The sequence below is a fragment of the Coleofasciculus sp. D1-CHI-01 genome (genome assembly GCF_040218875.1).
GTDB lineage: Bacteria > Cyanobacteriota > Cyanobacteriia > Cyanobacteriales > Coleofasciculaceae > Coleofasciculus.
Genome location: NZ_JAVJQP010000050.1, coordinates 1 through 115343, shown reverse-complemented (window position 1 = coordinate 115343; position 115343 = coordinate 1). Strand labels below are relative to the sequence as shown.

Here is a 115343-nt window from a genome sequence, read left to right as displayed (position 1 = left end):
ATCACCACCGGATTTAATAGCAATTAGCAAGAGAAAACCCTTGCGATTAACTGAGTTCACGAGGACATTCATGTGTTATCCCAGATTTTGGCACAGGCGACGACTCAATCAACTTTTCGGATTACTCCACCTATATTTTGGCTGATTGTAGGTGTTCTACTTTGCCTAGTTGAGTTCTTTATCCCCAAATCTTGGTCGAAGCGATGCCGATTTATTGCCCTGATGATGGGTGTAGGTGCGCTACTTGTCTCATTTATTGTATGGCAGGGCGCGATCGCACTGGGGTTTGAGTGGCAATTTCTGATGTATGACGGGTTTAGCTTACAGGTGATGTATTGGATGGGATTATCCTTTGCCTTTGCTATCTGGTTGCGCCCTATGTTGATTCGGCGTCCTAAATATACTATCCCAGAGGCGACTCAAGCCCAGGTATTAACCGAGATATTACCCGGAGAAACAGGGCGAGTCATGTATGAGGGTTCCTCTTGGCAAGCCTGTTGTGCCGATTCCCAACTTGCGATCGCACCTAACCAAACGGTGTATGTGGTGCGGCGAGAGGATAATACCTTGATTGTCATGCCATAAGTTGGTTATTCGTCTTTCGTCCTTCTATTTGGAAATAGTCAGATGTTCACATTGCTGTTAATGCAGACAGAAGTGAATCGCATTGATGCCCAAACAATTCTGGCACAAGCGACTACAAAGTCAGCATTTATTCCTCATCCATCCTTGTTCTGGTTAGGTAGTGGTGTTGTACTTTGCCTACTGGAGTTGTTTCTGCCAAAAGCCTTCACCCAAAAGTTCAAACTTGTGCCTCTGTCGCTGGGAATTATTTCCCTGATCATAGCGTTTAGCTTGTTTAGAATGACAAGATTTATCGCATTTCGCTGGCAAGTCGCTTACTGGATGTTACTGTCTACAGCCTCCATTATCTGGATACGTCCGATGCTACTGAAGCGGAAAAAATTTAAAGTGCCAGAAGCAACGGAAGCCCGCACGTTAACTGAAATTTTACCTGGAGAAACCGGACGAGTTCTCTATGAAGGCAGTTCTTGGGCGGCGCGTTGTCAAGAACGGCAAATGAGTATTCCTGCCAATCAAACTGTTTATGTTGTTGGACAAGAGGATAACACATTAATTGTTTTGCCGGAACATTTATTTCGAGCCTAATGGGTTCATTATCCGTGGTATTTACAAAACATCAAGCCAGTACTATTTAATGGCTGATCAGTTCACATTCAATCAAATTGTATCTCACGAGGAGAATTTAAAATGTATCAGTGGTTTTTTATGGCATTTATCGCCTTGACTGGTACCACCTTGGCAGGTAGTGTCAAGATTATTAAGCAAGGAGAAGAGGCTTTAGTTGAAACTCTAGGTCGATATGATGGTAAAAAATTAGAACCCGGTCTAAATTTTGTGATTCCTTTTCTGGATCAGATTGCCTGTCAGCAAACGATTCGGGAACAAGTGTTAGAGATTCCGCCGCAAAATTGTATTACTCGTGATAATGTGTCAATTAGTGTAGATGCTGTCGTTTATTGGCGGGTAATTAATCTGGAAAAATCTTATTACAAAGTTCAGGATCTGCAAGCCGCGATGGTGAATTTAGTTTTAACTCAAATTCGCTCAGAAATGGGTAAACTTGAACTGAACCAAACCTTTACCGCCCGCACTGAAGTGAATGAAATGCTATTGCGGGAATTAGATATTGCCACAGCACCGTGGGGAGTCAAGGTAACGCGGGTAGAATTGCGGGATATTGTACCATCTAAAACCGTGCAAGGGGCAATGGAATTACAGATGTCAGCGGAACGGAAAAAGCAGGCGGCAATTCTGACATCGGAAGGGGAACGAGAAGCAGTGGTTAATAGTGCCAGAGGGGAAGCTGAGGCACAAATCATTGAAGCACAAGCGCGTCAACGAGCCGCTATTTTGGAGGCGGAAGCGCAACAAAAGCAGCAAGTTCTTAAGGCGCAAGGGACAGCCGGTGCGATGGATATTATTGGCAAAAAGTTAAACGCTGATCCCTCATCAGCCCAAGCACTCCAGTTTTTATTGGCACAAAACTATTTGGATATGGGGATAAAAATTGGTAGTAGTAACAGCAGCAAGATCATGTTTATGGACCCGCGCACGATTCCAGCGACGTTAGATGGGATTGGTTCGATAATAACAGAGGAGAGTAATGGAGAGTTGAGTAAGTTGGCTTAGAATTAATTGCATCGGGTGCGTTAGCGAAGTGTAACGCACCTAAAATGCTGATTTTTTATGGGCTAATTGTAAAGGCTTAATCCCAATGAATATTCATTTAAAGACTCCGCCGATGAGTTCACACTCTTGAAAGGAACGCGATGATCGATTTGCAGTTCACGCTTATCTAATTCTTCTAGGTAAATAAAACACTTACATCCATACTTTTTGATTAACTCCTCTTTGATCCGTCTCGATAACCCGGTTCTACCCGAAATCCTAGAAAATCTAACATTACTAATATCTCCAAACTTATAAGCTGCTATTTTTCTACCATCACTTCCTGTAACCCGAAAAGTTTTTAATGGTATTCCTAGCTCTCGGACATCTCTAGCTGCTCTAGGAGGATGATTATAACCATAAGTTTCTTTGAGTTCTTCAGTTGTTACAAAGCCATACTGCATAATGTGATCAATAACCGATCTAGGTCTTTTGGCTGTTACTGACTGACAAATTTTTATAAAATCGTCAGGTAACTGTTGAGAATTATCCATGTTGCTATAGAAGCGTCAATTGCTTAGGAAATCCAAGAATGTAATTTTCTATTTCTGGTGAGCAATCCCTGAGTAAAGTTGGTGACAAATATAATGACTCTACTGTTATTTCCTGTTTACCTAAAAGTGTTGCCTGTGATGAACGTCCTACCTCGATTTGAATTTTCTTAAGACCCAGATATTCCGGTAGTTTCTTACCAAATATTTTATTGCCCCGTTTACCATCGTAACTAATTGCAAATTTTATTGCTTTTCTGTTTAATACTTCTATAGCTGAAACAAATTCATCAAAACTAATCCCAGAGCAGTATCTAGAGTCTCTATTCCCACATACTCCTTGGTAGGGAGGGTCCATGTAGACAAAATCAGTATTGTCAACCTTGGCTAAAACATCTTTATAATCGAGAGCCGTAAATAAACATTTATTTTTTAGCAAATGAGAAACTCCTTCAATATTCTGTCGCATTTTTTCAGGGCGGGTACCTTTCCTACGCTTATCTGGGCTTTGATTAAATAAACCATCGCTATTGTATCGGACAGAACCCTTTACACACCGGGAGAGCAGATAGAGGAACAAGAAAGGGTCATTTGTTTTATTAAATTCATCTCTAATCTTATAATAGTGTTCTACCGAGTTTCCATGTTGCTCATTCCATATTTTTGTATATAAATATGCTGTTTTATCGGGCTGTTCAATAATTAACTCTAGTAACTTAATTAAAGGCAGATTAAAATCATTAATCCAAAACTTTTGACTAACCTGCCGTGCAGCAGCAGCGATACTAATCGCGGCAGTTCCTGAAAATGGCTCTACTAACCTTCCTATTTTATTAGGCAGGAATCTGAGAATGTCTGAGGCAAGATTCCTTTTACTTCCCTGATACTGGATTGGATGCGGAAGATTAGCCATCTTAATCTAAGGAGAAATGCGTGAGTACACTGCGGCAGTAATTTATACCTATCTCTATACTAATTAAGTTTACCATTTACAGAGGTAGTTCTACGAATTGTCTTTCTGAGGAAAGGTGGAAAATTGCGATCGCGTCCGTGGCTCTCGATGAGTGTATCCCTGGCGTCCCCTGGCTCACGTTTGCCAAACAGGAAATATCGGTCACTCCGTTATACAATTAGCTAGTTAAACTACGCCACACCTGGACAAATGGGAATGACAGGAATCGAACCTGCAACCCAGTGATTAAGAGTCACCTGCTCTGCCAATTGAGCTACATTCCCTGATTAAACCCCTCTGGATGGAATCGAACCACCGCATCCGATATTCGTAGTATCAGTGCCAGAATCCACTGGCAGAGGGATGAATCCACCGGGAAGGTACTGCCCCTTCTACCTCTGCGTTATCAGCACAGCGCCTCACTTTTCGGCTTCCGGTGGATAGAGGAAGATGGAGGAATCGAACCCCTACGACATCGCTGCCGTACCACGGTTTTCAAGACCGCTTGCCGTCCATTCAGCAGCATCTTCCAGTTAAGGGTGTCTGACGGGACTTGAACCCGCTATTGACTTGTTCCACAAACAAGCGCCGCGACCGCTTTGGCTTCAGACACCATCATGGATCTGGCGGGGGTTGAACCCGCAACCTCCTGTGTGCAAAACAGGCGTTCTCCCATTGGAACTACAGACCCTAAGTGGGTGGACACAATCAAAGCTAACGGTGGAGAACTCGCGAGAGCGAGAAGCAAGCTACGTCATTCGTCATTTGTCATTCGTCCTTTGTAAGGGGTTGACACAATATCTCTCGCACTGCCATTAAAATCTCTCCCAATCGATTTTTACCACTGCCATCTTTACCGCATCCCCAGTAGTAATCGATGGGGGAATTCTCTACAATCAACTCATCCCCTGTCGCCAAAAGTATTTCGCGGATATCAGCATGAGTTTCAAACTTCTGCAAAACTCCCTGCTTCATAATTTCATCCTTGACTTGTTCCCAATCGCTCCGGATAGGGTGTTGCCGACTTCTACCCATTTTGGCAGCGTCTTTAGGCGTTTTCACCTCGCATATTTTGTCGAACCAAGGACGATCTGTCTCGACAAATTTCTGTGCCTGGAAGTAATGTTCACTCGTTGCCCACCAACAACCATCTAACTCGAAACCATGGCGAGAAAAGTTGGAAAAGCAACCGTAGGGTTTTTCACGGGTGCTATAAAAATAGACTGGCATACTGGTAATTGGTATTTTTGTACTATTTTAGTCTAAGATGAATGGCACTGACTGGTATGCTGGTGGGCAATGCCCACCCTACGATATATCAAAGTTTCGTCGCTCCAAAAATGCTTATTGAGCGTGCCATTGAGTCTAAGAGCCTGTAATTGTGCGATCGCCCTCGCGTGCAAGTTACCAGAGCGTTGTGATGCGCCTTCTCAGTTACTAGAGGAACTCCGCCGATGAGTTATTACACACTCTTTAAAGGATGGCTACCTCTAAGCCAACCTATCGGGTTATTCGCACTCCTCGTTCTCAAACGCCCACTGTTAATAGAACAGCGTTACTCTTCCTCTCGTACTAAGTATGTAAGCTCTTAGATGTCAGGGCACGCAAGGCGCGATCGCACGGTTTGTTTAGTCAAAGAAAATAACCTCCTTTTTGAACGGTATTCAACGCCCCCACCAGGATTTGAACCTGGAACTCTCAGCTTAGAAGGCTGCTGCTCTATCCCTTGAGCTATGGGGGCTTATATTTCGTCCTCTGTCATTTGTCATTTGTCATTTGTCATTTGTCATTTGTCATTTGTCTGAAAATCGATTGTGGAATTCGGTGATTATTCTTTTTTGTTTGGTTGAATCAAGGACAGAAAACAACACCATTTTTAATTGTCCCCAAAATTGACAATTGGGTAATAAAAAATCAGCAAACATTTGGGCAACCATTGAGGGTTCATTCTGAAAAACGCCACATCCCCAAGCGCCTAAAACGAGTGCATCACATCCCTGTTCAACTGATAAACTCAAGACTTTAGCACCGCGACTATATAAAGCATCGCGTATTCTTGCCCCATTTTTCGGTTGATTGCGCCAAATTGCACCCGCATTGGGAGCAGGACTCGTAATAAAATCGACACAATAAGGTGGCTCTAGTAATGTGCCATCATCTTTACGAAAAATTGGACAACCTGGGGAATAAATGATCCGATCTGAGTAGAGAAGTGACTTATGGGAACGATGATACTCATAGTATTCTGGACATTTTAACAAGCTTTTATAAAGGGCAGAACTTCTAGCTAGACTTTCTTCTTGGGCTTGAGCGCCGTTGATAAATCCACCGCCAGGGTTTTTAGCTGAAGCAAAGTTAAGGACGCCAATCTTGTGAAACTGTTGAGATTGTGCCATGCGTTCTGCTCCGATTAACGTTGTTTCATTCCTGACTTCAAATTCAGTTGTAGAGAATTTGGGAGTGCTGGAGAGAACATTTTGTTCGAGAGTAGAGAGACTGTCTGGGTCATAGTATTTTGTCTGAGCTAGACAAGCGTTTAAATCTTGATTAATATCAACCCGTTGACCCGTCGGAGAGTCGTAATAGCCAGCATCGAGAATCTTGAGTGTATCTTGCGCGATCGCAATCCGGTTCATAAGTAATATTTTATACCTTATACGTCAATTGTCGAGGCAGGTTTAGGGAATCTGTAGGGGCGGGTTTAGGGACAATTGTAGGGGCGGGTTTAGGGAATCTGTAGGGGCGGGTTTAGGGACAATTGTAGGGGCGGGTTTAGGGAATCTGTAGGGGCGGGTTTAGGGACTAAATTTAGATATCCACCGATAACGGAACAACAAAACCCGCCCTTCCCCACCGATAACGGAACAACAAAACCCGCCCTTCCCCACCAATAACGGAACAACAAAACCCGCCCTCACCACCAATAACGAAACAACAAAACCCGCCCTCCCCACCGATAAATGAAATTCAGCTAGTCACCACTAACGGAAAAACAAAACCCGCCCTCCCCACTGTTCAAAAAATCTAATGCTAGGATTAATTAATCTGTTTGTAGTAAGCGCTTCAGCGCTTCTTCTGGCACTAAAGTGCCGACTACGAACGAACCCCCGAAAACTATGTCCTCGCAACATTCTGTGAGAATTGAACTCACTGTTTCTGCCTCCAATCCCAACTTACTCGAAGGTCTAGAAACCTGGTTGCGCTTGGGTTTAATCAGTGATGCCCAAGTGAAGCAACTCGGTCGAATCTATCTATCTTGTCGCCTTCCTGAACCAGAGATTGCGCCCCTGCCATCTCGCCCCCCATCCCGAAAGGTGGAACCCAAGGTCAAGGAACCCGTTCCTACTGTCTCACCCTTATCCCGGATATGGCAGTCATGGCAAGAGGAACTGAGTGTACGCTGGCTGCTGTTTCTGGGTGTCTTTTTGGTTGTTGTCTCTTCCGGTGTCCTCGCGGCGACTCAATGGCAGAATTTTCCACCAGCGGGACAGTATGGTGTGTTATGGACATATACCGTTATCTTTTGGAGTATTAGCCTGTGGGCGGGAAAGCGTTCTAATTTAAAGTTAACCTCTCAAACCTTACAATTGATTGCCCTGCTTTTAGTCCCGGTTAACTTTTGGGCAATGGATGGTTTTGGGTTATGGCGTCATCCCTGGGAATGGATTGTTGTGGGGGGGGCGGCGTTAAGTTTAACGGGAATTACGGTTATCAATCCGTCTATCCAAACTAACTCATTCCGGCTTACCTCTCCTGCTTCTCTAGTTTTATGGTTGAGTTATCTACACTGGGGTTGGAATTGGTCACAGGTTCCATTAGTCGCTGTTTATTTAGGTGTGATCGGAACCGCGATTTTCCTCCCCGCCGCCGCTTCAACCCCTCGCGCATCCCCATCTTTGCCGAATAATGCACCCACGGGTAGTTTAGTGGTGATTTATGCCCTCACGGTGTTATTAGGACGGGCAATTTTCGTGATGAATGTGCCAATTACCCAACTCGCTTTGGCAATGGGAATTTGTGGTTGGTTGTTGGCACGACAGGGAAAACCTCCAGCCGTCTCACGAGAGTCTGTTTCCTCCTTTAGTACAAAAGTCTGGGATGGAATTGGCGGTGGATTACTGTTGATGGGTTGGTTGGTTTCGGTAGGAGAAGAAATTCCTTGGCAAGCCACGGTGGTTAGTGGGTTGGCGATTGGTTTTTTCGCCCAGCGCTTACAGTATTCTCGGCGGCGTCTGGATTTAGCTGCCATTTTTTTGATTGGCTTGCAAACGCTGTTTTTACTATGGCGATTAATCCCGTTGGCGGTACAAGAGGAGGTAGTCAGTTTCCTCTCTCAACAGGTGGGTTCAGACGTGGAAGCCTGGTGGGGTGTCGCCCTATTTCCCTACATTATTCTGTGGGTAGGTTTGACCGATTGGCTATATCGGAAGTCGAACCCTAGATTAGCCCGGTTTGGGGAAGGACTCACATTCGGATTGGGTGTAATGTTAACGGTAATCAGTACCCTGAATCCGACGGCGCGATCGCTCAACCTATTATTCTCCACTGTCACTCTTGCTATTGTTACTCATCGCCGCCCTCCGCTGCGAATTCCTCTGGTTTATCTCACCCATATCGCCGGATTATTAACCCTCTGTTCGTTTATTGATGGATGGTTTCCGACTCTCAGCGAACCGCTTTGGGCAAGTTTATTGTTGGCGTTAATGGTGGCAGAATGGAGTCTGAGTATAAAGCAGGAAGGGCAAACGGTAGAAGCAAATCCTCCATCTCCTGTCCCCCAGCAGACTTGGTATCACAGTTGTTGGCACATTGGTTTTGTCCTCGCTGGAATCAGTTATGTGTTACTGGCTGGGGAAAGTATTACGTATTTGATTCCCTTTCCCACGCATCCTTGGGGGCTTTTATGGTTACTCACCCCATTAACCTTAACTGGAGTTGCCAGTCTTAGTCAGCGATCGCGGCGCATTCAGGCTGCTTCGTGGAGTGCGATCGCTTTATTTCTTGCCCAATGGCTAACCCTATTCCAACCGCAGATTCAACTGATTGGCTTAGGGGTTGCCACAGTGTTAATGTTCCTGAATAGTCGCTATTTACGCCAAACTGTCGCCGCTACAATTACAATTGGTTTTGCCCTCAGCTTTTTTAGTGCATGGCTGTGGCAAGGAATTCCCGGATTACCTCCCTTATCTGTCGCCGATTGGTATTTGGTGGGCGCGATCGCAATTTTGGGATTATGGCTGCTACGGGCTAGCTTAATTCCCCAGTCTGGCGATTTAGCTTCGTTGTACGCCCAAGCCTCGGATGGATGGGCAATTGCCCTGTCTGGTACAGAATTAGGATTCCTGACGCTACACAGTACCCAGAGTTACGTCGAACTGATTCCATCCAGTTGGCATTACCTAGCCGCATCAATTTTAATTGGCGGTGCGATTTGGTTTCGCTGTTGGCGATCATTTACAGAGTTTGGTATCTATGGCATCAGTTGGGCAATCGAATTAGCGATCGCATATACGATTCTGTTACAAAATGGTTCATCCCTAACCTTAGCCACCGCTAACATTATCCTGGCACTTGTGATACTAATCCTCACCGATTGGTGGTTTGCCCGTTTAGATGATGACACAGAGGAACCTGTAGAGACGCGCCATGGCGCGTCTGGCGCGTCTAGAAATGCACTGGAGGGTTTACCCTTAATCTATGCCCTAATTGGCATTAGTTTGCGCTGGACGTATTTCACCCCTTATACCGGGTTACTCACCCTCGGTGCAGCATTAACCGGGATAGGTGTAGGGCGTCGCCGTCTTCCCTGGAAAGGGATCACCTATCTCTCCCTAGCAGGTATTTCTATTGCTTGGTATGAACTGGTAATTTACCAGATGATGCAAGCCGAGGGAGGAAATCCAGCGGATGGCTTTACTATTCTAGCGGGTGTCGCGGCGGCAATTGCGGTTATTTATCGAGTGTTGGCATGGTTTTGGCAATCGCGCGATCGATCCACCCTTCTCAACCTCAGTATCACTGAAATTAAAATCACCGCCCATATTCACTGGGCAATTGCCAGTTTACTGATGGTGTTAACGGTGGGAATGTCGGTGTTAACCACACCAAATCTGAGAACCATCGGACTTGCCATCAGTTGGGTACTGGCTATTTATGCCTTATTACAGGGGCGTACAAGACAAAAACGCCAGTTATCTCCCTCATCTCCCTCATCACCCCCATCATCTAACCTCTGGATATACGCCGGATTAACCGAAGTCGCCGCCACAGGTGTTTATGCGCGTTTAACCTGGACACAGTTGAGCATATTTGACCCCTGGAGAGGGGTAATGGCTTGTTTATTCGCGATCGCGCTTTTTCAACTGCCTTGGCGACGCTGGGGATGGAATGATAAACCTTGGCAACATTACGCCATCATCTCTCCTTTGCTAACGGTTTGCCTCAACTATCAAACCCTATCTTCAATCAATTTACTAGCCGTTGCCGGGTTTTATGCCTGGGTTGCCAACCGCCAGTCTAATTTACGCTGGACATATTTGAGTCTATTTTTCGTTGATTGGGCAATTTGGCGGGTTTTAGTTAATCAACAAATCACTGAACCCTTGTGGTATGCTGCCCTAATTGGCGGATCTTGCCTCTACATTGCCCAAATTGATCCAGAATTAAAACGTCCCCGAAAACGACAAACTCGTCACTACTTCCGCTTACTGGGTAGTAGCATCATTTGTTTAGCCGCGTTCTTTTTCCATCAAGAGACTGGACTCATTCCCGGAATCATTAGCCTGGTTGCCATATTTGCTGGATTAGGACTGCGAATTCGGGCATTTTTAATGGTTGGTACAGCAACATTTGTTCTAACGGTATTTTACCAGTTAGTTGTTTTGAGTTTTCAGTATCCCTTTTCCAAATGGGTCATTGGCTTAATCGCTGGCATTATTTTTATTAGCATTGCTGCTAACTTTGAACAGCGACGGGAGCAAATTTTGGGCATTTTTCAAAACTGGGCGAACCAGTGGCGAGAATGGGAATAGAAACTAACAATTTTAGATCCCCCTCCCGTCCCCCTTCAAAAGGGGGAAGCCAATCGAGCTTACAGGGGAAGCCTTTGAACCCGTTTCAACGGGTTTAAGCTTTTAGCCCCAACTTTAGTTGAGGGCTTAAGTGAGTGCTGACCACTCAGCCAGGTGGAAACCTCAAGGTTTTATGGAACCTATAACCAACGCCCTGGATTTTATCGATCGTTAACCTTTATGGTTTGAGAGTTAATTGTATAACCTTTAACGATTGAAGTTTAAGCGTTAAGCGTTGAGCGTTAAGCTTTAAAGGTAGTGGAAGATGGAGTCGGTTGCGAATCGACACCTCATGCTTCTAATAGCATGTGCTCTACGCCATTGAGCTATCCATCTAAATCCATAAATTTAGAGGTTTTCGAGTGACCAGCACTTCTAGCTTAGTCGGGAATCTCAAGCATGGTGCGGGCATTGCTAATTGACAGTACCCGGTCAACCGTTGATTTAAACTCTTCAACAAATACTTGCCGTCTCTCGCTCTCTTCTGCGAGGTTAGTGGGATCGAGCAATTCGACACCTTCTCGCTCTAAGAAGCTATCCGCCAGAGATTGATATTTTTCAGACGCGGCATTTTTACCCAACACCTCCTTGGCTAACTTATCCAGTCGCTCTTTCACTCGCGTTTGAGCGGCTTTGTACTCATTCTGAGTGCGAGTGTACGCCGACACCATCGTGTGAAAAACTGCCTCATAGTACAAGATAAAATTCTTCATCTCGATAGCTTCAGCCACCGTCATTTCTTGACCCGCGACGGAAACCATGGTGGAGGCATTCGACAAAACAACGGCTCGTTTAATGGTGCGTCGTCTGTCAATTAAAGCATCAACTCGTTGTAAAGCCGCCCGTGCTTTAGAGGCATGGTCTTCTCGTGATTTGTAGCCTGTTGGCACTTTGCCGACTTCCACAACAGCAATTAACGTATTATTATCTAAATTCGCTCGTGCCGAATCAATCCGTTTTTCCAACAGTGTCAACTCTGCCAAAGCATCAGTTACCGTCATCGTAGTCATTTCTACACCTCCTCTTCTATAAAAATCATGGATAAACAGGTAGCAAGATTAGCACGACCAAAACGGCTTAACTCAACACCTGTATTCAAAAGCAGACGGCGGGAATCGAACCCACATAAAGGATTTACCACACCCTTGTGTTGCCATTGACACCACATCTGCATGACTCGCCATTTTCATAACTGCCAATAACCACTCCAGTCCGTTGACACTCCCCTTAGTTTGCCCCTAAAATAGCGTTCTAAGCGGAGGTCAGTTCACAACTTGAAGTTAATACTTGTAGCTCCCAGTTCACAACTGTTTGCAGCGTTTCAACAGTATTTCAGCTATTTACCTAACGTAGAAATCGTCAACGACTATTTCCAGTGGTTGCCCGAATTTGACTGTTTAGTCAGCCCTGCCAATTCATTTGGCATGATGGATGGGGGCATGGATGCAGAAATTGTGCGGTTTTTTGGTCATTCCCTGATGACAAACGTTCAGCAGCACATCCTGGCAGAATTCCTGGGAGAACAGCCTGTTGGCACATCATTCATCGTGGAAACAGGTCATCCCAAACACCCTTTTTTGGCTCATACACCGACCATGCGAGTACCCATGTCTATTGCTGGCACGGATATCCCCTACATAGCAATGTGGGCAATGCTTTTAGCCGTTCGACGACACAATCAAAATGCCACCCGAAAAATTGATAAAATTGCCTGTCCTGGGTTAGGCACAGGAATAGGGCGAATTCCCTATCACGAAGCGGCTAGACAGATGGCAGTTGCTTATGACAACTTCTTACATCCACCCAAATTTCTCAATTGTATCGTTGCGGCTGAACGACAACTTCAGATTTGGGAAGGTGAACGTTCCAGCTTTGCCTGAGTCGCGAGTAGCAGTGTACTCTGTCTGGAGCAGGTGGCGAGAGTCGAACTCGCATCAGAAGGATACGACGCTTCTATGTTAGCCATTACACCACACCTGCATTTTGGTGGCGGGGGCAGGAGTTGCACCTGCTGATATCCAGGATATGAGCCTAGCAAGCCACTCTTGCTTCATCGGGAGCGTGTATTGAACTGACGACTTCTTGCTTTTCAGGCAAGCGCTCTACCCAACTGAGCTACCGGGGGCTGGAAGCTGTAACCTAATTTATAATCAAATCTAGTCATTCCTGTTCATCCTTGAGTAGGGATGAGTAAAGCTGATCAACAAACTCCCTGAACCGCTCCTGCCAGTCGGGGATGGCTTTCAGTTTTTCCTTCTGTCCCTTATATCCTCTAAAAGCAATTACCTCCTTGTCTAAAGGTTTCTTTAACTGTTTTTTCGCTCCTAACTTATGTCCTTTTTGAAAAGGCATTGTAAATCCTAAATGTATCTGTTAACATATATATCATGGCTTAAGCTAGAAACAAATGCTTCTAGGATTCAAGACAGAGCTAAGACTAAACAACAAACAGCGAACGGCATTAGCTAAACACGCTGGTGTTTCCCGTCATGCTTGGAATTGGGGACTAGGTTTGACTAAGCAGATACTTGACCACAATCGAGATAATGCAAGCAATAAAATCAAGTTTCCGACAAGGATTGACCTGCACAAGTGGCTGGTAGCACTGGTCAAGCCTATCTACCCTTGGTACTATGAGGTGAGCAAATGTGCCCCTCAGTATGCTTTGAGACAGTTATCTGAAGCCTGGAAACGGGCATTCAAGAAAACAAGTAAGCCACCTCGGTTCAAGAAAAAAGGGCGAGGCGATAGCTTTACCCTAGATGGTTCAATCAAACTTGACCATTTTAAAATTAGAGTTCCGGTCATTGGTTGGCTGAGAACATACGAGCGGCTACCTGTCTGCTTTCAACCCAAATCTGTGACCATTTCCAGGACAGCTGACCGATGGTTTATCAGCTTTAAGCTGGAATATGAACCAATAAACCGCCCCAAAGCCTATCCCGTAGTGGGAGTCGATTTAGGCATAAAAGCGCTCGCCGTTCTGTCCACAGGTATCGTGATAGAAGGTGCTAAAAGCTATCGTAAGTACTCCAAAAAACTCTCACGTATGCAATGGCTGAATCGTCATAAACAACGCAGTTCATCTAACTGGAAAAAAGCTCAAGTCAAAATAGCCCGTTTGCACCGGAAAATAGCTAACATTCGCAAAGACACATTACATAAACTCACTTCCTATTTAGCCCAAAACCACAGCCGAATAGGAATAGAGAATCTCAATGTGTCCGGCATGATGGCAAACCATCAGCTGGCTAAAGCTGTTGCCGACATGGGCTTTTACGAGTTTAAGCGCCAGTTAGAGTACAAGTGTCAGTTGTACGGGTCAACTCTGGTTGAAGTAGACCCGTGGTATCCCTCCACCAAAACCTGCTCCCAGTGCCACACTGTCAAAGACGAAATGTCCCTATCTGAGCGAGTTTTCCGGTGCGACAACTGCTCTTTTGAGTGCGACAGAGATTTGAATGCATCCTTTAATTTGGAGCAAGCCGCCAGTTAGGTGGTGTTAGCCTGTGGACTGGTTGACCCTTCGACTTCGCTCAGGGTCAACACCGAGCGAAGTCGAGGTGTTGAGTGCCGACACCGCCAGGGTGAAGCAGGAAGTAAGCATCAAGACGCTTATTTGACTACGGTTGATCAGTTTTGAGTAGGTCTTATGTAACGGAAATGGTTGATTGGCGCAGGGACTGAGATTTGAACTCAGATCATCGGTTTTGGAGACCGAGATGTTGCCATTACACTATCCCTACATTCGATTTGAACTTTGAAACCAAAATTCAATGGGTCGGGCAGGATTCGCACCTGCAACGCATGAAAGCGGCTACTTTACAGGTAGTTGCCCACCCTAATAGGCGAGCCGACCCAGAGTCTATGTAGTATGTCTGGCTCGATATACTACATAATTTTCCCTTCTGTAGAGACGTTCCGGCGGAACGTCTCTACCAATCGCTGGAGCAGTAGGAGTAGCAGGGATCGAACCTGCGACTGGCACCTTATGAGGGTGCTGCTCTGCCCACTGAGCTATACTCCCAAAAATTGAGTGGGAGCAGCAGGAATCGAACCCGCAACCAGACGGTTAAAAGCCGCCTGCTCTGCCAGTTGAGCTATACTCCCCTTCCTCAAATAATCCGCTTCTTTTCAAGGTCAAGGTAGGAGCTGTCAGTATTCCTTTCAACCCCTTGGTAACTTGACCTCGTTCATCAATGTCATAGCCCCAACGGGATTTGAACCCGTGTCTTCTGAGCGAAAATCAGAGATCCTTGTCCACTAGACGATGGAGCCAAGTAGCGGGAGCGACGAGATTTGAACTCGCAACCTCAGACTCGACAGGTCTTTGCTCTAGCCATTGAGCTACGCCCCCACATTGATAAAAAATGTGTTACATATTCAGTTTTCAAGGTTCGGTATGAGCGCCTGGAGTCAAGCTTTTTGGCTCTTTTCCCTTCGCTCTTAAATATATACTACAAAAATACTACAAACTCGTCAAGGGTTTGAGCAAAAAATTTTTTGGACTTGGCTCAAAACCTGATAGAGAGGACGATACAAGCGCGATCGCACAACCCATGCCCCAAGTAAAAAGCCCGGAACAATTCCGGGCAACTATAGCGCTTCGCGCTGGTCTATTTACACCAAGCGAGATGTATCCTTTATCAGGAGGCTTTTAGAACGTTTGTACTGTAACTACACGAGAGCGAACTGCTATAACAGGAAATTTTTCAGGGTTATCCGTCAATTAGGCAAAGGTTGTACGGGACAATCCTTTGAACAATACACTTCGACAAAACGAATCGTCGCTGTATCCTTAAAATCGACCATAAACGGTGACGTCACCTGAAACTCAGCTTGATCTCCCAGCAATTCTTTCAGTTCACCCAGCGTCATCCCCACTTGCGCCACTCCAATCCCCTTTGCAGATATCCGTTGGGTTTGAGCCGATTGAGTTGATTTAGAAGGATCAACAGTAGGACTTTCGCCAGGTGAGGTGTCAGGGGATGATGGCTGCGCCGAGCGTGCATCTGGAGAAGACACAGGTGATGTATCTGTCGGGTTTGGAGGGTTGTTCTCGCAACTGACGAGTAGACAACAAACAAACATGATCAGAGGGATTTTCAGTTGGCGCATGATTAATTCAACCCGTTTTAAGCATTGTGAAATCGTCGCAACCCTTGATATACCGTAGGGTGGGCATTGCCCACCAGCATACCAGTCAATGCCATTCGTTTTAACTTCACATCTTGCACCATCCGGAGAAAACCTCGCTTTCAGCGATGGGAGTATCAATCAGGCTTCTTCCCGAATAGTCGAACACCTATCCCCACAGCACTGAATACCAGCAACCCTAACACCGAACCCGGTTCCGGAACAGTAGCCGCTACAGCGCGATCGGCTTGAATTAACCCGAAACCACTGTCAAAGTCAAAACCAGGACTCTCCATATCCAGAGCAGTCGTTTCCAATATACGATAAATTTCACTTGGACTCATATCCGGCGCAGCGTCCAACATTAAAGCCGCCACAGCCGCCGCATGGGGAGCCGCCGCCGACGTACCAAAGAAGTTGGGAAACCCATCACCTTCGGGATCTCTAGGATCTAAGAAAGGAGGTGGAAAAAAGGTTGTATTCGTGCCATCAGCCGCAATAATCTCTGGCTTTAAGCGAATCTCCGGATTTGCCAAGCGATTACCCGCCGTATCAAACAGAATCGGCGTGGGTCCTGCGGAGGAAAATGGCTCCAATAAAGCTGGATCAACACCAAATTCAGGTGTGTCTTGATAAAACGCCGCGCCAACAGCTTCTGCTCCCCTAGCATTAGGATGTCCGAACACCGTTCCACTGGCAGTATCGTACTCGTTCAGCGTACTCTCGCCAAACAAAATATACTTCATCAATCCAGGATCTAAACCCTCTACCTTTGATATCGCCAGGTTAAACGTATCGGTTCCTAATGAGCCATCATTGAAGAACGAGAAAAATTCAACCGCATCATTCCCCACATTAGAATTAACACTACTCGCCAATATATTCGTTCCTGACTGATCAAACAGGAAAATATCCAGATCATTCAGAGAACCCGCACCACCGCTCACCGAAAAGAACGGGGAATCCCACTGGAACGAGATGCCAAATCCGCTATTATCAGGAATTGTCAAACTTTGGAAAACATCAACGCCTGCACCTGAATCAAAATCATGAAATTCACCGCCGACTAACGGTTCAAACAGATTACTGCCATTAAACGCACTTTCGTAAGACTCTCGAGCATCATTACCCGCCGCCGAGAAATAGGAAACACCCTGATCAACGACAGTATCAATCGCTTGAGCAATGACTCCATCCTGGAACATTGGCTCAGTGGGGTAAAAGATGTCATCGACAATAATATCCGCACCTGCATCGGCAAGTGCCAGAATCCCCTGGGCAAAATCGGTTTCATTAAACGCCGCCGTGTGAAACGCCAAATCAGCACCTGGAGCCACATCATGGATCAGTTGCATCATGGCACGACCTTCATCGATACCAAAGATATCACCTAAACTCCCATCATTAGGTAAATCTTTCAACACGTTGATACCCGATGGCAAATCTCCACTCGCCACATCCTCGGCGGCTGTACCAGAAAAATTAAAGCTATCCGATAATACCCCAATCGTCACCCCGGTTCCATCTACACCAAACTGCTCACGCGCTATATCTGCACGTAAGGCGACATTAGCTTGACTGGTTGTTTTGCCGACATTGGTTATCGGTTTATAAGCTGGTTTAGCAAATTTCAAGCTTTCTAACTGCGCCACAGACGCCAGAGCATCAATCGGCAGCATCCCTGACACAAAGGAGCCAAAGGTTGAAGCATTTTGCAATCCTAATCTTTGTAAATCAGACAAGAGAGAATTTACGTCACTCGCGGCAACAGCATCAATGACTATGTTATTATTGTAGGTCTGCAATAAAGATGATGTATTCTGCCCAGAATAATTGCCTCCGTTAACAGCCATTGGCGCTAAATCAAACATCAGCTTACTCAGGGAGCCTTGTTTTAGGGCGCTCGTTCCAGTATAGTTTTCTCCATTTGTAAATGTGATTGCTTCTGCTCTATTGGGTAAATAGGTAATCGTCGCTGTTGTCAGAAGGGTAACTGATGCAACAGTTTTAGCAAGACGTTTCATTTTTTCGACCTGCCTAAGGAATCATGATTTATCTATCTCTAGAATAAATCTATTTAAATTAAATGGGTGAAATATATCTTCCTCTTTATCAATAATTTAAATTTTTAAATCAATAGAAATACTTATTTACATGAAATTTTCATGAAGAAAAAAAAGGTATATGATGGCAGTTTTCTTGTTCAAGTGTTATAATGTGTTAGTTATTAAAAAAATCTAGATAAAATGTTACTGATTATTGAGATACCTCTCAGTAATAGGCAGGCATTTTAGTATTGATTCCAGCTTCAGCCATTTTCCATAAGATAAACTTATGAATTTAGCTCGATTGAGTCAAGCGGTTATTTTTACATAGGCTTTATAAAGGCGGACACAGCAAGAGGAGGGGATTGAAATCGCTGCTACACAAACCTAGTCCGCCTGCGCGGACTAGGTTTTAACGGGGGTAGCGTTCCCCGGATTTGGTATTAGGTGTCACACCAATACAATTTGGCTTAACCTTGAATGGTGCAAGATATAGGTTAAAAGCTAAAGGTGGTGCGGATAGCCCCGATTACAATGTCCTCATTATCACTATCGTGATCAGGTGCCGTGAGCCAGATGATTCCCGGTGTAATGGCAATGTTATCGGTTAGCTGATACTGATAAAATGCCTCAATGTGCAGCGACGTATCATCATCCTCGGTACTGAATCCTGGAATATTAACGCTAGAATCCGTAACTTTCGGTTCCATCCCCACCAAAATTCCAGCGACACTTCCCTCTTTGCCTAAATCTGGGAAGGCTAAGCTAACCGCCCAATTCCAAATATCCAAGTCACCGCGATCAATTTGTCCATTCAGCGTTGATAGGGTTGTGGTTTGGGTATAGCCCACCCAACCGCCCAGGGCGAAGCGATCGCTTAACCGCCATGATAGCTCTACACCATAAGAATTGCTAGACGTGGGGACAGCATTACCGATCAAGTCTTCGGTAAAACTACGAAAATTGGAGCGTCGGCTGCCAGTATCGGTGTCTCGATTGTAGGCATGGATATAGGTTAATCCAATATCCAGTTTATCACTGGGCTTAAACAAAATCTGGGCAAGCGCCCCATAAGGACCATTGAATATGCCAGTATCCTCACCGGGATCAGCCGCCTCACTCGCTAAATAGCCGGCACTGAGTTCTAGCTTGTCACCGAATGCATGATTGATCCCGATACCTGCACCATCCAGATAATAATAGATAGAATGCCTTGTGCCAAAGCGAGACAACGCCCCACTCCCCCCGTCACCATCCAGGAAGGGATTAACCGTGCTGGCAAAGTCATCGGATGCACCCGCATTAGCATCAAGGACAACACGGGTATTTTCACCCACGGGGAAATCATAGAGTAACGCATCAACGACGACATCACTATCCGTTGCACCAGCAAAGAAAAGATCGCCTTCAGCTGTAATTGTCTGTTCGGTTAGAGAAGCTAACCCTTCAGCTTGTAGTCGAGTTCTGAGTACATCTTCCCCGGTGAAACTGGTATTTAATTCCAGGCGGGTGCGATGACCAAAAATGGTTACATTATCGATATCATCTCCATTGGCATCCTCTCCCGCAGCCACACCCGCCAAACCAAAGATGACTTCACCGGATAGTTTGGTGGTTGTGGAAAACTGATTATCCTCTAAGAAGGCGACTCGTCCCTCTAAATTATCTACCCGCGCTCCGAGGGTGGCTAGTTCGGCTTCAAATTCCTGGATTAACCGTTGCAGGGTTTCTAAGTCACCTTCGTCAACACCGTCAGTCCCCGCAATTAAGCGTTCGATTTGCTGCAAACAGGCATTTAACCCAGCGGCAAATTCATAACGAGTCATCGCACGGTTTCCTCGGTAGGTGCCATCGGGATATCCCGCAATACAACCATAGCGTTCAACCAGCGATCGCAAGGCTTCATACGCCCAGTCTCCAGGCGATACATCCCGTAACTGAGAGACATTGGTCACTTGATCTAAAGCGTTCGTCTCGTTGCTGTAGTGGTTAATTTGTTCCCAGATCTCATCGCTGGAACCGCCGCTACTATCAGGAATTTGGGCGATTTGGCTGATGGGATCAGAAGTTTCGTTGTCTGGGTTGGCTGGAATCGCTAGGGGGGCTGGTGTTTGAGGCGAATCCACTTCTGTTGCGATCGCACTCACTCCCACGCCAAGTATTGCCGCCACAATTGTCGGGCTAGCTATCCCATAGTTCCACAGTAGACTGGATTGTTTCATGTCCTCACACCTATAACGTAATAGTTGGGAATTGATTTTCCCTTGACTGCATCAAAAGAATGATTGTCATTATCGAAAGGAAGTTATATTCCGTCAATCCCCGTACCGGGGACATGACCAGTTTCTGGGCAACAAAAGGGGCCACCCTTGCCGTACCGCCTCCAAGCAGACCGCATGAAGGGTTAGCTGGCAGTCAAGCAGTTCAACGTTTTCATCCCTGGCTTGTTGTTGACTAATCTTTAAAATTGACGAATCTTTGAACTCAATCGTTTGGTGACACTGGAGACAGACAAGATGATGATGGTGTTTTAAACCCGAATAATTTAACTCATAATGCTTATGTCCTTCTGCTAGTTCCAGTTCTCGCAGCACACCGATGCGAACCATTAACTTAACGGTTCTGTAGACGGTGGACAGGCTGATATTTTTTCCTTGCTCCTCTAACCAATCATGCAATTCTTCGACACTAAGATGCTCACCTGGGGGGAGTTCTTGAAACAGTTGCAGAATTATCTCTCTTTGAGGAGTCATCCGCAAATTTTTGCGGTTGAGGGCTAATTTGAGTGAGTTTGCCGTTAAGACTTCACGCATTCGTCATTCGTCATTCGTTATTTGTCATTTGTCATTTGTCATACTCGCTTCCTTGAGAAGCAAGCTACGTCTTATGTCAGGGCTGGAGAGCTATTTCCCCTAACTTAATATCGTTAGATTTATATCCAAACCCTGGATAGACCGTAGGGTGGGCTTTGCCCACCATCCTTGAGTCCGTGACATTCTACTTAAGACGGGGACGAGGAGATGGTTTGACTGGTTTGTTGAATGGTTTGAGTTAGGGTTGATACCTCCTCTGGTGTCATAACTGGCGTTGCTGGAGGAGTCGCACTGGGTAAGGCGTTTTGGAGTTCATTCAGGCTTGATTCTAGGGTTTGACCCTGATCAGGATAGTCTTGACTCACCTGATCCCCAATACTTTGATACAGGGTGTTGGCATAGAGGATAAATCCCCGTGCATCTTGGTATTCAATTGTCTCCACAATTTTGCCATTCGCGATCGCGGCATTGTACTCTTCCTCGGCGGTACTGAGCATTCGGTTAATGACACTGAGGATAAAGTCGGGAGACTGACGCTCAGAAACGGGTAACGCCTCAATTGCCTGATCAATCTCTTGCATCGCTGTTTTATATTCTGTGGTTATCTCCGGCGCATTTGGTTTAGATTTAACAAAATCATGCAATGTATTCAGCGTTGGTTTGAAGTCTTTGACATTGCGTTCGGGTAACTGATTTTCTACGTCAGCATAGAGTTCTTCAATCGGGTGACCAATATGCGGTTCGGCTTGGTCAGGTTTTCCTTGGTCAAGGAGTTCCTTTGCCACCAATAGATGCCCTTTCATTAAGCCTAAAGCGGTCATGTAGTCAACATCCTGCTGCTGATCTGCGGCGGTGGATGGCGGCGCTGTGGTTTGGCTAGTCGTCGCTGGCGAACCATTAACCTCTGGCGTTGAGGGATTGGGTGTTTGCGGATTGCCACAGCTAGTCAGGGCAATCAGAGTCGCTGCTGCACCCGTGAGGGATAAAAAACGAACCGATGACATTGTTAAGAATTTTTAGCAATAACTGGGTGAATGATTCTTAGTCTACAGCTATTGATAGTCTTTTGCAATAAACAAGAAAAAAATAACGTTCGATCAGGAGGGAATCACCTTAAACCTACCCATACAGCCATTTTCCGCGATCGCATCTTGGTGAGGATGGAACATATACAGGACTTACGCAGCTACACCACATATCGTGGTAAAGGTGCGTTACGCTACGCTCTCCCCACCCTACACATAGAGGCTTTGCGTAAGTCCTAATATACTCACCAGGGTAGGGATAGGAAAATTCCAGGATATGCCGTCATCAAAACAATAAACATCATTCATCTGATGTTCTAATGCTCCTGGCTACTGCTATAGATAATAAGCAGAAAAAACTAATGATCAAAACCGTGGTTTTCTGCACAAATATCGCCACCGATTTGGGTAGCGAAAGCCTTAATAGTCATTTAGGTAGAGTATCTTGCGGTTCCGCTGGAGAAACATCAGGATTAGGAACCTGACCATCTCCTAGTAAAAGATACCAGTTAGCTTTTTTTGACAGTAGTGTACCTGCGCCTCGATAGACAATTGTTACTTCATCTTCAAAATTTTCTAGTCCTTGGTCATTACTGACGTAACGTCCTTTTATGTTGGCTATCAAAAAAACGGGTTTCACCTCGTTGTAGACAACGCTATATTCCTCTATTTCGTGACCCCCGAACTGAGCAATCTTGTCCTCTACAGCTTGTTCAGCTACATATTCTTTTGGAATCAGTTGAAGTATTACATTTTCTTTCTGTTGTTCTAAGCCCAGAATGTATTGCTCAACTACTCGCTCAGGAGTATCAGCACCACGAACACTGCCGAAATTACATCCTCCCAAAACAGCACAGAGAGAGAATCCTAAAAATAGGATTGCATTCGCAGAGTTTTTGATCAAAGTCTTTTTTCTACTACATAACACCTTCAATTATAACTAGACAGCAAGCTCCAAGCGTAAAATTTTGCGTTACTTGGAACAGCATTATAAAACTGGTAGAAACTTTTGTCTAGCGTATTGTTAGTATGGTAAGCGACATAAATAGTGCCGTCGTTGGATTTCTTAGAGACTAGCATTGTATGATCCATACCATTGTTGTCCTGAGGATCGAAATCGACGCTTATCACGTCCCCAGGAACTAGATCTGCTACTCTTCCTATGGTTCTAGCTCTTGGACGATTATGAATAAAGTTAAAAAAGTAATTGGCATTAATCCACGTCCAGCTTTGACCGGGTTGAACAAAGGAAAAGTCGTACCACCAGTTTGTATCACTTCTATACCACCCCTGTTCGCTAGGCCATCCTCCTGCTTTTAGAGCTTGAGAAACAAATGTTAGTGCAGTCTCCTCCTTGGATGCCTGCATTTTCAAAATTACGGTAATCCCTATTAGGAGTCAAAGCGTAGTAGTAAATGTACTGAATAATAGCTTGACGATTTAACGATGCTTGCGCTAGTAAAACGGGAGAGTTGTTGAATTCATCACCAGAGCTGCTATAGTCCAGCATCTTCGAGCTGCTAGCCTGAACTGATGAGTTCAGTACTGAAGGCAAACTAGATTGGTCAGATGTTGGAGGTGCTAACGGATCAGATGGAGCCACATCAGGAGCTACCGGAAGGGGAGCTATAACTTCTTCAGAAGAACCTCGTGTAGATCCAGGAGCATCTATGATCTCATCTGAGACCAATTCCCACTGGTTGTTTTGCAGATTAAATGTAAAACGGTGCTTAACTATCTCTTCACTCTGCTCAGGTGAACCTTCAGCCATAATAGATAAATCATAAAAAAGAGATGTGTACTCTACTGCATCTAAGACAGCTCTGATACTATAGCAATCCTAAATAGGTTTTAACAACTGGAGTTTAGACTAAGCGCATCTTGATATTCAATCGTCTCGGCGATTTTGCCATTCGCGGCATCCGTGATCGACAAAAAACGAACCGATGACAGGGTTAAACACTTTTGCGATAACGGCGTCTAAGTGAACCGTTCTTAGCTTATACCTATTGATACTTTATAGCAATAAAATAAAAACAACGATCACTCACAAGGGAATCACCTTAAACATACCCATACAGCCATTTTCCGCGATCGCATCTTGGTGAGGATGGAACATATACTCACCGGGGTAGGGGTTAAAATGATCCGTTTTTGTCTCTGGAAGCTCAGGAATGCGTACTCTAGAGGTGGAACGTCGTATCCAGGTTTGTCCTGCGATCGCGGTACTCGTCACTCCAGCGCCGATTAATCCCCACTTCAGTATCTGGCGGCGAGTCCATGGTTTCATGTTTGATCCTAGATGTGGATTTTTCATTAGCGACGACTCATAACAATCATTAATTGATAATAATTCTTTTCTAGTAACTTAATCAAGGGAGTGTGTTTACTGTACTAAGTGGGTGGACACGATTAAAGTTAATGGTTGAGATGAGGGAACAGGGAACACCTCGGCTTACCTCGACTCCGCTCGGTAACACGCTCGGTGTGTAACAGGGAACAGGGAACAGTAAGGGTTTGAGGGTGACTTACTTGCATTTGATACAGTACCGTTTTCTTTTGTCCGACTACTTATTCTTTTTTCTAATGCCAAAGTAATCACTTCAGCTTCTCCTCTATCAAAGCTAGGGAATAGTAAAGAAAGTTGCTCCTTATGGGGGAATAGTTTGAATAGTGTTCCAAGTCTCTTGTTTTAAGCTGTCATTCATTTAAATTGGGTGTGGGTAGCGAGAAGGTATGTTACACGACAATGTTTACGTTTTGACAAGTCGCTTGAGCGCTAATAAATTCAATGTTTTAATCTTGCCAAAGACAAAAAACTGATAACCACAGAATAAACTTAAAATTGATAAAGCAACTAACCCGACAACCTTCGTTAGCACAAAAAGCTGATGGGTCATTATCGCGATTGCCACGCCAGCCGCAATCAAAACCCAACCTAAATGACGTTTGCTTCCACCGTAATTTACAGTTAGCACTCCCAGAATCTCGACAATAACAAAAGGCAGAGCGAAGTGTGAGAACCAAAGACTGGAACCAAGAAATGCTAATCCGGCTAGAATTAACCCTGTACCCGTTAACTTGGTAACAAAGGTTTCTTGTTCGCTAAGATTTTCCGAATTAGGGATCGCAGCAAGATTGCTGGCGTCTTCAAAGATAAATGTGACTAAGCTATCTTTCCCTAATTCTATTTTGTCGCCCGGATTGAGAAGGTGTCGATTGGCGGGGGCGAGGCGTATACCATTTAAGTATGTACCATTGGAACTGCCAACGTCTTCGATAAAATAGTGGTCTCCCTCAAGGGAAATAGTGGCATGGTTTCGAGATACAATGTAGGAATTGGGAAAAGTGGACACATCAATCTCCGGTTGTATGCTGCCCTCAGCCTTACCAATATGAATCACCGAACGGTTGGGCGGTAACTCCAGCGGGGTGTTGGTTTGAACGTGGAAGAGTTTTGCCTGTTGTCCCGGTTGTATTTGTGTATTTTTCATAACGTTTGTGTGGAGATAGGTTCCTGAAAGACGGAGAAGACGATGGGAACGTGCTGCCGGATTTCCCAATAAAACAAATTAGATCTGATACTTATTATGCTCGATCAATTGGAAATTGAATCGGTTTATTCGCAAGTCGATTGTTAAGATATTCTAATTTATTATGCCAGTCCAACCTCAGGGGCGCAGGTATGAGACGTGGTTTGCAGAACAACTCCTTCAATGACTAACGGTTCACTTACCATCCCCGTAATGGGTAATGTGTAATACAGAATAATCATCAACGGTAGCATCATTCCCACAACGACTCCCATCAGCAGGCGCAACCGTTGGCGAGAACGTTGTCCGGATAACTCAATTGATACAACTAGCCCTAAGGTTAAGCATCCCAACGCCAGGATAATGGGCTTATGATAAGCACCGAGATATAAGCGAACAATTAAGGGTAGAATGCGGTAAACCTTGAACTGTACGCCGAGAATAATCAACGTTGTAATTGTCGCGATCGCGAGAAACATGCGATTAATCTTGCGGCGGTAATTCTTTGGGTTGTTAGAGAGAGTGATTTGGGCGGCTAAACGATTTCCCAGAATTGCACCGCTACTGAGAGGAATCAGGCAAAACAGGGTAATAAACAGGATGAGATAGTGCGATCGCATTGCCCAAAGGGTTAGGGAAACCCCTAGGATATAAGCAGCGAGGAGAACTTTAGGCAATGGGACGGATGGTTTAAGCGGAAGTTTGAATAGACTGTTCATCGTTGTTTCCAAGAACAGCAGCTTTGATAGTTTGAATCCCAGAATGTTTAAGCATTTCAACCGTGGGACATCTTGCCCACTCTCCGTTTCATTGGTCAATAATAATGCAAGATTTGAGTGGGTTCCCTATAGGAATCCGCTATACCTCGTGAAGGCGATATACCCAGCTTTTGGGGAATATGAAATAGGATAGCTATAGGGCGCGATCGCACTCACCAAAGAAAGCTGCTGTATGGGATAGTGGGGAGGGCGGGTTTTGTTTTTCATTTATCGGTGACTATCTAATTGAATCCCTAAACCCGCCCCTACAATTATGGCTAAACCCGCCCCTACAATTATGGCTAAACCCGCCCCTACAATTATGGCTAAACCCGCCCCTACAATTATGGCTAAACCCGCCCCTACAATTGACCCTTCACTGTGTTCGAGGGTATGCTGATTAATTATTGATCATTAATTAAGACTGAACTGATGAATTTTCCATTGTAGTCCGACTACTTATTGTAGTAATGCAAAAGCAGACTACCCGCTTCGTCTAAGGTTTTGCCAAAAGTAATGATTCCTTCTTCATGTCCCGCCATTACCAGAATTCTTTTTGCCATCAGATTCTCTTGGTCAAATAATCGGAGAATTTCTCGTGCCATTTCTGGGGTGCCGTAGGGACAGTCTTGGGCTGTGGTGGGGACTTGGTTGATTAACTGCTGCCACAGGGAGAGATTATGAACGTGAATAATTGCGTTAATTGTCGGATTTGCTGCATAGAGAGTGGCATGAGTTAACGATTCCGATGAGGCTGGGATGGGTCCTGTGCAGGTTAAAGAATTCTGGTCTAAATCAAAATCGGTGACAATAGTATAGTGATGTTCTGTTAATCGGGAAAGACTGCCTGTTTTTGTGCCAGAGATGATAAACTCACCAGAGGGGGTATAACGAATACTGAGATTACCAAAACCAATCCCATTTTCATACATGCCGATTAGGTTCAATTGATAGAGCTTATCGCGCCATTGATTAATTTCTGCAATCTTTTTAGATGGGAGTGGTTTTGTCTCAATCCAATGGCATTGATACTTAACGTAACCTTCATCGATCATAGTCTTTCATTCCTATCGTTAATCGTTATTGGTAATGACGAGGGAACAGGGAACGGGGAACAGGGAACGGGGAATGGGGAACGGGGAACAGGGAAGAGGGAAGAGTGACAAAGGACAAAAAACGAATGACCAAACTGCGGTAGTCTAGAGTAGGTGACTCTTTATATTTGTTTGACGCGATCGCTCTATGTCCTCCACTGTTACCAGTCCTGCTCGCACGATTCGTATCGGTTCCCGCAAAAGCCAATTGGCTTTGGTGCAAACCTATTGGGTACAGGAACAACTACAAAAACACTACCCGGATCGGGACTTTGAAGTCCAGACCATGAGTACCCACGGGGATAAAATCTTGGATGTGGCACTCTCCAAGATTGGTGATAAGGGACTCTTTACCAAGGAATTGGAAGTAGGGATGCTGAATCAGGAGATTGATTTAGCTGTGCATTCCCTCAAGGATTTGCCCACCGCGTTACCAGAAGGATTAGTCTTGGGGTGTGTCACGGAACGCGAAAACCCCGCCGACGCCTTGGTACTTCACGCTAAGCACCAAGGTAAGCAACTCGATACCCTTCCCGAAGGTGCGGTAATTGGCACCTCATCCCTGCGGCGTTTGGCACAATTGCGCTACCATTTCCCCCATTTCACGTTTAAAGATATTCGCGGAAACCTGAATACCCGACTCGGGAAACTGGATGCTGGAGAATTTGACGCTTTGATTTTAGCCGCCGCTGGGTTAAAACGATTGGGTATGAGCGATCGCATCCACCAAGTTATACCCTCGGAGATTTCCCTCCATGCCGTGGGACAAGGGGCGTTGGGCATAGAATGTCGGGGGGATGATCCAGAAATCTTGGATGTACTCAAAGCTATTGAACATTCCCCAACCGCACAACGGTGTTATGCAGAAAGGGCATTTTTACGAGAACTCGAAGGCGGTTGTCAAGTCCCCATTGGCGTAAATACAGAGATCAAGGGAAATAGCCTGATTCTCAAGGGTATGGTTGCCCGTTTAGATGGGACAACCTTAATTAAAGATACCGTGACCGGGGAGGCGACTGAGGCGGAAGCATTAGGGGTTGAACTGGCTCAACTATTACGTCAGCAAGGGGCGCAAGAGATATTAGACGAAATCTTCGCTCAAATTCAGCGGTAAGGTAGGGGCGCACAGACGTGCATTGGTGTCAAGTTAAGACTTTGTATGACTAGCGCCCAAAGTTTAGATCCCCCTAAATCCCCCTTCAAAAGGGGGACTTTGATTAATTTCTGAGCTTTGGTTGATTCTTTAGGGGCTGTTGATGCCCTACGATTCATTCAGCATTTTAGTCCTGGTCAAGGCAACTACACAAGGGCTCGCCATCAATGGCTAGACAAAAAATCATTGTCCGAGGTTTTTGCGGAAATGAAACAGCGCCGAGAAGATCACCTCACACAATATGAGGAAATAATTGAATAGATTCAATTTAGACGTCGGTTAGTTAATTTCCTCTATGTCGCGCTCTCCCCTTTCTGACTATAAATGTTAAGGTTGTGTATCAGAGGCGATCGCGACGACGAAAGACAAACAGATTACCTGTTGCACCTCGTCCTACCCGGATTTCTGAATCGAGGTAGGAGGTTGTCCATAAAGCCTGATTGCGGAAGAATTCCCAGACTGGGATTTTCAATTCAGGAAGGCTCCAGTTTTCCAGATTAAAGGGTTTGGTTGCTTGCAGAGAAAATGCATTGAAGGTAACATTGGCAGTGCGATCGGGAGTGTCCCACATCCAAACGCCATCAGCTTGTAACCGCCATTCTCCTAGCAGAGGTAAGTCCAGAAATGCGCCGTTAGAGGCAACGATTTTCTGGGTATCACCTGCAACTAACGTTTGCCACACCCGTTTGATTGTTAGGGTTCCCCCCAAATCTGGAATTGATGCCAGTTGGCGGGTAACAACGGTTCCTCTTGAGGCGTAGATCAATTCCCAGTTACCGAGTAGAGAGGGGAGAGAGTCGGGGTGGAGTGGGTTGGGAATAGGATTGAGGTTTTCTAGCTGGTCTACAATTTCATTAATTGGCTCTCCATTTGCGGGAAAGAGGGCTTGCTGTAGCCCTAACGCTTCTATTCGTTCCAGGAGTTGTGTTTTTGTTGATGACATTGCGGCTAATCTAAGTAGCTATTAGCAATAGCGCCAAAATTGATATTTTTTAAACTAATATATCCATCTAGGTACTCTGGCTCAACTTCCTTGATGATCTCAGAATCATTTTGGTAGGAAGGTATCCAGAACTCACTCTTAATCTCTAAATCTTTAAAACCATCATTGCCCCCAATAAATTGCTGCAATAGATATTCATAGACAAATTGTTTCCTGATACTTTTTTCTTTAAGATCGCGACGATTCTTAATATCAATATCACGACAGTATGCTAGGGATAAGTATTTTATGTCAATCACTTTCAAAGAGCATACTGTGCCGCAAAAACTTGTAAATTCATCAATTATTTTTTGTAGTCTTAAAATTATTGTTCCACGTCTAAACAAAGAGTTATTAAATACATTGTCTTCATCAAGACAAAACTCATCCAAGTCTTCATTAAGACCAAACTCATCCAACAAAAATTTTTCAAATTGATTGGGAGTAAAGATGGCTTTGTTTAAAGCCACGTAAAAAATGTGATTTAGCCTAAACATCATATCTAGCAACTTAGAATCTAACCGTTTAAGATCTATTTCCCAAAAAGAATAAAAATTGCTAGGCAATTGAAAATTAATAATGAGTTGATTGTTTTGAGTGTTATAAACTTTTTCTAACTCTTCAAAAGTATGGTTATATGGAGGTTGACCTTCATAGGCTATTTTCAAACCAACCTCAGAATCATCAGGTAACGCACAATTTAATTTAGTTTTATAGGTTAAATCATCCCATCTTTTTTTTGTTAATTTTAAGCAATAAGTATTTTTTTCTTCATGCCTAAATTCGTTGAAACCAGTAGAAAATATAACCGCATCTGGTACTAATCGCCTACCATTAAGACTAAAGACATTAGCTAGATCCAATATCTTGGTATTACTATTAGCTAATGACACTACATTAGTATAGAGGAATCTGGTATCTAAGTGCAAGATATATTCTGGTGATACTGTCTTTGCCAAGTACGTCAGGCACATCGACTCCCAAACACTATAAAAGTTCTTTATTCCCCAAATTTCTCCTTCATCAGCTTGGGATATCTCCCCATGCAAAAATAACTCAATTGCATCATAAAAATACCAGTAATCTGTATCTTTAAGGGCAGTGTTTCTATCAATTAATTCCAGTGCATCTTTAAGACGATCAACCGTTTGACTGCTATACTCATCATGAAATAAGCCAGACTCAGCATCAATATACTTGTGCTTAAACCGTTCGGCTAAAGCAGTAACTTCTCCGCTAATTTCTTCATGCAACTGCTGCTTAACTTCTACCAGGATATAGCAGTACATACCAACGATATCAGTGGACTGGTAATGTATCATCTGCCGGGGTAATGTCATAGCATCAATATATGCTGCGCCGTTATCCAGATACACCGCACGGTGTAGAAATGAATGCAGTTTGCTGTAGTCTATTTTCTCCGATTTTCCCAACCTATCAGCCAAAGACAATATTTTAAGCTCATCATAAGCGTTTAGAATAGAACCAATCAGATCTAACTTCGAGTAAAAAATATTTTCTTCTATCTCAACATCAGGTAAACTGATTCGCTGAATACTTCCCAGATTTCTGATTACACCATCCCTATCCTGAGTTTTGATATCAGCTTTAAGATAATCTTTCTGGAGGCAAATTTCTTTGAAATGATTCAATATCCTATAAAACTGAAAAAACAAGTCTCGCTTGCTGTCGTAAGTAGTAAACAAGCTTGGATCAAATCCTTTAGGCAAAGAGAAGATTATCTGGAATTTTCGTCTTTCTATACCTACAAACGAATAGGCTTCATTAACCTCTAATTGCAATTCTTGAAAATCTATCATTATTCAAAACTCAGTTTCATACTCTAAAGCAGGCATACTATCATGCATATATTTTATCAACTCTTCTGCATGCATAACGAAATCGGCATAAGTAGTTAAGTTTATGTTATTCAATGATTCTGTGAAAAGTTGTACTAAAGGTCTTTTGTCTCTGGCAAATACACTATCCCACAAATAGAACATGACTTTATCTTTTACTTGATCCAGCGAAACTTTTCCATCATGAGGCTTAATAAACCACCAACCCATTTGTTTATCTTCTACTCTTCTAATACTTTGATGATGGGATTTGATAAACTCATTGATGCCTACAATACATCGATACCACTTTAGATGCTCACCATTATCTAGTTCCAAGGTTGCTTGTGATATTATATCTGGTACGTTTTTATTTTTTATGTCAGCCTGACTAGGAGCATCTACATACTCCCAATCCCAACGTCTCTTCAAAGCACTGTCTAGATAGTAAATTGACTCATCGGAGGTGTTAATAGTAGCAATAATGGATAAATTTGGAGGAATGCTTATTTTTTTATTCTCTAGGTTTTTTAGCATTCTTACTCCATTTATATAATACTCATAATAATCATAATAATAATATTTATCTACTTCATTTTTCCATTCGCGGAAAAATATTTTTAACTTTATATCCTCTACCTGTATCACTCCATCACCAGTAATATTAGCTTTATAGTCCATGGCATTAAACAAACCTACCATTTCTAACTCAGATATATCCACTTCGTAAGTTGACCAGCCATCATTTTCTCTATCTAATAACTGAAATATTGATCCAAAAATAGCAGCAGCATTTCCTCGATTCAATTCATCAATCACTAATAGATATTTTTCTTCGGGATTTTTAATTAACCCTCGATATGCTTTACCCAATGCCTGTAGGAAATGTCCAGGATAATACTTGTAAACTACAGAATTGCCATAAGTGTACGGTAATAGCTTACCCACAAAATCAGAATAAGTGTATTCAGGGTGAAATACAGTTTTAACTGTATTCTTTAGAATTTTGGTATCTTCATCAAATTCTATACCTAGTTGCTCCTGGGCAATCTCGCGCACCTGATAACTTTTACCCGTACCGGGACTGCCAAAAAGAATTTTTTGGATTGGTTTGACTGAATTTCCCATAATCTCCAAATAAGGTTCTGAAAAAATAAATTAGCCGTCTGTCTAATCTTTCCCTAGAACCAAAACCGCCGCTACGCTACTCCATAAAATGCTTCGCCAGTATCGGCAGAGCCGCGATAGCCCACCTTTGGTAACTTCGACTCAAGATGTCTTTGTCGATTCTAGCCCAAAAAAAAGCTAGAGTAACAAGGTCAGCAGGTATCAAATTAGAGAAATGGGGACACTGTATGTTGTCGGGACGCCAATTGGCAACCTAGAAGATATGACCTTCCGGGCGGTACGCATCTTACAAACCGTCGATATTATCGCCGCCGAAGATACCCGCCACACGGGAAAACTGTTGCAGCATTTTCAAATTAAAACTAACCAAATCAGTTACCATCAGCACAATCGCCAGCAGCGTTTACCTGAATTGCTAAATCAGTTAACCACAGGAAAAACCATCGCACTGGTGACCGATGCGGGAATGCCGAGTATCTCTGACCCTGGTTATGAACTTGTCCAGGGGGCAATAGAAGCCGGAATCTCAGTTATCCCCATCCCCGGTGCTACGGCGGGAATCACTGCCCTCAGCGCCTCTGGACTCCCTACAGATCGATTTGTGTTTGAAGGCTTTTTACCTGCCAGTGGACAAGAACGTCAACAACGGTTAGAGGTGTTAGCGGCTGAATCGAGAACGTTAATTTTTTACGAATCGCCCTACCGCCTCCAGCAAACCCTGGAAGATTTCGCCAACATCTTTAGTCCGTCTCGTCAAATCGTCCTGGCGCGGGAATTGACTAAGTTACACGAACAATTCTGGCGAGGCACCATTGAAGAGGCGATCGCATATTACACTGACCACGAACCCAAAGGTGAATTTACCCTAATCCTGGCTGGCGCACCTGCTGAAACCCCCGTCCTCTCGGAAGTCGCCCTCAAAGCCGAACTCAGCCAACTGATTAACCAAGGACTCTCGCGATCGCAAGCCGCCCGTCAATTATCTCACCTTACCAATCTGCCGCGACGCCACCTTTATCAAATGGCACTCTCGTTACCTTAGTACACGAACACTTACCTGGTATAGTCCTGGATCACAAACACTTGACGGCTCGATTTAGGCTGGTTCTGCTTTTTGACACGAATTAGGCGATCACGAAACGTTCCCACAGGGTTTTTGGTTCGTTCTTCTTGCAAGTAAGTATGTAGAGTTTGTGCCTGTCCAACATAATCTCGATCCGTTTTGCAGATAATGATGCCATTGTGAGGGTGAATAACTATAACCTAATCTCTACTCACCTCTCAGCAAATCTACTCACTTTGTTCAGATATCAGTTCACTTACAAACTGCCTCATCCGTTCCTGCCAATTGGGAACGGATTTTAATTTATCCTTCTGTCCTTCATACCCTTTAAAGCAAATAGGAGTCTTGTCTAAGGGCTTATCTAATATTTTTTTAGCCCCCAGTTTGTGATTTTTCTGAAATGGCATTGTCAATATCAGTATGTATTGGTATACTAATATAATAACACCAAAAACAAGCCTGAAGCGAATTATGCTACTAGGGTTTAAGACAGAGTTAAGGTTAAACAACTTGCAGCGAACGGCACTAGCCAAACACGCTGGAGTTGCCCGACACGCTTGGAATTGGGGACTGGGACTGACCAGACAGATACTTGACCACAATCGGGATAATCCAGAGGATAAAATTAAATTCCCCACTGGGATTGACCTGCACAAGTGGTTGGTAGCCCTGGTTAAACCTATCTGCCCTTGGTACTATGAGGTGAGTAAATGCGCTCCCCAGTATGCGCTAAGGCAGTTAGCCCAAGCCTGGAAGGATGCGTTTAAGAAAAACAAGAAACCGCCTCGGTTTAAGCGTAAAGGAAAGCATGACAGCTTCACTCTAGATGGGTCAATTCAACTCGATCACTTCAAGATTAGAGTTCCGGTCATTGGTTGGTTGAGGACTTATGAGCGGCTACCTGTTCGATTTCAGCCCAAGTCCGTGACCATATCCAGGACGGCTGATCGATGGTTTATTAGCTTTAAGATGGACTTTGAGCCAGTCAATCGCCCGAAGCCTTATCCTGTAGTGGGTGTTGACTTGGGGATCAAAGCATTGGCTGTGTTGTCTACCGGGATTGTGATAGAAGGGGCGAAAAGCTACCGGAAGTATGAGAAAAAACTCTCTCGTTTGCAGTGGTTGAATCGTCATAAACAGATTGGTTCCTCTAACTGGAAAAAAGCCCAAGTCAAGATAGCCCGTTTGCACCGCAAGATAGCCAACATCCGCAAAGATACACTGCACTTCCTCACCTCCTATTTAGCCCAAAACCACAGCAGGATAGGGGTAGAGAACCTGAATGTGTCCGGGATGATGGCTAATCACAAGCTAGCCAAAGCCGTCGCTGATATGGGTTTTTTTGAGTTTAAACGCCAGTTGGAGTACAAGTGTCAACTGTACGGATCAACCTTGGTTGAGGTAGATCGATGGTATCCATCAACCAAAACCTGCTCAAGATGCCACACCGTCAAAGACGAAATGCCTCTATCTGAGCGGGTTTTCCGGTGTGACAACTGCGGATTTGAATGCGACAGAGACTTGAATGCATCGCTCAAGAAGCGAGCAAGCCGCCAGTTAGGTGGTGTTAGCCTGTGGACTGGAAAGAGTGCCGTCACTGCCAGAGTGAAGCAGGAAGTAAGCCTCAAGGTTAGGTCTGACTAAGGTTGACCAGCTTTGAGTAGGTCTTATGTAACGGATGCCGCTACGGTGTAATTCAATAAAGTCATCACGGTTTAAGGTAATAACAGCTCGCTCTTGTTGGATGGCAAAGGTGAGAACATCTTCATCAGGGATACCTTGATTAGCTTGTCCTGCGTCGTAGGAGGTGAGGACATCGTAACCCAGTTTGCGGAGTTCTCTGACGATATCCATGGGAAAGTTCTCGTTAGAGTAAAACTTAAGCATCCCCATCCTGATCAATAGCAGCAATAGCGCGATCGCATTCGTCTGGGTGTTGTTCGTAGTATCCCCAAGCAGCAATCAGGTCTTTTTTAGTAAGTGTAGGATAATTTCGCAAAAGCTCCTCGTCATCTGCCCCCTGCTTGCGGAAAGCTACCAATGTCCATAGGGGGATGCGCGTGTTGCGAATCCGAGGTTGTCCACCACATACGCCTGCTGTAACCTGAATTCGCTTGCTGCTGAGTTGCTCAAGCAGCAAGGTGCGTTCCTCTGGGGTGAGGGACTCAATAATTTGCACCAGTGAATTGATCAGTTGCGTGTTCATCAACTTTAACTCAGGTTTTCTGACAACCTTTACACTAAAAGCTAACTAAAGATTCTCGCGATCGCAAGCCGCCCGTCAATTATCTCACCTTACCAATCTGCCGCGACGCCACCTTTATCAAATGGCACTATCGTTAACCGAGATCCCGTAGGGGCGGGTTTAGGGATTCAATGAACAGACACACTTTAAACCAGACAACGAAACCCGCCCTCTTCTTGGCGCTGAATTAAGGCGGGTGGGTTTCGACTTCGCAAGAGCCCACCCTACGGTATACCTGACGAATGACGAAGGACGAAGGACGAAGGACATAAGACAAATAACTGAAAAAGACCATCAACTTGACAGATGGTCTTTTTTGTGCTACAGATGTCGTTGTCGTTCTTGGAGGAAATCTGCTGCCCGTTCCCAAGCGCACAGCTTAAGATTTCTTCATGTTTTTATCGTAACAGAGAATACGGTTTTTATCAAACTTTACATTTTTATCCAGAAATATCTGCCGTCTGATAGAGTTCAGCCTGTTGAGGACGCCCCCATAAGATCTGTTCTCGCTTGTAAATCGCCATTCCGGGTTTAGCACCCTTGGGCTTATAGACATGCTTCGGCTCAGTATACACCACAGGCACCACATCACTCTGACGAGCTCGACTATAATGGGCAGCCAAGTCAGCCGCAAACTGGAGATCCGCCTCATCCGCCACCGCCCCCGGATCTAAGCGTAATAAAACATGACTCCCAGCAATCTCTTGGGTATGAAACCATAGGTCATAATCCCCAGCCGTGCGAAACGTGAGTTGGTCATTTTGGCGATTGTTACGACCAATTAACAATTCAAACCCACTGGGCGTGCGATAGCGATAGGGTTCCGAGGTTTCTGTGCCATCCTGACTGCGCTGAGATCGAACATCCAAATACCCTTGCCCAATCAACTCCTCGCGGATTTCCTGTAACGCCTGCAAATCTTCCGGCGTGGTGTAGCGATCAATCTGAATTAAGGATGCCTCAACCTGTTCCAAATACTCAACTTCCGCTTGCACCTCTTGCAGTAACGGCGCAACCGCCAGACGCGCCCGTTTCAGCTTTTGATGACGTTTATAGAGGGCTTGAGCGTTTTGCACGGCATTTTTGTCGGGATCGAGGGAAATCGTCAACGGTTGATTGGTTTCAAAATCCAGAACCGTTATCTGGTTCATTCCCGGTTGCCAATCTTGCAGATGCGCCATCAATAAGTCAGCCTGTTGACGATACTCATCCGCTTGTTCCGATTGCTGTAACCGTTGTTCAAAGCCTAACGCCTTGGAGCGCGATCGCACTAAAAAATTGTTGACTTTCTGAGTCAGTTGGTTATGCAGTCGGCTAAACTCTTGTCGATTCAGTTGATCCGTATAGTAATGATGTAATAAAACCTGGACATTTGGCGCAGGCTTAACCACACCCCAACCCAGCACATTATATCCATCCTCAGTCCAACCCGGTTGTAAACGGTTAACTTCCTTGTCTCCCCCAGCTTCCTCAGCTTCCCCAGCTTCCCCAGCTCCCTCTGCTCCCTCTGCTTCCCCATCTTCCCCAACCAGGGTGGGTTTAGTTAAGTGATCAGTTTTCTCCAAGACGTTATCTGTAAAACCCGCCCCTACAACTTGACCCCAATTCTCCAACGCCCACAGCCATTCTTGCCAGCGCTGAAATAACCGTTGCCAATCTTCTGTCTCTAAAGTTTCCGTGGATTGGTTGGGATCTAAATCAGCCGTTTGGATCATAGAACGCACCAAAGCTGGACTTAATCCCCGATAACTTTTAAGTAACTGCCGTTTTAACGCTCCGGGAACTAAGCTAACTCGTTCTTGCCAACGCTCCTGGGACTCACTTAAACTGGGTAAATCCCCCAACAATGCTGGCGGATGTTCGTAAGGCTGACCGGTTTGAATCGGACGGACACTCGATTGCTGAGAACTAACCTGATGGGCGGCGGTGACGATGATATTTTTAGCATCTGTAAGGATAACGTTACTATATTTACCCATAATTTCTACATACAGATGCCAGAGAATCGGATCTCCGGGGCGTCGGGCAAATTGCAAGTCTAACACCCTCTCCCAAGGAGCAATGAACTGAATCCCGACTAGCGCCAACCCATTTAACTGATGTCGCAGTTGATCACTAAACGTAAACGTATCTGGTAGGCGAGGCGGCGGATCAGCTAAGCAAATTCGGGCGGCTTGGGGATGCCAAGCCAGCGTCAGCCATCCTCTACCCTGAAGTGTTCGTAAGCATAGAGCAATAGTATAGCGATCGCGCTGATAAACCTTTTCCAGTCGTCCTGGTATCCAACCCGCTTGTAACTCTGCACAAGCGGCTGTCAAGGTCGTAAAGTCAACCTGTTGCATGTCTTCGTGATGGGGTGTAACGGTGTCTCGTATAAATTGGTATCCGTTGTCGTCTGACTATCTACTCAATAGCCGATGACAAGTAAGCCGCATTTATGGCAAGCAAATCTACTCTTTTTTTAGCGTCAACCCGAAAATTCAGGTTTTCTGTGTGATTTAACCTTGTAAGCCTAAATTTTTGTAGATAACATTGAAATCAAATCCCTCGTAATCGCTCCTCAAGCGGCTTTTGCCGTTATTTTTTCATGGACATTCAACTGATCAATATCGGTTTTGGTAACATTGTTTCGGCAAACCGTGTCGTGGCAATCGTTTCTCCAGAGTCTGCCCCTATTAAGCGTATCATTACAGATGCTCGCGATCGCGGACAACTGATTGATGCAACGTATGGGCGGCGCACGAGAGCTGTGATCATTACCGATTCTAGCCATGTCATTTTATCAGCAATTCAGCCAGAAACGGTTGCTCATCGCTTTGTCATTGGCAAAGAGGGAGTAACCAGTACCAATTAACTCGACAAGAAACCGATGATCAAACCAGGCAGACTTATTGTAGTGACCGGACCAAGTGGTGTCGGGAAAGGAACTCTAGTCCGTTTACTCTTGACTAGACATCCGCAACTGTACCTATCGATTTCAACCACTACCCGTCAACCCCGCCCTCATGAAGTGGAGGGACAACATTATTATTTTGTCAGTCAGGATACGTTTAAGCAGATGGTCAGCGCCAATGAGTTATTGGAATGGGCAGAGTATGCGGGAAATTGTTATGGTACACCCCGCAAACCCGTAGACCAGCATATTCAACGGAGTGAGTCTGTCCTGCTAGAAATTGAACTAGAGGGAGCTAGGCAAATACAACAAACCTTTCCCACCGCATTGCGTATCTTTATTCTACCCCCCAATATCGCCGAACTCGAACAGCGTCTTCGGGGGCGGGGTCAGGATAGTGAGGAGGCGATCACACGACGCCTAGAACGAGCCAAAGCTGAAATCGAGGCGGCGGATGAGTTCGATCTGCAAATTGTCAATGACAACCTAGAAGAGGCACTATCGAAGCTAGAAGCAGCTATTTTTTGAGGGGCGGAGTAAATGGGAAGGTGAGGGAGATGGGGAACACCTCGACTTACTTCGGCTTCGCTCAGTAACACGCTCGGTGTGTTAGATGGGGAAGATAGGGAAGATGTTGTAGGGGCGGGTTTCACTACTATCTTTTCGGTTACATCCAGATGTAACTAAACCCGCCCCGACTAAATGACCAATGACCAATGACCAATGACCAATGACCAATGACGAATGACAAATAACAATGCCAGTATAGAAGAACCAATATCAGGGGCATCACGATAATCTCTCACCGTTGAAAACCGCAGGTAAGCATGCAAACTCAATTAAATACCCCTGTACTCGAACAATTGATTGATTCACTTCAATCCAGTTATTCGGTGGAAGAGGCATGTAAAACCATTGAACCCTTAGTCCAACACCTTTTTCCCGATGAAATTGGGGCGATTTTTGTCATGAACTCCTCAAAAAACTTACTGGAGGCGATCGCGACTTGGGGTTCTGTCCCGTTGACGAGCGATTCGGTCTTTTCGCCCCACGAATGCCTAGCATTACGACGCGGACAGGCTAATTTGGTAGATGACACCCAGTATTGTTTAAACTGCCAGCATATTCGCGCTAATTCTCCCGCCGTGGAAACTTTTTGTGTTCCCATGATTGCCCATGGAGAAACCGTGGGTTTGTTGTCTGTCAGTTCACTCCAACGGGGGCGAATTGCCCAAACTCGACAATTAGCGGAGAAAGTGGCGAAGCATATTGGCTTGGCATTAGCTAACTTAAAACTGCGAGAAACGCTGAAAACCCAGACGTTTCGAGATCCGCTGACGAAACTGTATAACCGACGTTACCTGGAAGAATGCTTTGAACGAGAAATCCGCAAGTCTCACCGTCAACCCAAGCCTATCGGGGTAATCTTATTGGAAATCGATGAGATGGAACAGTTAAACCAGCGATTTGGCAAATCTGTAGCTGATTTGCTGTTGCGCGAGATTGGGTTGTTATTACCCAGCCAAGTTCGGGCGTCTGATATTGCCTGTCGTTATGGTGGTCAACAATTTCTCCTACTTTTACCAGAAGCCGCGTTAGCCGTCACCCAACGACGCGCCGAACAACTGCGACAGAGTATTCAGCAACTTCGTTTAGACTATCGGGGTCAATCCCTGGGTTCTCTGACCATTTCTGTGGGGATAGCCAGTTTTGCAGAACATGGTAAGACGGCAAAAGAAGTGCTACAAGCGGCTCAGATAGCCCTGAATTTAGCAATTACTGGAGGGCGCGATCGCATTGTCACAGCATCCTGATTACCTTGCTCAATTCAAAATTTATATTGTAGGGGCGGGTTTAGCCACTTATAAAACTCGGTTAATCATAACCTATCAACAAAACCCGCCCTTATTCACCGTCTCTACATTGCTCCCAGACGTAGCATGCTACGTCTCTACATGGCGCGATTCCCTACGGGATAGCTTCGCTTACCGCACAATGTTTAAAGCCGCTACTCCTGACGTTACCAGCACCATACCCACGACTTGAGGAACCGTTAATGGACTCTGAATCAGAATCCCAGCCAAGAGTGCGGTTAAAATCGGTAACGTAGCCCCCAAAACAGAAGCGCTAGCTGCACCGCTTCTGGCAATTCCCATGGTGTTGAAAACATAACTAATTAGAGTAACACCGCCTAAAACCAGACCACTGATCACTAAATTTAAACTTAAACTCGGCGCAAATACTACACCCCACGATGCTGGGAAGGATATCATTACACCCAAGGCAGAAAATATCAGAACGATGGCTAAGTTCAGCAACAGAATTGGCATCGGATGAAGCTGTTTTGCCAACTTTTGCATTAGCATTAAATGCAGGGCAAAGGCGATCGCCGCCCCTGATGCCAGAGTAACGCCGAATGATGACAGTTCCCCGCTACCACTGGGTAGAGTTGTTAGCACAAACCCCGCAATTACCATCGCGAAGGGAATGAAATGACTCCATCGATTAAAGCGATCGCTTAAGAGTAATAGCACGATGGGATAGATAAAGAAAATAATCACAGCCACACCGGGCGCAATGATTCCTAATGCCCAATATAGCAATACCTTAGATAAGAATAGGAAAAACCCACTACATACGAGAGTGCCGAATAAACCCCAATTGCGCGATTGCAGCACCTGTTGAATATCTCGCCACACCCCCCGATAAAACCCCCGACTCAAAATTGCCGCCATCGGTACAACGACCAACATCCGCGACCATAGTACCAGTAAGGAATTCCCTAACGTCGGCATCCAAAAACCACCGTAGGGGCTTGGTAACCAAGCCCCTACTGGGAATCCCGCAATCGCGGTGGCATTAAAAATAATATTGACAAAAACGTTTTCAAATGCTATTGCTAGCAACGATAACAACACCAGCACTAACCCAACCCGCTGTTTCCCCGTGGATTGTTTTTGTGGGCGTTTTTGAAGCTTGGTAGGTGGAACAACAGGAACAGACGATTGAGGCGCAGAGGTGACGATTTCCCCTCGATGAGGGGAAGAAGACGAACCATCCTGATCAGGCGGTGGTAATGAAAGATGATTAGCAGTGGCGGGAGGAATTTGAGAACGGGGTTCAGAGGTAGAAGGAGGAGGAATTTCAGCTTTGAGTCGAGTCACCAGTGTCTCTAGAATCACCTCGGCTTGTTCCTGGAGACTGTACATCTGGCTCAACTGTTGCGACATTGAGCTGTGATAGCTATTTATATCCTGTTGCAGTGTTCTAAATGTAGTTCTCAGGGTGTCATCCAAGGAAGCGACTAATTCCTGGATAGTTTGCTGATGATTTCCCACCGTCTGATCAACGGATAGTCTTTCTGAGGACTGGGCAAGTTGTTGGAGTTGCTGGCTGAGTAAGTCTTGCAATTGGTTGGCAAAGGCTGGGGCAATTTCAGACGTCAGCGCTGGCGGTTGAGTCAAGTGCTGCTGTCGTTGATCGTGCAGCGTTTTAATTTCCTCGCTCAACTGGGCTTTCTGTTGTTGTAGCTGTTCAATCTCCTGAGTAAACTGGGTCATAAGACTGTGACGCAACGTCTCTATGCCCTCAATACTCTCGGTCATGGATTGCAAGAGATCGGCAGCTTGTTGTTCTCGATTCTCCCCGTTGTCCGGTTGATTGTCTAGTTGCCCCATTTCCAATACCACTCGGTTAGTCTATGTCTTGCACTAATAAGTTCACTGCTTTGAGTCGGATGTTGAATTTTAGCATAATCGGCGAGAAGCAAGCTACGTCATTCGTAAAGTCGGGGTGTTCCCCAGCTTCCCCCGCTCCCCCTCACCACAACACTTATTCAGCAGCCCCTAAGTAAGTTTTTACCCTGCTTGCTCAATTTTTGTTACTGATTGATAGGTAGGGTAACAGTAACGGTTGTGCCGACGCCGACTTCACTCTCAATTTGGATTTGACCACGATGTAAGTCTACATATTTTTTAACAATGGCGAGTCCTAATCCAGTGCCGCCAATGGTGCTAATATTACTCCCCCGATAAAACGATTCAAATAATCGGGATTGCTCCATTGGTGGAATACCAATTCCTTCATCTTGAATCTGGAAGGTTACATAATCTGAGTGACAGCCTAACTGGAAGGTAATTGTGCCTCCTTTGGGGGAATATTTGACAGCATTGGAGAGCAAGTGATTTAATAATTTCCGTAACATAGCCTCGTCAAATAACCCTTTGATCGGATATTCTGCAACAAAAACGTTGAGGGTATATTGCGGATCTAGATTACTTTGGAATTCCTCGATTAGGTCACGACATAAATCTGCCACCTCCAGGGAAATAGGATTAAACTTCATTTGTCCCGCTTCCGATTGACCAATCAGAATCACATCATTTAGGAGTTGGGTAATATGTTCGACGCACCAGCCAATTTTTTGGAAATGTTTTAGCTTTTTGTCCTCGGTTAATTTCTGATCGTAGAGTTTCAATAATTCGCTAGAGGATTGAATCGTGGTGAGGGGAGTCCGGAATTCATGGGAAATGGTGGTAATGATGTGAGATTTCAGTTCACCCAGTTCTTTCTCTTTCTCTAAGGCTTGGCGAATCGTTTCCTCACTGCGCTGACGTTCGATGATTTCCGTTTCTAGGCGGATTTTTTCTTTTTCTAAGGCGGCGGCATAGATACGCTCTGTAATATCTTGTAGAATACCGGAAAGACCTGTAAATGAGCCGTCAGCTACCTGGGAGACATGGGCATGAATTTCTAGCCAACGAGTTTCTCCGGTTTTGGTGACGTATCGAATCTCTCGTTGAAAACAGGTTTTTTTATCGGTTATGATAGATTGCCATAGTTCGTGCTGGAGTTGGTAATCATTAGGATGAACATAATGGAGAAAAGGCGTTCCTACGGTTTCTTCTAGAGTAAACCCCATCAACGTTGTCCAAGCCGGACTGAGAAATTCCCAGTTACCATTGGGGTCAATTTGAAAAATAACTTCTTTAACATTTTCTACGACGGATCGATATTGTTGTTCGCTGCGTCGCAGTGCTTTTTCTGCCCAACTTGCGGCGAGTAGACGACGAATACGTTGGAGTAAGACGGGGACATGCAAGGGTTTGGTTACATAATCGATCGCGCCAGCAGCAAATGCCGAATCAATTGACTTTTGATCCTCAAGCCCGGTAATCATTAGCACCGGGATACCCAGCAACGCGCGATCGCTCTTTTGGGCGGGAGTCTGTGTAAAGGTTTGTAGTTTTTGGCAACAGATGAAACCATCCATCACCGGCATCAACGCATCCAACAGCACCATATCCGGCTGGTACTGCTGATACGCCGCTAAACATTTCTCTCCATTTTCTGCCTCGATCACCTGATATCCCTCTTTTTCCAGCAGTTGACGCAGCATCACCCGTGTGAAGCGATCGTCATCAGCAATCAGAATTAGTGGGGATTTTTGAGGATCATTCCCTGTTGCACTCAACATCCTTAGACTCCTATCTAGCACGCAGACAAATCTGGACTCAGTATTCCCAAGAATGGTTTATAGGTAACATTCGTGGTGCGTGAAGATAGAAGCGGGGGAAGATGGGGGTGTAGAGACGTAGCATGCTACGTCTCTACCTTACCTGTTTCCTGTTCCCTGTTCCCTGACAAATGACAAATGACGCTCCTCACCGTTAACTTGAATTGTCCCTACCTACTTAACCCTTAATAATCGCTTCACCGCGTTGGTAAAGTTCACGGGCATAATCTGTCCACATTCCTTGTCCCCAATAGCGAAAACAACTGGTCTCCAGTAACAACGTATACAATAACGCTTGCTGATAATCACTTCGCTGCGTCACTGATGGATCTTGCTGCACTAAGGGGTCATACTTCAGATGAAACGCGGCACTGAGTTGATTCATCGGTTCTAAGACATTTTCATACCCTTTCACCCAACTTAAATCATTTGTCCATGATGCCCCATCAACATGGAATTGATGATCCGTGGCTGTCAAGTCTGCGATCGCACTCGCGACTACATCAGGTGTAATATTATCTAAATCGACTCGTTGCCAAATTTTATGTTGACCAACGGCTTGACAAGGAGGATACTCTTCTGGATTAACACCTGCTGCTTCAATTAATTCTAAATACTCCGTCCCATTCATCGGCACGACACCTGTTTTTCCGCCCCCTTGATCACGAATTTCATGGTAAATACGAAATAGATCACGGGGATATTCGTTCATCATCACGCCCCCATTTTCTCCATCGGCAATTTGGGTGACTAAAGAGGGAATCGAATGATTATCAATTGACTGCTTACCCCGCCCCTTTGCCTCAAAATAGGGCTGCATTTGTGCCACTAATTTGGTATCTGACCCTTGTGTTTTAACCAAAATTGTGATAGAAATTGTTTCGCCCTGAGAATTGCGAGCGACTAAACGATTGGGGACATATTTCTGCTCCTGTGACAATCCCGAACCATCCAGATTTTCTAGAGAATGTTCCTGCACCATCAACCAGCGATAGCCACAGTCTTTCAATGCTTTGATGTATTCATACAAAGTATCAGGATGATTGGGTAAATGCATCTCTGGTGGTGAGAAGCCTTTGACTCGCTTCAGCGCATCGTAGCCAAAAATAGCCGCAAAATGATGTTGCCATGCCTGAATATGCAGTTTAATATCAGGAATTGGGGTAGAGGGAACAACTGCATGACTCCACATCGTTCCCAGCCATTCCACATAAGGCTGATAAGCGCGATCGCAGGTAATCCGTTTAAGATTATTCAGGATATCCTCTCGCCCCATTTGCTGGAATCCCCACAACAAATTCCCCGAATAGTCCAGCATAATCCGAGGATTGCACCCCTCAGCCACCAGTTGGGGAATAAAATCGCCCATACGACGATAACACCCGGCGAAGGGTTCGGCATTATGGTTATCCCCTTCCTGGGGATGTTCAAACATGTATTGGAGATTGCTAATCAATTCACCATTCGCCCCTGCTGGAACCGTGGGTTGGTGCATGTGCAAGGCGCAAGCGAATCCTGAAGTTATATCCTCGAGGCGCAGATTAGTTGTGGGCAAAAATACTGGTTCGTCTTGTTGCACCACCGCCCGAATTTGCTCTTCCCACCCGCAAATATTGGGTAATCCTGATCGTAATTCCGCTAAAGCGGGTTGATTCGGGGTTGAGGTTACTGCACTCATGATCCTTTCCTCGATGATTGTGCTATTGCTAGCATACACAATTCGTCATTCGTCATTCGTCCTTTGTCATTCGTCATTTGTCATTTGTCATTCGTTCTTGGTAAGGGTTTGAGGATTATTGATACAAGTTAATATATTTAGGGTGAATGGCACGCTCAATAAGCAGTTTTGGCTTACCGAAATCCTTAATCTATCGTCGGGTGGGTTTCGACTTCGCTCAACCCACCATCATACCAGTAGTGCGATATCGTAATGCGATATCGTAGGGTGGGCATTGCCCACCAGCATACCAGTCAGTGACATTCTATTTAGGTTTATTTCCAACAACTTACTTACGAATCAGGCAGAGGGTAGAAAAGTAGAGATTAATCAGCTAGTTTCTGTGGTGGCATATCCAGGAATCGACGAATCAGGTTGACTATCTCCAACTTTTGCTGTAGGGTTTTTCCTTCCGATTTAATAGACAAATGTTTCCCTGATTTCAAAATAATCGCGATTTGATAGTTACTTGTCCGATCCTGATTCCAGCTTGTGGATTTCAGTTGCACCTGGAAAATATCGCTTAGGGGATACAACGTGACTTGAGTTTTCAATAATCCTCGCCGTTTGATCAACAGACTGTTTGTGTCTTTATCAAAGTGATAGATGAAAATACGTCCCGCACAGACAAGTAAGACAATACTCAAAACTATATTAAAAGCGAATAAGGCATACAAGCCCAACATATAAACAATCCAAGGTAGGACTAAACTAACCAGAATAATTAGTAAAGGAACGCTGACAACCAAACATCCAGAGAGTTGCCAAATGAAATAGGGGCGGTGTCGGAGTTTCAGTTGAGTGGGTGTTTTTTCTAAAATAACCATGATTGAATAAGTCCTAATGAATCATTCAATTGTAGGGGCGCAAGGCTTGCGCCCTTATCTAAGTCCCTTATTCCTTGAAGAAAGGCTATATTAACTGAGCCAAGCTATTCCTATCTGGATAAATCAATTGTCCCCTCACCACAAGCGAGTTCACCCTTTTGATAGGTAGGTGCTGCGGGTTGGATTGAACCCGGTGTATTCGCTTCACAGAGAATAGCAACTGTAGTTATCTTATCGGATACTGCATCAGCATCAACGTCAGTTGCGGGAACGACAAAAACACCACCGACATAACTCCGAACTTTGTCCTTACGAGATATGCCATAGTTAAATGCAGCATTATCAGTTATCTGAGTTGAGTAGGCGTAGCTTTCTGTTTCAGTCTTGATACCCAAACCTAGATCAGGAATATTGCCACTGAATTTTTGTTCATCTAAATAGTAAGCTTGCTGGGCGCGATTCATTGAGCCAATATATTGTTTACCTTCTGATTGGTCATGTTTATGACTGTGATTCAAAAAGATGGGTGCAACTATGTAAAAAAATCCGGCTATCAGTAACATCAATCCTAGAAAGCATCCTACGCTACTTGCATCTGTTCCAGTTTTCCTACCCATGAGATTAGGTTTTAACTCTACACCTTGATTAAAACAGGTAACGTTTTGAGATCGTGACTGAGAACTCATCGACTTCTTATCGACTTTATTTTAAGTTTGTAGTAGGGGAACCTGAGCCTCTTAAATGATGTTGGGTTTCGACTTCGCTCAACCCACGACTTCGCTCAACCCAACCTACAACTAGATTAGGGAAAAGGTTGGCTTTTCATGATCCTCTGTCGTAGGGTGCGTTAGCGTCAGCGTAACGCACCTGCTAAGGTGGAATTGCTGAACTCCAAATGCCGTGTTTCGAGGTCAAAATGCCCTGTTCCGATACCCTGTAGAGACGTTGCATGCAACGTCTCTACATTATCACCCTGTAACAATTCCCCTAAACCCATCATGACAAACGAATCTGGAATTCCCATCACCCCGCCAACTCCGGTATTGAAGAAATCTATTAAAATTAACTTCACCGATTTCTCAAAAGCCCTAGGAAAAGGAGGGATTGATGTCCTTTTTGGCAAGTGGGATAGTCTGGCTGGAAACGCCGTTGACGTTCTATCCGCCCTAGGTTTAGCCGCTAATGCCGAAGAAATAGCCTGGTTACTCATTTACCGTTCTTTGCTCCAGGCAATCAAGAATCTTGTTGATGAAAAAACTGAAATAGAACCCAATAACCATAAGATTAAAACCTTACAAACTGAAATTAACCAGGCATTAGCATATAGCAGTTTAACGCTTAACCAAAGGTTTTTTGAACATCCCGATCAAGACCCGATTATTGCAGCCGTCAAACCGACGTTTATAGACTGCTTAAAGCAGTGTAAAGTCAGCGAAGCTGATGCTATCGCCATTAGCGATAGACTTCCCATCTACTTTGCGGCTGCACTTCATCAGGAGTGGGGGAATCAGGCAAAAGACTATGCCGTACTGAAAGATAAACTGGATACTCCCTTCACCCAAGCCAATCAACGCATTCAGGCATGGTTAAAATATGGAACTTGGCTACAAAAACAGGTGGAAGAACCGATGTTTTTAGAAGCCTTTAGCCTCAAGCGGGTTTATGTGCCGTTGCGGGCGTACTATAAGCGTAAAGTTGAGGGACAAAATCCGGAAGAATTAGACCAAAGACTGACAAATCGTGAGAAATTTGAGCGCGTCGTTATTGAGTTAGACAAAGAACTCGAAACCTGGCTGAATCAAGCTAAAAAAGATGATGCCATTCGCTTAATTAGTGGCAGTCCGGGGAGTGGCAAATCCTCCTTGGCTAAAATGTTTGCCGCCAACCTAGCAGAAACAGATAAGATTCGGGTTTTATTTATTCCCCTGCACCATTTTAATCCCGCCGATGATCTGATTGAGGCAGTGGGGAAATTTATCCATACAGACGGCATCTTACCGCACAATCCCCTAGCCGCCGACTATCGCGAATCTCGCCTATTGATTATTTTTGATGGACTGGATGAATTAGCTATGCAGGGGAAAATTGCCGAAAAAATCGCCCAAGATTTTGTCCGAGAAGTCCAGCGTACCGTTGACCGATTAAACCAGCAAAAACTCTGCTTACAGGTACTGATTCCTGGGCGAGAATTGGCAGTTCAGGCGAATCAAACCGACTTTCGCAAAGAGGGACAAATCTTGCACGTTTTACCCTACTTTGTGCCTGAAAATAAGCGGAAAAATTATGTCGATACGAACCAGCTACTAGAACAAGACCAGCGCCAGAATTGGTGGCAAAATTATGGTGCAGTCAGTGGTTATGGCTATACAGGTTTACCCAATGAGCTAAACCAGGGCAATTTAACTGAAATTACTGCTCAACCCTTGCTCAATTATCTGGTTGCTCTCAGCCTGAGACGGGGAGAATTAACTTTTTCCCAAGACACTAACTTAAATGCCATTTATAATGACTTACTCAAAGCCATTTATGAGCGAGGGTGGGCAGGACATCAACATAAAGCGATTCAGGGAATTGAGGAAAGAGATTTTATTCGCATTCTCGAAGAAATTGCCCTGGCTGCTTGGCATGGGAATGGGCGGACAACTACCGTGCGAGACATTGAAAAGCATTGTGACAACAGCAATCTAAAAACCCTGCTTAAGCGATTTCAAGAAGGCTTTCAAGATGATGCCAAAGCCAGCATTACTCGTTTGATGACGGCGTTCTATTTCCGTCAAAGTGGACATAATGATTCTGGTGACAAAACCTTTGAATTTACCCACAAAAGTTTTGGAGAATATTTAACCGCCCGACGCATTGTCCAAGAAGTGCGGTATATCCACCGCAAATTAGAAGCCCGCGATGATGATCCTTATGAAGACTGGGATGAGCGTCGAGCGTTGCATCGCTGGGCGTTAGCCTGTGGTTCTACGGCGATGGATAAATATTTGTTTGAGTTTGTTTTAGATGAAATGCGGCTACATTATCAAGTCAAGCCAGAGGATGTGGCAAATTGGCAGGATACTCTGTGTCATTTAATTGGTTTTATGTTGAAGCACGGAATGCCAATGGAAAAGCTAGAACCTCGTCCTAATTTTCAGGAAGAAAACCGACAAGCCCGCAATGCGGAGGAAGCTTTGTTAGCGGTTCTTAATAGTTGTGCGCGTTTGACGGAGAAATGTTCGGAGATTAAATGGCATTCTAAAGATGCTTTTGGTACTTGGATTTCCCGGATGCAAGGACAACGGGTTAGTAGAGATGTGTTTTGCCTGAGTTGTTTAAGTTTTTTAGACTTGCAAGGATGCATACTTAATTTCAAAGATTTCTACAGGGCAAATCTTTCTGGGGCAAATCTTTCTGGGGCGAATCTTTTCGAGGCAAACCTTTACAAGGCAAATCTTGTTGAGGCGGATCTTTCCGAGGCGAATCTTTTAGGGGCAAATCTTTTCAGGGCAAACCTTTACAAGGCAAATCTTGTCGAGGCGGATCTTTCCGAGGCGAATCTTTTGAGGGCATATCTTTTCAGGGCTAATCTTTACGATGCTAATTTTTACCGGGCTAATCTTTCTGGGGCTAATCTTCACGGCGCTAATCTTCACGGGGCTAATCTTGAGGGAATAATCCGTGACGAAGTTCCCATTAGCTCTCAAGAAACTGAGCCATAGCAACAACCGATTACATTCTCAAAGCCAACCTCTCAATACGCTTTCCTCACATACCCCTGATTAAACTCTTAAGAGGTAACGCCGTGAAAATAACTGAAAATGTAGAGCAATGGGAAGTTCCGAGACAATTAGAACAGAAAATGATAGAAATTGCCCGTCAGTTTCGCAAGGAATCAACGCCGAGTGAGGCAATATTATGGCAAGCCTTAAGGAAAAAGCAGCTAGAGGGGCGAAAGTTTCGGCGTCAGCAACCCATCGGGCGGTTTATTGTTGATTTTTTCTGTGCATCTGAGCGGTTGATTGTGGAGGTTGATGGTGGAATTCATGAGTCTCAGAAAGATTTGGATGAGCAACGACAGCAACTTTTGGAGTCTTTAGGGTTACGATTTGTCAGAGTGAGTAGTGAGGAGGTGGAGAGGAATTTGCCAGAGGTTTTGAGTCGAATTCGCGGGGAGTTTGGACACCCTCATTCTCCATTGGTGTCAAGTTAAGGAGGTGTCTGTCTACTTCTTGGCATTTTCCCCCCTCATCCCCTAACCCCTTCTCCCGACCCCCCTCGTTCCCCCCTACAAGAGGGGGGAGGACAGAGGATGCTTCGCTTTTGTTGCACGGGAGAAGGGGAACCGGACATGGTATCAATTTATTCCTCTTTTATCAAGAGAAAAAAGAACTAAAAATAATATTGATTTGCTCTGTTATTCACTGGGAATACATAACCTAAAGTCACCTTTATTCTGCCTTACTGTGTCTATCTACTTCTTGGCATTTCCCCCTCATCCGCTAACCCCTTCTCCCACCGTGGGGAGAAGGGGAACCGGACAGCCGATCATTTTCTTCTTCTTTTATCAAGATAAAAAAGAACTAAAAATAATCTTGCTATTCTCTATTATTCATTGATAATACATGACCTAAATTCCCCTGTATTCTCCCCTCTCCCCTGGGTGGGAGAGGGGCTGGGGGAGAGGGGTTTAGCTTAAGTATACGGATGGAGGACAAAGGATGCAAGAGCTTGGGTTTCATGGGAAGAAGGGGAACCGGACAGGGCATCAATTTATTCCTCTTTTATCAAGATAAAATAGAACTAAAAATAAGCTTGATTTGCTCTGTTATTCACTGGGAATACATAACCTAAAGTCGCCTTTATTCTCCCCTACTGTGTCTATCTACTTCTTGGCATTTCCCCCTCATCCCCTAACCCCTTCTCCCACCGTGGGGAGAAGGGGAACCGGACAGCCGATCATTTTCTTCTTCTTTTATCAAGATAAAAAAGAACTAAAAATAATCTTAATATTCTCTATTATTCATTGAAAATACATAACCTAAATTCCCCTGTATTCTCCCCTCTCCCCTGGGTGGGAGAGGGGCTGGGGGAGAGGGGTTTTAAGTTAACCGATTTTCCAGACGCTGAAACCAGCCCGATCGCACAATCGAAATCCCCACCCCAATCGGTAACAATAGCAATAGTCCAAACACTTCCAGCGCGGCGATTCCCTGACTGGCAACTTGACCAATGTCTGTACGGCGCTGATGTAATAAAACGATGAGTAACACCACCAATATTCCGATAAATCCGGCGTCTTTTCCAGACACTTTACCCAATCCGGTTACAGTTAGCGGACGACGTAACCATTGAACCAGCCAAACCCCGACTTTTTCCACCCCGGTTAAAAGTATACCCGGTTGGATTAACTCACATCCGATGATTAAGAGAAAGAACCAACTCGGTTGTAATCTGAACGTGTACGCATCTAAAACAGCCACTTTAATGGCGATGCCATAGTTATAAAAAATAAAGATAATCCATTGCAGTAAAAATTGGGGGAATTTGAGCCATGATAAGGGATGATGCCACAATTCAACCGCCCCCCGAAGCAACCCCGATAAGCAGAAAGCGGCTAACCCTAAACCGACATACAATCCGCTAATTCGTACCGCTTGGCTAATCTTTCCGGGATGACGTAAACCATAATTACTCACCAGTTGCAGGAGGCTACATAATACGAAAAGATTACTGGTTCCGGTTATCCAGCCTATCAGGAGAACAATCCCCCAAACTCCAGTTACACTGTATCGAATTCTTACTTTTGGGGATTTGGAGAAACCTCTCTCCAAACCTCTCTCCTGCAAGGAGAGAGGCTTTGAATTCTGCCAACGCAGAACTAGCCAAACTCCCCCCACAATACTGCCACTAACTGTACCAATCCCACCAACAATAAACCAGGGAACTATTAAAGGTTTGTCTTGAAGCGGTAGATCAAAAGCCTGTTGTGTCCAATGGATTACTTGGCGGATTAATTTTGGGTCGTAGGGTGCAGTAAAGTGATCCGTTGTATCGGAGATAAATAACTGACGTGCGGTTCCATTCTTAAAATTATTACAGATACCATCCGGACAAACCATTTGCCACATTTGGCGCAACTCTGACGGCGGATTCAGTTGTTCGTATAAGCCAACACCGAGGAAGAGATTGTGGGGAATTGTGGGCGTGGCAAATCCACTGATACTCAGAACAACCGTGGCTTGTAGTTGAGACTCAAGTTGGGCTAACTTTAATGCAGTGGTTCCCCCCATGGAATGACCCGCAATGCCAATACGTTTAGAATCAAACTGGGAGGAATGCGATACGTCCTCGGACACGCTTCGCGATCGCACAAAATCTAAGACAGCTTTTGCATCAGCAACGGTACTGGTTTCTAGGCGTTCAATCGATTTATTTTGCATCCCCACAGAATAGGATTCTCCATAGCCGCCAAAGTCAAAAGCAATGGCTGCAATTCCATGTCTGGCTAATTCTATGGCTAAAGGGGTCATGCTTTCTTTACTGGCATTCACCCCATGACATAAAATCATCACGGGTTGGGGTTTCGGTGTCGTTTTAGGCGTATAAATACGAGTGATTAAATTCTGTTTGGCGTTGATCGGAATCGCGACGGATTGAGATTCAATCCCAAGCGTTAGGTTAAAACCCGTCCATAGCAGGAGTCCCATACAAACCAGGAATAAACTTAATCCTAAACTCCGGTAATAACGCTGATTCATCCCCTTCCATCTCAACGACTGACTAACAAACTATCTTCCTGACGAGACGCACGCGATCGCACTCCTTGTCCGCTGTCTATATCGGTTGACTGAACCAGGAGTTCAAACCCGAATACCAGCAAAATCAGTAGTAAACCAATATAATAATGATGTTCATTCATTGTCATTTGTCCTTTGTCAGGCTTTGAGGACTATTTACAAGACTGAGTACAGAGCCGTTTCCTCTTGTCCAACTACTTAAGGCGATCGCGCCACTTATCCCCAATACCGCCAAGAGAATCACCACACCAACAATTCCCAAAACTCTTGGCGGTTGGTTCGGTGTCGCGGGGATAAATTCAAAGAAAGGAATTGATTCCAGATTAGTCAGTGATACATCTTGCAGATTTCCATCCAGTTGCTTTTCATCTAGATCGTATGTACTATTGAACGACTTGAGACGAGATAAGCGTGTTGGGGATTCAGTAGTAGGGTTGGGATAATGCATCATTAGTCTCCTTCTCTCAGATGAACCGTTTCGCGATCGCGTTCCGGGAATCAATAGCCGAATACATCCTGTCTATATTTTTGTTGTAATCGGAGAATATAGAGAGTAGTGGCTTTGTGTAGGGACATTCACAGATGTGCATTAGGATCTAGAGGATGATCGATTTAACTCAACATCCTCATTCAAACGGGTCGTTATTGGACTTTAAGACTGAAAACTTTGAGAACTCATCGACTTCTCATTGAGAGGTAGATATAGCGCTACGCGCCAGGGAATAGGCAATAGGGAATAGGGAATAGGTAAGGTAGAGTTTTGAGTTAACTTCCCCAGCTTCCCCAGCTTCCCCAGCTCCCCCAGCTTCCCCCGCTCCCCCAGCTTCCCCAGCTCCCCCAGCTTCCCCAGCTCCCCCAGCTTCCCCAGCTCCCCCAGCTCCCCCAGCTCCCCCATCTCCCCCATCTCCCCCAGCTTCCCCAGCTCCCCCAGCTTTTCCTATCTACTATGTTTGAGCGCAACTCGGTATTACTGACTTTCAGAGGGTACGGATTGAATCGGCGTCTCTGAACTGACTAGATTTTGAAACGTAGCGATAATTAAAGGTAAACCAATAGCCAGCGCCAGAATCAGCGCCATCCACTTCAACCAAATCGTCTTCGGGCGTCCTTTCGCCGGATAGCCGCAAATCATGCAAATTTCATCATTCGTGCTAGTTAGGGAACCACACACCTTACAGGGTTCTAACGCCATTGTTTTCCGGGAGGTCAAGCTATACTCATCATCCTCATCCTAAACCAGCACAGCCAATTGCAAATCAGCCCTGACTAACAAACCGTCTGATCAGCAAGCTGACTCCGGTTTGGCAGAAACCCCTTAACCCGCACGTCTCTCAACTTAAGTGGAGAAGGTGATTTGAAGGTGAAAAGTAGGTCTTTTTCAGGAACCGTGAGTAGCTAGATTTCATCCTAATGAAGGATGATTTTTGCTACAAGTTGAGCCTACCCTGGGAAACATTCACCATTATCTCTGGTCAATAAGCTGTTCGGCATTTAAACCTTAATATCAATAACGGCGAAAGCCTTGTAGTGCGAGCATCTTGCTCGCTACTAATACCCAATTTAAATGCATGACAGCTTACTCCCATTATTGTTTCGATAGATAGATTACATTATGGCTCAAACTCTTTACGTTAATCCCGCTACCGGAGACGATAGCGCGACGGGTGACCAATCTGCTCCCTTTAAAACCTTGTCCAAAGCCCTGCAACAAGCCCAAGCCGATACAACTATCCAACTGGCGGCGGGAACCTATAATGCGACGAGTGGCGAGATTTTCCCACTGCAAGTCCCATCCGGGGTTAAACTTGTCGGCAATGAACAGAATAAAGGCGATGGTATTGTAATTGAAGGGAATGGCGAGTATATTAGCCCCACGCTGGCTCAACAAAATATAACCTTTTTACTGGAAGATACAACAGAAGTGCGCGGTGTCACGGTGACGAATAAAGCCACACGCGGCACAGGGATTTGGATTGAATCGACTGATCCGACGATAACCAACTGTACCTTTACTGAATGCGATCGCGAAGGGGTTTTAGCTACCGGAACCGCTAAACCTAAGGTTGTTGAAAATGACTTTATTGATAACGGTGGCAATGGCATCTCGTTTACTAAAAAGGCTCAAGGAGAAATTAAAAATAATACTTGTAAAGGAGCCGGTTACGGTATTAGTATTGATGGCGAGGCGACGCCGCGAGTTGTCGATAATCTCATTACCGAAAACCGTTTCGGAGTGGGAATTTCTGTCGATGCTAAACCCATCCTGCGAAATAACACCATTGAAGATAATGAAGAATACGGTATTGCTGTAACCGGTAATGCTGAGCCTGATTTAGGCAAAAGCCAAGACGATCCGGGTAATAATATTTTTCGCAACAACGGCAAATTTGCGATTCTCAACTCCAGCAAAAATACCTTGGTTTCTTGGGGCAATGCGTTGACAAGTAATCAAGTGAGTGGAACAGTTCAAATTGAAGGTAGTATCAGCGATGGTGGCGGTGGAGATGATGGTGACGGTGATGATGGAGGTCAACCACCGGATAGCTTCTCCGATATTCAAAACCACTGGGCAAAACCCTTTATTCAAGGATTACTCGACAAAGGATTAATTAGTGGCTTTAAAGATGGTACATTTAAGCCCGATGACAAAATGACCCGCGCTCAATATGCGGCGTTATTAGTTAAAGCCTTCAACCCTTCAGCGACACGGGATGGGATAAATTTCACCGATGTTGCTGATGATTTCTGGGCAAAGGATGTGATTCAAGAGGCTTATCGCGGCGAATTCCTATCGGGTTTTCCGGACAATAGCTTTAAACCCAATGATAATGTGCAACGGGCGCAAGTGATTGTGTCTTTAGTGAATGGATTGGGGTTATCAGCAAGCGATGGAACGGTGTTGAGTACCTATAGCGATCGCGCCGCTATCCCCGATTATGCCAAAGATGAAGTCAACACGGCGACGAAGAAAGAAATCGTGGTGAGTTATCCGGATACCAAACAACTTGATCCGACCAAAGATGCTACCCGCGCTGAGGTAGCCGCTATGGTATATCAGGCGCTGGTTGATGGGAATCAGGTGAGTACAGTTAACTCAGACTATATTGTTAGCGCTACTCCCGATGATGAGCAACCTAAAACCTTCCCCGATATTCAAAAGCACTGGGCAAAACCGTTTATTGAAGGATTACTCGACAAAGGCTTAATTAGCGGGTTTGGCGATGGTACATTTAAACCCAATGACAAAATGACCCGCGCCCAATATGCAGCGTTATTGGTTAAAGCCTTTGACCCTGAACCTAAACGGGAAGCCAAGAACTTCCTGGATGTTAGTGATAAGTCTTGGGCAAAGGATGCGATTCAAAAAGCATATCGCGGTGGATTTCTGTCTGGTTATCCCGGTGATATGTTCCGCCAAGGAGATAATGTTGAACGGGTTCAGGTTGTGGTGTCTTTGGTGAATGGATTAGAATTATCAGAATCCGATGATAATGCCTTAGATTTTTACGAGGATAGCGATGATATTCCGGAGTATGGTAAGGAGGAAGTTGCCACAGCCACGAAAAAACAAATTGTGGTGAATCATCCTGATGTCAAAAAACTCGATCCAACCAAAGCGGCTACTCGTGGTGAGGTAGCGGCTATGGTGTATCAGGCATTAGTGGATGAGAATAAAGTGAGTGCGATTGATTCGGATTACATTGTGTCCGCTTAAAGGGGGAACGTATTAACCCATCATTTATGTAGAGACGTTGCATGCAACGTCTCTACAATGGTGCCGAACGTCCTCTAATAGTGGTGGGTTACGGCGGATATTTCATTAAATAGTTATTGTCCTGATAAAAACACCGCCTAACCCACCCTACGAAAACTTATTTTTTGAGCCGTGATTGTTTAAAGTTAAGAGAGTTCTAAGTTAAAACGCTGGATTCGCATTGACTGGGAGTCGGGGAGACAAGCTAACCTGGAAGGAAGAGATACCTGTAGTTCTTCTGTTAACGTTTGACAAATTCATGCCACAGTCTTATTTTGATTCGGATCAAAACGGTCACAAGTCCTTTGAATTACCCGGTGCTAGACCCCACTACAACCCCGATCGCCCGGGACAAGTGAATCATATTTTCCTAGATTTGGTCTTGGATATCCCCAAGCAGCGCTTAGAAGGGAGTTGTACCATTACCCTAACGCCAGTGCGGAATGATATCCATCAGTTTGTCCTGGATGCGGTGAACCTGACGATTGAATCAGTGCAGATTGATGGGGAATCCCAACCCTTTGACTGTGACGGGGAACAACTACAGATCCAGGTTCTCAACCCGACTGAAGCGGGGAAAGAGGTAAAAATCGCGATCGCGTATCATGTTGAACAGCCACAACGGGGTATCTATTTCATTACTCCTAGCCAAGATTATCCCAACAAACCCACCCAGGTGTGGACACAGGGAGAAGATGAAGACTCCCGCTTCTGGTTCCCCTGTTTCGATTATCCGGGTCAATTAGCGAGTTCGGAACTGCGCGTCACGGTTCCTAAACCTTTGATCGCCATATCCAACGGGGAACTGATCGGAACTCAAGAAGAGGGCGATCGCACAACCTATCATTGGTTACAAAACCACGTTCATCCGACCTATTTAATGACCCTAGCAGTAGGTGACTTTGCCGAAATTCGCGATGAATGGCAAGGAAAACCTGTTACCTATTATGTAGAAAAAGGGCGGGAAGAGGATGCGCGGCGCAGTATGGGTAAGACGCCCCAGATGATGGAATTCTATAGTCATGTCTTTGGCTATCCCTATCCTTATCCTAAATACGCCCAAGTTTGTGTTGATGACTTTATCTTTGGGGGGATGGAAAACACCTCCACCACCCTACTTACCGATCGCTGCTTACTCGATGAACGGGCGGCGCTTGATAGTATGCGTACCGAAAGCTTAGTCGCCCACGAATTGGCACATCAATGGTTTGGTGACTTGGTGGTGATTAAGCATTGGTCCCATGCTTGGATTAAGGAAGGAATGGCGTCCTATACGGAGGTTTTGTGGACTGAACAGGAGTATGGTAAAGATGATGCGGCGTATTATCTACTTAATGAAGCCCGCAGCTACATCCAGGAAGACACGTCCCGCTATCGCCGTCCCATTGTTACTCACATCTACCGAGAAGCGATTGAATTGTATGACCGCCACCTTTATGAAAAAGGGGCTTGTGTTTATCATATAATTCGAGCCGAATTGGGGGATGAGTTATTCTGGAAAACCATCCAAACCTTTGTCCAAGATAATGCTCATAATACTGTAGAAACGGTTGACCTATTACGGGCAATTGAAAAAGCCACAGGTCGAAATCTGCTGTTTCTGTTTGATCAATATGTCTTCCGAGGTGGTCATCCCGACTATAAAGTTAGCTACACCTGGGATGGGGACAGTCAGTTGGCAAAAGTGACTGTGATTCAAACCCAAGTGAAGGATAAGAAAAATGGCAGTAAAAACGAGCTATTTGACCTAAAAATTCCCATCGCCTTTGGTTACACTGATGCTGATTCCCCTCTGAAAACGTTTAAGGTTCGCATCCATGAACGGGAACAGAGTTTCTATTTCCCCTTGGAGAAAAAGCCCCAGTTTATTAGTTTTGATGCGGGGAACAATTACTTAAAAACGGTGACGCTGGAGTATCCTTTAGCCGAACTAAAAGCCCAGCTAAAGCATGATCCTGACCCCGTTTCCCGGATTTACGCCGCCCAAGCGTTAGTGAAGAAGGGAGGGTTAGACGTGGTTCAGGCGTTAGCCCAAGCCTTGACGGATGATCCCTTCTGGGGTGTGCGTGTCGAAGTCGCCAAACAATTAGCAAAAGTCAAACTGGATCAAGCCTCTGTTGCTTTAGTGGCTGGATTGCAGGATAAAGATGCGCGGGTACGGCGATCGGTGGTTGAAGCGTTGAGTAAGGTGAAAACGGTAGAAAGCTATGAAGCCTTAAACCATCTGTTAGAAGGGGGAGATGCGAGTTATTACGTGGAAGCATCGGCGGCGAAGGTGCTGGGTAAACTGGCGTCTGGGAGTATGAAAGATAAAGCAGAGGAAGTGCTGCAATTATTAACTACAATTCTCAATGAACGTGCGGGTTGGAATGAAGTCGTGCGTTCGGGTGCGATCGCGGGATTGAGTCAGATGAAGTCTTCACCCCAAGCGCTAGATGTAATTATGGAGTACACTAAGCTGGGTGTTCCTCAACCCTTACGACTGGCGTCAATTCGGGCTTTAGGAACCATTTCCACAGGTCAAACCCCGAATAAGCTAGAGGAGATATTAGAGGCGTTAGAGGCGTTATCGGGGGAATCGTTCTTCCTGACTCAAGTGGCGGTGGTTTCCGCATTATCTCAAATGGAGACTGTTAAGGCGATTGGGGTTTTGCGATCGCTATGTGATCAAACACCGGATGGGCGTGTGCGTCGTCGGGCGGAAGAAGCGATTCAAAAGGTGCAGAAACAGGTGGGTTCAGACAAAGCGATTAAACAGCTTCGCGAAGAACTCGATCAGATTAAGCAAGAGAATCAGGAACTTAAAAGCCGTCTAGAAAGCCTAGAAGCGAAGTCGTCTTGATTTGTCATTGGTCAAAACACTGATTTCACAGATTTATTGGAGAGATTGGGGTAGGGCGTGAGAGCTTATTAGCACTGATTTCACAGAAAAGTTGTGCGACTCAAACTGCCCTGCTTTATTGTCAACACTGAAATAGAAATTATTTTCCCAAAACTCTCCTAATGGGTTCATCTTATACCCAGAAACTGTAGGGGCGCATAGACGTGCGCCCTCTTATCTTGTCGCTGCATCGGGATAATTGAATGCTGAAAATTACCTAAATTGGACGATAACTGGAATGGATTGACCAAAGCGCGTTGGCGGAGCCTGTTCCGAAGAGAACGTATCGCATCCCCATTTGTGACGGGTTTTGATGCTTTAACTAGGGCTTGCTGAATTAATTTGGAAGCTACATTATACAAGGGTTTTCAGCCATTTTTCCACCCAGCAAGTGCAAGGTTTTTGGGGTTGGGTATTGAAAATGCTTGCATTTTCCTCGCTTAAATCCGAAAATTTTGCTGTAGCCAGTAGCTGAAACTGGTCCCTGTTCCCTGTTCCCTGTTCCCCGTTCCCTATCCCCACCACAAGACTTATTCAGCAGCCCCTAACTAATTCCGATACGTTGTTCAAGGTTAGGACAATTTGCGCTCTTATTGATGGGATAAGCTTCCACCCATGATTTCCGCCAATTGTTGTATTGAATCGGGATAAAAATCGACCCTATAGGCTGGCATATTTTCCCATTATGAAGTAAGTCTCCCACAAAACCACGGTATTTGTCAACACTGAAATAGAAATTATTTGAGCCATTCTAGGCTAATAGTTCATCAACGGCTATAGTGAAACCGAGTAAAACAGTTTGTGTACTCACCACTTCCCCAGAAGTAAATACCAATCTCTGGTTGTGAGTGGCGATAATAATCCAACGGCTTTCTGGAAAAACTAACCAAACTTCCTTACCCCCTGATTGTAAGTATTCTTGGGCTTTGAGAATCACATCTTCAGCTAAATCCGTGGGGGAAACGATTTCTGCACTCAGGGGAAAACTTCGGGGGAGGACTTTTGCATCACCATATTGGCTGACGAGTTCTGGGGGAAGATAGGCGACATCGGGACAACGCCCTTGTTTATTGGTGCGACAAGGAACATCTGTATATACTTTTCCTCCTTGTCCACTAGAGTCTTTATAACTTCTCCAATAAAAGTACAAGTTACCCTGAATTTCACTATGTTTGAGTGTCATGCCATTTTTTTCGATTAATTCTCCATTGACCCATTCTGTACTATTTGGGGGATTTTCCAACCAGTCGTCTAGGGAGATGGGTTGGGAATGAGTTGTGGGAGTTGTTGAGGTGATCATTGTTTAAAAGTTAGGGGTGAATTCGGTAATGTTTATAGGGTAACGCAGAGGGGCGCAGAGGGTAGCGCAGAGGTTCGCAGAGGGGTTATTTTGGCGTTTTGGGTGGGGTGCGATCGCGTTTATCTTTTTGGTTTAATTTATTTAATTGTTCGCGGGCAAAGCGTTGCACGTTGGGATCTGGATCATTCGCTATCCGGTTTCGTAATAATTTTGGTGTCTGGGGATGGTGAGGATATTGTTTTACAATGATCTCAAGTGCAGTTTTTCGAGGGTTATCTAACCACAAGCCTTCACAATAAATATCAAAGGTATCTTTAACAGCACAGTGACACAAAACATTAAATAAATTATTGTTATTTTCTTGATTACTTGCCAACTCCTTTATTGCCATTTTTCGCACTGTTGCATTGCTGTCTGACTGAGCGCAGGACTTTAAAAAAGCTAAAATTTCAGGGTTGTCCTTCCCACCACGAGCTAACTCTTGTATCGCTGTTTTTCTTGCTACTACATCTTTATCTGCTTTAGCCTTTATCTTGAGAATAAAAATCTTAATATTTGAGTCGTTTCCCCAAACCAGATCTAATTCTCTTATAGCAATTTTTCGCATATTTTCATCAGTATTTGACAAGGCGTATCTTTTGATAAATATTAGTGTTTCAGGATCATTTTTTCCGCAATAAGCTAACTCTTGTATTGCTGTTTTTTTCACTGCTACATCGCTATCTGACTGAGCGCGAGATTTTAAAAAAGTTAAAATATCAGGGTTATCCTTCCCGCAACGAGCCAACTCTTGTATTGCCGTTTCTCTCACTGTTGCATCGCTATCTGACTGAGCGCGAAATTTTAAAAAAGTTAAAATATTAGGGTTATCCTTCCCACCACGAGCCAACTCTTGTATTGCCATTTTTTTCTCAGCTACATCCCTATCTGCTACAGCCTTTATCTTGAGAATAAAAATCCTGATATTTGGGTCATTTCCCCAATTAATATTTAATTCCTCTAGAGCAATTTTTCGCATATTTTTATCAGTATCTGACAAGGCGCAATTCTTGACAAAAGTTAATATTTTAGGATCATCTTTTCCGCCACGAGCTAACTCTTGCATGGCGGTTTGTCGCACTGTTACATTTCTATCTGACTGAGCGCGATATTTTAAAAAAGTTAAAACATTAGGGTCATCCTTACTGCCATGAGCCAACTCTTGTATTGCCGCTTTTCGCACGATTGCATCACAATCTGACTCAGCTTGTATTTTGAGAATAAAATTATTAATATTTGGGTCTTTTTTCCAGTAAACTGCCAATTCTTGTAGAGCCGTTTGTTTTATTAAAGTATCGCTATTTGACTGGGCGCATGACTTCAGAAAAATTAAGGTATCAAGGTTATTCTTCCAACCATGAGCCAACTCTTGTAGAGCAAATTTTCGCACAGCTGCGTCGCTATCTGACTGGGCGCAGGCTTTGAGAAATGTTGAGGTATCAAGGTTATTCTTCCAACCATGAGCCAACTCTTTTAGAGCAAATTTTCGCACAGCTGCATCGCTATCTGACTGGGCGCAGGCTTTGAGAAACGTTGCGGTATTTGAGTCATTTTTCCAGTCATGGACTAACTTTTGTAGAGATAGTTTTCGCACGATTGCATCACCATGAGACTGAGCAAATGCTTTGAGAAAAGTTAAAGGCTCAAAATTATCATTGCCACCACGAGCTAATTCAGATAAACGCCAATTTTGAACTAACTCTTTCAACACTATCTCTCTCACCCTGGAAGATTTATCGGAATAGACGCAATATTTAAGCCAAGGTAAGGTAGCAGGATGCTCTTTCCAGCCCTTAACTATCTCTTTTAAGATAGCCAGTCGCACATCCGAATTCTTATGAGACTGAGCGCAATGTCTTAAAAGTCGAAATGTATCAGGATGCTCTTTCCAACCCTTAATGATTTCCTGTAGAATAACTTGGCGTACTGAAAGAACATCATTTTGAGCCAGACGAGATACCAACCAAGGTAAAGTTTTGCTGTCCTCTTTCCATGTTGATGCAATCGTTGCTACGGCTTGAATCCTAATGTCAGTGATTAAGCTAAATTGTTTTTGATTAAGTTGTTTGTAATCTCCCCACTGGCTTAATTTTTTGAGCAGGTTCAGGAGTTGATTCGCCGTTTGGCTAATCTGGGAACGACTCCTGACTTCTGTCAGACATTTAGCCGCTAAAAATAAATTATTAAACTTAGCTGCTTTCCCATTCTGCCTAATTAAATAATCAATAATTTCCCCAACAAACTGCTCATCAATCATCGCCGCAATTAACCGCAGTACCTCATGCCAACTCTCCTCCTGCCAATGCTTGCCAAATACCTCTATCTTAAGTTCGTCTATCGAAAGCGTCTGTTTCTCTTTAAACTGCCAGACAAACTCCCACGCACAGAAAAACTCCAGAAACGTGCGATGGACAAATGAATAACAATCGGCACCAGAGAAACATAAAATAAAATTCCGTTCCCGTAATTGCTTAATAATTAACCGAGAAACGGTTCGCGGTTTTTCCACTTCTTGCAGTGTCTCTAAATACCCCGCTAAAATCCGTTCCAACTCATCCACAGTAATTAAATTCCCAGCTAACCCTTGGGGTGCAGCTTGCATTTTATACGCCACCCGCCGCAACATCGCCTGTTTTTCTTTCCGCGTAATCGTGTCTGGGGACAGTTTTTCATTGGGGGGTAATCCTTTCTCAATATCCCATTCATGGAGGAGAACCCGCGACGCTTCGTCATAAAGTTCTGCCCTTTCTCGTGGCAATTCTCGATTACGATTTAAAATTGCCATCATGGTTAACAATAAGGGATTTCCAGCTAATTCCCGAATCGCGGGGGACTCATTAATTGCCCGTTGTAAACGGTTTTGCAGTCGGGGTTTATCCGGTTGATTACCAAAGGCTAAATCATGCCATTTCTGCACAAATGCCTGTATTTGTTCGGCTTCAAAGTCTTGTAAGGTAAAATGATGAAACTGGGCATCTCGTAATCGTTGGGCTTTATACCCAATAATCCGAGAGGTTACCATTACTCGAACGTTTGGATACTGATTCGTAAAGCGGATAATCTCAGTAATGAGTGTATCTCTAGCAACGGGATCAAATATCTCATCTAACCCATCAAATAAGACAAATGCATCTCCAGCTTCTAAGACTTCATCCAAGCGATGTTGATTCAGATGACAAATCGCCGCCGCCCCCTGATGAATAAACTCCAAGAAGGTTTTCGGTAACGTGCGATCGCGGGCATAATTCCGTAATTCTATCAGCAGGGGAATTGTTTTTGTCGGTTTCTCTGCCCAATCTAGCGCCACATATTGGGCTAACGTGGATTTCCCGGAACCTGGATCACCTAAAATAACGATGTAGGGGGAATTGGGTTGATGGAGAATATCTAATACGGAACGAATTGGCTGTCGATAGTAGGTTTCCCGATACTGTTCCAATTCTTCTGGGGAAATCTGTTCATCTAGCTGATTCGCATCTTGTAACCGTTTCAGATAATCTCTAGGAATATCATAAAGCGGCATGGCTTCCCGTGCGGTTTGAGGGACAAATACCTGCCATAATCGCATGGGGTATTTGTAGCTACCGGGATCTAAGGTTTCTAGTTTGAGATAACCATAGAATTCTTTTAAACTTTCCCGATACTGGCGTAAGTCAAAATCTGGGATAATCCCCGCGATCGCGTCGCTATTGTCTCGAATGGCTTCTAAGTTCTGGGAATCGAGAATTATTCGCAATTCATCAGACTCTCGACAGATTGCTTTCACTCGTCTGAGATACTGCTGAGTAATCGCTTGCCAATCAAATTCCGCTGGTAATGGCTGCAATTGCAAGGTTTCCCAGGTTTGGGCGAAGGTATACCCATCCAGAGAACGACACCCCTCAGCAAAAGCCTGACTTAACTCTTGCTTAACCGCCTTGTTGTGAATAAATGTCTTTAACGCCCCCTGATAGGGTTTCAATTCATCTTGACTCAACCCCCAGGTTTCCAACTCTTCCTGTACCAATTGCAAGAATTCCTTTAGGGCTTTACCCACGGCTTTCACCAGAGGTTCTTTGTTGAAGCGTTCCGGTAAGGCTTTAATGCGATCTTTGAAGAAATCTTTTGTATAATCCTCTAAGGTTCCCCTCGCCAACTCCTTGAGGACATCCCCAAAGACGAACCCAACCGCATTGGCAACCCCCCAAACAACGAGCGCATCCATCCGACACTATCCAACGACTCATCTCTATTTTTCTACTATAGTCGCAAGTGGGTCAATGACAATCAAAGCCGTTAACTTTTATGTGCCTACCTACTTAGTCAGTAAGGCGTAGCGAAGGCAACCGAGGGTATCCAAATGGATTATAATAATTGAAGGACTTAAATGAATCAAAACTCCTAGTCATGTTCAGTACAACAGTCACCGATACCGGACAAATTACGATTCCTCAAGAAATTCAGGACTACCTTAAACTCAGTAGTGGCAGTAAAATTGATTTTGTTATTGATGAAGACGGTCACGTTAAACTGATTCCTCTTAATGTTTCTGTAAAAGAATTATCCGGGTTTTTACACCGAACGGGGATCAGGAAATCTACCCTAGAAGAAATGGAATTTGCCATCTCTGAGGGAGCAAATGATTGGACTTGATACAAACATTCTAGTTCGCTACCTTACCCAAGATGACGAACAGCAGTGGCAACAAGCCGTCACACTGATTCAACAAAACCAGCCCTGCTTCATTGCCAATATTGTCCTTTGCGAGTTGGTTTGGGTTCTCAAAGGAGGCAACTACAGGTTCCATAAAGATGAAATTATCAATACCCTAGAAGCAATGTTACATAGTTCGGCTTTTTAATTTGAAAACCGTTCTACTGTTTATCAAGCCTTAAAGCGATATAAAAAAGGTAGCGCTGACTTTTCGGATTATTTAATCGGAGCGATTGACCATCAAGCGGGTTGTACTCAAACAGTTAGTTTCGATGGCAAGCTGAAGAACGAAAAAGGATTTCGTTGTCTGGAATAGTGTTCCAACCCAATCAACGACTAGAGCGTCGCTCGATAAAAAACGATCGCAATCGCCTCTCAACGCGATCACTATTCTATTCTCCCAGAAAGGCGGTACCAACCAATCCCACATCGGCTAGGAACACCCAAATAGCTACTGAAAGCTTTATATGGTAATGGTTTCAGCCGAATTGCTTTACGTCAGCTTCTCGACTCTCCCCACTTCCTCTCAGCGCTGTTGTGGTCTGGACTAAGTAGGATCACTTAGAATATACTTAACAAAATGATAAAAAAATAAATAAACTTTTCTAGTTTGTTACGTAAGAGGCAATAAATCGCTGTGAGTCAGCATTACATTGAAGTTGATTATCTTGAAGCCGAGCAGATTCAACCCCGACGGCGCTATGATCCAGACGCGATCGCAGCTAAATACCGCTATCGCCCTTGGGTGGTTCTCTGGCGGGCGTTAAGGATTATCTGGAACTTTGTTCAGTTTATTCTGGGTCTCAAGTGGGACGAGTGGCGTAACCAAGTTGAGCGGAATCGGTTTAAACGTGCGGCTCAACTGCGACACATTCTGACTCGCCTTGGTCCGACGTTTATTAAAGTTGGACAAGCTTTATCCACGCGCCCGGATTTAGTTCGCAAAGATTTCTTAGAGGAACTGATTAAGCTACAAGACCAACTCCCACCCTTTGACAATAAAACCGCCTTCGCGATTATTGAGTCAGAGTTAGAGCGTCCGGTGAGTGAAGTCTATCGCCAAATTTCCCCTGATCCAATCGCGGCGGCGAGTCTCGGTCAAGTCTATCATGCTTATCTCTATACCGGGGAAGAGGTGGCGGTTAAGGTACAGCGCCCTAACCTACTCAAATACCTAACTCTGGATCTCTATTTAATGCGGAAGTCAGCCGGCTGGTTATCCCGATGGCTTCCCCTGAATCTGGGTCATGATCTGGCATTAATTGTAGATGAATTTGGCATTAAGTTGTTTGAAGAAATCGATTATGTCAACGAAGGTCGTCATGCGGAACTCTTTGCTAGTAACTTTCGTGATGACCCCAGTGTCAAAGTACCGACCATTTATTGGAGGTACAGTAACCACCGGGTCTTAACCTTAGAGTGGATTAATGGGTGTAAGTTAACCGATACTAAAAGTCTTTGTACGGCTGGACTTGATGCTAACCAAGTGATTCAAACTGGCGTTATAGCGGGTTTGCGTCAACTCTTAGAACACGGCTTTTTCCACGCTGATCCCCATCCCGGTAACTTGTTTGCTATGCCCGATGGTCGCATGGCTTATATTGACTTTGGCATGATGGATCAATTGGAGGAAGGAACCAAAGAAACTATCGTCAGCGCGGTTATTGATTTAATCAATAAAGATTATTCTGAATTAGCGAAAAAGTTTGTCATCCTCGGCTTTTTAACTCCAGATACAGACATCACACCAATTATTCCCGCCTTAGAACGAGTGTTGGGAGAAGCCGTAGGTCAAAGTGTACGCGACTTTAATTTTAAAACAATTACGGATAGTTTTTCCGAGTTAATGTTTGAGTATCCGTTCCGAGTGCCCGCCAAGTTTGCCCTGATTATTCGGTCTTTGGTGACTCAGGAAGGGTTGGCATTAACCCTGAATCCAGATTTCAAAATTGTTGAAGTATCTTATCCTTACGTCGCCAAACGTCTACTCAAAGGTGAATCCCCAGCTATGCGGCGGCGGTTGATTGAGGTGTTGTTCAAGGATGGTAGGTTCCAATGGCAACGGTTAGAGAATATGATTGCGATCGCGCGATCGGATGATAACTTTGATTTACTCCCCACAGCGCAACTAGGATTGCAATATCTGTTATCTGAAGAAGGACAATTTTTGCGGCGTCAAGTATTGTTGGCGTTGACGGAAGATGACCGATTGCACACTGAAGAAGTACAACGCCTCTGGAATTTGGTCAAAGATGACTTGAAGCCAGGACGATTATTTAATGTGGCGTTAAATTCTTTGGGTACTATGTCAACGGAGCAAATTGCGGCAATTTTACCCTTGACGGCGATGATTGGAGAAAATAATTGAATAGTAGGTAGGGTGTAGGGTGTAGGGTGTGGGGTGTAGGAAAGAATTGAACTGCTTTATCATCCACTCCGCGCAGCAGCGATTTTAATCACCGTGGCAAAAAGGGGGTTGTACCCGCATTTGGAACCCCCTTTATACCTTGGCTACTTTTTCCTTAGAACCTTCTGCCTTCTGCCTTATCTAGAGTTAAGCCATGATCACAGAAGTTCGAGGATGATTGTGTCAGAAAGCGGACTCGTGGTGCCATCTAAATATTTCACCACAGCAACAATATAGTTGAGTCCTCCTTCTGGATCAGATTTGGTCAAGGTGACAGGAATGTCCACAGTTCCAGTCCCGTCAAGGGTAGCGGACTGCTCAGTAATAGCGATAATACTGTTTGCCTCAAATGGGTCTACATCAAATGCATTGCCATCGCCATTCTCAGTAAACAATGCCGCCTCTGTAACCAGCAACATAACCTCAGCACCCGCAGGACCTGTAACCTGGATGGTCTGATTTTCATTGGACACCTTGGCTCGTGTCGAGGACAGTCCTACGGCTGAAATCGTAGGTTGACCGGGCAAGTCCGATTGGAGTGTAACCTGAGACCCATCGACACTATTGGGAATCCGATAGGTATCTCCGACCAACGTTGAGCCATCATCAAAGTCGGTTCGCACTTGAGTCCCCGTTAACTCCAGTCCAGAAACGTCAGCCGAATCGCTTGGTCCGGGTTGTGGCAACCCCTTAATGCTAGTCGGGTCAACATCAATGGAGAAGGTTAATGTTTCTGTCGGATCAAAGTCATTGAATAGGATTTCCAAGGCATCAAAACCACCGTCATGGGAACTGAGCAACGTGTGCGAAAGGTATCCCACGCCTGAGTCGCTATCTATCGTAAAGGCTTTGGCGGCTGCGTCGCCAGCAGTGCCATTGGGATCAAAGACTAAATCAGGCAGAATACTGGAACTCAAGTCAATCACAACCCGGTCAAGTTTCTCACCCGAAGTTGAGGTGTTGGTGATTTGGAAGGAACCGGAGCCAAAGGTACTACCGTTGATACTTGCAGCCGGGGGATCGATGGTAAATGTAGCCGATGCCGTAGTCGTTGGCAAGGCTTCATTGTCCAAAATCCGCAGTGTGGCTTCACCCTGCGCCCCAATCCTTGCCCATGAGCTAGGGCTATCAAGTAGCAGGTTGATGATCTCATCGCCTTCAACTTCCGTATCTTCGAGGATGGGAATCGACACCACTTTGGTTCCGGTTTCCCCATCAGCAAAGGATACGGTGATCGGAGCATTGGTGTAATCCACACCACTGGTGGCTGTGCCATCGGTTTGGCTTAGTGTCGCACTAACCGCACCAAAACTCACGCCAGTGCGGGTAACGCTGACCTGAGCCACAGCGGTGCCATCTTCATTAACCGTGAACTCCGTATCACCGAATGCCAAGGTGCTACTCAAGTAGACAAAGGCATCGGGTATGGTGGAGGTTGCGCCGTCATTGGTAACCACCACATCAAGTAGCCCACCCGTTGGGGCAGTTTGTTCAGGGATAATCCCCTGAATCCGATTGGCAGAGACAGAGGTGAGCATGGCGGTCTGACCACCAATTGTCACCGTGGTATTGGCAAGGTCAGGGTCGAAGTTTGCCCCACCAATCGTGAACGTCGCACCACCCACAGCCGGAGAGCGCCAGGGGAAGATATCATAGGCTGTCATATCGAAGACAGCCGCCAGATCATCGGGTAGGGAAACAGTAATTTGGTCGTCCGTGAAATCGATGCCCAGAATAGCGCCCCCAGGACCATGCAAAACATCGAGGGCAGTTGGCACATTGATGATCGTCTCTAAGGATTCAAAGGAGCCATCGGCAGCCAGAGCCGCGTTGTAGAGGGTGCCATTCCACTTCTGAGCCAATAGGTTGCCCTGCATCTCTCCTAAGAAGGTCGTGGCTCGGTATTCACTAATCCCATTGGTTGAGGAGGCTACCGTCCCTAACGGTGGGGTAAAGTCCCCTGTATCATTCGGACTGTACCAAACATACTGCCGAGGATCAAAACGACCCTGATTGCGATTGGCGTGTCCGTAGTAGTTCCCCTCAATCAACAGGTTAATTTCATCGGGTTGACCCGTGATCGACTTTTCGGTGTTAGCTCCAGTAGAAGCTGGACCAAACGCACTGCTGGCGTTTGCCCCATTATCGGTGCCGTAGAGTTTATCTTGAGTTGTCCAAACAATGTCAAAGGGATTTCGCTGCCCGCTGGCAAACACGGATACATCGACCCCAGAAACCACGTTGACGAGTTCTCCGTATACCTGGTCATTGGCATCAAAGCCACTGGGGGCGGTTTCTCCGGGAGTCAACTCATACTCAACCGTGCCATTGAAATTCGGGTCTGTGATGTTGGCTTTCAGAATCGCCCCCGATAACGGAGATTCCGGCAGACCACCAATGTTGTTGTCGGCGACTCCGGCATTGGTGTTTCCGCCAACGGCGATGAGCAAGTCTCCATTATTATCAAATGTTAATCCGTTAATGCCGTGGTCGTGGTTAGAGACGGGTAGTCCTGTAATTAAAGGCGTTACCGTTGAAAAGTTGGGTCCTTCGAGGATGGAAACCTGACCATTGTAGGGTGAAAATTCAGTGACCGGTCCTTGACCCCCATTATGGGCAAAGAGTTCACTGTGGGCGACGTAGATTTTAGGGGACTCAGCCGGGTCATCAAAGGGATTAAAGGCGATTCCCAGAATATTGCTGTTGCTTAGACCAGCAATGCTGGAAACGGTCTGGGTATTGGTTACCTGATAGTTATCATCGAAGGTGTAGATTTCAATAGCGCCGGTAATCGCTCCCACATAGAGCCTGCCATCAGGTCCCCAGGTTGCCTGAGTGGGTCCGAATGGCGTGGCACCAGTTTGTTGTTCAGCCAGGAATTTAATTGGTGGTACTCCTTCAGCATAAACAAAGGTAACTTCATTGCTCATCCCATTGGGCGTTTCCACCTTTACGTTAACGATGTCGTTTAGGGTTCCAGGAGGTGTGGTAAACGTGATTTCCCCCTGATTCACTTGAATATCAGGTTCAGTGAACGTTGTATTGTTGCCCGCCGTAGTGTTGCTCCAGTGAACTGTGACTTGATCGGAGGCATCACCTTCCCAAAACGCAATGCCCTCGAGGGTGAGAATTTGACCCCCAAAGGTCGAGACACTGTTGTCGGTGGGGGGATTGATGAAGGGATCTAGACTGGTTTGGTCGTGAGTCAGACTGGTTCCTTGCAGGGGTGCGGGTGGGGCACCATCAATTGATGCTAGGACTTCGATGGGATTAACTTCCCCGGCTGCCCGAGCCACCCGAACTTCTAAGTCATAGGTTGTTGCTGCGGTTAGGGTTTCTGTACCCGTGACCAGGTTGCCATTGATATAGATATCGCTATCAGTGCCACCATTAACGGTGAAATCATAATCACCTGCGGTGGTGGGGGCAAATTTTCCCTTGAATAGTACGGCTACATCTTGGTTGGAGTAGGGAGAACTGCCTAGGGTGCCAAAGGAACCACTTTCCTTCAGGTGCAAGGTGCCATCGAGTAAATCATTCGGATCTTGTGGCGTCAGGGGTCGGACTTCCTGAAACTCAGGGGCGGTGAGATTGTCTATATCGGCATCTAGATCGTAGGAGACTAATACGCCACCGACGGCGTTGATGGGAAATATATTCAGATCCACTGAATCGGTGAGATGATCGGGGGGTGAATTGCTATCTTCAATGGTCAAGGAGACGGTGTGGGCACCAACGCCCAAACTCGCCTGAATGTCTTCCCCTGTGCCTAAAACCGTTGCCCCGTTTTCCCAAGTCCAGCTGGTCAACACCTTACCGGGTTCATGGGTGTGGGATTCATTGCCCAACAAGGAGACCTGTTCGCTACCATTTCCGTTATAGTCAATGGCATACTCTGGAGCATCAATCACCACATGGAGAAAGGGATGACCCGCGTGAGTGTTTTCTTCCTTGACAACTTCGATGGATGAGATTTTCGGCTTCTCTACCACACCGACTAAATCGATATTGAGAACACCATCGGTCACGCCCACATTGTCGGAAATACTCAGTGCAGCATTGCCACCCACCTGAGCATAAATGTCGAGATCATCGGCGATTAAATTCCCCTCAGCGATGACATCAAATACCCGCAACCCTGCATCAGCCCAGTAAATTTCGGCAAAATCTAGGTTTACGGTATAAGTACCTTGTTCAGGGACGGGAATTTCGTAAGACAGGGTGTTGTTATGCCACCGCTCTGTTTGATACAGCGTGTCGTCAAAGGTATTACCGATATCCGTTGTCGCGGCAATGGCATTAGTACCACCCCCCACGAAGTAGGTATCGGCTTGCCAAAGGCGACTATCAACAGCGGTGTAGTCGGGTCCGCCGGAGTTGACGAGGGTGGGCGGGAGTGCTGTCCCGGCGACAGCAACATCAAAGCTGCCCAAAGTGCCACTGGCGACAACGTTACCACTGGCGTCGCTGACTTGGTTGGCTTCCAGAGCGATCGCGTAGGTGCCATCGTCTGTCCCATCCCAGTTTCCACCAGGGGCAGCAAATTTGTAAATGGCTTTCAAGGGAGAACCATTACTATCTGGCTGAATTGTCTCTAAGGTGGCTAACTGACTGAACCCATTCGGTCCGGTGACGAGAATATCGTTATTGTCCGGTGTGGTGGAATCGATGACTTGGTTATCGAAATAAGTGACGCTGAATTGATACTCGGTTCCACCCCGGTAGGTGACATCAGTCGCACTTAGGCTAGCAGTGGGTACGATGGTATCGGGGGTGGGAGTCGCTAAGATCTCAATGGCTGAGAGTTTGGCGTTATTGACCAGAGTATTCAAGTCCAGGTCAAGGACACCATCGGTGACAGTAACATTAGCTAGGGAGGTGGTTAAGGCGGTATTATTTGTCCCAGTCACCGAGAGGATGTCTAAATTATTCAGGAACGGATTCCCCTCAACCGCTACATCAAAAGCCCGTTGTCCTTCTTGATTAAAGTAAATTTCGGCAAAGTGTAGATTCACCGTATAGGTGCTGTCAACGACAGGAATGTCGTACCCGAAGGAGCTATGGTAGCGTTCTGTTTGATACAGGGTATCTTCTACCGTACCATCAATGGCAACATTGGTTGATGAGGTATTGCCGCTGGTGAAGTGGGTATCGGCTAACCAAAGGTTACCTTGAGTATCGGTATAGTCTCCTCCCCCCACATTGATCCGGATATCCGTTGGTTCTGGGGGAGCGGCGTTGACGTCAAAGGTTCCCAGAGAACCGCTGGACACTGCATTACCGCTGGTGTCTATAACCTGGTTAGCTTGCTGGGCGATGTCATAAGTGCCATTGTCCCCCGAATCCCAGGTGCCGCCTGGAGCGAGGAAGCTGTAAGTGGCGTTCATTGGGGTGCCATTACTGTCCAGCTTTACGTTATCCAGAGTGGCTAACTGACTAAACCCATTCGGTCCAGTGACGAGTAGGTCATTATTGTCCAATGTGGACAAATCAACGGCTTCGTTATCGGCGTAGGTGACGCTGAATTGGTAATTTGTTCCCCCCTCTTGGGTGACATCTGCCGCATTTAGGCTAGCGGTTGGAGCCAGGGTATCCGCACTGGGATTCGCTAATACCTCAATCGCCGAAATCTTGGCTTTGTCAGCCACACCAGCAAAATCAATATTCAGGATGCCATCGCTAACATTTACACCAGAAAGGGATGTGATTAAGGCTGTATTCTGCGCTCCAGTTACTGATATGATGTCTAAATTGTCATTGAGTAACTGACCCTCAACGGTGGCATCAAATACCCGTTGTCCGGCTAAATTGAAGAACGTTTCGGCAAAGTGTAGGTTTACCGCATAGGTGCCGTTGATGACGGGAATTTCGTACCCGAAGTTTTTCCGCCAGCGTTCCGTTTGATACAGGGTATCTTCCACCGTGCCATCAATGGCAGCACCCGTTGCAGAGGTATTGCCGTTGGTGAAATAAGTATCGGCTAACCAAAGGTTACCTTCACTATCGGTATAGTCTCCTCCCCCCGAATTAATCCGAACATCTGTGGGGGCTGGGGGAGTGGCGTTGACGTTAAAGGTGCCTAGAGAACCGGATGACACCGCATTACCGCTGGTGTCTATCACCTGGTTGGCTTGCTGGGCGATGTCATAAGTGCCATTGTCTCCCGAATCCCAAGTTCCCCCTGGAGCGAGGATGCTGTACATGGCGCTCATTGGGGTGCCATTACTGTCCAACTTCACGTTATCCAGAGTGGCTAACTGACTAAATCCGTTCGGTCCAGTGATGAGTAGGTCATTATTGTCCAATGTGGACAGATCAACGGTTTGGTTATCGGAGTAGATCACCTCAAATTGGTAATCCGTTCCCCCCTCTTGGGTGACATCTGCCCCATTCAGGTTAGCCGTTGGCAGGATAGTATCGGTACTGGGATTGGCTAATACTTCAATGGCGGAGATCTTCCCTTTGTCAACCACACCAGCCAAGTCGATATTCAGGATACCATCGCTAACGTTGACACCAGCAACAGATGTGATTAACGCTGTATTCTTGTTCCCGGTCGCATATACAATGTCTAAATTGTCGTTAAGTAACTGACCCTCAACGGTGGCATCAAATACCCGTTGTCCGGCTAAATTGAAGAAATTTTCGGCAAAGTGTAGGTTTACCGTATAGGTGCCATTATCGACGGGAATCTCATACCCGAAGGTGTTTTGGTAGCGTTCTGTTTGATAGAGAGTATCTTCCACCGTGCCAGTGATGGGAACATTGAATAAAGAGGTATTCCCAGCCGTAAAATAATCGTCCGCCTGCCAAAGATTTCCGGCACTATCGGTATAATCTCCTCCCCCAGCATTGATGCGTATTCCTGGGGTAGCCATTTGAGCGGCTGATGCTGTTGGCTGGTTAGCCGAAGCGGTTGCTAAGGTTAATTGATTGGTTTGGGCGACTGGCAAAAGTGGCTCGTCTGCCAAGGTTAAGGTGTTGGTTTGGGCGACTGGCAAGAGCGAGTCGTCACTTTTATCTTTCTTATTTCCTTTCTCTTGATCAGGAACAATTTCAATGCTGGAAAGTCGGGCGGCTTCAGCCTTGAGAGATTTGAAATTTAAGTCAAGAAACCCATCTTTGACCTTTACCTTAAATGTTTGGGTTAGGGCTGTATTGGTTTCTGGTTTATCTTTAACAGCTTGAAGCAGGGCTTCCGCTTCTTCAATTTCTAGTTTATTTTTAGATTTTCCTTTTTTGAGAAATCCTTTGATTTTGTCATTCTCTAATCCCTTAACCGCATCTTCTATTTCCAGCAGTTTGTTTTTGCCCAGATTGAGCTTATTTTTCTGCTTTGCATCTTTAACAATGCCATCAATTGTATCAATAGCCTTTTCCTTCTTCGCCTTGACTTCCTGGATCACATCGACTTCATCCAGGGCAACTTGTTGATTGGCTTTTACCTGAAACTCTCGTTGATCTGCTTCAAGAACATAGGGAGTTTCGACAAAACTTAACCTCACTTCATAGTCGCCATTGGGTAGAGCAAATAAATACTCAAACTCTTCTGCCTGACGCCCCGACTGAAACAGGACTGAATCCGTTGTCCCAGTAACTTTGGGTAATGTTTTAAAGGATTTCCCACTTTTTCCTCTAGTAAAGTTACTATCTGCCGCCCAAAGCTGACCTTGACTATCGAGATAGTTTTCTGAACCCCCAACGTTAACACGGACTATCCTGGCGTCGCCTGTAATTTCAGCGAGTTTGGAGGCAGAAAACAAACTTTTTAATTTATCTTTTTCTTTCTTTTCTTTTTCTTTTTCTTTATCTTTGTTCGACAGAGCATTTCCCTGTTCCGACTTTTTCGAGGAATTTGTCCCCGTCAACGAGTCGTCAAAGGTACCTACTAAGGTCACATTGTCTGGCGAGAGATCGGTGGATGAATCTAAAGCAGCATCCTCAATGGTGGAATCTGAAGGTATCAGGGTATTTACCACCAAGCCATCTGTCCATTCGCTGGCAGATAGGGCGGTGAGAGATGTCTCCAATTCATGACTAGATGTTGTCGATGCCGTGGAGTTTTCTGCCGTTTCATTTTCAGTTAATCCCAGATAGGCAGGCTCGGTTTCCGTATCGGTTCCTGAAAGCAAAAATGATTCAGTTGTAGTTTTGAAGTCCATGTTACACCCTGTTGTTTACAAGAAATACACCTCAAAAAAGCATTGATAATCGATTGAGTTGGCAATCGATGAGCATCTAGAGTCTAGCCAGAAAATAAATTTCCGTAACTTGAAACGAAAGCTTACTGGATAATTCCTTTGAACCCATTTTTACGGCAACTCAAATTTCCGCAATGGGTTTTATGCAAAACAATTATATTCGTTAGAATAGTTTATAATTCGTTAACACTCACCCGGCTGAAAGCGCGGGTGATTCTTCCGCCACAGGGAGTCGGAGTTTGACATCTTTCGGGATGGTAAGATCGGGAATTTCTTTGTAGGGGCGCAAGAATTTGCAAGGCTTGCGCCCAAGGTATAGTACCTCACCAGACCGGGAAACGCTGTAGTCTTACAGAAAAAGTCAACTATGTCAAGTTTCCTAAAAACTCCCAATCATTACATTTTCGCGATCGCGGAATTCTACAAAACTTAACACAGTACCGTTGACTTTTATCCGACTACTTATGCTGGCAAAAGACAAGAGATCGGTTTAAGGCTGGAGGAAACTTCTGCTTAAAGCTAGTTTTTCTTTTGTTGTTTGGATTGTTGCTTCTTAAACAGGGCACCAAATCCTAGCGCCATCGTTGAACCCAGGATGGTCAGGGGTTCGGGAACCTTATTATAGGTAATATTATCAATTGCACCACTGCCAGGTAGGTCAATTTCAACACGGGTGACTTGGGCGGTAGTGAAACCATCAACAAAGATTGCCTGATTGTCTCCAGGACCGACAATACCATCAATCTCTTGGACTAAGTTCGCTCCGTTAAATAAAGACACCTTCGTAAACTCTTCTTCATCATCCAAGAGATTAAAGCCCTTAAAGATAACAGGCATATTAAAATCGAAAGTGATTACGCCACCAACCTGGGAATCGTTGGGTGTATCTGAATTGTTATCAAAACTAATGATCAGAGCCTTGCCAAACTGATTGCCAAAGTCCAAATCCGAATCAGCTGAGCAATCGACTCCTGGACCGCAGTCTGTGTCGAAGATCATCAAGTCACGAGGTTCCCCGGCATTCGGGAAATTTTGGTTGACGTTCCCCTGACTAAACACGCCAAGAGTAGCGTGCTCAGTCATCACCCCAGTGACAACATCGCCATGCTCGAATTCTTCAAAGTCGATGGTTTTCATCACAGCCGCCTGAGCTGGGTTGGCGTGGAGTGCAGTCAAACCAACTACAGCACCAGCCATCGCGATCGCAAACTTTAACTTGTGAGCCATAATTATCCTTTTGATTAAGTGGATACGAGTATTTACTTTACCTTTGCTTTATACTACCACCATAAAAAATTGAAGACTCAGCTATCCCTCAATCTTCATCAAAACTTTATGAATAGGGACTTGAGCTTCACACAATCTTTAAAAAACCCCCCTTGGCAATAAAGCTGAGGTTAAGAGGGCTGAGACAAAAACTGCGGCAAAAATGACTTGAAACCTAGACAGGGAAGGGGTTTTCCATTCCATAGGACTGGCTCCGTGAAAACGGGAAACCCTGACCAATAAAGGGTTTAAGGATGATTAAAGGTTATAAAGCCAGCCTTAAGCTGTCATGCATTTAAATTGGGTATTAGTAGCGAGCAAGATGCAAAGCCTGCGGCATGGCTTCGCTTAACGCACTACAAGGCTTTCGCCATTATTGATATTAAGGTTTAAATGCCGAACAGCTTACCTAATTGCTCAAATCTTTATGTTTGGCACCAAAGCGTTTCCATTGCGTCCAGCCGGATAACGCTAACAATCCGAATCCCAGCGCACTACTGGGTTCCGGGACAGATGTTGTCGGATCTGGACTGGAAATCTCTATACCGGCGTAGCTAAGTTCAACGCCTGATGTATTGGGCGAAAAATCGACGCTGTAACGAACCAACAAAGACTCGACTGGAAACATCAGGGTTTCACTATCAACCTCTCCAGTCATCGAGGCAAGTAAGTTGGTCGAGTTATTGCCATCAAAAATTTCCAATACCGTATTATTTAACGATAGATCAGGAATATCTAAGGCGACAGCGTTCATCTGCTCAGAGGTTTGAATCAGCCAAGAGCAAGTCGAATAGTTTTCGACAAAGGGAAATCCATGTTGGGAACTTAGAGAACCCGTTGCTCCGTTAAGGGTTTCTTCTCCTTGGCAGAACGTGGGTTTACCCTCTTCGGGTAACGTAATTCCGCTTAATTCCCGAGCAAAGGAAAGCTGACTCTCAGTAATGTTTACGGCAGAAATCCAGTTAGTGTCCATCAAGTTAGCGCCCATCAGATCAGCATCTTGGAGATCTGCTAAAAATAGGGTAGCTCCCATCAAGTCAGCATCCAATAGGTTCGCCTTATTCAGCAAAGCCTTGATTAGATTAGCACCAATCAAGTTTGCACCACTGAGATTAGTGCCAATCAGTTGAGCATCAATCAGTTTAGCACCACTCAGATTCGCCTCAGCTAAATTGGCACCACTTAAGTCAGCACCACTGAGGATAGCGCCACTTAGCTCAGTACCACTCAGATCCGCATCTCTCAGGTCACAAAATCGGCAATCATTCGTTTCTAGGAGCTGATCCAAATCCTTTTGGTTAAAGGCGTCAGCGGAATTAGGGGTCAGTAAAGTTAAGGTTAGTGCTATACCAACACTAACAGTACTGGTTGCTATGGTTTGCCTTGTTTTATTCACAAATGGCTTCCTCTAAATACTAGAATCCTATAACTATAAGAGATATTACAAGATTTTTTAACATAACTTCAACAAAGTATAATTTATTTTAATCCCAATATCCAGAACCCAGTTTCAGGTATAAGCACCGATGGCGAAAAATTCATCTTAGCTTTACAAAGACACTGCTTAATTTAAAGATTGAGTAAAGATAACCCGGTCGAGTAGCTGAGCAATCTGCTGGTTGACGGTGTTGAGATTGAAACGTTGACTAGCTTGACTCTGGGCTTGCCGAGCCATCGTTGCTGCTCGTTCAGGCTGATTACGACAGGTGGTGATAATTTGAGCCAGTTGCGGGGAATTATTTGGAGAGAATAACCATCCGGTTTTCTCGGCTTCAATGAGTTCAATAACACCGCCCCCTGCCGCCGCAACAATCGGGCGTTCACAGAGCATGGCTTCGACAATCACTCGCCCGAAAGGTTCTGGTGCTGTTGAGGTATGAGCGATTAAGTCACAGGCTTTCATTAGAGGGACGATATCTGAACGAAACCCTAAAAACTGAACTCGTTCTTTTAGTCCTAATTCGGCAACCTGTTGGTGTAAATGTTGGACATAGTTTTGTTCGCCGAATAGGGCATCACCCACTAAAATAGCACTTACCTCTGGGGAACATTGTGTCAAGGCTTCCAGTAAAATATGCTGTCCTTTCCAGGGAGACAAACGGCTGAAATGACCGACAATAAATTGCCCATCTAATCCGAGTTTTTTTCTGATGTGATTGGGGTCATTCGCCTGAGTTTTGTAAGAGTTGAGTTCAAAGCCGTTATAGACAACTTTCGTCAATTCTGAGCGTCCTCCCGCTGCAATAAATGCGGTTTGAGTGGCTTGGGAATTGGTAATAACCAACGATGCCAAGCGATTGGTTAAGGTTACAGCAATACGACGGTTAGTCAGGCTGAAGTGATCGGGAGAAAGAATATCATGGAGGTGATAAACTAAAGGACGATGGCTAAAAAGGCTGGCGAATGCACCAACAACTAGGGCTTTTTGGGTATTAGCGTAAATGAGTTGGTAATCGCGGGCTATTTGGGTAACCTTGATGATCAGTGGCACCAGAGAATTCATACTCTCTAAGCTTTGAAAAATTCCACTATCTTTTTTCACTCGAATGGGTTCAGTAGTGAGAACTTGGACAGGAATTTGCTGGTGTTCTAATAACTCCCTGAAGGTTCCGTCGGCAAATAAACCCACTAAACAGTGATGTCGATAAGGTTTTGCTAAATCTGTTAGGGAGAGTTCAGCTCCCCCTAATTTGCCACTCTGGTCTAAAAATAAGATTTTCATGATTTAGATGAGAAATATTTCTATTTTAAAGAGAGTCTCTGATTAGCTTAGTATTCCAAAAAATACAGTCTTTTTTGTGGGAACATAAAGGGTGAGAAAGCGCTATTAATTGCTGAATAGAAAAATCAGTTTTGCAATAATAGGGGTATTTAGGCATTCTAGAGGTATAGTCAAAAAATATAGACAGTCGATCTGAGCCTATAGGCACTTGACCCCGATGGAAAATGTGCGCTGAGTCAACGAATAGCACTGTACCCGATGAACCTGGACAAGATTTCCAGTAGTCTTGGGGGACAACTTGTTCCATACAAATAGAGAATAATTTTTACCATGCGATAGTCTTCTTTATTTTGTTAAGTTCAGTCGATCAATAATTTTGGCAGTCAGGATAAAAAGAAAACAACACTGTACTAAGTTTTGCAAACAAGGCTCAAACCCTTACAAATGACTTAGCTTGCTTCTCGATGAAAGCGAGTATGACAAATGACAAATGACGAATAACGATCTTCACCGTTCACGTTAATTATGTCCACCTACTTACAGCAGAACTTCACGCACCTGCTGGGCAATGTCATGCCAGTTAAAATTGTGGCAAGCATAGTTCTGACAAGCGGTTCGAGAAGGCATCGAGATGTCTCCGGTTAGTAATGCTTGTAATTTTTGAGCGATCGCGTCTTCATCGGCTGAGTCTGTGATTAGTTCAGGAGAGAACGGCGCTACGATTTCTGGCATTCCCCCCACAGGCGTACACAGAACTGGGGTACCCGATGCCAGAGATTCCAGTACAATTAAGCCAAATCCTTCCAGAGACTGACTGGGAATCACGGTCAAGTCAGCGGCTTGATAGGCGATGGGTAAAAGCTCATCGGGTAAAAACCCTAAGAATTTAACGTGGTTTTGCAGTCCTAATTCTGTGGCTTGTTTTTCCAAGGATTCTCGGAGGGTTCCTTTGCCCGCGATCGCTAACCACACATCGGGTATCTTGGATGTTATTTTAGCTAGGGCAGTTAAGAGGATATCAATTCCCATGCGCTGAACCAGGCGACGGGGAGTAAACAAAATCATCCGATCTGGATGCCAGTTGAAGTGTTCTCGCGCCTGTTGACGGGATAAATTGGCTTGAAATCGATGGGTATCAACACCACCGGGAATGATGTGAATTTTGTGCCAAGGAATCTGGTAGTATTGGTGCAAAATTGTACCAAAGGCGTGACTGAGGACAATGAAGCGATCGCACCGATTATAAACCCGCTGTTCCATCCACCGCTTGACGAATACCGCTAGATTGTTGCTACCTGCCAGATGACTCTCCATTGCCCAAGGACCGTGAAAGGTGAAGATAATTGGTACCTTTTCGGGGAAGATGGATAACAGAGGCAAACTGTAAAGAGCAAAATGTAAGTTAATTGCATCCGGGGGCGGCGCTTGTCGGTTTAAAAATTGGCGGCGAGTTGACCACAGCCTTTGCCACAAGGGACTATCAGGTTCAGCAAAGTTGGTTAGTTTTAGGGGTGAGTTGGCTGGAGTTGGTGGGAGTCCCACACCGCACAATTCCACTGTATCCTGTCCAGCAGCGAGGTTGTGGGTTAGTTCGTAGACATAGCGATCGAGTCCACCTGGCATTTTGGGTAACCAGCCATTACCGACGCAGAGAATGTAGGCAGATTTTGCCGTAGGGTTACTCATAGTAATTTGTGCCAGACTCCGAATCAGATTAGGTTCCATTTAACGTTTCAGCCATGTACTGACCCACCCCTGTTTCTGAACATTTAGATTTGACGTAGGGTGGGCAAGAGTTATAAACCTTTACAGCCTTATATTATTGTTCGTTGCTCTTGCCCACCACAGGGTTAAGCTGTTTATATTTGTTCCAATAGGTAGAATGTCATGAAAGCTTCATAAAGGGGAATCGCCGAGATTTAACGTTTCCGCAATATACTGACCCACAACTGTTTCTGAACATTTAGTTTGCCACCAGTTCAATGCTTCGTGATGTAACATCTGGATTAAGGATGGGTCGTTGGTCAGCTTTTCCAATACCGCCTCTAGCTCACTCCAATCTTGAATCTGAATCGTCGGCGCTCCATTATAAAACCATCGTGAAGGTAACGCTTCAGTGATGACAACACAACCATATCTAAGTGCCTCAAAGAAACGATAGGTTTCAAAAGACGTTCCTCTAGGAACCAAACATATTTTAGTATCCATCATTTTCTCCGAATAGCTGCTGGCATCTTGCTCCGTTGTGGCATGGAACCCCCGTGTAATTGACAATTCAAATTTTAAGTGTGGGTATTTATCCGTAAGAGACTCGATTACCGCAAGCATTTTTTGTCGAGACACAATTTTTGGATCTTTTAGCCAATATTTTAATGATTTTTTACTATACTTTTTTTGAGCTAAACTGCCAGCAAAAAATACAGTATAACACCGTTCATGGATATCTTTAATCGGCAACTTCAATTGTTTATAGTAACCGAGAGGGATATCATAAATCGGTGGAACCTTAGCCAGAGATGAAGGTAAATTTTTAATCACCTGAAACCCATAATTGAGCAAACCCGGTAAACGTGCTACCGAGATCAGCATAAATTGACCGAGGGTGAGAATATTGACGTAGGATGGGTTGAGCAAGGGATTACATCCTAGACTACGGCGCGTACCGTAGCATTTAAAGACAGCACGTACCTGATGAAAATAGCGGGGAATGCGACACCACTCATCCCCCTGGACAACAGCGACCACATTTTGTCCGTATGATGGCAGCTTAGAGATATCCCAGGTAAGGTAAAAGGTTAAACCCTGTACCTGCAACTTCTTCTCCATCGCCTGAAAGACCTTACCAAAATAAGCACACTCAGGCACGATATGGCAGTCTTCTTGCCAAGGATTCCAAGCAATGGGTTCTCGATTTTTGGAGCAGACATAGTACTGGTTAGAAATCATAATTTTACCAGGGATATCCCAGTTTAGACATTGTTGGTTCCATGATTTCCTTGATCTCTTGAAGTATGTTTGGATCTAATGAATCTTTCCACTTATTCGTTCGCGATGGGTCAGCAGTTGACCTGGCATAATTAATGATCGGCTCAGGAGAATCGAGTTCAGCAAAATTCGCAATTTCCTGAATTTTCTCCTGCGGCGAACTGACCAAGTCCTCATAGCGTATTTCTAGATAATTTTCTGGACGCAATTTTCTGCCTTCAGCAATCGCTATTTCCATTGTTTCAGACCACTGTTTTGCCAGCAATGCTTCACGGGAATATTGGGTAACCCATTCTTGCCATCCTGGGGGTTTTGCACCCCAGTAGTCTAATGGAATACCCAGCATTCTTTTGAGACGAGATGTGATCCGGGGCAGAAATACCGACCATTCCCAAACTGGGACTTCTTTGAGTCGAGAATAGGCTTCCTTCCAAGGGACACTCTTGGGGCGATTCAATTCTTTTTTCGTGGAATTAATTACGGAACGACCATCCCGGAGTACCATAATAATTTTGGCATCCGGGAAGACTGCCTGTATAAAAGAAATGCGTAGACAATTCCTAGGCGTCTTATCGCAAATTCGTTTTTTGTGATATTTTTCCAGGTATTCAGCGAATCTTTTTTGAATATAACCTTTAATTTTTGGATTTAGATCGTTTTCGGTGAGCTGATCATTTGTTTTATGGGTATTGCCCCACATCCAAATGTTACTAATTTCTGCCCAGCAAGCGAGGTCAGGATGTTGGTCGAAGGCTTTGCCTAACCACGTTGTTCCTGAACGGGGAGCGCCGAGAATAAAAATAGGTTTTTCAACTGACATTATCAACCTCCAGTTTAATTTTAAAATAAGCTTATTTCAATAAATTTATTTTATTTGGCGGCAAGGACTCTTTCAAGTTGATTTTACGTTGATGGTGGTGATACTGATGAGCGGCTAGACCGAGTCCTAAAAACCCCCAAAGTATTGTACCCGATACGCCCAGCATTGGCACATTGATCGGCAGTCTAACCACAGCGCTAACCACAACAGCACGAGCCGCAACAGCAAAGGGATCGAAACCCACTTCAGAACTTTGAAACAAACTAAAAATAAGTAAGCTCATTCCTCCCATATAAAAAATTGTGCCAATCCAACCCAACTGAAAAAGCATCACTAAAATCGAGTTATCCGTCGCTACGCCACCGATTCCCAAACCCACAACACTGCTCAGTGCATCTCCAAATACCATTTTAAAATAAGCCTGTCTGTTCTGAAAACTATTGTCATCTCCAAGGCTGGAAAAGGTTTCCAATCGCTCACTGATTTTTTCGGAGAAGGGTTCTAGCGTCGATAAAGGAATAACCAGAATTAGAATCGCCAAAAGGGTAATGATTAAACGGATGCGCTGCTTTGGCTTCAGAGAACTGATCAGCGTCAGTAATCCTGCCAGCCAACCCAACCAACTCGAACGGGCAAAGGTGAGCAATAAACCTGAATAACCAGCGACTGAAGCCAGCACCTTTAAAAATTTTTGTTGATGATTACTTAATAACAGTAGCAAACCTGCTGCCATCATCGCGGCAAAAGGTTCGGTAGAATTGAGTGTACTCCACACCCGGAATCCAAAAGGTTCAGGAGTGCCAGAAGTTGCCAACCCTGAATTAATCAACCAAAATCGATCCCACTCCGGTACGATCACATACTGTATGATTCCATACACTCCCATCACCAATACACCCCAGACAAAAACGCGCTGAATATTTTGGCGGTAATCGGGGTAATTGCGCCAATTCAAAAATAAGTGATATCCTAACAAGATTGGTGCTAGCCACTCCAACAAGGCGAGGCAAGCCGCAACGGGAGTCTTTGAAATAAATCCCACGCAAAAGCTATAGAATACACCGACACTTGAAAGAACAAAAGGTAAGCTACCTTGGCGATGGGTTTTGGGAAGATTTTGCCAAAGGGTTGTTAGAGTAATTAACGTAACCAGGAAAGGGGCTAACAGAATCGGGCTGGGATTGCTAAAGCCACTCCGATAATCGGCTAAGCGACGGACAAAAGGTGTCAAAAACCACATCCACCAACTAAAACCAATGTAAAGGACTGGATAGCGAAAATATAGGAACAAGCCGACGGCGAAAGCCCCCACTGGAAAAGCAAGGTTTAGTATCTTGCCAGCACCTGCTAGAATACACAGCGCACAGAAGAAGACAAGTGCTAAGATAGCTGTCCAAGCGGGCGCGGGTTGCAACTCCAGGCGAAAACTTGCAGGTAGTGGTCTATCGCTCACTGAATATCTCCCCAGTCAAAGCAGTTCAAGGTTTTGATTTAACGATGGTTCCAGTGAGTTAGGTCATGTCCAATCAGAGTACTGAGTTGTTCTACTTCTGAAAATACTCTACCTGCTCTGAAAATTGTTCTTATAGTTCTTTTATAAGCGCGAAATAAAGCCATGTTTTTTACTTGAGATATCTATCGGTTTTTCGATCAAATCATAACTAAATTGGTTAGGTTATTTGAATTTGGATATAAAAACGTCTGGGTGTTGATCCAGGTATTTACAAAGGGAGGTTGTTCCACATTTCGGTGCGCCGACAATAAAAAAATCTGGTTTGTTCATGAGTGATAAGGTGTATTGATTGATTTATTTTCTCAACTTCTTCAAACAGGCTCAATCTCTAGACATTCTTGCTCATCCTTGACTCTTTCCAGGTTGACCACCCTTGCCATCGTCCTTGTATAGACGCTAACCATTGTTGTCCGGCTAAAGAACCTTGACTGGGTAAAAATCGCAACCATTGCACAAAACCGGGATACTTGCGGGTTCCCACTAAAATTGCCCACACTATAAAAATAATCCGCTGTAAACGTGGTAAATGTTCTAACAACGCTAAGGTTTCATTATGGACAGCATTAGTTAAGGCAATGGGATTAAATTGATGGCGTTGGTCTTCGTCAAAACGCGGTGCTGGATAGTGATTGACGACAACATTGGGATCGTAAATTAACTTCCAGCCATTTCGTTTTAATGCCAAACAAAAGGGAATTTCAAAGTCTACCTGCGCTCCTGTACCACGCATTCTTTTTTCAAAGCGTAATGCTTTAATTGCACTCTGGCGAAAACTCATGTTAACTCCCTTAAAAACATCAACGTCTCGGGCGGTACCGATACCAAGATGATGATTGCCAATTAAGCGTCCAAACCATTGCAGGCGACCAACAATCTGCTTAGTTTCAGTCGTCCATAGTTCACCGTGGTAATAAATCATGTCGCGTCCCCCGACACCACCAATGCGCGGATCAGACAGAAAATGATGTTCAATTCGTGCCAACCAATCGGTATGGGGAGCCGCATCGTCATCGGTAAAGGCAATGATATCTCCCTGGGCAACATCCAAACCTGCATTCATTGCCGCCACCACTCCTGGCACTTTTACCTTTACAGTACGCAGTGGCAGAACGTTAGGGTCAAAGGTTTCAAAGAATTGCCAGGTTTCTGTATCTGTGTCACGAATAATCACCAAGACTTGATTGGCGGGTCGGGTTTGCTTTTGCAGCGCCTCCAGACAGCGTTTTAGGTCTGGCAGACGGCGATAGGTGGGTATGGTAACGGTGATAAGCATTACTATTTTTTAAATAGTTTGGTTGTGCTAAATACTAATAAAATAACTATTGATTTTAACCTAATGATTTAAGTAGTTTAACATAACGGTGTGCCATATTTGTCCAGCTATGTTGTTCAGCTTTACGGCGGGCAGCTTGACCCATTTGTTTTCTTTTTTCTGGCGTTATCGTCAGGATTTTTAGGGCTTGGATCAACGCCTGTGTATCATCCGGATCAGATAAAACGATGCCACAATCTGGAGTAACTATTTCTGCACCACCTGCTGTGGCGGCGGTAATCACCGGGAGTCCAGACGCCATAGCTTCGAGCAGCACCAGAGTGCAAGCTTCATATCGTGAGGGAAACACAAATAAATCCACAGCGTTCATGATTTCCGCAATATCGCTGCGATAGCCGAGAAAATGAACTCGTTGACTTAGATTCAGCTTTTGGGTGAGCTGAGGATAGGGACTTCCGGCTGTACTTCCAGCAACGGCTAGGTGTAACTCAGGAACTTCGACTAAGGCGTGCAGCACCGTATCTAAGTTTTTTCGAGGGGTGCGGATGTCTCCGGCAAAAAACGCCAGGATAACGCCTTCAGGAAGACCCAGTGGAGTGCGATCGCGTCGTGTGGGACGAAACTCTTGCAAATCAACCCCATTTAAAATCACCTGAATAGACTGGGGTGGGATTCCCATCTCTACCAGTTCCTGCTTAACCTTTTCCGAAACTGCCACAACTACTTTAGCTTGGACAAATGCCTGTTTTTCCCAGCCAGCATTCAGCTTCGTGTAAAGCCACTGATAGAACCCATAGGGATCACGCCGGATACGCCAAGTATGCACAGGCGATCGCAGCCAGGAACTGTGGACGAAATGCACGGCGTTAATATCTCCGGGACTACTGGTGATTGCACCATTAACTTTGACTACATCCAGTTCATCCCGGTGTTTGCTTAACCACTGAGCACTTCGCCAGGAAAAAACCAGATTTCGTAGCAATGCTGTGGGCAATTTCTGGACAGAGATATTAATCCACTGAACCTGACTATTTTGTTGCAAGTCGAGCGCAATCTGACTGGCGATGAGAGTGACGTGATGACCGAGACGGAGCGCTTCTTTGACTACTTCATAATTGACTCTGCCTTGACCATCGCCTTTATCCACACGATGAGTAACAATACCGAGCTTCATGATAGATTTGTCATTTGTTGATTGTTCATGGTTCATTGTTGATTGTTGATTGCTCCCTCAGCCATTACAGAACTATTCGCCTATTTCAGCCAAGCCGAAAGGTCTCGCTGTATAAGGGCTTGCAGCTTTTCAATATCTTCTCTATACACTTCGACCAACTCTTGTCGAATCTCAGGTAATAGAATAGGTTTAGCTCCTAAATTTTGTTTTTTGACCCTCTCGCGAATGGCAACACGTAATTTTTCCGAAAATAAAGGTTTCAATGCTAATTTTAGTGGATTATCTTTAGTAAACAAGTTCTGTAACCATCTTCGTTTAGGAATCCCTGATACATTTTCTCGCTTAAAGTCCGGAGTAAATGTATCGTCTATCGCTAAAAATCTATAGATATTTTGAACAACCGTCAAGCCATCTGATGATAGATCATCATACAAATATATCCTTATCTGTTCTGGAGCAAAACCATCCAAATATCGTTTAACCTGACTGGAATAAAACCCCACCTGTTTGTAGTGCCATCCGGGTCGAAACCCCGCTTGAATCCGCTTTCCTTCTTCTTGAAGAGCTTGCTGAAACGTCAGAGTTTCCACGCCATCTCGAAACTGATAAAGAAACGCCGAAAACGCTCGTTCTACTGGATTGCGAAGGATGGCAATGATTTTAGCATTGGGGATGTGGCTTTTGATCCGTTCCGGCGCTTTAGGAATATAAAGATACTCGGTAGACGCTTCCCCAATAGCGATTTCAGTTGAGACTCCTTGAAAAAGTTGACAATATTGTTCTAACGTCAAAGCCGTTCTTCGCCCATTATCTCTCACCCCGTTATTGTAAATACTATAAAGCTCTGGGGTGAAAAACCGGGGTTCTTTCACTGGACTCATATAAACTTGGGGATGCTGATTTAAGTAGGAATAGAGGGACGTCGTTCCCGCTTTGGCTGCACCAATAATCAGAAAATTAGGCATTGTCATCGTTCATAACCGGGTACAGTGAACACTGAGGTTTTGACTTAGCCCTATAAATAACCATAAAGCGCCAGTTCAGACTTAGCCACTTGTTCAGCGGCGGCAATTTCGGCGCGATCGCGTCGTTTATAGATGCTAATTGAGCTAGTTCTGGCTTGCTTAAATTTTTGGCGCAACTGATTATTTAGGCGACAACCAAAATGGGCAACAACGGCTTCTCCATAGTGAATTGGATCACGCGCTAAGTCTTCATATTTCAATAACAAGACCCGCTTACTGGCGATAATATCGGGACGAGAAAAGAACTCATAACAGCGGCGTACCATTTCTTTCCACATCCAAATCGCTCTTACGTAAGGTGTAGCCGCCAGAAATTCTGCTTCTAAACCTGGATCAACCCACCAGGGAACATAACGGTGATCATAGTTACGACCAAGAGGGACTTCGGCTGTCCGCAAGTGGGTTAACTTTTCATCCGTCAATACATCGTATTTTCGGATCAGCGAATCGGCACAATCTCGACCATCGCGGTAGATATGGACAATGCGACAATTGGGTAAAGCCTTGTAGGTAAATTCTGGGGCAAAACTGAGAAAAGGCTCTTTATAAATGATCCGTTCAATAACCCGTTTTCGTTGCAACGCCTGAATCAGTTCTGTTGTCCCCATTGACTGAGTTAGCCATCTGTGGATTGCCGAAACTCGTTCTTCGGAAATGGATTCCAGAAAATCGATCAAAGAGAACTCAAATCCAGTCAAAAGTGCTTGATAGGTTTCAGCACCGAGGTCACGATTGATCAGGTGGGGAATGACAATCGGCAGTAAATGCCCAGAAATACATTCTGAATGCGGTAAAGGTTTTAGAGAATCAAGTAAAAAAGTTGTTCCGGATCGGGGACAACCTAAAATGACATTATAGTCAATATCCATGACTGACGATGCTCCCTCTTTAAACATTTATTTTTTCCCGGACTTACGCACAAACGCCACATATAGTAGGGGAACGGCAATGTCCATCCGTGTCAACTTAAGGTGAAAACTTTCGCTGTAAGACTTTGAATTTCGTCGCCTTAATCTTAACCCCCCTTAATCCCCCCTTGCTAAGGGGGGAAATGTTCCCTTCCGGTTCCCTCCCCTTACCAAGGGGAGGGTTAGGGTGGGGTAGAGCCAAGGTAGGTTAAAAGACCACAATATCGGCAAAACTGATGTTGGCTTGGTTAGACAACGTTGCTAGCAAGATTTGGTCACTACCGCCAGCGCCATCGATATCAAAGAATAGATTACCTGTAGTTTGGTCATAAATAAAGCGATCCTCGCTATCTAATGCGGTTGTTCCCAGCACAAACTGTTCGGCGCTAAGGACACCCTTTACCAGATCACCACCCATTCTTTTACCCTTAACCTGAATTTCGTCATCTGCTACAGAGAAGTCAGTAATCGTGTCTACTCCATCCGTTGTTCGGAAAAAACGGAATCGATCAGACCCTTCGCCTCCTGTAAGCGTGTCATTGCCGAACCCACCAATAAGTAAGTCATTTCTAAGACCACCATTGAGAATATCATCGCTAAACCCGCCATTAAGATTATCATTGCCAGCATCACCATTAAGAATATCCTCACCACCACCGCCATAAAGCACGTCCCGCTTATCGCCGCCATTTAGGGTATCTTTACCAGAGGCTCCCTTGAGGATGTCCCTACCATTAAAGCCGTTGATAATATCATCATCATCGGTACCGTCAAGCGTATCATCATCAGCCGTACCATTTATTGTGTTATCTTCTAGAGCTGGGATAAACTCCAGATAATTAAGATTAAAATCCCCGTTGAGGATATCGACTCGTAATTGTTGAGAGCCAGCCGAAAGGTTAAGACCTTCGACACCTACATTTTGCCAGGTCTGCCAGTCACCCGTTTTGTCAAATTCAAAGGTTTCTGTTTGTCCATCAACTGTAACATTGAAACTGTGAATACCATCCTTGCCACTAGCGACACGAGCCACTAAATTGTATAGACCAGACTTGGGTACAGTGAAGTCATAGGTTAGCCATTCCCCGGCGTCAGTCCAGCCAACATTAAAACCTCCACCCACATCAGATGTGGCTTGAATATCCACCGGATCATTGCGATAAGCACCGCCAAAATTCTTTTTCGTGGTGTCATAATAACTGATACCTTGACCGCCAGTTACATAGTCTTCAGCTTCGATCCGAATAGACGTTTTGGTGAACGGGTTGATTGTCAGGTTAACTGTGGCGGTATCTGTACTCTGGAGATCATCAACCTGATACTCAAATTGATCAGTACCTGTGAAATCTACAGCCGGAGTATAGGTGATAAAATCGTCACTCAAATCATCAGGGGTATCGTTGTCATCAACTACAGCAGTACCGTTGGTGGGAGGGGTCACGATACTCAGCGAGAGTGCATCTGCCTCAGCATCGCTATCGTTACTCAACACATCGATATTGACCGGTGTATTTTCAGTAGTGGTTGCATCGTCATCTATGGCGATTGGAGCCGTATTTACGTTGCTGTTATCTGCTTCTAAAACTGTAATTAACTGATTCGCTGAGACGTTTTCCAGTTGTTGAACAATCCCACTGGGCCAATGAATTTCTAATAAATCTACTTGGGTATTCTCAGCCAGTCCAAAATGGATGCGCTGGTGATTTTGCGCCCACTTATGAATTCCTCCAGATTGTTCACGCAGTTGGGTAACGCCTCCAGACGTCACAAATACTCGTGCGCCAATTCCGTCTCGGTTGGAAACTGTGCCTTCTAGGTCAATTTGCAGCCAGTTATTGCCATTGCCTTGGTTGCGGAAAAGCTGGTGGGGACCATCATCACTATACAATGGCGTACCTTCCACAAAACCATTGGTAACGAATAAGTCGAGAAAACCATCGAGATCGTAGTCAGCCGTCGTTACCGCATCACCCAATCCCAAATTAGAACCGACTGCTCCCCCAGCATTTGACACCGGAAGAAATGTGCCATCTCCTTGATTCTCAAGCAGGATATTTTCTCGGTTTAAAGCTGACCCCGTGGCAACAAGATAGAGGTCTATATCCATATCGTTGTCAAAATCACCAGCCGTTACGCTGTTGCTAGGGCTATTGATAGTATTGATACCAGCTTCGCTACTAAAATCTACTAATCCTTGATCGGTATTAAGCAATAGTCGATCCGAGGGAAAAGAAGGATTAGGATCAAAACCCAAAGCTGTTAATTCAGAAATTGGCTGAGTCGCTTCAACCCGAATACCTTCTCGATTAATTGAGGTAAAGATTTGCCAACGCTGTAGGCTGGGGTCATAGCCAATATAAATTCCTTGATCAACACCAGGCTGATAAGGATAAACGCCGACTACATTGGGATCATCTGGAGATAAGGTGAATTCACTAAAGTTGTCAACCGGAGTGGGATTAAATCCGCTAGATCCGATAAAAATATTGTTAGCGGAAGCCAAGGCAAATTTAAAGGTGACATCTCCGGTTGTATTGAATTGGACACCTGTTGCATTACCATCTGATTCAAGAAATCCTCTAAACTCGTTAGAGTTAACTTGACCTACCTCTACATTTCTACCTCGGCGCGTAAAATAGAGATCTTGACGCAGATCGCCATTGAAGTCAGCCGACACAATATCGCTACCAGAGAGCAAATGTATACTTGATAATAAACTAGAGGTTATGTCGGGAAACGGTGTGGACGTTGTGTCAAAAATCGTTTTGTCTTGGGGCAATACAAGATCTAAAACACCATCTCCAGAGAGATCGGATAAAGTACCAAATTTTACAGTCTCTGATTCAAGTCCGGGGACAACAACCGAACCAACATTCTCAAAACCATTACTGGTTTGGCGAAAAACTGTTGTCGGGTCAAGACCATCTGATCTTGAGGTAGAGCCATGGAAAAGATCGAGCAAACCATCATTATCAAAGTCAAACCAAATAGGACCTTGTGCCTTGGCGCTGGCGTAAGCTAAACCTAATTCTGGCGCCTGATCTCTGAGTACACCTCCCTCATTAACAAACAATAAATTCGGTTCCGTTGTCGGTGAACCGACAAGCTGTAATAAATCCTGGTCTCCATCATTATCGAAATCTACCCATGTTGCTCCATGATGATCAGAGCTTAGTCCTGAACCTGCTGTTAATTCTTCTAGCAAGAAGACGGTAGAGGTAGCATCAGAAAAAGTGCCATCTTTCTGGTTTAGATATAAAATGCCAGGATGATTAAAGTGATTATTAACCCAGAGATCAGGAAAACTGTCTCCGTTGAAATCACCCCAAGCTGAACCATAGGTAAGTCCGGCATAAGATATTCCCGCTTCATCAGTGACCTCTTCAAAACCAAGCGTAGTCGTGGATGTTACGTTATCGTCTGTGGACGTTGTGCTACTCGTTTCCACATCCTGATTTGACGCCACTATTTCTATAAGTGACTGATTCAGGAGTAAATTTTGCTCGGCTGGGGCTTGATCTTGCTCAAACGAAGTTTCAGTATTCGTATCAAGCTTAGAATATAATAAATTACAAATTACACACATAATCCTGGGAACTTAATTGCTATTTATGGATTCATTTGTATGTTAACCCTTTAAAAAAAGCAAAATCAAGTAAATATTTAAACTTCATCAAAACTTCATATCAAGCCTTTTCGTCCACTCAACTACTTCATCCACTTAGCCAGATCTCGCCCCAGAATGGTCTGAAGCTGTATAATATCTGGTTTATACATATCGATTAATTTTTCTCGGATGTCAGGATCTAGAATTGTTTTTTTGCCCAGATTCTTCTGGGTAATACTCCGGTTAAGGCTGTGACGGAGTTTTTTAGGCAGTAAAGGCTTAAGCGCCGATTTAATCAGATTTTCTTTAGTCAGAATTGTTTGTAAAAGCTTATTTTTGGGAATCCCTGATACATTTTCTCTAGTTAATTCGGGCGTAAAGTCATCATCGACACCCAGGAACTGATAAATATCTTTAACCACAGCATTCGTGTCAGCTACCAAATCATCATACAGGTAAATCTTAATCTGTTCTCGTTCAAACGCGGCAAAATATTGCTTAATCCAATCGGCATAAAATCCTCGCTGCTTGTAATACCAAAGCGGCTGCCATTTCTCTTTGATTCTGCGTTCTTCTGCGTCCAGTCCCTCGGCAAAAGAAAGTGTCTCGTAACCATCCCGAACTAAATGCAGATAACTCGAAAAAGCTCGCTCGGCTGGATCACGAAGAATGGCGATTAATTTAACCTTAGGAATATAGTGCTTGATCCGGGCGATCGCCTTCTGACTGTGCAGGTATAATGTAGACGCTTCACCAATCGCTATCTCGTTGGTAACACCTTGAAATAGGCGGCAATAGTCCTCAATCTGAGTCACTGAACGACGATTGATTCCCTGTGCAAGACCTTGGAAATCAAGGGTCTCACCTTCTAAGGCAAAAAACCTCGGTTCCTTAATCGGACTCATATAAATCTGAGGATGCTGTTTTAAGTAGGAATAAAGCGAACTGGTTCCCGCTTTAGCCGCACCGATAATTAGAAAATTAGGCATTACCATTTCAATTCCCTCCTTAAGCTTTTTCAATAGTTAACAACTGGTCAATAGGCGGATTTTTAATTTCCTGGAACTCCCCGTCCGACCAAACTATCTTGATTGAGTTGACTTGAGGAGTTTGTCCTAACCCAAAGTACAACCGATAATGTCCCTGAGAAAAGTGCGATCCTTCCGCTTGACCAACAGCTTGAACTTGAACTCCGTCAGACGCAACCACTTCAACATGAGAACCAATAGCTTGGCGATTTTTAGGTGATCCAATGAGTTGAACTTGTAGCCAATGATTGGTTGCACCGATATTAGAATATAGCTTCACTTGCCAGAACGAGGGTAACGGGGATTGTGCAAATACTTTTTTGACAAACCGATTCAGGATAGAATCGTGATACCGTGTGGCTAAAAGTAAATCGCGATCGCCATCGTTATCGGCATCAAGCCAAGTGGCGCGGGACTCCAGTAATTCAGGGGATTTCACTTCTAGCATCTGAGTGGCTGTAAATTTGTGGTCTTGACCTTGGCGATATAACCCACCGGGTATTAAATGTAAATCGGTTAAACCGTCGTTATCGTAGTCTACCCAGTTAGCCGTCAACGCTTGAGTCGGGAGTCCAACTTGCTGGGGTTTAACCACTTCATACGTCCCGCGATTATTAATTAATAAGGCATTGGCGTTGGGTGAGGCAAAAAATACATCTAAATCCCCATCCGCATCATAGTCAGCAACCGTCAATTTATTGCTATCCTCAAATCTCTCGATCACACTTCCAGGATTTTCTCCAATTAACTGAGGGTTAAATTGCCCGGATTCATTGACATACAACCAAAACGCTTTTTCATCCACCCAAACTAAATCAATATCTCTATCTCTATCTGCATCTAACCAGGCAAAGATTCCCATGTTAGGAAAATCCAGATTGGTTGGGCTAGCTACGTTCACAAACGTACCCTCAGAATCCTGACGATAAAGCTGATTGGGAAACGTAGCTGTTTGACCAGCCGCTTGATAACATACCGTGTAAATATCGAGACGATTATCTGCATTAAAATCCACCCAAGCCGTCTGTAAAGCGGGACAGCCATGCTTAACAATTCCTGATTGATCTGTAATATCCTGAAACGTCGGGTTACCCTGATCAACTAATAATTCATCGCTGAACCTCTCCGGAATTTTATCCATTCTCCCCTTGAGACCCCCGCGCACGATGAAAACATCAACCATGCCTTCTGCATCATAGTCTGCCCAAGCCATGCCGTGACGGTCTCTTAAATATAAAGAGAATTCGGGGGACTTGGGATTGACAAATTGATTGCCAACAAAGACGCTCTCTAGAGGAAGTTCATTATCTAGATTATCTAGCTGGAACGTGATCGGCAGGCTAACGTTGTGAGGTGTAAAGACAAGTTTACTATCATTAGTTTCACTTTTAAATTCCAAGGTTGATACAATGGCTCCGGAAGCAAGTTTGTCTTCGGTGACGTTGACATCAAATTGCTTATTTTCTTTGACGGTTAGGGGAGAAGATAATTTAATTAGTCCTTGAATTGAGTTTTTGTTTTTATTGTTTTTTATAATTAAGCTTCTGTCTTTCCAGTAAATATAGATACCTGGCTTACTAATTTTAGGCTCAGTTCCCGAATATTCAAGACCCGGAAAATCGTGGTCTTGATCCAGTCGCAACGACGATAACCTATTTTGGGTAAATTCGCCATTGCCTTCACCCAGCAAGAGTAACTGACCATGATTATGATTAGACGTGAAGATATCTAAATTTTTGTCCGAATTAACATCAACGACGCCTAAGTCGAATAATCTAAACTCATGGGTGCGTAAAAGACTGGAAGTAAACCAGGTTTTATTTTCTGTAGAAAGATTTAATTGTTCATTGGCAGGTTGCCCAACGATATAGTTAATGCCAATCACTAAGATAGCCGTACAAATCGCTAAAGCTAATATACGAATAGTCAACAGTGGAGATTTAGTCTTTAAACGCTTAATCATTATTAGATGCATTTTTTAGTTCAGCACAAGAACTCATTTATGTTACCCAGTGAGAAAGGTCTCGTTGGATCAGATCCTGAAGCTTGAAAATATCTTCTTTGTAGAGTTTTATCAAGTCTTGGCGATCCTCTGGCGATAAAATAGGTTTCGCCCCTAAGTTTTGTTTATCAAACCTTTCAGCAATAGTTCGACGAAGCTGTTCCGAAAAAAGCGGTTTTAACGCCGACTTGATCGGGTTGTCTCGATTAAACAGAGAATACACTAGCCTACTTTTAGGAACACCCGATATATTTTTTCGACTTAAGTCAGGGGTAAATTTATCATCTACACCCAGAAATCTAAAAATATCTTGGACGACAGCCGTTGAGTTTGCCGCGAGTTCTTCATAAAGGTAGAGTTTGAGCTGCGATCGCTCAAATATATCAAAGTAACGCTTGAGTTGTTCATAATAGAATCCTTGTTGCTTGTAGTAAAAAAGAGGTGCCCATTTCCGCTGTATCCGGGTTGGCTCCTCCCTTAAAGCCTCGGCAAAGGAAAGGGTTTCATACCCTTCTCGAACTAAGTGAGCAAAACTGGAGAAAGCCCGATCAACAGGATGACGCAAGATGGCGATCAGCTTTACATTGGGGAGGTAGTGCTTTATCCGGGTTGCCGCTTTAGGACTGTACAGGTAGATGGGGGAGGCTTCACCGATCGCAATCTGATCAGATACCTCCTGAAACAGTTCGCTGTAGGCAGCAAGGCTGGTTCTAGACGTTCGATTGATCCCTTGATCCGGACCTTGAAAATCAAGGGGTTCCCCCTCTAAAGCAAAGAATTTGGGTTCCTTAACCGGACTCATATAAATTTGCGGGTGTTGTTGGAGATAGTAATAGAGTGAGCTGGTTCCCGCTTTAGCAGCACCGATAATCAAAAAATTAGGAAGTACCATAAAATCACCTGATCTCCTAGCCGACTTGCCCCAATTCATGCTGCATTTGGTGATAGTTCCAAAGCTTACCCCGATGTTCTAACAACTCCTGATATCCTCCCTGTTCAACAATCCGTCCCTGCTCAAGTACCACAACTTTATCCGCCCGCATAATCGTCGATAACCGATGGGCGATCGCAATCACGGTTCGTCCCACTGAAAGTTGCTCTAATGACTCCTGAATCAGACGTTCTGACACGGAGTCTAAAGCACTCGTAGCTTCATCCAGAATCAGAATATCCGGATTACGCAGCAGCGCTCGCGCGATCGCAATCCGTTGTCGTTGTCCCCCTGATAACCTCACTCCGCGATCGCCTAAGCGGGTGTCAAACCCTTGGGGCATTTCTTCGATAAACTCTAAGGCATTGGCTAAACGAGCCGCTTCCCGAATCGCTGTCTCATCAGCTGCTTCTGTGCCGTAAGCAATATTATTGCGAACCGATGTATTAAAAATAAACGTGTCCTGACTAACAATCGCCAGCCGACGACGTACAGAATGAATGTCAAAGTCCCGCAAATCGATGCCATCCAACAAAACGTTTCCGTGTGTTGGATCATAGAATCGGGGAATCAGATCCGCTAGGGTGGTTTTACCCGCACCCGACGCCCCCACTAACGCCGTCGTCTTTCCTCGTTCAATGGTTAGCGTAACGTTATGTAAGACAAGATTATCCGCCTCATACCCAAAATCGACACCGACAAACTCAATCCCTCGTTGTAAGCCTTTAAACTGAACTGTTCCATCTTCAAAATAGGGTTTATTGTCAGTTCTGAGTAACTCTTTAATATTATTCAGCGACCCTTGAAAATCACCGAGTTTGGCTCGAGTTCCATTGAATTGACGGACAATGGGCATCAGACGAAACAAAACGAATAAGAATGTCAAAAATGAAGCAGGTTGAAGCTGATTATTGGGAATAAACGTCGCAAAAGCAAACAGTAACATTCCGATAATAATCGTAATGGACATCCCCTCCGAAAGCGGTCCGACCAAATTACTCGCTTTCACGATTTTGGTCATCGTGTTGACAATGCCTGAGCTGGCATCATAAAAACGCCTGCGTTCAAAATCCTGGGTAGCAAAGGCGTGAACCGTGCGAATTCCACTGATAAATTCAACGGCTGTGGCGACAAACATTCCATTGGCTTTTGACCGTTCAAAGCTGGCTTCTCGTACCCGAGCGATCAATGTTGATACTCCAACAGAAAGTAGCGTAAACAACATCAAGGAAATGATCGTCAGTTGCCAGGATATCAACACCATTGAGATGATATAAGCGATGAGCGTTGACCCCCGAGTCAACAGAAAAGCCATCACCTCAAAAGACTGTTTAATTTGCTCAATTTCCGTCGTTAAACTATTGAGCAGTTCACCCGAACGAGTCTTAGAAAAATATCTCAGACTCAATCCTTGAAGCTGTTCAAACATTTGCTTTCGCAGCCCATCAATGAGATTAATCTGAGCAATTTTACTATAAACCAGTCCTAAGTAGGTCAATCCACATCGCAGCCAAGTAACCACTAGAATCAGAGCAGATACCCGATAGAGTCGTTCTCTAGCGGGTGCATTGACCGCTAATACCCAAACATCAAGCCACTCAATTCCCGTTTTAATTGGCTCAGCTTCTGGGCTGGTAAAACTTTGTAAGAAGGACAGGATAAACCCAACGCCGAACCCCTCAAACACCGCTGCCAGTAATGTAAACACCACCGCCAAAATAGCAATGCGGCGAAAATTTTTAAACTCTCGAAAGATAAAAGCATTATCCTGCCAAAAGCGGGTGGTTTTCAGGAAATTGCGGATTGGGTTAGGAACCTTTAGTACCATGGGTATTTGATCAACAGCAGGGTTATACTAGGGTTGGGTTGAGAGACTCTCGATGCCAGCGAAAACATTCATTCACTTGAAAGGTTTTCGGTTCAGATGACAACAGAGGCAGGGGCGACGTTTTCTAGTAAGCGCCAAAACCGGAGAGTACTTTGGGAATTGTTCTCAACAGCAGCATGAGATCCTGCCGCACTGACCAACCACGGAGATAGTCGAGATCCCAATGATTAATTGTTTCCAAATCCAGCAGAGTTGACCGGGCTTCTACCTGCCAACTTCCCGTGATTCCAGGTCGGGCATTCAACCGCCGTTTTCCTTCAGGGCTAATCCGTACAGCATCATACAAAGCCCAGGGGCGGGGTCCAACTAAGCTGAGTTCACCCCGTAACACATTAATTAACTGGGGTAATTCATCCAAGTTGTACTTTCGCAGCCAAAGCCCTAGGGGAGTCACGCGGGGGTCATCTTTGCACTTGTGCAACCCTGGCATATCACCCATCACTTGATGGTGCAGTTTCTCGGCATCCACCACCATTGTGCGAAACTTGAGAATCCGGAAAAACCTGCCCCGTTTACCAATCCGCCATTGCTTAAAGAATATCGGTCCTGGCGAGGACATACGAACCAAAAATGCTAATAGCAGCAGGATGGGACTCAACACGATTAATAAGAAAGAAGCAGCGAGTCCATCAATAATACGCTTGATAAACCAGTTTAGGGGACGGCGATTTCTCGGTAATTCCCGAAGAGAAGGAATTCGCAAAAAGACGGGCTTCCCCGCTTGCTCACAAGCATCTGCCCAACGCTTGAGTTGAGTCTCTCCAAGTTCGTAATCTAAAGAAACGAGTTTGACTGGGGAATGTTTCAAACACTCAGTTAACCGTTGATCATTCTCCAACGTAGTCAAACAAGGATGGTTGTCCAAATTTCTGCGCCTGACTAGCAATTTATCCTGTCGCCATTTCAGCATACATGAATGTGGACAACTCTGTTTTTGCTCATGAGTCAATTTTTTAGTGCTAGGTGCAATTGGAGAGATGCTCATTCGTCTCAATAAGTAGATGTAGATGGGTTAATTAATTAAACAAGCTAAACGAGAATCCGACAAACTTCGGATAGCTTAGTTGCCCAATATTTATTTTTACTTCAGCAGTAGAATATTTTAATTTTAAGCGATTTAAGTGTTTTTTTTTTGGTTTTTTTGTAAAGATTTGATGAAGACTCTATAACAATTCGATAAAGATGAACCGTAAACCGTTACTCCTTTTTCTTTCCAGTGGAGCGCTATTCCCACATTCTGTTCTGAATGATCTAAGTATTTATACTTAACCAAATTGCTAAGCTATTTAGGCTCAACATACTCCTTGGCTTGCTACAAATTGAAGTACGGCGGGTGAGTCTAGTTAAGCTCTAATACTTGACGTTTACTCTGCTGGGCATCAGCAACATAACGATTGGTATAACTACTAGCACCATTTGCCACCACACCGATCGCGTTCAAGGGACCCAGCAGATTAGTTGCCTCAGTCAGTTCTGATTGCGTCACCCGATCTAAGCGAGCAACCAATACCACACCCTGACAAAATGAAGCCGCTTGCATAGCATCGACAATACCCAGAACTGGCGGAGTATCGAGTAACATTAAGTCATAACGCTGTTCAAAGGTCGCCATTAATTGCTTCATTCGTTGAGAACTCAGCAACTTAACCGGATCGGGTGGCGTTGGTCCAGCCGTTAATACCTCAATCTCGACGCCGAACAGGGAAAGCGGCTGTGGAGCAACGTCTGACGTTTGATCAGCAAGTATCGTTGCCAGTCCTTGATCATTAGACAAGTGAAGCTGTTGGTGCAGCGTCGGACGGCGCAAATCCGCATCAATTAAGAGTACCCGCTGGTGTAAGCGAGCGGCACTAAATGCCAAACCCAATACGAATGTGGACTTCCCCTCACCAGGTAAGGCGGACGTAATAACCAGAGATTTGAGTATGGCATCAGCGTTTAACAGTTGGATATGTTTATAGATCAGATCTAACGATTCCCGCAAGGGCAGCGATTGCAGCATGGGAAGGGTTTCCGGTTCAGGAGTGGGCGACTTACTGAAGGGAAAGTGCATCAGCCGCCCATTGGTACTCAGGCGAGGCAATTGGGGTAAGATACCCAGTAAAGGCAGTGCCACCCGTTGCTTCAACTGATCAGAGGTATGCACAGCATCATCAAGCGCTTCCCGTCCAAAAGCCGCCACTCCGCCCAAGAAAAACCCCACCACCACAGCCAAGATTAAGTCCTGCTTTGTGTTCGGACCCAGTTGATTGCCTAAGTGGGGGGCTTCCACCACTTGCCATTTAAATCCGCCCCTAGCGATTTCAATCCCTAACTCTTGTCGGGCTGCGAGGAGTTTTTGCAGGGTGTTGCGTTCTACTTGCACCTCAGGTTGCAGGTGTTCGTACTCCGCTATCAGTTGAGGAAAACGACTCAGTTGCGCTTGGAGTTGCTGCTGAGTTTGTGCCAAACTCTGATCCCTTGCTGCTAGAGCTTCCAGATGGGTTTTGGTTTCCACAAGCTGGCGTGAAAGATTCAAATCTGTATCTCCCAACTGTCCAGCTTTCTCTAAGCTTTCTGCTGTTTCTAGTCGCACTTCTCCTAATACGCGATTGGCTTCGGCTTGCAACAGTTCCTGCTGGCGCTGACGCTGTTGCATCAGGTTCTGTACACTCGGATCAGCATCGGTAAATCTCACCCGTTGCTCTGCCAAGGTGAGTTCCGTCTTTTGCAGTTCATCCAGCAGAGTTTGGTAACGGGATGACTCACTTAAGCGGGAAGCGGTGAGTGCCTTTTGGGGAGAACGCGCCAGTTGTTGCTGTAGTTGTTGATAACGCGCCCTGGTTTCTTGTAACTGAGCGCGAATAGTTTCTCGCTCTTGCTTAATCGTGTTCAGCCTTTGTGTCACCGTTGTGGCTTGCTGCTGCGGGTCAATCAGGTTCTGGGTTTGGCGAAACTGTTCTAGGGCTTGCTCGGCTTGGCTGACACTCTGGCGTGCGGTGGGTAACTGGTTATTGATAAATGCTAAACCTTCGGCAATGCGTTGTTGCTGCTGCTGGAGGCTGAACTCCTGATAAACCTTTTGAATCGCTTCTAGAACCTTTTGGGTTTTAACCGGATCATTGCTGGTATAGTCCACTTGCACAATCTTAGTCTCTGTTTTACCCTCCTGCTTCCGGGTAACTGTCAAGGATTCCTTCAGGGTTCCAACCTCAAGGTTTGGGTATCGCGGGTGCAGCAAATCCACGGCTTGTTGCAGAAGTTGAGTACTCCGCATTAGGTTTAACTGGGTGGCGTAATCTACTTCTAGATTCGAGTCCTTCACCTGATCTTCAAAAGCCGGTTGTCTATTTTGATTATTTTCTCTGAAATACGGCTCAACCAATAGCTGCATGGAACTCCGGTAGGTGGGAGATTTGGTCAACGACAGAGGAGTTGCGATCGCCAAAACCCCACAAAATACACCGAAAAACCAAAAGCGTCGGCGGACTAAGATGGCAAACAGTTGCCCGTAACCAAAATCGGTATCTGCTCCCTGAGGATTATTTGATGTCACTGTCACGATTGCTCAACTGGAATGGATAAATGAGAGAGAATGATACGGTCTAAATCCACACACCTGCTCCATTAATTGGGTCACTTTGCCAAAAAATACTGCTTCTGAGAAGTTACTCAGAGCATGATCCCGAATCTGACTATAATTCCATGGTAATTGATTGAATTTGATTAAGGCGGCATGGATAGATTCTGGAGTTTGTTTCTTGAAAAATACGCCAGTTTTCCCGGGAATTTGTGTATCCAGGACTCCTCCTGCACCGTAAGCAATTACTGGAGTACCACTGACGTTGGCTTCAATGGGAACTAATCCATAGTCTTCTAATGCAGCAATAATCACCCCCTGCGCTTTTGCCATAAGCTGCTTGCGCTCCTTATCACTCACGTACCCCAAAAATCGAATATTGTCCAAGGCTTTGGCTTCAAGACGTTCTCGTTCTGGTCCATCACCAGCAATCAGAAGCTTCCACCCCAGCCAATTGAAGGCTTCCACGATAATATCGATGCGTTTATAGCTGATCATGCGGGATGAAACATAGAAATAATCTTCCTTTTGATCGTCAAAAATAAACTTGCTGGTATTAATTGGATAGTGAATGACTTGTGCGGGTTTTCCATAGATGCTTTGAATTCGCTTAGCCACCGTGGTTGAATTGGCAATATAGAGATCGGGTTCCTGAGCGTAGGCGATATCGAACTCTCTGAGCTGATTAAAGATTAGTTCAATTACGGGGGAATAGAGTCGAAAGTTCTTGTATTCCCGTAGGTAAGTTTGGGTATCCCAGAGAAACCGGGTGACGTTATGACAAAAACAAATATGAGTAGCGCCAGGACGTTTCCGCACCCCTTTAGCGAAGCTACTGGTGCTGCTAATGATTAAATCATACTCTTGCAGGTCTAATGCCCGAAACGCTGGATAGTAGAACGGCGCCAAGAGTCGGAAGTACTTGGTGGCGCCGGGAATATTTTGCAGTTGCGTGGTCTTCACCAAGCGATCGCCTAACTCAATGGTTCGCTGCGGATCGTATAGTGATGTAAATATATCAGCTTCGGGAAAATATTGACAAAGCAGTTCAAATACTCGCTCTGCTCCCCCTCTTTGGGTTAAATAATCATGAACTAAAGCAATTTTCATGACATTATTTTATACACCCTAATTAATAACTCCAAAACGTAGCTTCATACATGACATTTAGACATCACAATGAAGTTTTATGGTTGAGTTGTTTTTGTACTGATTATGCGAATAAGTGTGTCCAAAAAATTAAGTTAAAGACTATTACCCAGATAAAATATGGCTAAAATAAAAATCATAGGAAAAATAATGGGAAGTGGTTAATTAATTTTTGGCTATTATAACATATTTAAGAAGTATTTGTCAATGATAATTTTTTTTTAATATCCGACTTGAATTTAAAGGTAATAGCTTTACACTGTTATCACAAAGTTAAGTTTAAGTCAATGATTAAGTTCGCCCACAGATGGATCATCATGACCAAAGTAGAGTTGACTCAATTGAGCCACGGAAACATCGTTTTCCGGTTGGGGATTACGTAAGAACGGATGAATTGGAAGTCGCCTTACTCGACGATTGGTTTTAGGTGACGATAAAATCTGCTCAATTACGTTTAAATAGCCTTGAGCTGTACTTTCCCAAGTATAGTGATTCAGTACCAGTTGCTGAGTCCGTTGAGAATAACTCTGCCACTCAGATTCATTACAGATTAACCGTTCCAATCCTCGCGCCATATCCACCGGATCATCGGGGTCAATTAAAACCCCATACTCTTGATGATCTGTCTGTAAGCTTTCTGTAATTCCCCCATTCTGGGTAACGACAACCGGTAATCCGGCGGCGGCGGCTTCTAAGGGAGCTAAACCAAAGGGTTCAAACAGAGAGGGTAGAGCAAATACGGAGCGGCGTTGGGCTAAAAAGCGATAAGTGGCGGCTAGGGCGGGTTGATCCGGGACGCAAAAGGCGCTAATTTTGCCCCATAAGTTATGGTCATTCACCACTTCTCGGATTGGTGCCAATACCTGTTGTTCTGTTTGTTCATCCTTTACCTTCTCTTTTAGTGGATTATCTAATCCCGCCGTAATTAGCACGATATTAGCTCGTTCTTGCAAGGTGCAACTGTAGGCAAAGGCTTGTACAAGTCCCAAAAGATTCTTTTTAGGGTCTAATCGACTCGATGCCAGAATCACGGGTAAATCCCGCCGCGACTCAGCAATATCTCGCGCTAATTTATCTTGAACTAACTGATAGGTTGCCTCTTCGTTGGGAGAGCGAACCTCAGCACTAAACATAGCTGGGTCTACTCCCGGTGAAATTACCGCAAAGGGAGCATCATTATCGACATCGACAGCACATCGATACGCCGGATGACTATATTGGTTGAAGCGTTCTTGGCGAGTATTCGTAATATTAATTGCCGAGTGATTCATGCTGAGGCGTTCGACAACTAGGCGGTGTCCAAAGTAGTAATAGTCGTTCATTTGTGCCAAATTTTCTGGCGTCACCTTTAATTTGTCCATCTTTTGAGCGCCTAGGGAATGGGCGGTAAACGTAAACGGTACGCCTGTTTGTGCTTCAAGTAATAAACCCGCCAGTCCCCCATCCGCGTAGTGGGCGGTCATGATATCGGGAATTTCCCCTTGGTCTTGATAAAATTTCAGAATATTGGGTACCCAATCTCGAACCAGATGAGTCCAAAGTAACTCTTTGCGTAAAAATTCCTGGGGTCCGGCGGGTAAGCGGACAATCCGGAGATTTTCCACACCGGGATACCCATCAAAGGGTTTAGCAAACCCCTCCCACTCTGGATCGATGATTTGACGGGTGAGGATATCAACCCGGTGTCCCTGCGCCGCGATCGCCAGGGCGACTTGCTTGACATACACCAGTTGACCGCCAAAGTCGGGATGTTCTGTAATATACCTATCCTCTGGGTCAAAGTTACCTTGGGGGTTGAGAAATCCGATGTACATTGTCTGAATAATGAATGGTGAATGAGGGACACAACGGAGGAGTTGACATCAGACAAATAATGTCTGGATGATAAATGAGAGACGCAACGGATGAGTTAACATCAGACAAAATTCCGATCTGAACGATTATCAACGACTATAAGACAACGATTATCCAAGTACATTATAGGGGCTAGATAGTATGCAATCCGGTCAAATCCGACTCAACAAGGTGACGAAAGAATGGGTGATTTATGCACCCAGTCGGCGTAAACGTCCCCAGGATTTTCAGCAAAAAAGTCACAACAAACAAACTTCAGGGATTCTATCGCGAGATTGTCCCTTTTGTCCCGGCAATGAACATAAAGCTGAGAGAATTTTCCTGGAGATGCCAAGCCGACACCACAAAGGCTGGCAAACGCGGGTTGTACTGAATAAGTTTCCGGCGTTAACTCCTGATGAAGACAGAGAGCGATCGAAGGAGGGGATTTATTTAATGATGCCCGGTTATGGTCAGCATGAAGTGATTATTGAAAGTCCTGATCATCGTCAAGATCTTGCCACAATGTCAATCGAGGACGTAGAAACGGTGATTGAGACCTATCACAAGCGCTACGTCACACTCATGCAAGCCCATAAGAATATGATGGCAATTATTTTTCGCAATCATGGGATGAAAGCGGGTGCATCGTTAAGTCATCCCCATTCTCAAATGATTGTAACCGGCATGGTGCCGCAAAATATTCGAGTGCGAGAACAAGAAGCCCAGCGATATTATGATCAATGGCAACGATGTGTGTATTGCGATATTTTAGAGTTTGAACAGCATCACCGCAGACGGGTGATTGCTGAAAATGAATCATTTCTGGCGTTTATTCCTTTTGCGGCTGATGTGCCGTTTGAAATTTGGATTATGCCAAAGGAACATGAAGCAGATTTTGGTAGTATCTCCGCTCTAGAAAAGCCCCATTTTGCGTTAATTCTCAAAAATGTCCTGACCCGCTTGTATGAAAAGCTCAGTGACCCCGATTATAATTATGTGATTAATACGGCTGCCCGTTACAAAGCCGAAGAACCTCAGGTTCATTGGTATTGCCAAATTAGTCCTCGGTTAACGACTCCAGCCGGATTTGAACTGGGTTCTGGGATTAGTATCAATCCTTCTTTGCCTGAAATTGATGCCGATTTTTTGAATTCTTAAGTTTATTGGTCATTGATCATGGGTTATTAGTTCTACAAATTCTCAGACTCTTTCTCGCGCAGTTCTCGAACGGCTTCCAGACTTAATCCTGTTGTTGCCGCGATCGCTTCGTCATCCAGTAGGGTGAGTAGGTTTTTAGCAATAGCGTGTTGTTCTTCTTTTTTGCCCTCTTGACGACCTTCTTGACGACCTTCTTGACGACCCAGAGCAACCGCTCCTTGCTGATCATAAATAAACATTTCTCGACGCTCCAAATCTTCGATTTCTTCTCGGGTTAAGTTGGCTTGATTGGCAATTTCAAAGGCTCGGTGGAGTTCCGGAATATTGTCCATATTTGTGGGAACTTCATCGAGCGATCGCGCTGATTTTATAAAGTAAATCCATTTATCAGTAATCGTTTCTAGTTCTTCAATTTCTTTGGTAAATTTGGGTAATTCAACAAAAATCAGTTCAATATCGTTTTCGGTATAAACATAGCCATCGGATACTTCTCGATAAACGAAGCGGGAGGTAAACGGATGACGACCAGGGAACATCTCAAAATCAGTCAAGGTTAGAGCAATGACTGGTTTAAGCATTCGGTAGCCTTCTCCTTTTTGCAGTTGAAAGGCATAGGTCTTGGCAGCGTTGAACAAAACTCTCTTCCCAAAGGATTGCACATTCAGCACTTGCATTTCAATGATCACCAGTGTGCCGTTTTTTAGTTGAGCTTTGACATCTAGATAAGTATCTTTTAATCCTTCAACTTTCGGGGGCAAGTTGGGATTGATAATTTCTAAATCTTCAATAGTAGAGTTGCCGTTATAAATCAAGGCATTGAGAAAACTAATCAAAATGTCTTTGCTGTCAGCGGAACCAAAAATTTTCTTGAAGGCGTAATCAGTTTTGGGATTAATAAATCTCATCGTTTTGCTCAAAACATGAGGATTGAACCATTATACACTAAAACCTAAACTTATCTAATTCTTCATAGTTGCTTGTTCAAAGCTGGCGTTCGCTTCCTCTTCTCGTCCTAAATTCCGTAACGCTAAACCCCGATTATTCCAGGCTTCCGGGTAATCTGGGTTTAATTCTAATGCCTGATCAAAGGATAGAATCGCTTCCTCTTCTCGTCCTAAATTCCGTAACGCTACCCCGCGATTGTTCCAGGCTTCCGGGTAATCGGGTTTTAATTCAATCCCTTGTTCAAAACAAACCATGGCTTCTTCATACCGCCCTAAATTATCTAAGGCTAATCCGCGATGATTCCAGGTTTCTGGATTATCGGGCTGATGATCTAATGCATAGCTAAAACTGATTAAGGCTTTCTGATAACGTCCTAATTGGATCAGGACAACTCCGTGATGATTCCAGGTTTGGGCATCATCGGATTGTAGGGCTAAGGCTTGATCATAACTGTCTAAGGCGTCTTGGTAACGTCCTAGCTTCTCTAAGGCAATCCCTCGATTTGTCCAGGCTTCGGCAACATTAGGTTGAATGGCTAGGGCTTGATCATAACTGGCGATCGCCGCGTCCCAGCGCCCTTCTTGTAATAATAAATTGCCTCGGTTTACCCAGGCGGGATACAAATTCGGTTGCAGTTCTAGGGCGTTATCAAACGTGGTAATAGCAGCCTCTGGGCGGTCTAAATGCATGAGGAGTAATCCTTTATTATACCACGCCTGGAAGTAATCTGGCTTGAGGGTAATTGCCCGATCAAAACTGTTAATCGCCTCCTCTAAGCGTTCCAACTGACACAGAACCGTTCCCCGATGTTTCCAAGCCTCCGGGTGTTCCGGGTACAATTCAACCACTCGATCCAAACAAGCGATCGCCTCTTGGGGACGTTGTAAGTGGATCAAGGCGATACCTTGAATAGACCAAGCCTCTACATAGTTAGGTTGAAGGATTGTCGCTTGTTGACAACTAGCCATCGCCTCTGCTAAATGTCCTAATTGAAATAATAAATGACCCCGATAAAACCAGGCTTGGGCATAATCAGGTTTCAAGGCTGTCGCTTTATCCAAACAAGCGATCGCGGCGTTGGGTTGTTCTCCCTGCATTAGCGCTAATCCCTGCATGTACCACGCCTCGGCATAGTCGGGATTAAAATAGGTGGCATTCTGGCAACTCGAAACCGCTTCTCGATACCGTCCCAAACTATATAACGCACTGCCCCGATTGCCCCAAGTGGCGGAATCATCGGGTTTAAGCTGCAACGCTTGGTCATAAGACGCGATCGCATCCTCTAAACGTCCTAAACTAAATAGAGCATTACCGCGATGAAACCAAGCTTCTGGGTAATTGGGTTGTAGTTTAGTTGCCTTTTCGCAGCTTGTCACGGCTTCGGTATAGCGAGTTAAATGAAACAAAACCAATCCCCGATTATTCCATGCTTCTGGGGCATCAGGTTGTAAGGTAATGGCTTTTTCATAACTCGCTAAAGCGTCTTCTAAACGTTCCAATCGATAAAACGTATTTCCTTGCTGAAACCACACTTCGTAATCATTGGGCTGTAGTGAAACCGCTTGTTGCCAACTCTCTAATGCTTCAGTATAACGGTTTAAATTAAACAGAATCCAGCCTTGATTTTTCCAAGCCTCCAGATAGTCAGGATTTAAGCTTGTGGCTTGATCAAAGCTTGCTAATGCTTCCTCGTTTCGTCCCCCATTGATCAACACCAACCCTTGCATATACCAAGCTTGCACATAATCTGGTTGGCAGTGAGTCGCCTGTTGACAACTGGCTAACGCCTCGTCGTAGCGTCCCAAATTATACAGCGTACTTGCCCGATTTCCCCAAGCTACTGCCAAATCAGGATTAAATTGTGTTGTTTGATCATAACTCGCTAAAGCGTCTTCTAGGCGTCCTAATTTAAACAGGATATTTCCCTGATTAAACCAGGCTTCTGAGTAATCCGGTTTCAAGGTAATCGCTTTCTCATAGTTCGTCAACGCCGCGTCGAACCATCCCAGATGAAACACCGTATTTCCCCAATGGAACCAAATTTCTGGCATATTGGGGTGGAATTGGGCAGCCTTCTCAAAACTCGCGATCGCTTCTCCATAGCGCCCAATCTTAAAGTATTCAATTCCCTGTTGCAACCACTGATTGGCTAAATAGTCATTTGTCATTTGTCATTTGTCTTATGTCATTTGTCTTATGATCAGATAATTCTAGTAATTGGTCGGGGCGGGTTTAGTTAAGTGATTGGTTTGGGTCAAAATTTTATGGGTAAAACCCGCCCCTACATCTTCCCCAGCTCCCCCAGCTCCCCCAGCTCCCCCAGCTCCCTCTGCTCCCCCAGCTCCCCCTGCTCCCTCTACTTCCCATCACCCCATTTTCCAGACATGCCAACTTCTAACGGCGATCGCGAAACAGAAGAATAAAGGCAATCACTACAGCTATCACTCCTGTGCTAATACTCCCCCAAAATACAGGAGTGAACAAGAATGGCGTCTCTTTCGCTGGGGGCAGTTGTTCGACCAAAACCGTCGCGGCGATACTGCTAACAATTAATCCGATACCAATTAAAGCAACTGTCGTATTCAACGTGCGATTACTCTTGGTTTGTTCAATACCACTTACGCTTCCAATCGTGCGAATCAAATTTTCCATCAATGGTAATCCGGGACGAAATGTCGCGCCATCCGTAGCGACTTGTTGCAGATATTTTTCATCCGCTACTTCACTAAAGTGGTTCAAAAACTTTAAATAGCTGCTTGTTTCTCGTTCCAGCTTTTGAATCCGCTTTTGATAATTTTCTAAATTCCCCTGAATCGTTGTCGTATAGTAATCTAGGTCATTTAAATTCATGGCATAATCTGATAATATGGGCAAGGTCTGAATTAAGGTTGATTGCAGTTCTTTTAAATTTAAGCCTTGAGCAGGAATCGGATTAGGCAAGGTACGGACACTGGCAACTAAACGTCGAATTTCATAAGACTGAAGTTTTAACTCTTGAGTACGACAACGACTTTGCCAGTATGCCCAAATAATTTTATGGCGATAGCTAAATAAGCGGATCAAATCCAAGTGAATATCATACATATTTTGCCGAATTTCCGTAACTTTTTTACCAGCAGGAAACATGCAAATGATCAGATGATAGTTTTCTTGACTAAACGACTCCCAGTCTTGCTGCCAATTATCGGGCGAATGCCAATATTCAAATACCCTTGCCCCCAACAATCGTCCTTGTTCTCTAAATTCAGGAGTCCATTTAGAATTGGGGGTGAGCTGTTTATAACAGTCTTTAGCCAGTTGCTTTGGGTCTTGATTACTATCAGCAATTTGCACCGACACTAACCAGGTTTGACCAATTGTGCATTGCTGGGTGGGGAGCAGTTCCCAGGTATCCAACTGATGATTAATGTGAGAGGCAATAATTTTCTTGAGTTTGTTTAAGGTTTCAATGCGTTGGGTCGCATCATTCGGTTGTTTCGTTTCCGCATCTTTATAATCACCCGAACAATTGACTTGCAGGGCGTAAGCATCTCCGAGTTGCAGCGCTCGATAGTATCCATCTAAGGGAGATTCAAATGCCTTAACCAAGAGTTGAACATAATCCGCTTCGGGATTTTCTAGGGCTGCTAATTGGTTGAGTTTGTCATCGTCTAAGTTGGGATCGATTTTTTGCCAAAATTGTTGGCGGTAGTGATGGATTTCCGGTAGAGAGTGACCGAAACTCTCGCGCAGGTCATATAAGAATAGATCGACGGTAGGGTAGATTAGCTGAGTCGGTTTGTTCATCATGGATGACCGTGGGAACGGGGGTGAGGGAGATGGGGGAGATGAGGGAGATGAGGGAGATGGGGGAGATGGGGGAGATGGGGGAGATGGGGGAGATGGGGGAGATGGGGGAGTTAACTCAACATTTGGTCAGGGCGGGTTTTGCACAAACGTTATCATCAACAGCGAGAAGAAAGTCTCTAAACCCGCCCCTACACAATCAAAACTCACGCGCCATGCACTCGAACGCCGTGAAGGGTTCCCCAATCCCTAGAGGTGGCGGTCTCAAGATAGCAGATTTTTTTCCTCCACCCCTCTGCCCCTGCACCTCCGCTTCTCCACCCCCCCGCCTCTTCGCTAATTCTATGAAGTCGGCGACAGTTTTGACCAAATGTAACGGATTGCAAAGTATAATGAGATCCAGAATACACTGACAAGCACCTAACTAAAGAGTATTACTATCAGATGCGAGTTGCGATCGCTGGAGCGGGTTTAGCTGGACTTTCCTGTGCCAAATATCTAACGGATGCAGGTCACACCCCTATTGTTCTAGAACGTCGGGACGTTCTCGGCGGAAAAGTTGCCGCTTGGCAAGACGAAGACGGAGACTGGTATGAAACCGGGTTACATATCTTCTTTGGTGCCTATCCCAATATGCTACAGCTCTTTAAGGAGCTAGAGATTGAGGATCGGCTACAGTGGAAAGACCACACCATGATTTTCAATCAGCCAGAGAAACCGGGTACCTACTCTCGGTTTGATTTCCCGGATTTACCGGCACCGATTAACGGAATTATTGCGATTCTGCGAAATAACGATATGCTGACCTGGTCGGAGAAGATCCGGTTTGGCTTGGGTTTGATTCCCGCCATTATTAATGGTCAGAAGTATGTTGAACAGATGGACAAGTATTCCTTCTCCGAGTGGTTACAGCGTCAAACTATACCGCCACGGGTAGAAAAGCAAGTCTTTATCGCCATGGCGAAAGCCCTGAATTTTATCAACCCTGATGAAATTTCGGCAACGGTGGTGTTGACGGCGCTGAATCGCTTTCTCCAGGAAAAGAATGGGTCAAAAATGGCATTCCTGGATGGTTCCCCGACGGAGCGCCTCTGTCAACCCTTGGTAGACTACATTACCGCAAGGGGTGGAGAAGTGCGATTAAATGTTCCGGTGAAGGAGTTTTTACTCAATCCGGATCAGACGGTACAGGGATTTTTGATTCGGGGTGAACATGGGGACGAAGTGCTGACGGCGGATGCTTATGTCTCGGCAATGCCTGTCGATCCCTTAAAGTTAATCATGCCTCAACCTTGGCGAGAGATGGAGTTCTTCAATAAGCTAGAAGGCTTAGAAGGGGTTCCGGTAATTAACCTGCATTTGTGGTTTGACCGGAAATTAACAGATATTGACCATCTACTCTTTTCGCGATCGCCCCTTTTGTCAGTGTATGCTGACATGAGCAATACCTGTCGAGAATATGCCAACCCTGACCGTTCGATGTTGGAGTTAGTCCTCGCCCCGGCAAAAGATTGGATTAGTAAATCGGATCAGGATATTGTCGAGGCGACGATGGAAGAACTCAAGAAACTCTTCCCCAAACATTTTGATAGTGATAGCCCTGCCCAGTTGCTCAAGTATCACATCGTCAAAACACCACGTTCGGTTTACAAAGCCATTCCGGGACGACAAGCCCATCGCCCCTCCCAAGAAACGCCCATTGCCAATTTTTACTTGACTGGCGATTACACCATGCAACGTTACCTTGCCAGTATGGAGGGTGCCGTACTTTCTGGTAAGCTGACATCGCAGGTGATTGTCAGGCGTCATGAATCAGGAGGCTCAAGTCAACGGCTGTTTAAACAGGTGGACAGTAAAGAGGTTGTCGGTGCGGGTTAAGAGAAAAACTCATTATCCTCACCCCACTATCCGTCTTTACCGTAACTATCCCAGCTAAAGCCCTGGAACTAAAATCGGCGAGAAGCTGTTTTTTGTCTGTGGGCTGGAAGCTGGCGTTCCGTTGAACTGGGTTCCAAGACTGACCCGCTAAATTTTAGCGTACTTGAGCTTGGGTTCTGGGAAACGTGTTTCTCGACGATAGGAGTCAGTACCATTCTTTTGACTTCTTTTGACGGTTAACTGCTATGACTTAATCCAAGATCTACTCCTTCGCCCCTAACCGAATTACCTGCAACGAATGCTTCAATTGCCTAAATCTCCGCCCATGAGAAAGCTGGTTCCTGAATCTGAGGCTTATGAAATCTGTCGTCAGATTACAGCAAAATACGCCAAGACGTTTTATCTGGCTACCTTACTGATGCCAGAACAAAAGCGGCGTGCGATATGGGCAATCTATTTCTGGTGTCGGCGAACCGATGAACTGGTGGATGGTCCCCAAGCCCGTTTAACCACGCCGGAAACCTTGGATCGCTGGGAACAGCAGTTAGAATCTGTTTTCGCGGGACAGCCAATCGAGGACGCGGATGTGGCGTTAGTGGATACGTTGCAACGGTTCCCGATGGATATTCAACCGTTTCGGGATATGATCGCGGGTCAGCGGATGGATTTATCTCGCAGCCGTTATGAAACCTTTGAAGAACTGAAGCTGTACTGCTATCGTGTGGCGGGTACGGTAGGGTTAATGACCAGTCCAGTGCTAGGATTTGACCTGGCTTGGAGTCAAACGCCCTGGAACGGTCAGTTTAGGACGAATCCGGTAGAAGAAGCGATCGCGTTAGGGATTGCCAAGCAGTTAACCAATATCCTCCGCGATGTTGGCGAAGATGCTCAACGGGGTCGAATTTATTTGCCATTAGATGAATTGGCGCTATTTAATTATACCGAAGAAGACTTATTTAAGGGAGTGGTTGACGAGCGCTGGCAGGAACTCATGCGCTTCCAAATTCAACGGGCGCGTAAGTTTTATACTTATGCAGAGAAAGGGATTGGGGCGCTAAGTCGGGATGCGCGTTGGCCCGTCTGGGCGGCTACAATGCTGTATCAGGGGATTTTAGATGTCATTGAGCGTAATAATTATGATGTGTTTACGCAACGGGCTTATGTGTCTAAGGGGCGGAAGTTGCTTTATTTACCAGTAGCCTGGTTAAGGGCGCAGGCGCTTTAATTGTCATTTGTCGTTTGTTATGAAACGTTGCTGTAGGGGCGCACCGACGTGCATTGGTGTCAACTTAAGCTCAACCCC

Annotated in this window: 81 protein-coding genes, 13 tRNA genes and 4 pseudogenes; 24 read left to right on the top strand and 74 right to left on the bottom strand. The window is 44.9% G+C overall.

The window, feature by feature from the left end:
• Window positions 1-72 precede the first annotated feature (72 nt).
• The 3 genes from RIB93_RS09910 to RIB93_RS09900 all read left to right on the top strand — a co-directional run bounded on the left by RIB93_RS09910 (window position 73) and on the right by RIB93_RS09900 (window position 2214).
• Window positions 73-585, top strand: coding sequence for an NfeD family protein (locus RIB93_RS09910; RefSeq protein WP_446372622.1), 513 nt, complete (start codon window positions 73-75; stop codon window positions 583-585).
• A gap of 42 nt (window positions 586-627) precedes the next feature.
• A complete protein-coding gene (locus RIB93_RS09905) occupies window positions 628-1170 on the top strand; it encodes an NfeD family protein (protein WP_446372621.1) in 543 nt (180 codons plus the stop codon).
• A gap of 102 nt (window positions 1171-1272) precedes the next feature.
• On the top strand, window positions 1273-2214 hold the full coding sequence (locus RIB93_RS09900) for an SPFH domain-containing protein (protein WP_446372620.1): 942 nt from the start codon (window positions 1273-1275) through the stop codon (window positions 2212-2214).
• Between the two features lie 125 nt (window positions 2215-2339).
• Here RIB93_RS09900 and RIB93_RS09895 read toward each other — a convergent pair.
• The 9 genes and pseudogenes from RIB93_RS09895 to RIB93_RS09855 form a co-directional block, all read right to left on the bottom strand.
• Window positions 2340-2747: pseudogene (locus tag RIB93_RS09895) on the bottom strand (HNH endonuclease); the annotation flags it as partial.
• Window positions 2748-2751: 4 nt separating this feature from the next.
• Window positions 2752-3657: a Dam family site-specific DNA-(adenine-N6)-methyltransferase gene (locus tag RIB93_RS09890; RefSeq protein WP_446372619.1), complete on the bottom strand. Its 906-nt coding sequence runs from the start codon at window positions 3655-3657 to the stop codon at window positions 2752-2754.
• A gap of 250 nt (window positions 3658-3907) precedes the next feature.
• Window positions 3908-3980 (bottom strand) — tRNA-Lys (locus tag RIB93_RS09885).
• Window positions 3981-4140: 160 nt separating this feature from the next.
• Window positions 4141-4227 (bottom strand) — tRNA-Ser (locus RIB93_RS09880).
• A gap of 7 nt (window positions 4228-4234) precedes the next feature.
• Window positions 4235-4309, bottom strand: a tRNA-His gene (locus RIB93_RS09875).
• Window positions 4310-4314: 5 nt separating this feature from the next.
• Window positions 4315-4387 (bottom strand) — tRNA-Ala (locus tag RIB93_RS09870).
• 77 nt (window positions 4388-4464) lie between these two features.
• Window positions 4465-4926 carry an NADAR family protein gene (locus tag RIB93_RS09865; RefSeq protein WP_446372618.1) on the bottom strand — a complete coding sequence of 154 codons (462 nt, stop codon included), beginning with the start codon at window positions 4924-4926 and terminating at the stop codon, window positions 4465-4467.
• 438 nt (window positions 4927-5364) lie between these two features.
• Window positions 5365-5437, bottom strand: a tRNA-Arg gene (locus tag RIB93_RS09860).
• Window positions 5438-5489: 52 nt separating this feature from the next.
• Window positions 5490-6332, bottom strand: a complete 843-nt coding sequence (locus tag RIB93_RS09855) for a TIGR02452 family protein (RefSeq protein WP_446372617.1) — start codon at window positions 6330-6332, stop codon at window positions 5490-5492.
• Window positions 6333-6812: 480 nt separating this feature from the next.
• Between RIB93_RS09855 and RIB93_RS09850 the strand changes: the two genes are divergently transcribed.
• The gene (locus RIB93_RS09850) at window positions 6813-10727 is read left to right on the top strand and encodes a DUF2157 domain-containing protein (RefSeq protein WP_446372616.1); all 3915 of its coding nucleotides are present in this window, start codon (window positions 6813-6815) and stop codon (window positions 10725-10727) included.
• A gap of 419 nt (window positions 10728-11146) precedes the next feature.
• Here RIB93_RS09850 and RIB93_RS09845 read toward each other — a convergent pair whose 3' ends face one another.
• A complete protein-coding gene (locus RIB93_RS09845) occupies window positions 11147-11776 on the bottom strand; it encodes a hypothetical protein (RefSeq protein ID WP_446372615.1) in 630 nt (209 codons plus the stop codon).
• A gap of 90 nt (window positions 11777-11866) precedes the next feature.
• Window positions 11867-11938 (bottom strand) — tRNA-Thr (locus tag RIB93_RS09840).
• Between the two features lie 102 nt (window positions 11939-12040).
• On the opposite strand from RIB93_RS09840, the gene RIB93_RS09835 reads away from it, so the two are divergent.
• Complete coding sequence (locus tag RIB93_RS09835; RefSeq protein WP_446372614.1) at window positions 12041-12646, top strand: macro domain-containing protein; 606 nt, start codon at window positions 12041-12043, stop codon at window positions 12644-12646.
• A 25-nt stretch (window positions 12647-12671) separates the two neighbouring features.
• Here the strand turns inward: RIB93_RS09835 and RIB93_RS09830 are convergent.
• Window positions 12672-12746, bottom strand: a tRNA-Thr gene (locus tag RIB93_RS09830).
• A 180-nt stretch (window positions 12747-12926) separates the two neighbouring features.
• A complete protein-coding gene (locus tag RIB93_RS09825) occupies window positions 12927-13118 on the bottom strand; it encodes a hypothetical protein (protein WP_446372613.1) in 192 nt (63 codons plus the stop codon).
• Between the two features lie 55 nt (window positions 13119-13173).
• Here RIB93_RS09825 and RIB93_RS09820 point away from each other — a divergent pair, with 55 nt between their 5' ends.
• Window positions 13174-14262 carry an RNA-guided endonuclease InsQ/TnpB family protein gene (locus RIB93_RS09820; RefSeq protein ID WP_446372612.1) on the top strand — a complete coding sequence of 363 codons (1089 nt, stop codon included), beginning with the start codon at window positions 13174-13176 and terminating at the stop codon, window positions 14260-14262.
• Between the two features lie 176 nt (window positions 14263-14438).
• On the opposite strand, the gene RIB93_RS09815 is transcribed toward RIB93_RS09820, so the two are convergent.
• From RIB93_RS09815 to RIB93_RS09730, 18 genes and pseudogenes are all read right to left on the bottom strand, one after another.
• Window positions 14439-14512 (bottom strand) — tRNA-Trp (locus RIB93_RS09815).
• A gap of 31 nt (window positions 14513-14543) precedes the next feature.
• A tRNA-Tyr gene (locus tag RIB93_RS09810) sits at window positions 14544-14626 on the bottom strand.
• Window positions 14627-14720: 94 nt separating this feature from the next.
• Window positions 14721-14793: transfer RNA gene (locus RIB93_RS09805), tRNA-Met, on the bottom strand.
• A gap of 10 nt (window positions 14794-14803) precedes the next feature.
• Window positions 14804-14876: transfer RNA gene (locus tag RIB93_RS09800), tRNA-Lys, on the bottom strand.
• A gap of 95 nt (window positions 14877-14971) precedes the next feature.
• Window positions 14972-15044: transfer RNA gene (locus RIB93_RS09795), tRNA-Glu, on the bottom strand.
• A gap of 6 nt (window positions 15045-15050) precedes the next feature.
• Window positions 15051-15123 (bottom strand) — tRNA-Asp (locus tag RIB93_RS09790).
• Between the two features lie 368 nt (window positions 15124-15491).
• Window positions 15492-16043, bottom strand: a complete 552-nt coding sequence (locus RIB93_RS09785; RefSeq protein WP_446372611.1) for a hypothetical protein — start codon at window positions 16041-16043, stop codon at window positions 15492-15494.
• Window positions 16040-17926, bottom strand: coding sequence for a S8 family peptidase (locus tag RIB93_RS09780; protein ID WP_446372610.1), 1887 nt, complete (start codon window positions 17924-17926; stop codon window positions 16040-16042). The genes RIB93_RS09785 and RIB93_RS09780 overlap by 4 nt, the downstream gene beginning before the upstream one ends.
• A gap of 518 nt (window positions 17927-18444) precedes the next feature.
• Complete coding sequence (locus RIB93_RS09775) at window positions 18445-20169, bottom strand: iron uptake porin (RefSeq protein WP_446372609.1); 1725 nt, start codon at window positions 20167-20169, stop codon at window positions 18445-18447.
• Between the two features lie 93 nt (window positions 20170-20262).
• Window positions 20263-20760, bottom strand: a complete 498-nt coding sequence (locus RIB93_RS09770; protein ID WP_446372608.1) for a transcriptional repressor — start codon at window positions 20758-20760, stop codon at window positions 20263-20265.
• A 188-nt stretch (window positions 20761-20948) separates the two neighbouring features.
• Window positions 20949-21764, bottom strand: a complete 816-nt coding sequence (locus RIB93_RS09765) for a hypothetical protein (protein ID WP_446372607.1) — start codon at window positions 21762-21764, stop codon at window positions 20949-20951.
• A 448-nt stretch (window positions 21765-22212) separates the two neighbouring features.
• The gene (locus RIB93_RS09760; RefSeq protein ID WP_446372606.1) at window positions 22213-22689 is read right to left on the bottom strand and encodes a hypothetical protein; all 477 of its coding nucleotides are present in this window, start codon (window positions 22687-22689) and stop codon (window positions 22213-22215) included.
• A gap of 26 nt (window positions 22690-22715) precedes the next feature.
• Window positions 22716-23153, bottom strand: coding sequence for an amidase domain-containing protein (locus RIB93_RS09755; protein ID WP_446372605.1), 438 nt, complete (start codon window positions 23151-23153; stop codon window positions 22716-22718).
• Window positions 23083-23556 (bottom strand): hypothetical protein, encoded by a 474-nt coding sequence (locus tag RIB93_RS09750; RefSeq protein WP_446372634.1) that lies wholly within the window; start codon window positions 23554-23556, stop codon window positions 23083-23085. Before RIB93_RS09750 ends, RIB93_RS09755 begins: the two co-directional genes overlap by 71 nt.
• A gap of 276 nt (window positions 23557-23832) precedes the next feature.
• Window positions 23833-23919, bottom strand: a pseudogene (locus RIB93_RS09745) (multicopper oxidase domain-containing protein); the annotation flags it as partial.
• Window positions 23920-24538: 619 nt separating this feature from the next.
• The gene (locus RIB93_RS09740; RefSeq protein WP_446372604.1) at window positions 24539-25279 is read right to left on the bottom strand and encodes an FHA domain-containing protein; all 741 of its coding nucleotides are present in this window, start codon (window positions 25277-25279) and stop codon (window positions 24539-24541) included.
• A 161-nt stretch (window positions 25280-25440) separates the two neighbouring features.
• Window positions 25441-26037 (bottom strand): hypothetical protein, encoded by a 597-nt coding sequence (locus RIB93_RS09735; RefSeq protein ID WP_446372603.1) that lies wholly within the window; start codon window positions 26035-26037, stop codon window positions 25441-25443.
• A gap of 494 nt (window positions 26038-26531) precedes the next feature.
• A complete protein-coding gene (locus tag RIB93_RS09730) occupies window positions 26532-27131 on the bottom strand; it encodes a class II aldolase/adducin family protein (RefSeq protein WP_446372602.1) in 600 nt (199 codons plus the stop codon).
• Between the two features lie 187 nt (window positions 27132-27318).
• Here RIB93_RS09730 and hemC point away from each other — a divergent pair, with 187 nt between their 5' ends.
• Window positions 27319-28284: a hydroxymethylbilane synthase gene (gene hemC / locus RIB93_RS09725; protein ID WP_446372601.1), complete on the top strand. Its 966-nt coding sequence runs from the start codon at window positions 27319-27321 to the stop codon at window positions 28282-28284.
• A gap of 379 nt (window positions 28285-28663) precedes the next feature.
• Here hemC and RIB93_RS09720 read toward each other — a convergent pair whose 3' ends face one another.
• From RIB93_RS09720 to RIB93_RS09710, 3 genes are read right to left on the bottom strand one after another with little or no spacing between them, the layout of a single operon-like run.
• Complete coding sequence (locus tag RIB93_RS09720; RefSeq protein WP_446372600.1) at window positions 28664-29266, bottom strand: PAP/fibrillin family protein; 603 nt, start codon at window positions 29264-29266, stop codon at window positions 28664-28666.
• Between the two features lie 5 nt (window positions 29267-29271).
• Window positions 29272-31125 (bottom strand): hypothetical protein, encoded by a 1854-nt coding sequence (locus RIB93_RS09715; RefSeq protein WP_446372599.1) that lies wholly within the window; start codon window positions 31123-31125, stop codon window positions 29272-29274.
• Between the two features lie 3 nt (window positions 31126-31128).
• Window positions 31129-32271, bottom strand: coding sequence for an McrB family protein (locus tag RIB93_RS09710; protein ID WP_446372598.1), 1143 nt, complete (start codon window positions 32269-32271; stop codon window positions 31129-31131).
• 214 nt (window positions 32272-32485) lie between these two features.
• On the opposite strand from RIB93_RS09710, the gene rsmI reads away from it, so the two are divergent.
• Both rsmI and RIB93_RS09700 read left to right on the top strand, forming a co-directional pair.
• On the top strand, window positions 32486-33313 hold the full coding sequence (rsmI, locus tag RIB93_RS09705) for a 16S rRNA (cytidine(1402)-2'-O)-methyltransferase (protein ID WP_446372597.1): 828 nt from the start codon (window positions 32486-32488) through the stop codon (window positions 33311-33313).
• Between the two features lie 492 nt (window positions 33314-33805).
• Window positions 33806-34978, top strand: a complete 1173-nt coding sequence (locus RIB93_RS09700) for an RNA-guided endonuclease InsQ/TnpB family protein (protein ID WP_446372596.1) — start codon at window positions 33806-33808, stop codon at window positions 34976-34978.
• Here RIB93_RS09700 and RIB93_RS09695 read toward each other — a convergent pair.
• Window positions 34892-35221: a DUF5615 family PIN-like protein gene (locus RIB93_RS09695; protein WP_446372595.1), complete on the bottom strand. Its 330-nt coding sequence runs from the start codon at window positions 35219-35221 to the stop codon at window positions 34892-34894. The two genes, RIB93_RS09700 and RIB93_RS09695, sit on opposite strands and share 87 nt — an antisense overlap.
• Entirely contained in the window at window positions 35214-35540 is a 327-nt protein-coding gene (locus RIB93_RS09690) for a DUF433 domain-containing protein (RefSeq protein ID WP_446372594.1), read from the bottom strand. The genes RIB93_RS09695 and RIB93_RS09690 overlap by 8 nt, the downstream gene beginning before the upstream one ends.
• 70 nt (window positions 35541-35610) lie before the next feature.
• On the opposite strand from RIB93_RS09690, the pseudogene RIB93_RS09685 reads away from it, so the two are divergent.
• Window positions 35611-35691: pseudogene (locus RIB93_RS09685) on the top strand (hypothetical protein); the annotation flags it as partial.
• Window positions 35692-36019: 328 nt separating this feature from the next.
• Here the strand turns inward: RIB93_RS09685 and RIB93_RS09680 are convergent.
• A complete protein-coding gene (locus RIB93_RS09680) occupies window positions 36020-37921 on the bottom strand; it encodes an Rqc2 family fibronectin-binding protein (RefSeq protein ID WP_446372593.1) in 1902 nt (633 codons plus the stop codon).
• 245 nt (window positions 37922-38166) lie between these two features.
• Here RIB93_RS09680 and remA point away from each other — a divergent pair, with 245 nt between their 5' ends.
• Complete coding sequence (gene remA, locus RIB93_RS09675) at window positions 38167-38433, top strand: extracellular matrix/biofilm regulator RemA (protein ID WP_446372592.1); 267 nt, start codon at window positions 38167-38169, stop codon at window positions 38431-38433.
• 15 nt (window positions 38434-38448) lie between these two features.
• Window positions 38449-39000 carry a guanylate kinase gene (gene gmk / locus RIB93_RS09670; protein WP_446372591.1) on the top strand — a complete coding sequence of 184 codons (552 nt, stop codon included), beginning with the start codon at window positions 38449-38451 and terminating at the stop codon, window positions 38998-39000.
• 170 nt (window positions 39001-39170) lie between these two features.
• On the opposite strand, the gene RIB93_RS09665 is transcribed toward gmk, so the two are convergent.
• Window positions 39171-39311 (bottom strand): hypothetical protein, encoded by a 141-nt coding sequence (locus RIB93_RS09665; RefSeq protein ID WP_446372590.1) that lies wholly within the window; start codon window positions 39309-39311, stop codon window positions 39171-39173.
• Between RIB93_RS09665 and RIB93_RS09660 the strand changes: the two genes are divergently transcribed.
• Entirely contained in the window at window positions 39300-40286 is a 987-nt protein-coding gene (locus RIB93_RS09660) for a GGDEF domain-containing protein (RefSeq protein ID WP_446372589.1), read from the top strand. The two genes, RIB93_RS09665 and RIB93_RS09660, sit on opposite strands and share 12 nt — an antisense overlap.
• Window positions 40287-40457: 171 nt before the next feature.
• Here the strand turns inward: RIB93_RS09660 and RIB93_RS09655 are convergent, their stop codons facing one another.
• The 5 genes from RIB93_RS09655 to RIB93_RS09635 form a co-directional block, all read right to left on the bottom strand.
• Entirely contained in the window at window positions 40458-42149 is a 1692-nt protein-coding gene (locus RIB93_RS09655; RefSeq protein ID WP_446372588.1) for an EamA family transporter, read from the bottom strand.
• Window positions 42150-42352: 203 nt separating this feature from the next.
• Window positions 42353-43948 (bottom strand): hybrid sensor histidine kinase/response regulator, encoded by a 1596-nt coding sequence (locus tag RIB93_RS09650; RefSeq protein WP_446372587.1) that lies wholly within the window; start codon window positions 43946-43948, stop codon window positions 42353-42355.
• A 217-nt stretch (window positions 43949-44165) separates the two neighbouring features.
• Entirely contained in the window at window positions 44166-45665 is a 1500-nt protein-coding gene (locus tag RIB93_RS09645; RefSeq protein ID WP_446372586.1) for a glycosyl hydrolase family 57, read from the bottom strand.
• Window positions 45666-46030: 365 nt separating this feature from the next.
• Window positions 46031-46531, bottom strand: a complete 501-nt coding sequence (locus RIB93_RS09640) for a hypothetical protein (protein WP_446372585.1) — start codon at window positions 46529-46531, stop codon at window positions 46031-46033.
• Between the two features lie 110 nt (window positions 46532-46641).
• Window positions 46642-47217: a type IV pilin-like G/H family protein gene (locus RIB93_RS09635; RefSeq protein ID WP_446372584.1), complete on the bottom strand. Its 576-nt coding sequence runs from the start codon at window positions 47215-47217 to the stop codon at window positions 46642-46644.
• A 312-nt stretch (window positions 47218-47529) separates the two neighbouring features.
• Between RIB93_RS09635 and RIB93_RS09630 the strand changes: the two genes are divergently transcribed.
• Complete coding sequence (locus tag RIB93_RS09630; protein ID WP_446372583.1) at window positions 47530-50235, top strand: pentapeptide repeat-containing protein; 2706 nt, start codon at window positions 47530-47532, stop codon at window positions 50233-50235.
• An 83-nt stretch (window positions 50236-50318) separates the two neighbouring features.
• Complete coding sequence (locus RIB93_RS09625; RefSeq protein ID WP_446372582.1) at window positions 50319-50726, top strand: endonuclease domain-containing protein; 408 nt, start codon at window positions 50319-50321, stop codon at window positions 50724-50726.
• Between the two features lie 889 nt (window positions 50727-51615).
• Here RIB93_RS09625 and RIB93_RS09620 read toward each other — a convergent pair.
• From RIB93_RS09620 to RIB93_RS09605, 4 genes are all read right to left on the bottom strand, one after another.
• On the bottom strand, window positions 51616-53274 hold the full coding sequence (locus RIB93_RS09620) for an alpha/beta hydrolase (protein ID WP_446372581.1): 1659 nt from the start codon (window positions 53272-53274) through the stop codon (window positions 51616-51618).
• A gap of 11 nt (window positions 53275-53285) precedes the next feature.
• Entirely contained in the window at window positions 53286-53441 is a 156-nt protein-coding gene (locus tag RIB93_RS09615; RefSeq protein ID WP_446372580.1) for a hypothetical protein, read from the bottom strand.
• Window positions 53438-53764, bottom strand: coding sequence for a hypothetical protein (locus RIB93_RS09610; protein ID WP_446372579.1), 327 nt, complete (start codon window positions 53762-53764; stop codon window positions 53438-53440). The genes RIB93_RS09615 and RIB93_RS09610 overlap by 4 nt, the downstream gene beginning before the upstream one ends.
• A gap of 516 nt (window positions 53765-54280) precedes the next feature.
• Window positions 54281-54523 carry a hypothetical protein gene (locus tag RIB93_RS09605; protein ID WP_446372578.1) on the bottom strand — a complete coding sequence of 81 codons (243 nt, stop codon included), beginning with the start codon at window positions 54521-54523 and terminating at the stop codon, window positions 54281-54283.
• 402 nt (window positions 54524-54925) lie between these two features.
• On the opposite strand from RIB93_RS09605, the gene RIB93_RS09600 reads away from it, so the two are divergent.
• Together RIB93_RS09600 and RIB93_RS09595 are read left to right on the top strand one after the other, a co-directional pair.
• A complete protein-coding gene (locus RIB93_RS09600; RefSeq protein WP_446372577.1) occupies window positions 54926-57028 on the top strand; it encodes an S-layer homology domain-containing protein in 2103 nt (700 codons plus the stop codon).
• A gap of 298 nt (window positions 57029-57326) precedes the next feature.
• Window positions 57327-59909, top strand: a complete 2583-nt coding sequence (locus RIB93_RS09595) for a M1 family aminopeptidase (RefSeq protein ID WP_446372576.1) — start codon at window positions 57327-57329, stop codon at window positions 59907-59909.
• Window positions 59910-60699: 790 nt separating this feature from the next.
• Here RIB93_RS09595 and RIB93_RS09590 read toward each other — a convergent pair.
• Window positions 60700-61248, bottom strand: coding sequence for a Uma2 family endonuclease (locus RIB93_RS09590; RefSeq protein ID WP_446372575.1), 549 nt, complete (start codon window positions 61246-61248; stop codon window positions 60700-60702).
• Window positions 61249-61333: 85 nt separating this feature from the next.
• A complete protein-coding gene (locus tag RIB93_RS09585; RefSeq protein ID WP_446372574.1) occupies window positions 61334-65491 on the bottom strand; it encodes a HEAT repeat domain-containing protein in 4158 nt (1385 codons plus the stop codon).
• 182 nt (window positions 65492-65673) lie between these two features.
• Between RIB93_RS09585 and RIB93_RS09580 the strand changes: the two genes are divergently transcribed.
• From RIB93_RS09580 to RIB93_RS09570, 3 genes and pseudogenes are all read left to right on the top strand, one after another.
• Complete coding sequence (locus tag RIB93_RS09580; RefSeq protein WP_446372633.1) at window positions 65674-65919, top strand: AbrB/MazE/SpoVT family DNA-binding domain-containing protein; 246 nt, start codon at window positions 65674-65676, stop codon at window positions 65917-65919.
• A pseudogene (locus RIB93_RS09575) lies at window positions 65906-66295 on the top strand (PIN domain-containing protein). Before RIB93_RS09580 ends, RIB93_RS09575 begins: the two are co-directional and overlap by 14 nt.
• 321 nt (window positions 66296-66616) lie before the next feature.
• On the top strand, window positions 66617-68347 hold the full coding sequence (locus RIB93_RS09570; RefSeq protein WP_446372573.1) for an ABC1 kinase family protein: 1731 nt from the start codon (window positions 66617-66619) through the stop codon (window positions 68345-68347).
• 197 nt (window positions 68348-68544) lie between these two features.
• On the opposite strand, the gene RIB93_RS09565 is transcribed toward RIB93_RS09570, so the two are convergent.
• From RIB93_RS09565 to RIB93_RS09460, 22 genes are all read right to left on the bottom strand, one after another.
• Window positions 68545-76548, bottom strand: coding sequence for a malectin domain-containing carbohydrate-binding protein (locus RIB93_RS09565; RefSeq protein ID WP_446372572.1), 8004 nt, complete (start codon window positions 76546-76548; stop codon window positions 68545-68547).
• Window positions 76549-77106: 558 nt separating this feature from the next.
• Entirely contained in the window at window positions 77107-77814 is a 708-nt protein-coding gene (locus RIB93_RS09560; protein ID WP_446372571.1) for a PEP-CTERM sorting domain-containing protein, read from the bottom strand.
• A gap of 448 nt (window positions 77815-78262) precedes the next feature.
• Window positions 78263-79249 carry a pentapeptide repeat-containing protein gene (locus tag RIB93_RS09555; protein WP_446372569.1) on the bottom strand — a complete coding sequence of 329 codons (987 nt, stop codon included), beginning with the start codon at window positions 79247-79249 and terminating at the stop codon, window positions 78263-78265.
• A gap of 168 nt (window positions 79250-79417) precedes the next feature.
• Window positions 79418-80575, bottom strand: a complete 1158-nt coding sequence (locus RIB93_RS09550) for a glycosyltransferase (protein WP_446372567.1) — start codon at window positions 80573-80575, stop codon at window positions 79418-79420.
• Window positions 80576-81112: 537 nt separating this feature from the next.
• Window positions 81113-82300 carry a glycosyltransferase family 4 protein gene (locus RIB93_RS09545; RefSeq protein ID WP_446372565.1) on the bottom strand — a complete coding sequence of 396 codons (1188 nt, stop codon included), beginning with the start codon at window positions 82298-82300 and terminating at the stop codon, window positions 81113-81115.
• Window positions 82301-82471: 171 nt separating this feature from the next.
• A complete protein-coding gene (locus RIB93_RS09540) occupies window positions 82472-83521 on the bottom strand; it encodes a glycosyltransferase family 1 protein (RefSeq protein ID WP_446372563.1) in 1050 nt (349 codons plus the stop codon).
• A 4-nt stretch (window positions 83522-83525) separates the two neighbouring features.
• Complete coding sequence (locus RIB93_RS09535; RefSeq protein ID WP_446372561.1) at window positions 83526-84380, bottom strand: sulfotransferase family protein; 855 nt, start codon at window positions 84378-84380, stop codon at window positions 83526-83528.
• Between the two features lie 31 nt (window positions 84381-84411).
• Window positions 84412-85833, bottom strand: a complete 1422-nt coding sequence (locus tag RIB93_RS09530; protein WP_446372559.1) for an O-antigen ligase domain-containing protein — start codon at window positions 85831-85833, stop codon at window positions 84412-84414.
• 222 nt (window positions 85834-86055) lie between these two features.
• Window positions 86056-86163, bottom strand: a complete 108-nt coding sequence (locus RIB93_RS09525) for a sulfotransferase (protein WP_446372557.1) — start codon at window positions 86161-86163, stop codon at window positions 86056-86058.
• Window positions 86164-86221: 58 nt separating this feature from the next.
• The gene (locus RIB93_RS09520) at window positions 86222-87166 is read right to left on the bottom strand and encodes a glycosyltransferase family 2 protein (RefSeq protein ID WP_446372555.1); all 945 of its coding nucleotides are present in this window, start codon (window positions 87164-87166) and stop codon (window positions 86222-86224) included.
• Between the two features lie 55 nt (window positions 87167-87221).
• A complete protein-coding gene (locus RIB93_RS09515; protein WP_446372553.1) occupies window positions 87222-88340 on the bottom strand; it encodes a glycosyltransferase family 4 protein in 1119 nt (372 codons plus the stop codon).
• A gap of 80 nt (window positions 88341-88420) precedes the next feature.
• Entirely contained in the window at window positions 88421-89311 is an 891-nt protein-coding gene (locus RIB93_RS09510; RefSeq protein WP_446372551.1) for a sulfotransferase family protein, read from the bottom strand.
• Window positions 89312-89355: 44 nt separating this feature from the next.
• Window positions 89356-90261 (bottom strand): sulfotransferase, encoded by a 906-nt coding sequence (locus RIB93_RS09505; RefSeq protein WP_446372549.1) that lies wholly within the window; start codon window positions 90259-90261, stop codon window positions 89356-89358.
• A 220-nt stretch (window positions 90262-90481) separates the two neighbouring features.
• Window positions 90482-93859: an FG-GAP-like repeat-containing protein gene (locus RIB93_RS09500; RefSeq protein ID WP_446372547.1), complete on the bottom strand. Its 3378-nt coding sequence runs from the start codon at window positions 93857-93859 to the stop codon at window positions 90482-90484.
• Between the two features lie 122 nt (window positions 93860-93981).
• The gene (locus RIB93_RS09495; RefSeq protein ID WP_446372545.1) at window positions 93982-94869 is read right to left on the bottom strand and encodes a sulfotransferase family protein; all 888 of its coding nucleotides are present in this window, start codon (window positions 94867-94869) and stop codon (window positions 93982-93984) included.
• A 19-nt stretch (window positions 94870-94888) separates the two neighbouring features.
• Window positions 94889-96838 carry a CRTAC1 family protein gene (locus tag RIB93_RS09490; protein ID WP_446372543.1) on the bottom strand — a complete coding sequence of 650 codons (1950 nt, stop codon included), beginning with the start codon at window positions 96836-96838 and terminating at the stop codon, window positions 94889-94891.
• A gap of 70 nt (window positions 96839-96908) precedes the next feature.
• The gene (locus RIB93_RS09485) at window positions 96909-97802 is read right to left on the bottom strand and encodes a sulfotransferase family protein (RefSeq protein WP_446372541.1); all 894 of its coding nucleotides are present in this window, start codon (window positions 97800-97802) and stop codon (window positions 96909-96911) included.
• Between the two features lie 16 nt (window positions 97803-97818).
• Window positions 97819-99669, bottom strand: coding sequence for a heterocyst formation ABC transporter subunit HepA (hepA, locus tag RIB93_RS09480; protein ID WP_446372539.1), 1851 nt, complete (start codon window positions 99667-99669; stop codon window positions 97819-97821).
• A 124-nt stretch (window positions 99670-99793) separates the two neighbouring features.
• Window positions 99794-100714: a heterocyst development glycosyltransferase HepC gene (hepC, locus tag RIB93_RS09475; RefSeq protein WP_446372537.1), complete on the bottom strand. Its 921-nt coding sequence runs from the start codon at window positions 100712-100714 to the stop codon at window positions 99794-99796.
• Between the two features lie 354 nt (window positions 100715-101068).
• Window positions 101069-103270, bottom strand: coding sequence for a GumC family protein (locus RIB93_RS09470; protein WP_446372535.1), 2202 nt, complete (start codon window positions 103268-103270; stop codon window positions 101069-101071).
• 6 nt (window positions 103271-103276) lie between these two features.
• Window positions 103277-104398: a glycosyltransferase gene (locus RIB93_RS09465; protein WP_446372533.1), complete on the bottom strand. Its 1122-nt coding sequence runs from the start codon at window positions 104396-104398 to the stop codon at window positions 103277-103279.
• 323 nt (window positions 104399-104721) lie between these two features.
• Window positions 104722-106251 (bottom strand): glycosyltransferase, encoded by a 1530-nt coding sequence (locus RIB93_RS09460; protein ID WP_446372531.1) that lies wholly within the window; start codon window positions 106249-106251, stop codon window positions 104722-104724.
• A 181-nt stretch (window positions 106252-106432) separates the two neighbouring features.
• On the opposite strand from RIB93_RS09460, the gene galT reads away from it, so the two are divergent.
• Window positions 106433-107431 carry a galactose-1-phosphate uridylyltransferase gene (gene galT, locus RIB93_RS09455; RefSeq protein WP_446372529.1) on the top strand — a complete coding sequence of 333 codons (999 nt, stop codon included), beginning with the start codon at window positions 106433-106435 and terminating at the stop codon, window positions 107429-107431.
• Window positions 107432-107463: 32 nt separating this feature from the next.
• On the opposite strand, the gene RIB93_RS09450 is transcribed toward galT, so the two are convergent.
• The 3 genes from RIB93_RS09450 to RIB93_RS09440 all read right to left on the bottom strand — a co-directional run bounded on the left by RIB93_RS09450 (window position 107464) and on the right by RIB93_RS09440 (window position 112165).
• Window positions 107464-108336 carry an Rpn family recombination-promoting nuclease/putative transposase gene (locus tag RIB93_RS09450; RefSeq protein WP_446372527.1) on the bottom strand — a complete coding sequence of 291 codons (873 nt, stop codon included), beginning with the start codon at window positions 108334-108336 and terminating at the stop codon, window positions 107464-107466.
• 54 nt (window positions 108337-108390) lie between these two features.
• Window positions 108391-110544, bottom strand: a complete 2154-nt coding sequence (locus RIB93_RS09445; protein ID WP_446372525.1) for a tetratricopeptide repeat protein — start codon at window positions 110542-110544, stop codon at window positions 108391-108393.
• 226 nt (window positions 110545-110770) lie between these two features.
• The gene (locus tag RIB93_RS09440; protein ID WP_446372523.1) at window positions 110771-112165 is read right to left on the bottom strand and encodes a DUF308 domain-containing protein; all 1395 of its coding nucleotides are present in this window, start codon (window positions 112163-112165) and stop codon (window positions 110771-110773) included.
• Between RIB93_RS09440 and RIB93_RS09435 the strand changes: the two genes are divergently transcribed.
• From RIB93_RS09435 to crtB, 3 genes are all read left to right on the top strand, one after another.
• Window positions 112164-112415 carry a hypothetical protein gene (locus tag RIB93_RS09435; protein ID WP_446372521.1) on the top strand — a complete coding sequence of 84 codons (252 nt, stop codon included), beginning with the start codon at window positions 112164-112166 and terminating at the stop codon, window positions 112413-112415. The genes RIB93_RS09440 and RIB93_RS09435 overlap by 2 nt on opposite strands.
• A 191-nt stretch (window positions 112416-112606) precedes the next feature.
• Entirely contained in the window at window positions 112607-114040 is a 1434-nt protein-coding gene (pds, locus tag RIB93_RS09430; RefSeq protein ID WP_446372519.1) for a 15-cis-phytoene desaturase, read from the top strand.
• Window positions 114041-114338: 298 nt separating this feature from the next.
• Complete coding sequence (gene crtB / locus RIB93_RS09425; protein ID WP_446372517.1) at window positions 114339-115265, top strand: 15-cis-phytoene synthase CrtB; 927 nt, start codon at window positions 114339-114341, stop codon at window positions 115263-115265.
• Window positions 115266-115343 lie beyond the last annotated feature (78 nt).

What these genes read in the sequence shown, in the direction of transcription:
- RIB93_RS09545 (WP_446372565.1), bottom strand. Translation starts at nt 82,300, where the DNA reads ATGGAACCTAATCTGATTCGGAGTCTGGCACAAATTACTATGAGTAAC.
- RIB93_RS09755 (WP_446372605.1), bottom strand. Translation starts at nt 23,153, where the DNA reads ATGCAGGCATCCAAGGAGGAGACTGCACTAACATTTGTTTCTCAAGCT.
- RIB93_RS09900 (WP_446372620.1), top strand. Translation starts at nt 1,273, where the DNA reads ATGTATCAGTGGTTTTTTATGGCATTTATCGCCTTGACTGGTACCACC.
- RIB93_RS09640 (WP_446372585.1), bottom strand. Translation starts at nt 46,531, where the DNA reads ATGGTTATTTTAGAAAAAACACCCACTCAACTGAAACTCCGACACCGC.
- RIB93_RS09695 (WP_446372595.1), bottom strand. Translation starts at nt 35,221, where the DNA reads ATGCTTAAGTTTTACTCTAACGAGAACTTTCCCATGGATATCGTCAGA.
- hepA (WP_446372539.1), bottom strand. Translation starts at nt 99,669, where the DNA reads ATGGTACTAAAGGTTCCTAACCCAATCCGCAATTTCCTGAAAACCACC.
- RIB93_RS09905 (WP_446372621.1), top strand. Translation starts at nt 628, where the DNA reads ATGTTCACATTGCTGTTAATGCAGACAGAAGTGAATCGCATTGATGCC.
- RIB93_RS09635 (WP_446372584.1), bottom strand. Translation starts at nt 47,217, where the DNA reads ATGAGTTCTCAGTCACGATCTCAAAACGTTACCTGTTTTAATCAAGGT.
- RIB93_RS09710 (WP_446372598.1), bottom strand. Translation starts at nt 32,271, where the DNA reads ATGGGAAATTCAGTCAAACCAATCCAAAAAATTCTTTTTGGCAGTCCC.
- RIB93_RS09780 (WP_446372610.1), bottom strand. Translation starts at nt 17,926, where the DNA reads ATGAAACGTCTTGCTAAAACTGTTGCATCAGTTACCCTTCTGACAACA.
- RIB93_RS09775 (WP_446372609.1), bottom strand. Translation starts at nt 20,169, where the DNA reads ATGAAACAATCCAGTCTACTGTGGAACTATGGGATAGCTAGCCCGACA.
- RIB93_RS09655 (WP_446372588.1), bottom strand. Translation starts at nt 42,149, where the DNA reads ATGGGGCAACTAGACAATCAACCGGACAACGGGGAGAATCGAGAACAA.
- RIB93_RS09440 (WP_446372523.1), bottom strand. Translation starts at nt 112,165, where the DNA reads ATGATGAACAAACCGACTCAGCTAATCTACCCTACCGTCGATCTATTC.
- RIB93_RS09525 (WP_446372557.1), bottom strand. Translation starts at nt 86,163, where the DNA reads ATGAACAAACCAGATTTTTTTATTGTCGGCGCACCGAAATGTGGAACA.
- RIB93_RS09700 (WP_446372596.1), top strand. Translation starts at nt 33,806, where the DNA reads ATGCTACTAGGGTTTAAGACAGAGTTAAGGTTAAACAACTTGCAGCGA.
- RIB93_RS09750 (WP_446372634.1), bottom strand. Translation starts at nt 23,556, where the DNA reads ATGGCTGAAGGTTCACCTGAGCAGAGTGAAGAGATAGTTAAGCACCGT.
- RIB93_RS09445 (WP_446372525.1), bottom strand. Translation starts at nt 110,544, where the DNA reads ATGACAAATGACTATTTAGCCAATCAGTGGTTGCAACAGGGAATTGAA.
- RIB93_RS09585 (WP_446372574.1), bottom strand. Translation starts at nt 65,491, where the DNA reads ATGGATGCGCTCGTTGTTTGGGGGGTTGCCAATGCGGTTGGGTTCGTC.
- RIB93_RS09865 (WP_446372618.1), bottom strand. Translation starts at nt 4,926, where the DNA reads ATGCCAGTCTATTTTTATAGCACCCGTGAAAAACCCTACGGTTGCTTT.
- RIB93_RS09620 (WP_446372581.1), bottom strand. Translation starts at nt 53,274, where the DNA reads ATGAATCAGCGTTATTACCGGAGTTTAGGATTAAGTTTATTCCTGGTT.
- RIB93_RS09825 (WP_446372613.1), bottom strand. Translation starts at nt 13,118, where the DNA reads ATGCCTTTTCAAAAAGGACATAAGTTAGGAGCGAAAAAACAGTTAAAG.
- RIB93_RS09450 (WP_446372527.1), bottom strand. Translation starts at nt 108,336, where the DNA reads ATGAGATTTATTAATCCCAAAACTGATTACGCCTTCAAGAAAATTTTT.
- RIB93_RS09560 (WP_446372571.1), bottom strand. Translation starts at nt 77,814, where the DNA reads ATGGCTCACAAGTTAAAGTTTGCGATCGCGATGGCTGGTGCTGTAGTT.
- RIB93_RS09890 (WP_446372619.1), bottom strand. Translation starts at nt 3,657, where the DNA reads ATGGCTAATCTTCCGCATCCAATCCAGTATCAGGGAAGTAAAAGGAAT.
- hepC (WP_446372537.1), bottom strand. Translation starts at nt 100,714, where the DNA reads ATGAGCATCTCTCCAATTGCACCTAGCACTAAAAAATTGACTCATGAG.
- RIB93_RS09770 (WP_446372608.1), bottom strand. Translation starts at nt 20,760, where the DNA reads ATGCGTGAAGTCTTAACGGCAAACTCACTCAAATTAGCCCTCAACCGC.
- galT (WP_446372529.1), top strand. Translation starts at nt 106,433, where the DNA reads ATGCAATCCGGTCAAATCCGACTCAACAAGGTGACGAAAGAATGGGTG.
- RIB93_RS09540 (WP_446372563.1), bottom strand. Translation starts at nt 83,521, where the DNA reads ATGATTTCTAACCAGTACTATGTCTGCTCCAAAAATCGAGAACCCATT.
- RIB93_RS09645 (WP_446372586.1), bottom strand. Translation starts at nt 45,665, where the DNA reads ATGAGTGCAGTAACCTCAACCCCGAATCAACCCGCTTTAGCGGAATTA.
- RIB93_RS09730 (WP_446372602.1), bottom strand. Translation starts at nt 27,131, where the DNA reads ATGATCGATGAAGGTTACGTTAAGTATCAATGCCATTGGATTGAGACA.
- RIB93_RS09660 (WP_446372589.1), top strand. Translation starts at nt 39,300, where the DNA reads ATGCAAACTCAATTAAATACCCCTGTACTCGAACAATTGATTGATTCA.
- RIB93_RS09510 (WP_446372551.1), bottom strand. Translation starts at nt 89,311, where the DNA reads ATGACAATGCCTAATTTTCTGATTATTGGTGCAGCCAAAGCGGGAACG.
- RIB93_RS09435 (WP_446372521.1), top strand. Translation starts at nt 112,164, where the DNA reads ATGGATGACCGTGGGAACGGGGGTGAGGGAGATGGGGGAGATGAGGGA.
- RIB93_RS09515 (WP_446372553.1), bottom strand. Translation starts at nt 88,340, where the DNA reads ATGAAGCTCGGTATTGTTACTCATCGTGTGGATAAAGGCGATGGTCAA.
- RIB93_RS09460 (WP_446372531.1), bottom strand. Translation starts at nt 106,251, where the DNA reads ATGTACATCGGATTTCTCAACCCCCAAGGTAACTTTGACCCAGAGGAT.
- rsmI (WP_446372597.1), top strand. Translation starts at nt 32,486, where the DNA reads ATGGGGACACTGTATGTTGTCGGGACGCCAATTGGCAACCTAGAAGAT.
- RIB93_RS09690 (WP_446372594.1), bottom strand. Translation starts at nt 35,540, where the DNA reads ATGAACACGCAACTGATCAATTCACTGGTGCAAATTATTGAGTCCCTC.
- RIB93_RS09565 (WP_446372572.1), bottom strand. Translation starts at nt 76,548, where the DNA reads ATGGACTTCAAAACTACAACTGAATCATTTTTGCTTTCAGGAACCGAT.
- RIB93_RS09630 (WP_446372583.1), top strand. Translation starts at nt 47,530, where the DNA reads ATGACAAACGAATCTGGAATTCCCATCACCCCGCCAACTCCGGTATTG.
- hemC (WP_446372601.1), top strand. Translation starts at nt 27,319, where the DNA reads ATGTCCTCCACTGTTACCAGTCCTGCTCGCACGATTCGTATCGGTTCC.
- RIB93_RS09600 (WP_446372577.1), top strand. Translation starts at nt 54,926, where the DNA reads ATGGCTCAAACTCTTTACGTTAATCCCGCTACCGGAGACGATAGCGCG.
- RIB93_RS09740 (WP_446372604.1), bottom strand. Translation starts at nt 25,279, where the DNA reads ATGAAAAATACACAAATACAACCGGGACAACAGGCAAAACTCTTCCAC.
- RIB93_RS09765 (WP_446372607.1), bottom strand. Translation starts at nt 21,764, where the DNA reads ATGTCATCGGTTCGTTTTTTATCCCTCACGGGTGCAGCAGCGACTCTG.
- RIB93_RS09485 (WP_446372541.1), bottom strand. Translation starts at nt 97,802, where the DNA reads ATGGTACTTCCTAATTTTTTGATTATCGGTGCTGCTAAAGCGGGAACC.
- RIB93_RS09550 (WP_446372567.1), bottom strand. Translation starts at nt 80,575, where the DNA reads ATGAAAATCTTATTTTTAGACCAGAGTGGCAAATTAGGGGGAGCTGAA.
- RIB93_RS09650 (WP_446372587.1), bottom strand. Translation starts at nt 43,948, where the DNA reads ATGTTGAGTGCAACAGGGAATGATCCTCAAAAATCCCCACTAATTCTG.
- gmk (WP_446372591.1), top strand. Translation starts at nt 38,449, where the DNA reads ATGATCAAACCAGGCAGACTTATTGTAGTGACCGGACCAAGTGGTGTC.
- RIB93_RS09590 (WP_446372575.1), bottom strand. Translation starts at nt 61,248, where the DNA reads ATGATCACCTCAACAACTCCCACAACTCATTCCCAACCCATCTCCCTA.
- RIB93_RS09520 (WP_446372555.1), bottom strand. Translation starts at nt 87,166, where the DNA reads ATGCTTATCACCGTTACCATACCCACCTATCGCCGTCTGCCAGACCTA.
- RIB93_RS09505 (WP_446372549.1), bottom strand. Translation starts at nt 90,261, where the DNA reads ATGTTTAAAGAGGGAGCATCGTCAGTCATGGATATTGACTATAATGTC.
- crtB (WP_446372517.1), top strand. Translation starts at nt 114,339, where the DNA reads ATGCTTCAATTGCCTAAATCTCCGCCCATGAGAAAGCTGGTTCCTGAA.
- pds (WP_446372519.1), top strand. Translation starts at nt 112,607, where the DNA reads ATGCGAGTTGCGATCGCTGGAGCGGGTTTAGCTGGACTTTCCTGTGCC.
- RIB93_RS09850 (WP_446372616.1), top strand. Translation starts at nt 6,813, where the DNA reads ATGTCCTCGCAACATTCTGTGAGAATTGAACTCACTGTTTCTGCCTCC.
- RIB93_RS09820 (WP_446372612.1), top strand. Translation starts at nt 13,174, where the DNA reads ATGCTTCTAGGATTCAAGACAGAGCTAAGACTAAACAACAAACAGCGA.
- RIB93_RS09735 (WP_446372603.1), bottom strand. Translation starts at nt 26,037, where the DNA reads ATGAACAGTCTATTCAAACTTCCGCTTAAACCATCCGTCCCATTGCCT.
- RIB93_RS09610 (WP_446372579.1), bottom strand. Translation starts at nt 53,764, where the DNA reads ATGATGCATTATCCCAACCCTACTACTGAATCCCCAACACGCTTATCT.
- RIB93_RS09465 (WP_446372533.1), bottom strand. Translation starts at nt 104,398, where the DNA reads ATGAAAATTGCTTTAGTTCATGATTATTTAACCCAAAGAGGGGGAGCA.
- RIB93_RS09495 (WP_446372545.1), bottom strand. Translation starts at nt 94,869, where the DNA reads ATGCCTAATTTTCTAATTATCGGTGCGGCTAAAGCGGGAACCAGTTCG.
- RIB93_RS09500 (WP_446372547.1), bottom strand. Translation starts at nt 93,859, where the DNA reads ATGTGTGTAATTTGTAATTTATTATATTCTAAGCTTGATACGAATACT.
- RIB93_RS09845 (WP_446372615.1), bottom strand. Translation starts at nt 11,776, where the DNA reads ATGACTACGATGACGGTAACTGATGCTTTGGCAGAGTTGACACTGTTG.
- RIB93_RS09580 (WP_446372633.1), top strand. Translation starts at nt 65,674, where the DNA reads ATGTTCAGTACAACAGTCACCGATACCGGACAAATTACGATTCCTCAA.
- RIB93_RS09595 (WP_446372576.1), top strand. Translation starts at nt 57,327, where the DNA reads ATGCCACAGTCTTATTTTGATTCGGATCAAAACGGTCACAAGTCCTTT.
- RIB93_RS09715 (WP_446372599.1), bottom strand. Translation starts at nt 31,125, where the DNA reads ATGATAGATTTTCAAGAATTGCAATTAGAGGTTAATGAAGCCTATTCG.
- remA (WP_446372592.1), top strand. Translation starts at nt 38,167, where the DNA reads ATGGACATTCAACTGATCAATATCGGTTTTGGTAACATTGTTTCGGCA.
- RIB93_RS09855 (WP_446372617.1), bottom strand. Translation starts at nt 6,332, where the DNA reads ATGAACCGGATTGCGATCGCGCAAGATACACTCAAGATTCTCGATGCT.
- RIB93_RS09535 (WP_446372561.1), bottom strand. Translation starts at nt 84,380, where the DNA reads ATGTCAGTTGAAAAACCTATTTTTATTCTCGGCGCTCCCCGTTCAGGA.
- RIB93_RS09615 (WP_446372580.1), bottom strand. Translation starts at nt 53,441, where the DNA reads ATGACAATGAATGAACATCATTATTATATTGGTTTACTACTGATTTTG.
- RIB93_RS09680 (WP_446372593.1), bottom strand. Translation starts at nt 37,921, where the DNA reads ATGCAACAGGTTGACTTTACGACCTTGACAGCCGCTTGTGCAGAGTTA.
- RIB93_RS09720 (WP_446372600.1), bottom strand. Translation starts at nt 29,266, where the DNA reads ATGTCATCAACAAAAACACAACTCCTGGAACGAATAGAAGCGTTAGGG.